A 112,694-nucleotide genomic window follows, 5' to 3' on the forward strand; every position below is an offset into this window, starting at 1 on the left:
GGTTCGACGCGCTCTTCGCCTTCGCCACCGTCGGCGCGCCGGTGATCGAGACGCGCGGCTTCTATCTCCTCGGGCTCGCCTATCTGGGCGTGATTGGATCGGCGATCACCTTCAGCATCTATTTCCAGCTGATCCGCACGATCGGCCCCGCCAAGGCGGCCTATACCAGCGTGCTGATCCCGGTGATCGCGATGCTGCTGTCGACCGTGTTCGAGGGCTATCGCTGGTCATTGCTGGCCGGGGCCGGCGCGGTGCTGGTGATGGCGGGGCTGGTGCTCGCGCTCAAGGCACGCAGGCCCAACCGGTAATCCGGATAAAGCAGACGCCAGCCGAGCAGGCGCTTCGCCTTGCCGTTCGCGACGCGGCGGTTCTCGGCATAGAAGGCGCGGGCCTGTGGGGTGAGATTGGCTGATTCCAGCGCGACTTCCGGGACTGGCGCGACGCCGAGCAGGCCGGCCGCATAAGCGAGGACATCGCTCTGTGGGGCGGGGAAATCGTCGGCGAGGTTGTAGGCGCCCGGTGGGCCGTCGAAGCCCGCGATCACGCCCGCGACGATATCGTCGACATGGACGCGGCTGAACACCTGCCCGGGAACCGCGACGCGGATCGCATTGCCGGCGGCGACCCGGTCGAGCGCCGAGCGACCGGGGCCGTAAATGCCCGGCAGGCGGAAGATGCGGGCGTTGGGGAGTTTGCTCCAGGCGGCATCGGCGATGAGGCGCGGGCCGCGGCGGCCGGCGAGCGGGGCGCTCTCATCGGCCCAGGCGCCGCCGGTGTCGCCATAGACGCCGGTGGAGGAAAGATAGCCGAGCCAAGCGGAGGAAGCGGCGATCTCCGCGCCACAGGCGGCGAGGACGGGGTCCGCCGCATCATCGGGCGGGACGCTGGAGAGGATGTGTGTGGCGCGCGCGATCTCGAACACGATGCGCGTCCGATCGGTGAAGGTTTCGCGCGTGACGGTGGCGATCCGCCAGCCGCGGGTCTGGAGGCGGGCGACGAGGCGCGAGGCGGTGTAGCCGGGACCGAAGATCAGGAGGCGCATGGCTACGTCTTCTTCAGTGCCGCCGCCTCGATCTCGGTCCTCAATTCCTCCGGCATATTCGACCAGATCGTCGAGGGCGAAAGCTCCAACGCGACACGATATTCGCCGGCGACGGCTGCAATGATCTGACGGAACCACTCGAGGTGAGTCCATTGCCGAGGCTTGGGAATGAACAGCCGCTTGCCCGCCTGATCCCAGCTCACCTCCATGCCTGCACGATAGATATAGTCGAAAGAGGTCAGCGTGGGCCGCAGGTAGAGGCGTTCCGCTTCATCGATGCCGACTTCCTCGATCACCTCCTCTTGCACAGCCTCATCCCCGGTCCGAATCCTACTCCGCCCCAAATCCTCCGAACAGCACGCCGAAGAAATCGCCCTTGTTCCAGCTGGGGCGCTGGTCCGCATTTGCCAGCGAAAGCGCGGTGGCGAGGCCGACATGCTTGAACTTGGCGGCCGAATTCCAGTCGAACGGCAGGTCGATCTGGTCCGAGGGCTTGTGGTAGTTGTTGTCGAGGAACAGCTTCTGCGCCGCCGCACCCGTGCCACCGGGGCCGGTGTCGATCGATACCGCCGGGATGCCCGACTGGACGAAGCTGTAATGGTCCGAGCGGACGAAGAACATTTCCTCGGGCGCGGGATCGGGGACCACCTTGAGACCTTCGTCGGCTGCAGCCGCGGCGACCGCCGGGCCGATGCTCGAACGCTCGCCACCGAGCACCACCAGGTCCTGGAGCGGATAGGTAAGGATCGGCATGTCGAGATTGACGTCCGCGACCAGCGAGTCCTTCGGCACCGTCGGATTGTGGCCGAAATAGTCGGAGCCGATCAGGCCCTTCTCCTCGGCGGTGAGCGCGATGATCAGGATCGAGCGGCGCGGCTTTTGCGGCATCGCCTGGATCGACCGCGCGATCTCGAGGATCATCGCGGTGCCGATCGCATTGTCCATCGCGCCGTTATAGATGCGGTCGCCATTGACCGGATCGCCGACGCCGACGTGATCGAGATGTGCGGAGAGCACGATGTACTGGTTCTTGAGGACCGGATCCGAGCCCTCGATCTTGCCGACGACGTTGCGCGTTTCGACGGCGCGGACACGGGTCTTGCTGGCGGTGGCGAGCGTGCCGATCAGCGCGCCGGTGGGCATCTTGCCGCCCTTCTTCTCGGCGGCGAGGACATCGGCCCATTTGACCTTCGCGCCCTCAAACAATTTGGCCGCGCCGACCTGGCTGACATAGCCGACCACCGGCGCGCCGGGCGCGGGGACATGCGCGATCCCGTCCGGGCCCGCCCAGGTATTGCGCGCGTAATCGTAGAACGGGACGATCGCCTCGAATGCATATTGGGCACGGCGCTCGGCGGATTCGAGAATGATCACCGCCTTGGCGCCGCGGGCCTGGGCGAGGCGGGCCTTCTGGTCGTCGTCACCAAAATGCGCGGTGACCTCATTGGGCAGGCCGGCGGGCGTGCCGGGCAGCAGCGCGACGATCTTCCCCTTTACGTCGAGTCCCTTGTAATCGTCGCGCTTGCCCTCGGGATAGACGATCCCATAGCCCGCGAAGACAACACCTCCCTCGGCCGTGAAATCGGGGCTGCTCGGGACGGGTCCGTTGACGAAGTCGACGCCGAACTGGAACGGCACCGGCGTCTTGCCGCGGGTCAGCGTCCATTTCGCCTTGTCCGAAGGGCGAAAGGTGACGAGCTGGACGGGCTGGAACCAGCTGCCCTTGCCGCCCGCGGGCACGAGTCCCATCCCCGCCATCTGCGATGCGACATATTCGGCGGCGACGTCGAAATCGTGCGTGCCCGCCTCGCGTCCCCTGAGGGCATCGGAGGCGAGGAGCTGGACATGCGCCTTGAGCGCCGCCTGCTCGGGCGGAAGCGTCTGCGCCCCGGCGGGCAGGGCGACGAGCAGCAGAGGCAGGAGCAGCGAGCGCAGCATCGGGGGGACTTTCGAGAAGAGACGTTACTTGGCGCCGGGACCGTCGAACAAGGTGCCGAAATAATCGCCCTTGTTCCAGAGCGGACGCTGATCGGCGTTCGCGATGGCCTGGGCGATCTTGTAGTTGATCCGCACGAAGCGGACGCCCGAGGACCAGTCGATCGCCGGGCTCTGATCGATCTGGTCGGACGGCTGGTGATAATGCTTGGCGAGGAAGGTGCCGATCGCCTGGCCGCCGGGGCCCTTGGGGCCGGGCTCGAGCGAGACCGCGGGGATGCCCGCCTTGACGAAGCTGTAATGGTCCGAGCGGACGAAGCTTGCCTGTTCGGGTGCCGGGTCCGGAGTCAGGACGATACCCTCTTCCTTGCCTACCGCGGCGACGGTGGGGCCGATGCTGGTGCGATCGGCGCCGTACACCACCAGATCCTCGAACTTGTAGGTGATGATCGGCATGTCGAGATTGACGTTGGCAACGATGCTCTTGACCGGCACGGTCGGGTGCAGGGCGAAATATTCGGAGCCGATCAGCCCCTTTTCCTCGGCCGTCACCGCGACGAACAGGATCGAGCGGCGGGGCGGTTTGCCCGATGCCTGGAAGGCCCGGGCGACCTCGAGCATCGAGGCGGTGCCGACGGCATTGTCCATCGCGCCGTTGTAGATCGTGTCGCCGGTCTCGTCGGGGTTGCCGATGCCGACATGATCGAGATGCGCGGAGAGCACGACGACCTGTTCCTTCAGGCTCGGGTCGGAACCTTCAAGGCGGCCGACGACATTCTCGCTCTCGACCTTCCACACCTCGGAAAGCTGGTGGCGCGAGATGCTGGCGCCGATCGGCCCCCTGGGGACCGGCTTGCCGGCGGCATCGGCGGCGGCGATCGCATCCCAGCTCAGCTTGCTACCGGCGAAGAGCTTCGCGGCGCCGGCCTGGCTGAGCAGCCCGACGCCCCGCAGGCGATTGCCCGGGAGATGCGGACCGCCATCCTGGTCGCGCGCTGCCATGCGCGGCTGCTTCCAGCTCTGGGCGACCTTCTCGAACGGATAGACCTGCTTGAGCATCGCCGATTCGATCATCATGATGCCCGCCGCGCCATGCGCATGGGCGGTCTCGGCCTTGGTATCCGAATCGCCAAGATGGGCAGCGACTTCGCTCGGCAGCCCCTTCGGCCCGCCGAACAGCGCGACGACGATCTTCCCCTTGACGTCGAGACCCTTGTAATCGTCGATCTTGCTCGCGGCGTCGGTGACGCCATAGCCGACGAACACCAGATCGCCCGCGACGGTGGAATCGGGGAGATAGCCGCCGCTCGACACGAAATCCTTGCCGAAGGTGAGCGGGGTGGTGACGCCGCCCTGCGTCATGGTCATCGTGGCCTCGCCTTTGGCCTTCCAGGCGAGCAAAGGCACGCCCTGGAACCACTTGCCGTTGTCGCCCGCGGGCTTGAGGCCGGCGCCGAGCATCTGCGCCGCGACATATTCGGCGGCGAGGTTGAACTCAGGCGTGCCGGGCTCGCGGCCCTTCATCGCATCGGACGCGAGGAAGGCGACATGCGCCTTGAGCGCCGCCTCGGCGGGCGCGAGATCCTGCGCGGCGGCGGGAAATGCCGCGAGCAGCGGCAGTGCGATCAGGACGTGCTTCATGTGTTTCCCCCTCACTTGGCGCCCGGGCCGTCATAGAGCAGCCCGAAGAAATCGCCCTTGTTCCACAGCGGTCGCTGGTCGCCATCGGCGATCTCGCGGGCGATGCGATAGTTGACGTCGACGAAGCGCACGCCCGATTCCCAATCGATGCCGGGCGACTGACCGACCTCGTCGGACGGCTTGTGGTAGTGATCCTTCATGAAGGCATCGATCGCGGCGCGGCCGGGGCCGCCCGCACCGGGCCACAGGAAGACCGAGGGCACGCCCTGCTGGACGAAGCGGTAATGGTCCGAACGGACGAAGATGCCTTCGTCGGGCAGCGGATCGTCCGACAGGGTCACGCCGATCGCCTTGCCGGCGCGCTCGACGATCGGACCCAGCGTCGAATGCTGCGCGCCGTACACGACCACATCCTGGAATTTGTAGGTGATGATCGGCATGTCGAGATTGACGTCGGCGACGATGCGGCCTTTCCCCACGGTCGGGTTATGCGCGTAATAATCGGAGCCGATCAGCCCCTTTTCCTCGGCGGTGACCGCAAGGAACAGGATCGAGCGGCGCGGCTTGGTGTTCGCCGTCTTGAAGCGCTTGGCCTCCTCAATCAGCGAGGCAACGCCGACCGCATCGTCGAGCGCGCCATTGTTGATCGTGTCGCCCGTCGCGTCCGGACGGCCCACGCCGATATGATCGAGATGTGCGGAGAGGACGACGACCTCCTTGGCCAGAGCCGGATCGCTGCCCGGGATCAGACCGGCGACGTTCGCGCTCATCAATATGGTCGACACGGTCTTGGCCGAGAAGGTGAGCGTGCCGGGGAGCTGGACCGGCTTGAACCTGGCGCCGTCCACTTCGGCGGCCTTCCAGATCGTCGCCCAGGGGGTCTTGGCGCCTTCGAACAATTTGGCCGCGCCGGCCGCGCTCAGCGTGCCGAGCCCTGGAGTCGCCGGTGTGGCGACATGGCCGGTACCGTCGGCTTCAGCCCAGGTGAAGCGCGGACGGGTGCCACTCACGGCCATCGCGGCGAAGGGCCGCGTCTTGGCGGTGATCGGCGATTCGAGCGTGAGCGTGCCCACCGCGCCGCGCTTCGTCGCGATCTCGGCCTTGGTGGCGGGGCTGGAGAAATGCGCGCGCTCCTCGCCCGGGAACGCTTCGGGCGCGCCGCCGAAATAGGCGACGATCTTCCCCTTCACGTCCACGCCCTTATAGTCGTCGCGGCCCAGCCCGACGATGCCATAGCCGACGAACACCACCGGGGCAGTGAGCGTGTAGCTGGCCTGGGCCGGATTGGCGTTGGCGGTGAAATCCTCGCCCGCCACCAGGCTGGCCGGTGCGGCGCCCTTGCGCGTCACCACCATCGCGCCGGTGCCGTCGAGCTTGTAGCTGACCAGCGGCACCTTCTGCAGATAGGAGCCGTCATCGCCCGCGGGCTTGAGCCCGGCGGCGTAGAATTGCGCGGCGACATATTGCGCGGCGATATCGAATTCGTGGCTGCCCGCCTCGCGCCCCGCCATCGCATCCGAGGCGAGGAACATGACATGGCTCTTCAGCGCGGCCTGATCGGCGGGAAGCTCTGCATTGACGACCGCGTTCTTCTCGGCGGTGGTTTGCGCCAGGGCCGGACCGGCCAACACGACGGCGAGCGCGAACGGCGCGGTCAATCGAAGCATGAAACCCCTCACGAAATGGAACCGCGGCATCGGTAGCATTCCGCATTAGGCGCGCAAGCGAACAGATTTGTTGCCGGGGTTTGTTGTGGGCGGCGGCGGCCTCCTATATCGGCGTGATGATGGCAGACGTTCGAACCGCAACCCAGGCGCCCCATGTCACGCGGCGCGAGGACTATCGCGAGCCTGACTGGCGCGTTCCCGAGATTTCGATCGATTTCGATCTCGATCCGGCGAGCACCCGCGTCGCCGCCACGCTGTGGGTCGAGCGGAACGGCACGCATGACCGGCCGCTGCGGCTGAACGGCGACGGGCTGACTCCGGTGTCGGTGCGCGTCGACGGCGTGGCGGCGAGCGGCTGGGAGATGGACGGAGCCGATCTGGTGATCCCGCTCAGCGGCGCGGCGCACACGATCCAGACCGAAGTAGTGATCGCGCCCGAGCGCAACACCCAGCTGCAGGGGCTCTATGCCTCGGGCGGGATGCTGTGCACCCAGTGCGAGGCCGAGGGCTTCCGCCGCATCACCTTCTTCCCCGACCGGCCCGACGTGCTGACCCGCTACAAGGTCAGGATGACCGCCGACAAGGCGCGCTTCCCGGTGCTGCTGGCGAACGGCGATCCGATCGCCCAGGGCGATGCCGAGGGCGGCAGGCATTGGGCGGAATGGCACGATCCCTTCCCCAAGCCGAGCTATCTGTTCGCGCTGGTGGCGGGCGACCTGGTCGCCAATCGCGGCACCTTCACGACGATGTCCGGCCGCGACGTGCAACTCGGCATCTGGGTGCGCGAGCCCGATCTCGCCAAGACCGATCATGCGCTCCACGCGCTCAAGCTCGCCATGGCCTGGGACGAGAAGGTCTATGGCCGCGAATATGACCTCGACGTGTTCAACATCGTTGCGGTCGACGACTTCAACTTCGGCGCGATGGAGAATAAGGGGCTCAACGTCTTCAATTCGCGCTACATCCTTGCTGATCCGGATACCGCGACCGATTACGACTATGACGCGATCGCCGCGGTGGTCGCGCACGAATATTTCCACAACTGGTCGGGCAATCGCGTCACCTGCCGCGACTGGTTCCAGCTCAGCCTCAAGGAAGGCTTCACCGTCTTCCGCGACCAGAGCTTCTCGGCCGACCAGGGCAGCGCCGCGGTCAAGCGGATCGAGGATGTGCGCGGCTTGCGCGCCAGCCAGTTCCCCGAGGATGCCGGCCCGCTCGCGCATCCGGTGCGCCCCGACGAATATATCGAGATCTCGAACTTCTATACCGCGACGATCTACAACAAGGGCGCCGAAGTCATCCGGATGATGGCGACGATCCTGGGCAAGGACAATTTCCGCGCCGCGACCGATCTCTATTTCGAGCGGTTCGACGGGACGGCGGCGACCTGCGAGGATTTCGTCCAGTCGATGGAGGATGGCGGCGGCGTCGACCTGAGCCAGTTCCGCCGCTGGTACAGCCAGGCGGGCACGCCGCGCGTATCGGCGACGCTGGCGCGCGAGGGCGGCCGCGCGCGGCTGACCTTGCGCCAGACCGTGCCCGCCACCCCCGGCCAGAGCGAGAAGCAGCCGATGGTGCTGCCGCTCAAGATCAAGCTGTTCGGCGAATATACCGGCCGGGCGCTATGCGACGAGCAGCTCGTGCTGCTGAAGGAGCCGGCGCAGGAAGTGGTGTTCGAGAATCTCACCGAAATGCCGGTGCTCTCGATCAACCGCGCTTTCTCGGCCCCGGTGATCGTCGATACCAACCGGACGGCGAAGGACCTTGCCTTCCTCTCGGCGCATGATGACGATCCCTTCGCGCGCTATGAGGCGATGCAGCAGCTGATGCTCGATACGCTGGTCGCCGCGGTGACCAACGGCAAGGGCGAGCATGATGCGGTGATCGACGCGGTGCGCAACACGCTGACCGACCCGCACCTCGACCGCGCCTTCATCGCCGAGGCGGTGCTGCTGCCGTCCGACAGTTTCATCGGCGACCAGATGGCGGTGGTCGAGCCCGAGGCGATCTTCCGCGCCCGCGAGGCGCTGCGTGCCGACCTTGGCAAGGCGCTCGAGGACGAATGGCGCGGGGCATACGAAGCCGTGCGCGCCAACCGCTTCGAATATTCGCCGGCGGGCAAGGGCGCGCGGCGGCTCAAGACCGTCGCGCTCGGCTATATCGCCGCGACCGGCGCGGCGGATGCCGCCGAGCTGGCGTTCGGCCAGTATGAGGGCGCCGACAACATGACCGACCGCCAGGGCGCGCTGACCACGCTCGCCAACGGCACCTCCCCCTTGCGCGAAAGGGCGCTGGAGGCCTTCTACCAGCGTTATGCCGGCAACGGACTGGTGCTCGACAAATGGTTCCAGACCCAGGCGCTGTCGAGCCGCGACGATACCGCGGAGATCGTCGAGAAGCTCGTTCACCACCGCGACTTCACACTGGCCAATCCCAATCGCGCGCGCTCGCTGATCGGCGCGTTCAGCGTCAACCAGCGCGCGTTCCACGACGCCGGCGGGCGCGGCTACCGCTTCGTCGCGGACCAGCTGATCGCGCTCGACAAGCTCAATCCGCAGACCGCCGCCAAGCTGGTGCCGCCATTGGGGCGCTGGAAACGCTTCGACGCAGCGCGCGCGGCGAAGATGCGCGCCGAACTGGAGCGGATCGTCGCGGCGCCGGGGCTCAGCAAGGACATGTTCGAGCAGGCGAGCAAGTCGCTGGATTGAGTCCCTTCATTCCTCCCCGAGCTGTGCTCGGGGAGGGAGACCATGCGCAGCATGGCGGAGGGGCCGACGACGTCAGGCGGCGGACTCCGTCCGCCGCCCCTCCACCACGCCCTACGGGCGCGGTCCCCCTCCCCCAGCAAGCTGGGGGAGGATTTAGACATCACCCCATCACATTTTTACCGCGCGTCACTGTCGCGCTATGCCCCACGCTCGCCTTGAGCGAGCGCTGGGTGATCGTTTCCATGAACACCCAGTCGTTCTTCGCCTGATCAGGCGTGAGCGTCAGCGCCATATAGCCGCGGCGGCTGGTGTCGCACCATTTGAGCTCGGGATTGGTCGCGACCAGAGCGGCGGCGATCACCTTGGGATCGGTGCTGCTGCCGTTCTCATAGCCGGGCGAAGTGACGCTGTGGCCGGCGAACTCGACGCCGGCGGGCTTGCCGTCCTGGCCCAGGTCGAACGCCCAGGCATTGTGGCTGTCGCCGCAGATGACGAGCAGATCCGAACCTGCCGCCTGCGCCGATTTGAGGAAGCGCGCGCGGGCCGCGGGGAAGCCGCCCCAATTGTCGAGGTCCGAAGGCAGGCCGAGCTTCGACGCCATCACGCCCGCCTGGACATAGGCCTTGGTGCCCGCCGGCGCGTCCGGCTTGATCCAGTCCATCGCGTTCTCGGGCATGCGCTGGTTGCCCATGATCGTGCCGAAGCCGACGACCTGCCATTTCTGGCCGGTGCGCACCGACTTCTTCAGCGCGTGGCCGAGCCAGATCTCCTGCTCGGTACCAAGCATGGTGCGCGCGGCATCCTGGAGCGGACCGTCGCGGAACGCGGCGAGCGCCTTTGCGGGATCGGCGGCACGGAACAGCGGCGCGACCTCGGGTTCGTCGCTGCGCGCGATCAGGCGGCTTTCGGTGCGGTACAGAGTGGCGAGCGTGCCGATATCATAGCTGCCCCAGGGCGTTTCCGAGACCGGCATCCACTCCCGGAACGCCTGGAGCGCCATCGCCTTGCGGATGTTCCAGTCGCCTTCGTCGGCCTGGTGGTTCTGCGCGCTCATCTCGCGGCTGTTGTTCGCCGATTCGTGATCGTCCATCTGGACGATCATCGGCTTGACCCGGTGCAGCTCCTGCAGGTCCGGATCGCTGCGGTAGCTGGCGTAGCGCAGGCGATAATCGGCGAGCTGGATCATCTCGGTCGCAGGCTCCGGCCAGCGATTGGCGACCGCACCGCCGGAGGGACCGTAACCGCCCTGCTTATACTCGTAGAGATAGTCGCCGAGATGCACCCAGAGATCGACATCGGCGCGCGCCGCGGCATGGCCATAAGCGTTGAAGAAGCCGAACGGCATGTTCGAGCAGGAGAAGATCGCGACGCCGAAGCGACCGACATTGCCGGCGGGCAGCGTCTTGGTGCGCCCTACGGCTGAGAAGCTGCCATCGGGCGCGACGAAGCGGTAGAAATAATGGGTGCCGGGCTCGAGGCCCTCGACCGTGATCTTGGCGGTGTGATCGCGCCAGGGGCCGGTGATCTGCTCGCCGCCCGAGACTATCTTCGCGAAATCCTCGGTCTTCGAAATCTCGGCCTTGAGCTTCACCGCGCCCCGATCGGCGGGGACGTAGCGCGTCCAGAGCAGCATCGTATCGGGGCCCGGCTCGCCCGAGGCGACCGAATGGGTGAAGCCCTGTGCGGCCGCCTGCGCCAGCGCGAAACCGGGGATGGCGAGCGCGCCGATGCCCAAGGTGCCGGTGATGAGAAGCGAACGGCGATCGATGCGAAGCGTCATTGGAACCCTCCCTAAGTCGCCGGCTGCTTGCGCCCGCTAGATGGCGGGTTCGTGACAGCGCCGGCTTGTCGGGCTAAGGCATTCGCAAGTCGCCCGCAACGCAGCCGGAAAAACAATGCGAAACCCCCTCCCGCCCCGCCTTCTGGCGCGCGCCGCCCGAACCGCAGCGCCCCCTTTCCGGATCGACCGTGCCAAAATGAGGGCGAGGCAATATGATCCGCGGCACGAGCGGCTCGTACTACGGAAACGCTCCGGCTATTACGTCTTCAGCACATTCGCCCGCCGGACAATGCCGGACGCCATTGCGGAGCGCGTTATTTCGATCATGACTGCCCTTTCCACCGGCTTCCGCCCAATCTGCTTCGACCGAATCTGATGGCTACCAAGATCGCCGCGCTAGAAGTTTCGCCCGCGCGCCTGCCTTCGATTCTCGCCGCACTCGCCGAAATGCCGCGCTGGTCGATATTGCTGTTCGCTGCCATTTGCGTGCGCGCGCTGACCTTCGGCAACCCGGTCGTCCATGTCGACGAGGAATTCTATTTCGTCACCGCGCAGCGGATGCTGGAAGGCGCGATCCCCTATGTCGACGTGTGGGACCGCAAGCCGATCGGGCTGTTCCTGATCTATATCCCGCCGGCGCTGTTCGGCGTGCCGCTGGGCATCTGGGTCTATCAGATGATGGCGCTGGCGAGCGTGGTGGGCACCGCGCTGCTGATCGGCAGGCTGGCCGAACGCGCCGGCTGGGGCCGCGGCGCGCTGTTCTCCGCATTGCTCTATATCTTCATGCTCGGCTTCGGCGACGGCCAGGGCGGGCAGGCGCCGGTCTTCTACAACCTGCTGATGGCATGGGCGATCCTGCTGGTGGTGCCGCGCCCCGACGATGCGAGTGGCGACCGCAGGCGGATCCACCGCGCGATCCTGGCGATGGGGCTGGTCGGCATCTCGATGCAGATCAAATATTCGGTGGTGTTCGAGGGCATGTTCCTCGGCCTGTGGCTGATGTGGCGCGAATGGAAGCTGGGGACGACGCTCCCGCACATCCTGCGCCGCGGTGCTGTGCTCGCCGCCGCCGCCTGGGTGCCGACGCTGTTCGCGGGGATCACCTATTTCGCGATCGGCCATGGCGACGCCTGGGTCTATGCCAATTTCGGATCGATCCTCGAACGCCAGAGCGATCCCAGCGACGTGTTGTTGCGCGCGTTCCTGAAGGTCGCACTGATCCTGGCGCTGCCGCTGATCGTCAGCGGCCTATCGCGCCACGTGGCGGTCAAGGATGAGAGCGAGCATCCGGTGCGCGCGCTGTTCTTTGGCTGGCTGATCGCGGCGGTGGTGGGGCTGCTCGTCTTCGGATCCTGGTTCAACCATTATGCGCTGCCGGTGATGGTGCCGGCATGCCTGTGCTGCGCAGGGTTTGTCGGCAGCACCGCGCTCGGCCGCAAGGTCTTCATGCCGGTGATGCTGCTCGCAGCGGCGGGCGGCGGCGAGTACACCGCGTGGAGCGCGATGTGGCATCGCGGCAATGCCGAGGAGCTCGACAATCTCGCGGGCGGCATCGGCCGGGGCCAGGGCTGCCTCTACGTCCATTCGGGGAACGCCATCCTCTACAGCTATACCGATCGCTGCGCGGTGACGCCGTGGATATTCCCAAGCCATTTGTCGCGCGAACGCGAGAACGGCGCACTGGGCATCGACCAGATCACCGAGGAGCGGCGGATCTTCGCGAAGAAGCCCGAAGTGGTGGTGATGCGCCCCGAATATGCCGGCGAGCGGCTGCAGGTGCGGCAGGTGGCGTGGAAGGAAATGCAGGCGCTCGGGTACCGGCTGACCGGCCGCTACCCGCTCGGCGATGTCCTGATCGACGTCTACAAGCTGCCGATCGCGCGCAGCGCGGGCGTGCCGCGCCTGGCGTCCAAGAGACCCTGATAATAAGCCATCAGCTCGACCGTGTGGTCGTAATCGCTGCGCACCTTGCCGGCGGCGACGCGCGCGGCGTTGCGCAGGATCGCCGGCTCGCGCGCGAACATGCGGCGGATTGCATCGGCGGCAGAATAAGCGTCGCGCGCGGCATAGGTCTCGGCGAACAGCGGATCGGCCAGTTCGGCGAAGCCGCCCTCGTCGGGACCGATCAGCGGCAGGCCCGAGGCCAGCGCTTCGGAGGCGACTAGGCCGAACGGCTCGGCGTCCGATCCGTGGATCAGCGCGTCGCAGCTCGCCATGATCCGCGACAGGCGGACGCGATCGTAGACCGGGCGGAAGATGCGGATATGCGGGCTTCCCGCGATCCGCGCCTCGAGATGACGCCGCTCGACGCCGTCGCCGATCAGGACGAGCCCGACCGGCAGGTCGTTCGCCGCCGCCTCGACCGCGTCGATCACCAGCGGCCAGCGCTTTTCTTTGTGGTGACGGCCGAGCCCGAGCAGCAGATGCCCCTCGGGCGGAAGGCCGCACTGGGCAAGCAAAGCCGCGCGCAGATTCTCGTCGCGCAGATCAGGCGAGAACCAGCTCCGCTCGATGCCGAGCGGCATCGAGGCATCGACATGCTGGCCGCGGCGGCGGAAGCGCTTGGCGAGCGCCGGGCCGTTAGTGACGTGCGCGTCGTACTTGGACAGGAAGCTGTCCATGTAGCGCGAGTACCAGTCGAACGCCTGCTCGACCTGGACCGGAGTCGCGACGCTGTCGAGCCAGCGTTGCGGATAGGCGCCAATCTGATCGCCATGCGCGAAGAACACCTTGAGCGCGTCGCCTTTCCAGCGGCCCACGGTCCAGGCCGGCCGCCAGGGCGAGCTGGTCTCGACGACGTCGGGCTTGAGCTGATCGAGCAGGTCCCAGATCGGCTGGTCCCAGACGAAGATGCCGTAATTCTTGTCGACGATCAGCGACGGCGCCTTCATCCAGATGATGCGACCGCCGCCCGGTCGCTCCTCGACCGAATCCTCGAGCGCGGGCGCGACGACGATCAGCTCGTGGCCGAGATCGGCCATGATCCCCATCTTGCGGTCGAGATAGGTGCGCACGCCACCGCCGGTGGGCGAATAATATTCGTTGACGTCGACGATGCGCATGGTCGCTATTCCCTCAGTCGTCGAGCGGGCCGAAGCCGCCCAGGCCGCGCAGATATTGGGCGCGCACCGTGACGCCACCACCGTTCGCGGGGATGTTTACGCGCGCCTGGCCGACCTTGGGCCGGCTGCGGCCCAGGCGCTGGCTGCTGGTGAAGCCGGCGCCGTCCTGCCAGAAATTGAACTTGTTCTTGCCGTCGCGGTCATGCGTGAAGAGCAAAGCCCATTGGCCCGCGCTGGGGGCACGGATGCACAGCACGACCGGGCCCGATTGCGGCGTCGTCGCCCAGATGCGGCGGAAGGGCTTGCCTTCCTTCTTCAGGTCGCGGTCGTCCCTGAGGAAATCGGTCTCGTTCGCGGGATAGAGCTCGAGCTTCAGGCGGCCGGTGCGGTCCTTCAGACCCTGCACGGTGACGTAGAGCTTCGGCCCAGAGCCGAACGCGCACGATCCGTCGACCGGATCCTGCTGGGCGAGTGCCGGCGTGGCGGGCAGCGCCAGCCCCGCAAGCGCCAATGCCGCAAGAACCTTGAGACTCGTCATGCTCTTTTCCTCGTCAGCAAAGCGTGGATGCTGAAGCCCGCGATCAGCGCGACGTGCACGCACAAAGTGAGCGCGGCGATCAGCGCCATGAGTTCGGAAAGCGCCTGGCCCTGGCCGATCACGAGGATCGCGAAATTGGCGAACAGCAGCTCCTTGTTCGGCACCAGCGGCAGGCGCCAGGCAAGCAGGCGCGCCGCGGAGAGCACCAGCCAGATGCCTACCGAAATCTGGGGCATCGCGAGATGCCAGGCGATCGCGATCATCACCGATCCGAAGACGATGCGGACACAATGGACGCCGAACACCCACCACAACTCGCCGCGGGGCAGCGAGAAGACGCGCTTGGAGAAGATGAGGAACGGCAGCGACATCGCGAAGATCACGCCGATCGAGCCCAGCAGGATGTTGAACTGATCGGGCTTCATCAGATTGATGCCGAGCGGCAGCGCGAGCGCGACGACCATCAGCGTCACCGCGTTGCCGGCGATCGCGGACAGGATCAGCACGTCCTTGACCGCGCCGAATGGTGCCGCGACCATCTGGGTGCGCTGACGCGCCCAGGCGTAGAAATAGGCCTCGCCCGAATAGCCGAACAGCACTTCGTTCGAGATGCGCTTCTTGTGGAGCGCCGCCATGCCTGCGATCGGAATCTGCCAGAGCCGGCGGAAGATGATATAATCGAAGGTCGGGGGGCCGAGATAATAGACCGCGAAGACCAAATAGAAGAGCGGATTGGTCGGTACTGCGCGCGACAGCCCCGCGAGCCCCGACCCGAACAGCTCGCGGCCGAGGCCGATGATCATCAACAGCGTCAACGCGCCGCCCAGAAACACTGGCCAGCGGCGCTTGATCTTCTCGACCGGTTCCAGACCCGCGAGATCGGGCGCAATCGGAATTGCGGCTTCGACAGCGCTGGTATTCACCGAAGCTTCCCGCCCCTTACTATTCACTGTCTTTGGTTCCGCTACCGACACGTTCAACAAATTTCTTTTTGTTTCCGTGTCTTGCCTATTCCACGCTTGCAGGCGCGAGTACGGATTAGGCCGATTGACACCGAAATGCGGTTTATTGCGGGGGCGATTTGGGCTTTAGAAAGGCAATACGCAAGTCCATGCTGCACCGCACACATACCACTGACGCAAGGCATATACTAACATATGCCCAGTCGCTCGACCGCGGCGGGGTAGAACGTGCCCTGCTTAGACTGACCGCGGGTTGGCTGCGCGAGGGATGTCGGGTGACGCTCGTGCTGGCCAGCGGGGAGCGCCTAAAATGCGACGAACTGCCCGAGGGAATCACGCTGGTCGACCTGGGCAGGGACAGCTACGCGACATTGTTCGGGATGGCGCGAGCGGTGCGCGCGGCACAGCCGGACCTGATCTTCTGCCCGGGCAATTATTACAGCGGCGCCGCTGCCATTGCCTGGCTCAGGCTCGGCCGCGCCTGCCCGCCGATCGTGGGCAAGATCTCCAACGCGCTGGTGCGTCCGGACATGAACGCGATGACGGCATGGGCGTATCGCCGCTGGCTGCGGCTGCATCCGCGCTTCCTCGCGCAGCTCGTCGCGATGACTCCGGCGATGGCGGCGGAGGCGATCGCCGAGATGCGGATGCCGGCGGAGCGGATCAGCGTCATCGCCAATCCGCCGACCCTGACAGCACCCGGAGCGGTGGCCACCGCGCTGCCCAGGGGCCGCTATATCGTCGGAGTCGGGCGGCTGGAGCCGCAGAAGCGCTGGGACCGGCTGATCGCGGCGCTTCCGCGGATCGCCGATAGGGAAATCGCGCTCCTGCTGATCGGCGAGGGCAGCGCGCGGGCAGCGCTCGAGGCGCAAGTCAGGGCGCTGGGGCTCGAGCATCGAGTCACCATGCCCGGGTATAGCGACGATCCCCTGCCGGCGATGGCCGGGGCGGCGGTCGCGGTGCTGACATCGGATTATGAAGGCGTACCGGGAGTGCTGCGCGAGGCGCTTTCACAGGGGACGCCGGTAGTCGCGACCGAATCGAGCGTGGCGGTGCGCGAGATCGTGACGGGGCCCGAACTGGGCACGGTGGTGCCGCGCGAGGATGCGGGCGCGCTGGTCGCCGCGCTCGACCATTGGCTTGCGCCCGGACGCGCACGGCCCGAGCCCGTTACCGCCGGCGGCGATCCGATCGCGGAATATCTCGCTTTGTTCGACCGGCTGGTCGCTCAACGCAACCGGTAGCGGAATCCCAGCCAGAGCGTGCGCGGCGTCGCGCGCTCGACCACGCCCGGGCCGCTGATCCCCGCCTCGACCTGTCTGTCGAACAGGTTCACGCCCCGCGCCTCGGCGATCAGGCCGCCGGCGACCGGGACCGCGATGGTGCCGTCGAGGGTGAAGGCGCCCGCCAGCGTCCGCGTGTTCTGATCGTCGTCGAATTGTGGGCCGGCATAGCGCGCGGTGAGCGAGGCCCCTCCGTCACCCCGGCGCCAGGCGACTGTCGCCGAACCCTGGTGTTTCGCTGTCTGCGCCGGGCGGAGGCCGTCGAGCGGGGCGGAGACGCCCGACGCGTCCACGCGCGCATCGATATAGGCATAGGAGGCGGTTACGCTGAGCGGGCCATGGCTCCAGCGGCCATCAAGCTCCACACCCTTGGCCTCGACCGCGTCGAGATTCTGGCGGACGCGGTAGACGCCCGCCGCCGAGACGAAGCCCACCCCCGGGAAGGTGCCGGGGCCATTGGCGATGGTGACATTGGCGATCGCGCCGTCGAGCCGGTTCCAATAGCCCGTGGCGCGCAGCACGACATTCGGCAGCGGACGCAGATCGACGCCGATTTCGCCACCCCACATCCGCTCGGGATCGAGCGCCGCATTGGCGGCGGTGGCGTCGGCACCGACGCGGAAGGGGCGGTAGAGCTCGTTGAGCGTCGGCAGGCGCCAGCCGCGATAGGCGGCGGCGCGCAGGGTGACGCTCCCCAGGTCATAGGCAGCGCCCAGACGGCCGGTGGCTTCAGTACCGCTGCGATCCGGGAAATGGCTGTCGGTGAGCGCGGCGCCGGCGGCGAGCGGCCGCTCGACCAGGCTGCCGTTCGAGATCGTCCAGCGATCGATCCGGCCGCCGGCGTTCAGGGTCAGATCGCCCGATTCGTAGCTGGCATCGGCGAAGCCGCCCAGCGTCAGGCTCTCGCCCCCCGCAACGCGCTGCCGCGTCGGCTGGCCGGCGACGAAGGTGTAGAGTTCCTGGGTGCGGCCCGAGACGCGGCGCACGTCGCTGCCGAGCCGCAGCGTGATGCCGCCGCCGACGGGCGGGGCGATCTCGATCCGGCCGCCGATCCCGGTGGCCGGAACGTTATACTGGTTGAGCGTGGGCGTGACCGTGTCGCGCGCGTCGCTGATGCTGGCGAACCCCGAGGCGAATTGCCGCGTCTGAAGATAGGCGAGCGCCGACCAGCCCCAGTCGCCGCGCTTGACGATCCGGACGCTGGCATCGGCGCCGTCGCTCTTCACCTGGGTGAAATCGACGCCGCGATCGCGGCGGTCGCTGAAGGCGGAGACATTGGTCTGGAGCTCCGCCCCGCCGCCCAGATCGACCACACCGCGCAGCGCGAGGCTCGCCTGCTTGTAGGGTGCCGGGCGATCGACGGGGCCGCGATCCTCCGCGACCGTCGGCGTGAAGCCGTCGCCCCGGCCATATTGCGCGGCGAGCGTGACGAAGCCGCTGCCCAGCGTGGCGGAACCGACCGCAGTCGCGTCCACGCTGTCGCGGCTGCCATAGGCCGCGGCGAGCTGGAGCGGACCGAGATCGGACGGGCTGCCGCTGGTGAGCTCGATCGTGCCGGCAAGCGCGCCGGGGCCAGCATAGCCGCTGCCGGCGCCGCGGATGATGCGCGCCGAAGCGAGGCGCTCGGGCAGATAGGCGGGAAACGGCACCCAGCCGCCGAACGGATCGGTCTGCGGCACGCCGTCGAGCAGCAGCAAGGCGCGGCTGGAGGCGTTGCCGCCAAGGCCCCTCAGCGAAATGCCCTGGCTGGTCGGGTGTGCCGAGCTCGAATCGGAGCGGCGGAACTGGGCGACGCCCGCGGCATCGCGCAGCACGTCTTCCAGCCGATTGCTGGCGGTATCGGCGAGCCGGGCGCGATCGATGGTAACGACGTCGTACGCCGCCTCGCCCGGCGGTGAATCGAGCCCGCGCCCGGTGACGACGATCTCGCCAGGCGCAGACGGCGCATCCTGCGCAAAGGCGGGCGCGGCGAGCAGCAGGCCTGCCGCGCATCCGAGCAATTTCACTTGGGCGCGACTCGATCGGGATGCGCGGCGGCGAAGGCGGGGATCTCGGCGGCGGCGCATTCGGCGCGGCGGAGCTTGGGATAGGGCATCAGCGGCACGTCGAATCGGCGGGCGTTGAAGAATTGCGGGACCAGGAACACGTCCGAGATGTCCGGCGCGTCGCCTCCGAGGAACGGCCCCTCGCCCGCCATCGTCTCGAGCGCCGCGAAGCCGTGCTCGATCCAGTGACGGGTCCAGGCGTTGCGGTGGAACTCGTCGACATGCAGTTCGTGCGCGAGATAGCGCATCACCCGGAGATTGTTGAGCGGATGGATGTCCGCGCCGATCAGCAGCGCGCGGGCGAGCACGGCCGCGCGGGCATCGGCGTCGGCGGGGATCAGCCGGGGCTCGGGATAGCGCGCATCGAGCCAGTCGATGATCGCCAGGCTCTGGGTGATGACCTTGCCGTCCACCTCCAGCGCGGGGACTAGGCCCTGGGGATGGCGCGCGAGATGCTCGGGGCTGCGCTGCTGGTTTTCGAGCAGCATCACGTCGCGCTGCTCATAGGCGATGCCCTTGAGGTTGAGCGCGATCCGCACCCGATAAGAGGCGGACGACCGGAAATAGTCATAGAGCAGCATGGCGCGTCTCCGTTAACTCAAGAAGTCAGATCGCCGCCCGTCGGTTCCGTGAATTCGGTGCGCGGCGCGTGCCTGCCGCCGTGACGGACGCGCCAGCGGAAGGGGCGGTGGTCGCTTGCGTCGTCGGCCTTGGCCGCGCGCTCGGCTTCGCTTTCCAGCGCCACCTTGATCATCGCGACGATCGGATCGGCGAGCGCGAGCCCCAGCACACCGAACAAAGTGCTCGCCAGGATCTGCGACGAGAGGGTGAGCGCGGGGGGCATGTCTACGGTGCGCCGCGCGACCATCGGGATGACGACATAGCCATCGAAATTCTGGACGCCGAAATAGATGATGATCGCCCAGATGCCGGTTTCCTGGCCGGCGCTGAAGCCGACGGTCACCATCATCACGCCCGATATGAATGCGCCGATATTGGGGATGAAGGCGAGCACGCCGGTGATGATGCCGAGCAGCAGCGCCATCGGCACGCCGGCAAGGCTGAGGAAGAACCAGATCAATATGCCCTCGATCAGCATGCCGAGCAGGCGGCCGGCGAGCAGGCGGCGCATCGTCGTCGCCATCCGGCTGATCGTCAGCGCGAAGCTGTCCCGCGCGTCGGAGGGCACCATCCATTGCAACCCCCGCTCATAAATCCGCGGCTCCAACGCCACGAACAGTCCGAGCACGACGATCATCAACAGGCTGGCGACCCCGCCGATCGCGGAACCCACCGCCGAGGTCAGCCGGCCGACCGAGCCCAGCGCCTGCTGGAGCAGGCCGGTCAGGTCCGAGCGGCCGGGCATCAGCCCGAGATCGGAAATCCAGTGCGCGAGCTTGTTGGCCTGGAATTCCAGCGTCTGGCGCAACAACTCGGCCTGCTGCGCGATCTGGACGCCGGTCATGTAGAAGATGCCGCCGAAGAACGCGATCACCAGCAGCACGACGATGACGATGCGCAAGGTGCGCGGCACCGGCAGGATTCGGCCAAGCAGGCGCGCCCCGCCATCTAGCATAGAGGCGAAGACGAGCCCGCCGAAGATGATCAGCAGCGGCTGAATCAGGAGCACGATCAGCGCGACGCCGATGGCGAGACCGAACCAGACCGATGCGCGCTTGAGTTCGGCGCGGACCAGCGGATCGCGCAATTCGTTGGGTCCCGGCTCCTGGACGACCTGGACGGCATCCGATGCGAGCGGGTCGGCGCTCATTTGGTGTCCCGGCTGGGGTGGAGCGAGGTGCCGGCGCGCCCCGGGCGGAACGAGGCGGGCCAGGTCAGCGGGTTCCAGGTCGCGCTGCCGTCCAAGGAGAAGGTGATGAACTCGGCGCGGCCGCCGATATTCTCCCAGGGCACGGGACCACCCAGCCCGTTCTGGCTGGTCGGGAAGCGGCTGTCGGCGCTGTTGTCGCGATTGTCGCCCATCAGGAAGACATGATCCTTCGGCACCCGGGTCTCGGCGAAATTGTCGCCGGGGCTCCAGCCCAGATCGATCGTATCATAGGAACGGCCATTGGGCAGCGTCTCGCGGAAGATCGGCAGGCGACAATGCGCGTTGCCCGCGGCGTCCTTGACCAGGCGGTCGCGGTAGCTGCCATCGTCGCAGCGGCTATTGGCGTCGACGGGCAAGTCGCGGTCGCCCATCGCGCGGCGCGGAATCGCGACGCCGTTCAGATAGACCACGCCGTTGCGGACCGCGACGCGATCGCCAGGCAGGCCGATCACGCGCTTGATATAGTCGGTTTCCGAACCCGGCGGCGTCACGATCACCACGTCGCCGCGCTCGGGCAGCCGGCCGAACAGCCGGCCATGGATGAACGGCAGCAGATGGAAGGTCGGCGTGACGAAGCTGTAGCCATAGGGATATTTGGTCACGACCAGCCGATCGCCCTTGAGCAGCCCCGGCATCATCGATTCGGAGGGGATGTAGAAGGGCTTGGCGACCAGGCTGTGGAAGCCGAGCACCGCCAGCACCAGCCAGAAGATGCCGCGCGCCTCCGCCCACCAGTCGGTGGCTGGGCGCGCCTCGCTTTTCTCTTCCAGTTCGATGGGCTCTTCCGTCAACGCAAACTCGTCCGCGGCCATGGGGTACTCAATCCTTGCCCGTCGCCACCGCCTCGATGATCACCATGGCAAATGCCCAGGGATGATCGTCGGTCAACGTCAGATGTACTTTCGCGACGTGGCCCTCGGGGGTGATGGCGTCAAGCCTGGCCTTGGCCCCGCCGGTGAGCGCCAAAGTGGGCGCGCCGGACGGCGAATTGACGACACCGATGTCCTTGAGGAACACGCCTTGCTTGAAACCGGTTCCGACCGCCTTGGAATAGGCCTCCTTGGCGGCGAAGCGTTTCGCCAGCGTCGCGGCGTAATTGTGCGGGCGGCGGGCGGCCTTTTTCAGTTCGATCTCTGTAAAGGCGCGGTTCTCGAAGCGGGCGCCGAACCGGTCGAGCGAATTCTGGATGCGCTCGATGTTGCAGAGGTCGGATCCGGTGCCGAGGATCATGGCCACAACCAGATGGCGAGTTGGGCCAGCCACGCGACCGGGGCTGCGGCGATAACAAGCGCCCACCCGATGCGCGGCCGCGAGGGTGCGATATACACCCCGCCGAGCACCACGGCGGCGCCGAGTGCAACGGACGGAAGGCTTTCGCTCCGAAACAATTCCCGCGCCCGCTGGGCAAGTTCAGGATCGACCTTGGACAGATAACGAAGGATCGGCAGCACCGCGCAGAGAGCAGCCAGCGACGCAGCCACGACCGCCGCCGCCACGAACCCTCGACCCATCACCGCGCCGAATCCATCAGCGCCCGCATCCGCAGCACCACGGGCACCAGCCCGTCGAAGATCGCCTCGCCGATCAGGAAATGGCCGATGTTGAGCTCCATCAACTGCGGGATCGCGGCGATGGGGACGACATTGTCGAAGGTAAGGCCATGGCCGGCATGCGGCTCGATGCCGTTCTTGACCGCGAGCGCGGCGGCATCGGCGAGGCGCTTCAGCTCCTCGGCCTGGGCGGCACCCTCGAGCTCGGCAAAGCGGCCCGTGTGGAGCTCGACGACCGGCGCGCCGAGACGAATCGCCGCCTCGATCTGGCGCGCGTCGGGCTCGATGAATAGCGAGACCCGGCTGCCATTGTCGCGCAGCCGGGCGACGATCGGTGCGAGATGATCGTGCTGGCCTGCGGCGTCGAGCCCGCCCTCGGTGGTGCGCTCCTCGCGTTTTTCGGGAACGATGCACACCGCGTGCGGGCGATGGCGCAGCGCGATCGCCAGCATCTCCTCGGTCGCCGCCATTTCAAGGTTGAGCGGGATGGTCAGTTCGGCGGAGAGGCGGGCGATGTCGTCATCCGTAATGTGGCGGCGGTCCTCGCGCAGATGCGCGGTGATGCCGTCGGCGCCGGCCTCGGCCGCGAGCAAGGCCGCGCGGACGGGATCGGGATATCCGCTTCCGCGCGCGTTCCGCACGGTCGCGACATGATCGATGTTGAGGCCGAGGCGGAGCTTGCCGGTCACGCTATTGCCCGGCTCCCCGGCTTGGTCGCGGGGATCGCCGCCAGTTCGGGCGGCAATTGATCGGCGGGATAGGCGGGAACGTCGAGTCGCGTCAGCGCGACCAACGGGGTTCCGATATCGGCCTTGCCGTTCGAGCGATCGACGATGCACGCCGCGCCGACCAGTTCGCCGGGATGCTTGCGGATCGCGGCGATGCATTCGCGCGATGAGAGCCCGGTGGTCACGATATCCTCGACCATCACGACGCGCGCGCCGGCAGGTATCTCGAATCCGCGGCGAAGCTGGAACTCGCCGTCCTCGCGCTCAACGAACACCGCCAGGCAGCCGAGTGCTCGCGCAGTCTCATATCCCGGGATGATTCCACCGATCGCAGGCGAGACGACCATGTCGATATGCCCGAACGATTCGCGGATCAGCGCGCCCAGCGCGCCGCACACGCGCGCGGTGCGCACGGGATCCTCGAAGATTCGCATCTTCTGGAGAAATACGGGGGAGCGCAGCCCCGAGGAGAGGATGAAATGCCCCTCCAGCAGCGCGCCGGCGTCTCGAAACTCGTCCAGAATTGCGTCGCCGGTCAAAGCCTGACTCCATATGTGCGGGGACGGGCGCACTCTTAGGGACCGGCACTCGCGACCGCAACCGCGCGCAAAAAGCTTGAGATCGGGCTTGAGCCGCGTATAGGCCGCTGCCATTGGGGTATTTCCACAAAGCCCCGCCTACGGCGCTCTCGCGAACAGGGTGAATATAGACGATGCGCATGCTTGGGTTGACTTCGATTGTCCTGGCCGCGGGGCTTGCCCTCGCCGTGCCCGGGCACGCCCAGAACACCACCGCGCCGGCAGCGCCGGCCCCGACGGCCGCCGCGCCCGCGGGCACACCGGCCGCAGCGCCGGTCGCCGCTGCCGCCAAGCCGGCGGATCCGACGCTGGACGCGGCGGGCAAGCCGCTGACCCATGCCGTTCCCGGCGTCGGCCAGCCGGTCAACGAGGCGATCACGCTGCAACCGCAGGTGACGCCGACCGGCGAGGAGGCGCATCGGTTCCACAACCTGGTGCTGGTGCCGCTCATCACGGTGATCTCGATCTTCGTGCTGGTGCTGCTGCTCTATGTGATCGTCCGCTATCGCCGCGCCGCCAACCCGACGCCGTCGCGCACCAGCCACAATGTCGCGATCGAGATCGCTTGGACGCTGATCCCGGTGCTGATCCTGATCGCGATCGCGGTGCCTTCGATCCGGCTGCTCGCGGCACAGTTCAAGCCCGCCCCCAAGGATGCGATCACGCTGAAGGCGATCGGCAACCAGTGGTTCTGGTCGTACGAATATCCCGATAACGGCGGCATCCAGATCACCGCGAACATGCTCAAGGAAGCCGACCAGGTCGGCAAGGGCGAGCGCTACCGCACCGATGCCGACGGCCCCCGCCTGCTGGCGACCGACGCGCGCGTCGTGCTGCCTTATGGCGTGCCGATCCGCCTGGTCACCACCGCGACCGACGTGATCCACAGCTGGGCGATGCCCGCCTTCTGGATCAAGCTCGACGCGGTTCCGGGCAAGCTCAACGAGACGAGCTTCATCATCGACAAGAAGCCGGGCGTCTATTTCGGCCAGTGCTCCGAGCTTTGCGGCGCGCGCCATGCATACATGCCGATCGCGGTCGAAGTGGTTTCGCCCGAAGTGTTCGCGCAGTGGGTCGCATCGAAGGGCGGTACGATGCCGTCCGCGAAGCCGGCCGTCGCTGCACCGGCAGCGGGCAACGAGGCGGCTCCCGCCGCGACAACCAACGCCGCCGAGCCGGCAGCCACCAACGAGGCCGCGGCGGACAACGCCGCCGCCGGCAACACGACGGGCAATTGAGATGACCGATACCGCCATCCCGTACGCCGCGCATGCCGATCATGCGCACGACCATCATGACGCGGACCACAAGCCGGGCTTCTTCGCCCGGTGGTTCATGTCGACGAACCACAAGGACATCGGCACGCTGTACCTGATCTTCGCGATCTTCGCGGGGATCATCGGCGGCGGCATCTCCGGCCTGATGCGGGCCGAGCTGATGGAGCCGGGCATCCAGTATCTGCCATACTGGGTGGCCAAGCTGCACGGCCCGTCGAGCTTCGACGAGGCGATGCACTTCTGGAACGTTCTCGTTACCGCGCACGGCCTGATCATGGTGTTCTTCATGGTCATGCCGGCGATGATCGGCGGCTTCGGCAACTGGTTCGTCCCGATCATGATCGGCGCGCCGGACATGGCGTTCCCGCGGATGAACAACATCTCGTTCTGGCTGCTGATCCCGGCCTTCCTGCTGCTTCTCGCCTCGCCCTTTGTCGGCGTCGGCGCGGGCACGGGCTGGACGGTCTATGCTCCGCTCTCGACCTATGGCGAGCCCGGGCCCTCGGTGGACATGGCGATCCTGTCGCTCCACCTCGCGGGCGCCAGCTCGATCCTGGGCGCGATCAACTTCATCACCACCATCTTCAACATGCGCGCACCGGGCATGACCCTGCACAAGATGCCGCTGTTCGTGTGGTCGGTGCTGATCACCGCCTTCCTGCTGCTGCTGGCGCTGCCGGTGCTGGCCGCTGCGATCACCATGCTGCTGACCGACCGCAACTTCGGCACGGCCTTCTATGATCCGCAGTACGGCGGCGATCCTATCCTGTACCAGCACCTGTTCTGGTTCTTCGGCCATCCCGAGGTGTACATCATGATCCTGCCGGGCTTCGGCATGGTCAGCCACATCGTCGCGACCTTCAGCCGCAAGCCGGTGTTCGGCTATCTCGGCATGGCATACGCCATGGTCGCGATCGGCCTGGTCGGCTTCGTGGTGTGGGCGCACCACATGTTCACCACCGGCCTGAGCGTGAACGTGAAGATGTACTTCACCGCCGCGACCATGGTCATCGCGGTGCCGACCGGCGTGAAGATCTTCTCCTGGATCGCCACGATGTGGGGCGGCTCGATCACCTTCAAGACCCCGATGCTGTGGGCGATCGGCTTCATCTTCATGTTCACCGTCGGCGGCGTGACCGGCGTGGTGCTCGCGAACGGTGGCGTCGACGATTACATGCAGGACACGTACTACGTGGTGGCGCACTTCCACTACGTGCTGTCGCTCGGCGCGGTGTTCTCGCTGTTCGCCGGCTTCTATTACTGGTTCCCGAAAATGTCGGGCCGGATGTACAACGAGCTGCTCGGCCAGATCCATTTCTGGGTGTTCTTCATCGGCGTGAACGTGATGTTCTTCCCGATGCACTTCCTGGGCCTGCAGGGCATGCCGCGGCGCTATCCGGACTATCCCGACGCCTTTGCCTATTGGAACCACATCGCCACGATCGGCTATATGATCATGGCAGCCAGCATGGCGGTGTTCTTCATCAACCTCATCTGGTCGCTGGTCGCGGGCCGCAAGGCCGAGGGCAATCCCTGGGGCGAAGGCGCGACGACGCTCGAATGGACGCTGTCGAGCCCGCCGCCGTTCCACCAGTTCGAGACGCTGCCGGTGATCGACAGCGATTCGCACCACTGAGATCCGGCCCAGCTGGAAAACAAAACGCCTCGGGGAGACCCGGGGCGTTTTCTTTTGTGGAGCCCTTGCGCGCGATGCCCCCGACGGCGCACTTGGATCGTTGAGCGGGTTCAAGTTCGAATTCACCGATCAAGGGGCGACAATGTACAAATGGCCATATGAGGGCTGGACTAGCGCCAGCATGGATGCTTGGGCGCTGAGCATCGAGGCCTCCACCGTGATCGGGCTGCGCGTCGCCAAGATGGCCGCCGGCGGACCCGGCGCCAGCGGCGAAGCCTATCTGATGGTGTCGGAGAAGATGCAGTCTGTGTTCGAGCTGCAATCGGCAATGATGAGCGGACGGCTGGGCGCCAGCCCGCTGACGGGCACGCGCAAGGTGCTCAAGCATTATCGCCGCAAGGTGAAGGCGAACCGCAAGCGGCTGGGCTGACGGGCCGCTGCCCCTGAAATTCGGCGCATCTCCTTCTACGGATGATGCGATCGCATCGCACCCTTTTCCCGCCACGGACTCGGGCCTATAGCGCCCGCAATCATGTCGACCGCGTCTGCCCTTTCCCCCGCCCTTCCCGCCGACTGGCGCGACTTTCTTGCGCTGACCAAGCCGCGGGTGATGACGCTCGTCGTGTTCACCGGGCTGTGCGGGATGCTGGCGGCGCCGGTGCCGATCCATCCCGTGCTGGGCTTCACCGCGATCCTGTGCATCGCGCTCGGCGCAGGCGCGGCGGGGGCGCTCAACCAATGGTATGAGTCGGACCTCGACGCCAAGATGAAGCGGACGCAGCGGCGGCCGCTGCCCGCCGGGCGGATGGACCGCCAGTCGGCGCTGCATTTCGGCGTGGGTCTCGCGGTCTTCAGCCTCGTGCTGATGTATTTCGCGATCAACCTGACGGCGACGGTCATCCTCGCCGTCTCGATCCTGTTCTACGTCTTCATCTACACGATCTGGCTCAAGCGCCGCACGCCGCAGAATATCGTCATCGGTGGCACGGCCGGCGCCTTCCCGCCGCTGATCGGCTGGGCGGCGGCGACGGGCAACGTCGCGACGCTGCCGATCCTGCTGTTCCTGCTGATCTTCCTGTGGACGCCGCCGCATTTCTGGGCGCTCGCGCTGTTCGTGAAGACCGATTACGCCAATGCCGGCGTGCCAATGCTGCCGGTCGTCTCGGGCGAGCGCACGACGCGGCACCAGATCGGGCTCTATTCGATCCCTATGGCCGCCGCGGCGATCGCGCCCTGGCCGCTGGGGCTGACCGGCGCGGTCTATGGCGGGGTTGCGGGCGTCACGACGGCGATCTTCCTGGCGCTGGCGACCCGGGTCGCGCTGCGCACGACGCAGCCCGACGACAAGATGGCGCCCGAGAAGACGCTGTTCAAATATTCGATTCTCTATCTCTTCGTGATGTTCGGCGCGCTCGTCGTCGACAGGTGGGTATTATGACCGATCAGAATGATATTTCCGCGCCGTCCGTCGACGCGATCCGCGCCCGCCAGCGTTCGCGCGCACGGATCATGGCAGTGCTGCTCGGCGTGTTCGTCGTGCTCGTCTTCGCGATCTCGATCGTGAAGATCCAGATCGCCCATCACGGATGATCAACCGCAACCTGCGCGTGGCGATCCTCGCGGGGATCGGAGTCTGCTCGATGGGCGGACTCGGCTTCGCCGCGGTGCCGCTCTACCGCATGTTCTGCGAGGCGACAGGCCTGAACGGCACCACCCAGCGCGGGCTCCAGGCGCCTGGGGCGGTGGGCAACCGCAAGGTTGTCGTGGCGTTCGACACCAATGTCGGCAAGGGCATCCCCTGGAAATTCCAGCCCGAGCGTCGCAGCGACACGATCGACATCGGCGGGCGCGACATGGCCTTCTTCACGGCCACCAACACCTCGGACCATGAGACCAGCGGCACTGCGACCTTCAACGTGACTCCGGTGTTCATCGGCAAGTATTTCACCAAGATCCAGTGCTTCTGCTTCACCCAGCAGACGCTGAAGCCCGGCGAGACGGTGCGCATGCCGGTGATCTTCTATGTCGATCCCAAGATCCTCGACGATCCGGACGCGAAGGACGTGCAGGAAATCACCCTGTCCTACACCTTCTACCCCAGCGAATCGCCGCAGGTGAAGCAGGCGGCGGCAGCCGCGGCGCAGAAGGCGCACTGAACCCGCCTGCATGTGCACGAGGATTGTTGCGGGAAGCGGATTCGGGCCCTAAAGCAGCCCGCAAAACACCAAACAGGGACCGACCATGGCCGGAGCCAAAAACCACCAATACCACATCCTGCCGCCGAGCATCTGGCCGTTGTTCGGCGCGTTCGCGGCGCTCGTGCTCGCCTCGGGCGGCATCATGTGGATGCACAAGGCACCCAGCGCCAGCCTCGTGTTCTTCACCGGCGTGACGCTAGTGGCGATCACGATGTTCGGCTGGTGGTCGAAGGTGATCCAGGAGGCGCATGCCGGCGATCACACGCCGATCGTCCAGCTCCATTTGCGCTACGGCATGATCCTGTTCATCGCCTCCGAAGTGATGTTCTTCGTCGGCTGGTTCTGGGCCTGGTTCGATTTCTCGCTCTTCCCCTCGACGGTCGAGGCGGTCGGCGGCGTCTGGCCGCCCAAGGGCATGGAAGTGCTCAACGCCTGGCAGTTCCCGCTGCTCAACACGCTGATCCTGCTCTGCTCGGGCTGCACCGTGACCTGGGCGCACCACGCGCTGATCCACGGTGACCGCAAGGGCCTGATCCAGGGCCTGTGGATCACGATCATCCTGGGCATCTCGTTCAGCTGCTTCCAGGCCTATGAGTATATGGAGGCTCCCTTCCCCTTCAAGGCGGCGAGCGAGGGCGGCAGCAGCTATGGCGGCGCCTTCTTCATGGCAACGGGCTTCCACGGCTTCCACGTCATCGTCGGCACGATCTTCCTGATCGTGAACCTAGTCCGCGCCTATCGTGGCGACTTCACCCCAAGGCAGCATTTCGGCTTCGAAGCGGCTGCCTGGTACTGGCACTTCGTCGACGTCGTCTGGCTGTTCCTGTTCGCGTCGATCTATGTCTGGGGTGGCTGGGGCGCTCCCGTCCACGCTTGATGCGTCTGGACGAACAACCGAGCAATCAAATCGGGGGAGGTGGCACCACGCCGCCTCCCCCGATCGATTCCGGGCTGAAAGGCTGTTGTCCGCGCTGCGGCACCCGCACGCTGTTCGCGGGATATATCCGCTTCGCCGACAAGTGCGCGAACTGCGGACTCGATTTCACCCAGTTCAACGTCGGCGATGGCCCGGTCGTGTTCCTGACCCTGGGCATCGGTGCGCTGGTCACGATGATGGCGCTGTGGGTCGAGTTCACCTTCCAGCCTGGGCTGCTCATCCATATACTGCTCTGGGTCCCGATCACCCTCGGCCTTACCGTGGTGATGTTGCGTTTCTCCAAGGGCCTGCTGCTCGCGCTCGAATATCGCCACAAGGCAGCTGAAGGCCGGATCAAGGACGTCTGAATGCCGCGCTTTCCGCTGATTCCGACGATCGTCGTCGGCCTGGCCATCGCGGCGATGATCGCACTGGGCGTGTGGCAGCTCGACCGCCGCGCCGAGAAGCAGGCGGCGCTCGCCCAATATGCCGCGAACATGGGCAAGCCGGTGATGGCGTTTCCGCGGCTCGCAGTCGGCGACGCATATCTGTTCCGCCGCGCGACGGCCTTCTGCCTCGAGCCGGTCGGCTGGCAGAGCCAGGGCGGACGGAGCATCAAGGGCACCAACGGCTTCCGGCAGATCGCCCAGTGCCGCACCGGCGTGGAGGGACCCGCATTGCTCGTCGATGTGGGCGTGGCGCCCGATCCGAAGGTCAAGCCGGTCTGGAAGGGCGGGCCGGTGACCGGCACGATCACGCATGCGCCCGATCATCGGCCGATCTTCCTGTCGATGTTCGGCGAGCACCCCAAGTCGCTGATGCTGATCGCCGACCAGGCCGCGCCCGGGCTGGAGCCCACCGCACGGCCCGAGCTTTCGAGCGTGCCCAACAACCATCTCGCTTATGCGGTGCAATGGTTCCTGTTCGCGACCGTCGCGGCGATCATCTATGTGCTGGCGCTCAGGCTGCGACAGCGCAAGACGGCCTAAAGATCGGCTTTCTTGCCCCCCACCCCTTCGCCCGCTAACGCCGCGGGGATGCGCTACCAGAGTACAAGAGGCGCCGCGCCCCTGCTCGGCTTCCGTGACGTGACGCTTGCCGGGCTGGCGAGCGATGGCGGGCTATATGTGCCCGCGGCCTGGCCGAGCTTCACGCGCGAGCAGATCGCCGAGCTGGCCGGTCTCTCTTATGTCGAGACGGCGGTGCGGGTGATGCTGCCGTTCGTCGACGGCGATCTGAGCGAGGACGAGCTCCGCGCATTGTGCACCCAGGCCTATGGCCGTTTCGCGCACGCCGCGGTGACGCCTTTGGTGCAGCTCGACGAGCGCAACTGGCTGCTCGAGCTGTTCCACGGGCCGACATTGGCGTTCAAGGATGTGGCGCTGCAGTTGCTCGGATTGCTATTCGAGAAGTTTCTGGCCGGGAGCGATGCGCATCTGACGATCGTCGGCGCGACATCGGGCGATACCGGCAGCGCGGCGATCGACGCCGTCGCCGGACGGCACGGCGTCGACATCTTCATGCTCCACCCCAAGGGCCGCGTTTCCGACGTCCAGCGCCGCCAGATGACCACGGTGCTCGCCCCCAACGTCCACAACATCGCGATCGAAGGCAGCTTCGACGACGCCCAGGCGCTGGTGAAGGCGATGTTCAACGACGCCGGGTTCGCCGGACGCTTCCAGCTGAGTGCGGTCAATTCGATCAATTGGGCGCGGCTGATGGCCCAGGTGGTCTATTATTTCTACGCCGCCGTCCGGCTGGGCGCCCCCGAGCGCAAGGTCGCGTTCGCGGTGCCGACCGGCAATTTCGGCGATGTCTTCGCGGGCTATGTCGCGAGCCGGATGGGGCTGCCGATCGAGCGGCTGATCGTCGCGACCAACGTCAACGACATCCTCCACCGCGCGCTTTCGGCGGGCGACTATTCGGCGGGGACGGTGACACCCACCGCCGCGCCGTCGATGGACATCCAGGTCAGTTCCAACTTCGAGCGCCTGCTTTTCGATCTCTCGGAGGCTCCGGTCGCCGACCAGATGCGCTGGTTCGAGGCGAGCCGCGCGATGCAGCTGACCAATGCCCAGCGCGAGGGCGCGGCGAAGCTGTTCGTCAGCGACCGGATCGAACCCGAAGAGATGAACGAGGCGATGCGCTGGGCGGCCGGCGAGGCGAACCAGGTCATCGACCCGCATACCGCGATCGGCCTTGCGGCGGCGCGGCGCGCGGAGCTGCCGGTCGGAACCCCGGTGGTGACGCTGGCGACTGCGCATCCCGCCAAGTTCCGCGACGCGGTCGAGCGCGCGACAGGCTCGCGCCCGCACATGCCCGCGCGGATCGGTGACCTGTTCGAGCGGCAGGAGCGCTATGACGTGCTGCCCGCCGAGTTCGGCGCGATCACGGCCTATATCGCCGAGCGCGCCCGCGCCCGGACATGAAGCTCTCGATCCTCACCGGTGAGCCCTGGGCCGATTACGGGCTGGTCGACAGCGGGCATGGCCGCAAGCTCGAGCGCTACGGGCCCTATCGCTTCATCCGTCCCGAACCCCAGGCGATGTGGGCGCCGGCATCCGAAGACTGGGACGCGCATGGCGAGTTCGTCCCCGCCCCCGACGACGAGGGGGGCGGGCGCTGGGTGTTCCACAAGCCGGTGCCACGCGAGGGCTGGCCGCTCGCCTGGCGCGAGGCCAAGTTCACCGCGCAGACCACGCCCTTCCGCCATCTCGGCTTCTTCCCGGACATGGCGCCGGTATGGGACTGGATGCGCGAGCGGATCGACGGGCTCGACGCGCCCGAGTGCATGAACCTGTTCGGCTATACCGGCGTCGGCACGCTCGCGCTGGCCGCCAAGGGCGCGCGGATGACGCATGTCGATGCGTCGAAGAAATCGGTCGCCGAGGGCAAGGCCAATGCAGCGCTGTCGGGGATGGAAGACAAGCCGATCCGCTGGATGATCGACGACGCCGCCAAGTTCACCGCGCGCGAGGTGCGGCGCGGACGGCGCTATGACGGGATCATTCTCGATCCGCCCAAATGGGGGCGCGGGCCGACCGGCGAGGTGTGGAAGCTCGAGGAGAGCCTGCCCGGGCTGATCGCCGACGCCGCCAAGCTGCTCGACGCCAAGTCGCGCTTCCTGTTCCTCACCGTCTATGCGGTGCGGATGTCGTCGGTCGCGCTCGGTGAGTTGCTGAACCAGGAACTCAAAGGGTTGGGGGGCACAGTTGATTGCGGCGAACTGTGCGTACGCGAGGAAGCGCGGGGCCTATTGCTGCCCACGGCCATTTTCGGACGCTGGCGCGGCGACTAACCCTTATTCGCATTTATTCGCGATTGGCGATGGCTAACGAATCGTTTAATGTGTCTGAACATTTCCAGGTTGGTATCTGAGGGGATTCGCCGTGAAGCTTTCGCATCTTGCTTGCTGTGCCGTCGCAGCGCTTACCATCACCGCCCCGGCCGCCGCGCAGACCTTCGTGGTCGATGCGATGGCGAACAGCTCGTCGGGTGGCGCCGGCCTCGCCTCGGTCGCGCTGATCGCGGGACAGACCTTCACCATTTCGTCGAGCACCGACGACCTGTGGAGCGCCGGCCCGCTGCCCCGCTATTCGGATGCCAACGGCCTGACCGGCGACCGCTGGGCCACCGCCACCGACGATTCGGGCCAGGCGGTCGGCACGCAGATCGGCGCCAATTTCGGCCTCTGGTCGCAGAACTCGCTCTCGGCGGCCTATGGCTCGCTCGTCGGTGAGCTGAACGGCGTCTACATGCTGCTCGGCGCCAATGGCAGCTTCGTTGCCAGCAGCAGCGGCACGCTCAATCTCTATTATTGGGATTCGAACAACGGCGACAATTTCGGCACGATCGCCTTCGACATCAGCGCGGTTCCTGAGCCGGCCGCATGGGGCATGATGATCGGCGGCTTCGGGCTGGCCGGCATGGCGGTCCGCCGTCGCCGGGTCACCGTCGCTTTCGCCTGAATACACGAAAAGGTGGGGAAAGGGCGGCAGGCGACTGTCGCCCTTGTTCGTCTCAGTCGCGGCCCATCCGAATCGCCGCGCCTGCCACCAGCGGCGCGCCCGCGAGATAGATCAGGCTCACGGCTGCGAGCAGCTTAAGCGCGCCGGGTTGGTCGCCCGTCGAGCCAGCACCAAAGATCAGCAGCGGCACCGCGAAAGGCAACATCACCAAGCCAGCGAGCGCGCCCGCCCCGCGTAGTCCCGCAACCAGCGCAGCGGTGACCAAGCCGAGCGCGGCGAGGCCAGGCGTGCCGATCGCGAGACACAACAGGATCTGGGCGAGTGCCGATCCGGGCACGTGAAGCAGGGCTGCGGCGATCACGGTAGCGGCCAACAGTGGTGGCGCGAAGCCGAGCCAGTGGCCGATCATCTTGGCCGCGGCGACCGTGCCATCTCCCAGCCCGCGCACCGCGAACTGATCGAGCACGCCGCTTTCGGCATCGGGCGCAACCAGTCGCTCGACCGGCAGCAGCGCCGCGAGCAGGGCGGCCGCCCAGATCACCCCGCCACCGATCCGCGCGAGCAGCTTGCTGTCCGGGCCGATCGCGAACGGGAAGAGGATCGCGACGAGCAGGAAGAAGGCGACCGGCATCAGCAGCCCGCCGGTGCTCCACCCACGCCGCAGCTCGCGCCAGACGATCGCGGCGAAGGCGCTCATAGCGGCAGCTCGATCGCGCCGGGCAGCGCCATCGGCAGATGCGTCGCGACCAGCGCGATGCCGCCATTCGCGCGGTGCGCCGCGATCAGGCCCTCGAGCCGGGCGACCGACGCCGTGTCGAGGCCGTTGGCGGGCTCGTCGAGCAGCCATACCGGCGCGCCGCTGGCGACGACGCGCGCGAAGGCGGCGCGGCGGCGCTGGCCGGTCGAGAGCAGACGCACCGGCACCCGGGCGATTTCGGTCAGACCCACTGCCTCAAGCGCTTCGGGCACGGTACCCCGGCGCCCGTCGATTCCCGCCCAAAAATCGAGTGCGGCGGTGAGGCTGAGCTCGGGATCGAGCGCCGTCGCCTCGCTCAGCAGCGCGCGGGCACCCTCGCCTTCGACATGGCCCGACGCGGGAGCGAGCAGCCCGGCGGCAAGGCGGATCAGGCTCGACTTGCCCGCGCCGTTGGGACCGGTGACGAGTGCCGCATCGCCCGGCGCCAACGCGAAGCGCAGCCCTTCGAACAGCAATCGCCCGCCGCGCAGGCACGCCACGTTGCGAAAGGCGAGGCTCGCGCTCAATCCGCGCCATCCTCCAGTGCATGCATGTCATCGTCGGACAGGCCGAAATGATGGCCGACCTCATGGACGACGATGTGATTGACCAGCGTCGCCAGCGGCACGCCGGTATGGATCCATTCGTCGAGGATCGGACGGCGATAGAGGTGGATGCGATCGGGGAGCGCGCCCGAATCGAACGAGGATTTATCGCCGACCGGGCGGCCATGATAGACACCGCTCAGATCGAACGGATCCTCGATCCCCAGGCTGTCCAGCGTCTCGTCATCGGCGAATTCCTCGACGATCAGCACGACGTCGGAAAGATAGTTCTGGAACGGCTCCGGGATGCGGGCGAGCGCGTCGCGCGCCATCCGCTCGATCACCGCCGCGTCCGGCGCGTGGAATGGTGCTTGCCCGCTCATGCCCAAGTCCATAGGCGGTGGGACGAAGCGGCGGCAAGGAGGGGATGATGGTAGCGCGGTTGAGCGAGGGCCTGAGGGCCGAGGCATTGGCGTCGTTGCCCGACTGGTCGTACGATGCGGAGCGCGACGCGATCACGCGGCGCTTCACTTTCAAGGATTTCAACCAGGCCTTCGGGTTCATGACCCGCGTCGCGTTGCTCGCCGACAAGGCCGATCACCATCCCGAATGGTCGAACGTGTGGAACCGCGTGGAAATATTGCTCACCACGCACGACGTGGACGGGCTCTCGACGCGCGACATCCAGATGGCGCAGGCGATCGACGGCCTACTGCTTTAATTGGCGGTCCAGCCTTTTGCCGGTGGTCTTGCGGATCTGCCCCGGCATCCAGCGCGCGGCGAACCACAATTTCTTCGCGGTCTTGCCGACCTGGGTGTGGATGCGATCGCCGTGGACGGCGGTCCACGCCGCTTCGGCGACTTCGGAGACCGGGGTGATCTCAAGCCCCGATGCGGTGACCGATTCGCGGACGTTGCGGTTCGATCCCTGCACCGACTGATCGAGCAGGGGCGTATCGATGAAGCTTGGCATCAGCGAGCGCACCTTGATGTCCGCCGGACGCCATTCGCCGTCCAGCGCCTCGACCAGTCCACGCACCGCGAACTTGGTCGCCGAATAGATCGCGACGCCCGAGGCGCCATAGATGCCGGCGGCAGAGCTGGTGACCAGCATCGTCGATCCCGGCGTCTTCGCGAGGAACGGGAAGCCGGCATGCGCACCCCAGACCACGCCCATCAGGTTGATATCGACGCAGCGCTGGAGATCGGAGAGCGGTGTCGCCGCGAACTCACCACCCACCGCGACTCCGGCATTGTTGAACAGCACGTCGAGCCGCCCAGCGCTCGCGGTGAATTCGGTCAGCGCCGCCACCCATTGGCCGTGATCGCGCACGTCCATCACATGGGTGGTCGCCATGCCCGCGGGCAGCATCGCTTTGGTCGACTCGAGCCCCGCGGCGTTGACGTCGGCCAGGCCGACCCGCCAGCCCTTGCCGGCGAAATAGCGCGCCACGGCCTGGCCGATGCCCGATGCACCACCGGTGATGAAGATCGCCTGTTCGCCTGCCATACGCCCCTCTTTTCGTCTTTTTGACCTTTGTCACTTCATCCCGCACAAGTTGCGCCGATGCCAGAGCAATCGCGCAGCGTTACCTTCAAAAATGTCAGCAAGCGCTATGCCGGCGTTCCCGCCGTGACGGATGTCACGCTCGAGATCGCCGGCGGCAGCTTCGTCGCGTTGGTGGGCGCATCGGGCTCAGGCAAGTCGACCCTGCTCAAGATGGTCAACCGGCTGATCGAGCCGAGCGAAGGCGAAGTGCGGATCGACGGCGAGCCGGTGCATGACGAGCCCGCTTATCTGCTGCGGCGGCGGATCGGCTATGTCTTCCAGAATATCGGGCTGTTCCCGCACATGACCGTGGGCGAGAATGTCGCGATCGGGCTCAAGCTGGCGGGCGAGCGCGATACGGCTGCGCGGGTGACGGAACTGCTGCAGCTGGTCGAGCTGCCCGAGGAGATGGCCGGCCGGATGCCCGATGCGCTTTCGGGCGGGCAACGCCAGCGCGTCGGCGTGGCGCGGGCGCTCGCCGTAGGCCCCAAGCTGATGCTGATGGACGAGGCGTTCGGCGCGCTCGATCCGGTGACACGCGACGGGCTGGGCAAGGCGATCCGCGCGCTGCACGACAAGATGGGCCTGACCACGATCCTGGTCACGCACGACATGGCCGAGGCGTTGTTACTCGCTGATCGGGTGCTGGTGATGGAGGACGGAAGGATCGTCGGCGATGCGACGCCGCGCGAGTTGCTCGCCGGCAAGGGCGGCGCGGCGGCCGACGCGCTGGTCGCGGTACCGCGCGAGCAGGCGCACCGGCTCGCGGAGCTGGAGAAGTGAGGGGCAGTCTTCAAATCCTCCCCGAGCTTGCCTCGGGGAGGGGGGCCGCCGCCGAAGGCGGGGGTGGAGGGGCCGGCGCGGAACGCGCCGGTTTCACCGCCGCGCCCCTCCACCACGCCCTGCGGGCGCGGTCCCCCTCCCCCAGCTTGCTGGGGGAGGAATTGTGACCGCTGCCTTTTCCCGCGTGCCCGAATTGCTCGCGCAGCATCTGCTGCTGGCGTTCGCGGCACTGCTGCTCGGGCTCGTCGTGAGCCTGCCGCTTGCGGTGTTCTCGGCGCGCAACAAGACGGTGGGACGGATCGCCTTGGGCTTTGCCAGCCTGGTGCAGACGATCCCGTCGCTGGCGCTGCTCGCGCTTTTCTACCCGATCCTGTTGTCGCTCTCGGCGCTGGTTGGCGGCGGGATACCGGCTTTGGGCTTTCTGCCCTCACTGCTCGCGCTGTCGCTCTACGCGCTGCTGCCGATCCTCCGGAACGGCGTGACGGGCCTGACCAATCTCGATCCCGCGGTGATCGAGGCGGCCGACGGCATGGGGATGACCAGGACGCAGAAATTGTGGCTGGTCGAAGCGCCTTTGGTGGCGCCGGTGCTGATGGCGGGCATACGCACCGCTGCGGTGTGGACGATCGGCGCCGCGACGCTTTCCACCACCGTCGGCCAGCCGAGTCTGGGCGACCTGATCTTCGCGGGGCTGCAGACGCAGAACTGGACCCTCGTGCTCGCGGGCTGCGTCGCGGCGGCGGGGCTGGCGCTGGCAGTCGATGCGCTGCTGGGGCTCGCCGAGTATGGCATCGCAAAGCGGCGGCGCGGGCTGGTCTGGGGAAGCCTGGGCGTGCTGCTGGTCGGCGTGCTGGTCGCGCTGGCGCCGGCCTGGCCTGCCGCGCGCGGCACGGTGACGATCGGCGCCAAGGGCTTTTCCGAGCAGTATATTCTCGCCCGCGTGATCGGGCACCGGCTGGAGGGGGCGGGCTACAAGGTGCGATACCGCGAAGGCCTGGGATCGGCGGTGGCGTTCAGCGCGCTCGCGAGCGGCGATGTCGACGTCTATGTCGATTATTCGGGGACGATCTGGACCAACCAGATGAAGCGCAGCGACGTGCCGCCGCGCCAGACGATTGTCGACGGCGTCGCCGAATGGGCAAAGCAGGCGCATGGCGTGACCTTGCTCGGGTCGCTCGGGTTCGAGAATGCCTATGCCTTTGCGATGCGCGGTGACGATGCGAAGCGGCGGGACATCAAGAGCATCGCCGATCTGGCGCCGATCGCGCCGACGCTCAACCTCGCCACCGATGTCGAATTCCTCGAGCGCTCCGAATGGGCCGCGGTGAAGCGCGCTTATGGGCTCAGCTTCAAGTCGGCGCATCCCTATCAGCCGACTTTCATGTACCGTGCTTTGGCAAGCGGTGGGGCGGATGTGATCCCCGCTTTCTCCTCCGACGGGCGAATCGCGGCGGATCACTTGGCGGTGCTGAGCGATCCCAAGGGCGCGATCCCGGGCTATGACGCGATCCTGCTGCTGGCTCCCAGTCGTGCCGGCGATACGCGGTTCCAGGCGGCGCTGCGCCCGCTGATCGGCGCGATCCCGGTCGAGAAGATGCGCGAGGCCAATTATCTGGTCGATCGCGACAAGGACAAGGCGAGCCCCGACGAGGCCGCGCGCTGGCTTGAGCGTGGACTTGCCCGCTGAGTTGAGGGTATCGCTAACATAGACCAGAATATTGGAGAGAGACGATGCGCGCTGGCCTGGGGCTGTTGCTGACAACCACGATCTTCGCCGCCGTGCCGGCATTGGCGCAGCAGGCGCCGACAGCGCTGTCTGACGCGAGCACCGCGCATCCCGACAAATGGCCGGCCGCCGCGAGCCAGGGCCTGGTCGATCCCGCGACCGAGAAGTTCGTCACCGATCTGATGGCGAAGATGACCTTGGAAGAGAAGGTCGGCCAGATGATCCAGGCCGACATCACCAACATGAAGCCCGAGGATCTGCGCAAATATCCGGTCGGGTCGATCTTGGCGGGGGGCAACTCCCCGCCGCTCTCGGGCAACGACCGGTCGCCCCAGGCCGATTGGGTGGCGACCGCGCGCGCCTTCCGCGCCGTCGCGATGGAGCCGCGCGCCAATCACGCGCCCATCCCGCTGATCTTCGGCATCGACGCGGTGCATGGCAACAACAACGTCATCGGCGCGACGATCTTCCCGCACAATATCGCGCTCGGCGCCGCCAACGACCCCGACCTGATCCGCCGCATCGGCGAAGTCACCGCGATCGAGACCGCCGCGACCGGGCCGGACTGGGCTTTCGGTCCAACGCTCGCGGTGCCGCAGGACGATCGCTGGGGCCGCAGCTATGAAGGCTATTCGGAAGATCCCGCGATCGTGCGCAGCTATGCCGGCGAGATGGTGCGCGGGCTGCAGGGCCCGCCCGGCACGACCGATCGCATCCAGAAGGGGCATGTCGCCGCATCGATCAAGCATTTCCTCGGCGATGGCGGGACATGGCAGGGCACCGACCAGGGCGACACGCGCGTATCCGAGGACGAGCTGATCGCGATCCACGGCGCCGGCTATGTGCCCGCGATCGACGCCGGCGCGATGACGGTGATGGCCAGCTATTCGAGCTGGAACGGCCAGAAGATGCACGGCAACAAGTCGCTGCTCACCGATGTGCTCAAGGGCCGGATGGGCTTCCAGGGCTTCGTCGTGGGTGACTGGAACGGCCATGGCCAGGTGCCCGGCTGCACCACCAATGATTGCCCCCAGACCTTCAACGCCGGGCTCGACATGGTGATGGCGCCCGACAGCTGGAAGGGCATGTTCGATTCGACGATCGCCCATGTCCGCGACGGCAGCATCCCGATGAGCCGGATCGACGATGCGGTGCGTCGCATCCTGCGCGTCAAGGCGAAGCTCGGCCTGTTCGATCCGGCGCGACCGATCGAAGGCAAGGCCGGCGTGCTCGGCGCGCCCGCGCATCGTGCGGTGGCGCGCGAGGCGGTCGAGAAATCGCTGGTGCTGCTCAAGAACAATGGCGTGCTGCCGGTGAAGGCGAGCGCGAAGGTCCTCGTCGCGGGCCCCGGCGCCGATTCGCTGGGGATGCAGACCGGTGGCTGGACCCTCAGCTGGCAGGGCGACGGCAACGGCAACGAGCTGTTCCCCAATGGCGAGACGATCTTATCCGGCATCAAGAAAGCGGTCGAGGCCGGCGGCGGCACCGCGGCGCTGTCGCCGGACGGCAGTTTCGCCGCCAAGCCCGACGTGGCGATCCTGGTGTTCGGCGAGCAGCCCTATGCCGAGATGCGCGGCGACATCCGCACGCTCGAGTTCCAGCCCGGCGACAAGCAGGCGCTGGCGCTGCTGAAGAAGCTCAAGGCCGCCGGCGTGCCGGTGGTGTCGGTGTTCCTCTCCGGCCGGCCGCTCTGGGTGAATCCCGAGCTCAACGCGTCGGATGCGTTTGTCGCGGCCTGGCTGCCGGGCACCGAGGGCGGCGGCGTGGCCGATGTGTTGATCGGCGACAAGGCGGGCAAGCCGCGCACGGACTTCAAGGGGCGCCTGTCGTTCAGCTGGCCCAAGACCGCGGGGCAGTTCACCCTCAACAAGGGCAAGCCCGGCTATGACCCGCTGTTCGCGCTGGGCTATGGCCTGTCCTACGCCAAGGGCGGCACCGTGCCCAAGCTGAGCGAGGAGCCCGGCGTCGATGCGTCGCTGGCCAACACCAGCGTCTTCTTCGCCAAGGGGACGGTGCAGGCGCCGTTTTCGTTCGCGACCGACAGCCATATCGCGCGCAAGACGGTGGAAGGTCCGGCGACGCAGGAAGGCGCACAGCAATTCACCTGGCCCGCGGGCCCCGCAACGTTGCGTATCGGCGGGGCGCCTGCGGACCTGATGCGCGAGGCCAATGCCGATCTGTCGCTCCAGATCAGCTACCGCGTCGATGCCGCGCCGACGAGCCCGGTCAAGCTGCTCATGGAAGGCGGCGCCAATAAAGGCGCGATCGACGCGAGCAGCCTGTTCACCGGGGCGACCGGCACCTGGCGTACCGCCAAGGTGCTACTCAAATGCTATCAGCAATATGGCATCGACCTGAGCAGGGTGACCGCGCCGTTCGCCCTCCAGGCGTCGGGGCCGTTCAGCGTCTCGATCGCCGATGTGCGGATCCTCTCGGATCCCAACAATTCGGTGTGCCCCGGCAAGTGAGCTGGCTGGTCGAAGGCGGCACGATCGAGACGATCGAGATCGCGCGCGAGCCGTACCGCGCGCAGTTGCTCAATCTCGGCGCGGCGCTGCGCATCCTCGAAGTGCCCGATCGCGACGGCGCGGCCGCCAACGTCGTGCTCGGCTATCGCGACCTGGAGGAATATCGCGGCCATCCGCGCTTCTACGGTGCCGTCGCGGGCCGCTATGCCAATCGCATCGGCGGGGCGCGGTTCAGCCTCGACGGTGTCGAGCATCGCGTCGCCGCGAACAATGGCGCGAACAGCCTGCACTCGGGCCCGCTCGGCTTCGACCAGCAATATTGGACGATCGAGCGCCACGACGCCGCATCGGTGACCTTCGGGCTGCTGAGCCCGGACGGCTTCAACGGCTTTCCCGGCAACCTGCATACCCAGCTGCGCTACGCGCTGGAGGAGGACGGCCTCGCCATCGCCTTTACCGCGACCACCGATCGTCCGACCATCGTCAACCTCACCCACCATGCCTATTTCAACCTGGCCGGCGAGGCGAGCGGGCGATCGATCCTCGATCATATGCTGCAGATCCCGGCGAGCCGGATGACCCCGGTCGACGCCACGCTGATCCCGACCGGCGGCTATCGCGAGGTCGTCGGCACGCCGTTCGACTTCCGCACGCCCCATGCCATCGGCCGCGACATCGGCGCCGAGGACGAACAGCTCCGGCTGGGCCATGGCTACGATCATAATTTTGTAATCGACGGCGATTTCGGGAAGCGGCGCCGGGTCGCCACTTTGTTCGACCCGGGAACGGGCCGGGTGCTGGACATGGAATCGACCGAGCCCGGCGTCCAGCTCTACACCGGCAACCATCTGGCAAACGGCGCGCCCGGCACCGGCGGTGGCATCTATGCCGCGCGCGGCGGACTATGCCTCGAGCCGCAAAAATTCCCCGACAGCCCGAACAAGCCCGGCTTCCCTTCGGCGCGGCTCGATCCGGGCGCGACCTATCGGCACGACATGGCATTCCGCTTCCGCGTGGCGGCTACCGTGAAGGAGGCGTTCGCCTGAAGCTGGCACGTACCCCTGCGAAAGCAGGGGCCCAGGGTCACAAGCGCCGCGCCATGTTGCCCTGGGCTCCTGCTTCCGCAGGAGCACGGCTCACTTTCAATTGGAACGAATCAGAGCGTCGGCTTGCCGTCGATGCGGCGCGGGATGCCCGCGTCGCCATCGCGCAGTTCCACCGGCAGCAGCGCGGCGGGCAGATCCTGATAGCTCACCGGCCGCAGGAAGCGGTCGATCGCCAGCGTGCCGACCGAGGTGCTGCGCCCGTCCGCCGTCGACGGATAGGGTCCGCCGTGCACCATCGCATCGGTCACTTCGACACCCGTCGGCCAGCCATTGGCGAGGATGCGCCCCACCAACCGCTCGAGGATCGGGACAAGCTTCTGCGCGACTTCGGTATCACCGTCATCGAGATGCAAGGTCGCGGTGAGCTGGCCTTCGAGCAAGGCGACGACCTTGAGCATCTCGTCGAGATCGGCGCAGCGCACCAGCAGCGACGTCGCGCCGAACACTTCCTCGGCATGGCTCGGATCGGCGATGAAGTCCGCGCCGGTCATCGTGAACAGCGCGCCCTGGCCGCTGGTCGGGCCAGTGGGCTCCTGTCCCTCGGCGAGCAGCTTGATCGCCGGGGCCGAGGCCCAACGGGCGACGCCGCTCTGATAAGCCTTGTGGATGCCGGGGGTGAGCATCGTCTGGGGCACGGCGCAGGTCATCGCATCGGACGCGGCGGTGACGAAGCGATCGAGCGCGGGGCTCTGCAGCGCCAGCACCAGGCCGGGATTGGTGCAGAACTGGCCCGCGCCCATTGTGACCGACGCGACATAGGCCGTGCCCAGCGCCTCCGCGCGTGCCTCGAGCGCCGCGGGAAGCAGGAACACCGGATTGATGCTGCTCATCTCGGCATAGACGGGGATCGGCACCGGCCGGTTCGCGGCCAGCTTCATCAGCGCCGTGCCGCCGCCGCGCGAGCCGGTAAAGCCCACTGCCTTGATGCGGGGATCGGTGACCAGCGCCGAACCGACCGAATTGCCGGCGCCGTTGATCAGCGAGAACACGCCCTTGGGCATGCCGGTCTTCTCCGCGGCGCGGGTGATCGCACCGGCGACGAGCTCGGAGGTGCCGGGATGCGCCGAATGGCCCTTCACGATCACCGGGCAGCCCGCCGCGAGCGCCGAGGCGGTGTCGCCGCCGGCGACCGAGAAGGCGAGCGGGAAATTGCTGGCACCGAACACCGTGACAGGGCCGAGGGGGATCATGCGCAGGCGCAGATCAGGCTTGGGCGCCGGCTGGCGATCGGGGATCGCATGATCGACACGGGCACGCAGATACTCGCCGAGGCGGATTTCCCTGGCGAACAGGCGGAGCTGGTTGGCGGTGCGGCCGCGCTCACCGGCCAGGCGTGCCTGGGGCAGGCCGCTTTCCTGCATCGCGCGCTCGATCAGCGTATCGCCCAGCGCCTCGATCTCCTCGGCGATCGCCTCGAGGAATTTGGCGCGATCTTCGCGGGGCAGGTTCGAATAGATCGGAAAGGCGGTCTCGGCAGCTGCACAGGCCGCTTCGATGTCCTCGGAGGTCGCGACGCTGAACGCCGGCTCGATTTCAGCCCCCGTCGCGGCCGCAATGGCCCTGAAGCCTTCGCCATCGCGCTTCACGCGCGTCGATGCGATGAACAATTCCCCGGTCAGCGCCACGCCTGCTCTCCTATTCAAATCAAAGTTAGCGGTAACATGAAGGCGGATTTAGGGGCGCAGGGCCTCCGGTTCAATCCTCAGCAGCACACGCTGATCGGTCCGCGCTGACCGCCGGGGTCGCGCGCCTCCATCGTGTCGGTCAGCCCGCGGTCGACCAGCTTGGCCATCGCGTCGTGCGCGCCCTGCGCGTCCTGCGCGGCGATCGCCTCGAACACGGCGAGGTGGACCGGCAGCGCGTCGTGCGGCGCAGGCAGGCGATGCTGCTTGAAGGCGGTGGTGATCGCGATCGCCGCGGCGACGCCGCTGGTCAGCGAGACGATGAAATCATTGCCCGACGCCTCGAGCAGCGCCGAATGGAAGGATTCGTCGCAGCGCCGGCCCACCTCAGTGGCGAAGCCGTGCTGGGCGACGCCGTCCAGCCCCGCCTTCATCCGTGCGAGCTGTTCATCGGTGCGCCGCATCGCCGCCAGCCGCGCCGCATCGGGTTCGACGATGCGGCGGAGCTCGAACAGGCTTTCGATCAGCGCCTCTTCGGGTTCGTTGGTGAAGATCCAGCCGAGCACATCGGGATCGAGCAAATGCCATTCCCTGCGCGCCGACACCTGCGTGCCGATCTTGGGGCGCGAATGGACCAGCCCCTTGGCGGCCAGGATACGGATCGCCTCGCGATAGGCGGTGCGCGACACGTTGAACTGGAGGCTGGCGGCAATCTCGCCTTCCAGGATCTCGCCCGGCTTGAGCACGCCCGAGACGATACGGATGCCGAGATCGCGCGCCACGGTGCCGTGCAGGCGAAGCGAACGCGGGCGCGGGGTGCGATGGCGCGGCTTCCTGGCGGCGGTGGCTTGAGGCTGAGCGGCGGTCATCCGGCTCCTCGTTAGCCCGGCGGCGGTGGCGGAGACGGAGGGATTCGAACCCTCGGTACGAGTAATCCCCGTACGGCGGTTTAGCAAACCGCTGGTTTCAGCCACTCACCCACGTCTCCGGAAAAGGGCCCGAAGCGCTGCCCTATAGCGACGGTCCTTGGAGGGATCAACGGAAGAACCGCTTGAGCGCGAAATCGACTCGGGTCGTCGTCCGTTCATTGCGGGGACAGGACCTGGGGCCTAGCATCAGAGGGGTATTATTGGGTGCGGGGAAGACTGTCTGATGCGTGTCGGGGTTTGGATGCTGTGGGCCGCGGCCGCGGCGCTCGGGTTGGGCGCGCTGCCCGCTGCCGCGCAGATGACGACGATCGATCCCAACAGCGCGATCGATTCGGATCTTCAAACGCCGCCCCCGATCGAGAACCCCAGCGTCCCCGCCGACCAGGGCACCTATCGCGACGCGCCGCCGGTAGACGCCACCCCACCCGTCGCTGCCGCGCAGAGCGCGCCCGCTCCGGCTCCCGCGGTGGACACCCGTACCCAGGCGACCAATACCTTCCAGCATGACGATGTGGTCGCCGCGGCCGAAGGCGTGTTCGGCAAGGGTGCCTCGGGTCTCGCCGGCATCCTCGAGGATATCCTGAAGGATCAGGGCCAGCCCAACGCCTATATCGCCGGCAGCGAAGGCTCGGGCGCAGTCGGCGTAGGCCTTCGCTACGGCAAGGGCGAGATGTTCCATAAGGTGGAAGGCGAGCGGACGGTTTATTGGACCGGCCCCTCGATCGGCTTCGATCTGGGCGGCGACGCCAACAAGGTCTTCGTGCTGGTCTACAATCTCTACGACAGCCAGGACCTCTACAAGCGCTTCCCGCAGGGCGAGGGCCATGTCTATTTCGTCGGCGGCTTCTCGGCGAGCTATCTGCGCCGCGGCGACGTGGTGCTGATCCCGGTCCGGCTCGGTGTCGGCTGGCGGCTTGGCGTCAATGCCGGCTATATGAAGTTCAGCGAGAAGCGGCGCATCGTCCCGTTCTGATACGGTTTCCGCGCCTTCTCTACGACTTGCCCGGAACTTGATCGCGGGCTGACCGTTCTCTCCGGTTGAAGCCGGGAACCGCGATGCGGTTATGGGGAATGGATGACGTCTGAAATCAGCAAAGGCGAGGTGGCGCGGCCGCGCATCGATCTCCTCGTTCAGAGCGTCACCGACTACGCCATCTACATGCTCGATCCCACGGGGATCGTGATCAGCTGGAACGCAGGCGCCCGTCGTTTCAAGGGCTATACCGAGGCCGAGATCATCGGCCAGCATTTCTCCCGCTTCTATACCGACGAGGAGCGGGAAGCCGGCATTCCGGCCATCGCGCTCGATACCGCCGCGCGCGTCGGGCGTTTCGAGGCCGAAGGCTGGCGCGTGCGCAAGGACGGCACCCATTTCTGGGCGAACGTTGTCATCGATCCCGTTCGCGAGGCCGACGGCACGCTGGTCGGCTTTGCCAAGGTCACACGCGATCTGACCGAGCGGCGCGCCGCCGAGGAAGCGCTCCGCCGCAGCGAGGAACGTTTCCGGCTGCTCGTCCAGAGCGTCACTGATTATGCGATCTATATGCTCGATCCCGAAGGTTATATAGCGAGCTGGAACGCCGGGGCGGAACGCTTCAAGGGCTATCGCACCGACGAGATCCTCGGGGCGCACTTCTCGCGTTTCTATACCGACGAGGATCGCGAAACCGGTCTGCCCGCCAGGGCGCTGGAGACCTCGCGGACACAGGGGCGCTATGAAGCCGAAGGGTTGCGCGTCCGCAAGGACGGCACCCATTTCTGGGCAAGCGTCGTTATCGATCCAGTGCACGATGCCAGCGGCGACCTGATCGGCTTCGCCAAGATCACTCGCGATCTGACCGAGCGCCGCCAGTCACAGCTCGCCCTCGAGCAAGCGCAGGAAGCCTTTTTCCAATCCCAGAAGATGGAATCGATCGGCAAGCTCACTGGCGGCGTCGCGCATGATTTCAACAATCTGCTCGCGGTGATCATCGGCAGCCTCGATCTCGCGCGCCGGCGGATGGCGAGCGGCGGCGCGGACATTGGGCGCTTCCTCGACAATGCCATGGAGGCCGCCGAACGCGGCGCCACCCTCACCCAGCGCATGCTGGCCTTCGCGCGCAAGCAGGAGCTGCAGCTCGAGACCGTCGATGCCATGGCATTGGTCCGCGGCATGGCCGAACTCCTTCAGCGGACGATCGGCGCCGGTGTGACGATCGACACGCGCTTTCCGCTGGTGCTCAAATCGGTCCACGCCGATCCCGCGCAGCTCGAACTCGTGCTGCTCAATCTCGCGGTCAACGCGCGCGACGCGATGCCCGGCGGTGGCGGAATCATCATCGCCGCGCGCGAGGAGCAGATCGGACGACACGGCGAGCTCGCGCCCGGAAGCTATGTCTGCCTGTCGGTCACCGACAGCGGCGGGGGCATGGATGAGGCAACGCTGGCGCGCGCGATGGAGCCCTTCTTTACCACCAAGGGCGTGGGAAGCGGCACGGGCCTGGGCCTGTCGATGGCGCACGGGTTTGCCGAACAATGCGGCGGCAGGCTCATTCTGAAGAGCCAGATCGGCGAAGGCACCACGGCTGAACTTTGGCTACCCGTCTCGCACGACGGCGTCGCCCCCGCGCCCGATCCAGGCGAACGTGACGTGATTGGCGTGCTGGAAAGGCTGGTGATCCTCGCCGTCGACGATGACCGGCTGGTGCTCAACAACACCGCGGCCATGCTCGAAGACGGCGGTCACCGGGTCCTGCAGGCGGTATCGGGCAGGCAGGCGTTGCGGATGCTGGCCGAAGAGAAGGTGGACCTTCTCATCACTGACTATGCCATGCCCGAGATGACCGGAGCGCAGCTCGCCGACGCCGTGCGGGAAGGGTGGCCGGAGCTCCCGGTATTGATGGTCTCGGGCTATGCCGAACTGCCCGATGGCGCCGCCGCCGGTGTCCCGCGCCTCGCCAAGCCGTTCCGCGAGGGGCAATTGGGGCGCGCAGTGCGGGAAGCGATCGGAGCCGAACGGCCGAGCGGCCGGATCCTCGCCTTTCGCGCGCGCTAGGCCTCGAAGCGCGCCGCGAGTTGCTCCAGGCTCAGCCGCGCACCCTCTTCATTGTCGGCGGGTCGCACGCCCGACGGCAGATTCTCGAATAATAAAGTGACTTCGGTGCCTTCGCCGCGCGGCTCGAACGTCGCGGTCATCGTCATCTCACCATGGAATTGGGGGTCGTCGCTCGCGAAGCGGATCGTCTCGACGATGCGCGCGGGCGGCGTCAGTTCGACGAAGCGCACCTCAACCGTATCTTCTCGCTCGGCGCTCTTGCCGCGGAATTCCCGCTCGTCCTCGGGATAGAGGAGCGACATCCGGTATCCGCCGCCCACCCGGCCATCAAAGGTCTGGATGCTCCCGGTCATCCGTCCGGGCGGCAGCCACTCGACCAGCGCCGCAGGATCGACGAACGCGCCGTACAGCGCTTCCGGATTCGCCCGGATCACCCGCGAATTGCAAGTCCTGCTCACCCGAATTCGACGGCCTCGAAGCGCACCGGCTGCCCGCTTGCCGCATTGGCGAGGCCGCCGTCCCACATCACGCGGCTGCCGCGCACGATCGTGCCCACCGGCTGGCCGGTCAGCGCCATGCCGGTGAAGGGCGACCAGCCGCACCGCGACGCCAGCCAGCTCTCCTCGACGATCCAGCGCGCCTTCAGGTCGACCACGCTGAAATCAGCGTCATAGCCGATCGCGATCCGCCCCTTTCCGACGATCCCGAATATCCGCTGTGGGCCCGCACTGGTCATGTCGATCAGCCGTTGGAGGGTCAGCCGCCCCTCGGCGACATGGTTGAGCATCAGCGGGAGCAATGTCTGGACGCCGGGCATGCCGCTCGGGCTCGCGGGATATTGCTGCGCCTTCTCTTCGCGCGTGTGCGGCGCGTGATCCGAGCCGATGACGTCGGGCACGCCCTGGCGAAGCCAGTTCCACAGCCCGTCTCGGTGCGCACCGGAACGGATCGGCGGGTTCATCTGCGCGAAGGTGCCGAGGCGAGGATAGGCGTCCTCGCCCGCGAGCGTTAGGTGCTGCGGTGTCACCTCGCAGGTCGCGATGTCCTTGTTCTGGCCGAGCAGCTCGAGCTCGGCGGGCGTGGTGACATGGAGCACATGGATCCGCCGCCGGGCCTCGCGCGCCAGCCGCAGGATGCGCCGCGTCGCCAGCATCGCGCTCTCGTCGTCGCGCCATACCGGATGCGAGGCGGGATCGCCCGCCACCCGCTCGCCGAGCCGTTCCTGCATGCGGAACTCGTCCTCGGCGTGGATCGCGACGCGCCGCTTGCCCGACGCGAGCACGCGCGCGAGATTGTCGTCGTCCGAGACGAGCAGGTCGCCGGTCGATGCCCCCATGAAGATCTTGACGCCCGCAGTGCCGGGCAAGCGCTCGAGCTCGGCCAGGCTCGCAGCATTATGATTGGTCGCACCGACATAGAAAGCGTGGTCGCACCACATCCGGTTCCGGGCGCGTGCGAGCTTGTCGTTCACCGCGTGGGCGCTGTCGGTATTGGGCTTGGTGTTCGGCATCTCGAACACGGCGGTCACTCCGCCCAGCACGGCCGCGCGGCTGCCGCTTTCCAGGTCTTCCTTGGCCTCGAGCCCCGGCTCGCGGAAATGGACCTGAGTGTCGATCACGCCGGGAAGGATATCGAGCCCGGTACAGTCGATCGTCTCGCCGGCATCGCCGACATCGCCGATCGCCACGATCCGCCCGCCCGAAACTCCGATCGCCACCTCCGCCGGTCCGCCCGGCAAATGCACCCGACCACCCGTCAGCTTGAGATCGACGCTCGCCATATCCGCCTCTTCCGTCCAGTGCCTCCGCCTCCTACCTGTTCGCTATGACCGATACCACCCCCGGCACCTGGCTTGCCGATCGCGCGCTGCTCCGCCTCTCGGGCGAGGATGTCCGCGGCTTTCTCCAGGGCCTCGTGACACAGGACCTCGATCTCGTGGCGCCGGACGCGCCGTTATGGGCGGGGTTGCTCTCGCCGCAAGGCAAGGCGCTGTTCGATTTCATCCTGTGGGCAGCCGACGATGCGATCCTGATCGATTGCGAAGCCGACCAGCGCGAGGCGCTGGCCCGCCGTCTCGCAATCTATCGCTTGCGCCGGCAGATCGCGATCGAGCCGATCGACGGCGGAGTCCATTGGTCGCGCGACAGTGCCACCGGTGCACCCGATCCGCGCCTCGCCGCGCTCGGACATCGATGGCTGGGGGAGTCAGCGGGAGAGATCGCCACCGATTGGCTCGCCCACCGCCTCGGCCTCGGCGTCACCGAGGGCGTCGCCGAGCTTGGCCAGGACAAGACCCTGTGGCTCGAATGCAACGCAGCCGAGCTCGGCGGGGTCAGCTTTGGCAAGGGATGCTATGTCGGGCAGGAGAATACCGCGCGCATGCACTATCGGGCCAAGGTCAATCGCCGGCTGATCGTTGCGCCGCTCGGCGAGCCGGGCGAGCGCACGCGCGCCGTCTATCCCGATCTTGGCCGTATGATCGAATTACGTCGGGTCGAGGCGCTCGGCGACGCGCTCGTTCCCGATTGGCTCGCCGCCGCGCTGAGAGCGGACGCCGCAGCGGGCTAGCTGAGGTACCGGGCGGTCGTTCGGCTCGGTTCCCAAAGGCAAAGAAAAAGGGAGGCCGGTTGCCCGGCCTCCCCGATTTCTCAGTCGCGACGGACTGGCAGGGCTTAGTTGCCCGAGCCAGGTCCGTACATGACTTCCACGCGGCGGTTCTGCAGCTCGCGCACACCGTCGGCGGTGTCGACGCGCGGGCGGCTTTCGCCGAACGCTTCTGTCGAGATCACCGAGTCCGGAATGCTGCGGGCAGTGAAGTATGCCTTCACCGAGTCCGCACGGCGCTGCGAGAGACCAACGTTGTAGCTCGCCGAACCCGAGCGGTCGGCGTGGCCCGCCAGCATCACCTTTGCGTTGCCGCAATTCTGGTAGTTGCTGATGGCGTTGTCGAGGATGCTCGCGGCCTCCGGCGTGATGTCCGACTTATCCCAGTCGAAGAACACGATGTACGGTCCGGGGGTGCACTGCACGACTTCCGGCGCAGGCGCGGGGGCCGGCTCCGGCGTGTAGACCGGGGCAGGCTCGGGCGCAGGCGCGGGGGCCGGCGTTTCGACCGGCGCGGGTTCGCCGAAGTTGAACGTCAGACCGCCCATGATGCTGTGCGAGCGGAAACGCTCATGAACGCTGCGGCCCAGCGTATCGCGCAACTCGACGCCCGGGGCGTTGAAGAAGCGATACTTGAGCGAAACGTCGATCCTGTCGTTGATCGGGGCACGGATGCCCGCAATCGCCTGCCAAGCAACAACCGTGTCCGAATCATCGAGGAAGTTGCCGTTGGTGTTCAGGCCAATCTTTTCCTTGACGCGCGCAACACCAAGGCCCGGGCCGACAAAGCCCTGGACGCCGTCGTCATCGCCGAAGTCCCAGAGACCATTGACCATGAAGCTCAGTGCCGACGAGCTGCCGCCGGCGTAGCCGAAGGATCCCGGACCAGCCACGGCGGTGGTGCCGCCGCCCGTCACAAAGGGCGTGCCCGTGGTCGAAGTGTACTTCGACACGCTCGCCTTGCGATAGCCGACTTCTGCCTCGAGACGGAAAATGCCGAGATCATAGCCGACGACGCCGTCAACGTCCCAGCCAGCCTTGTGATCGACGCTACCTGCGTCGGTCAGCGGCCCGATATCGAACTTGATGTCTTCGACGAGCATCGCGCCACCTTCGACGCCAACGTACCACGCGTCGTCGCGGGCGAAGGCAGGCGTGCTCAGCGCGGTCGTTGCGAGTGCCAGAGTTACGGCAAGCTTCCGCATCATAATCCCCTTTCTTGGTTGTCCATACGGACAGCGCAAACTCAGTACCGAAACGAAAGTTTCCACGCAAGCGCACAAATCGGGGAACTGTTGCATGAACGTCACAGTTTCAGGCCGTATCGATCAGCCCATGCGAACGTAATGCTTCCAGCACCGTGGTGATTGCGGCTCGTGCTTGGGCATCAACCACCGGGCCACCCGCAGGTTCCGCTATGGCGGCGACGCGAGGCCCCACCAGCTGCAACCCATCGACGAAGAGCCGTCCATAGCTCCGGCCAGACACCCATTCTCCGCCCGAGAACAAGGCGAAGCCCAAATCCGCGACGACCCAGAGCCGCATCCCTTCACAAGGTTCGACGAAACGCCATCCCGCCTGGGTCCAGCTCGCAACCTGACTCGCGTGCCCCGACCATGACCCTTCCGGCGCTTCGCCCACGATCCAGCAATCGCCCGGGGCGGGATCGGCGGGGGGCATGTTCGCGCCCGCAGCGACCGCGCTACCTTGCACTGCAATATCGAGCCGGACGAGCGCCTCGTTGTGGAACATCTCCTTCTGCGCCTGCCCCGGCTGAAGCAGCGGCAGCGAAAGGCGTGCGGTAGGCAGATCGGTCATGCGCTATCTCCCAAAGGCGGCAACCAGAGCTCGGTGGCGGGTGAAACAGCGTGGGTTCCTATCTGGCGCACCTGGATGGAGTTGCCCACGCCACGCTCTTCCGGAGAAAGAATGAACCCGGACGTTCCCACCTCGACAATTCGTTCGGCGCCGCTGGTGGGAGCGATGGTAACGCGGTAGCGTTCGCTCTCCTCGCCCAGCGGAGCGTCGAGCCCATCGACCCAGCGCCAGCCGATACGGCTGCGGCGAACCCACCGGATTTCAGTCGTGCCGTCGGCCGCTTCGACGGCAGCCAGATGCACCGGTGCAGGCGGTGCGAGGGAAATCCCCGTCGCCACCGCCGATGTCGCCGCCGCTTCGACGTCCCCAACGCCCTGGCCCAGCACGCGAATGCGGGATCCCGCCGAAATGCCCGGCAGATCGTGCATCGCCAGCGCGTCTCGGGTCAGAAGCGTGAATGGGTCGCCCACCTCCTGCGTCCCGATCGCCGGCTCGGTGCCACGCCGTCCCCGCCACAATCCCGAAAGCCGCCAAAGCGCTCCGCCTAACGGCTCGGCGCGTGCGAACTGGATCAGCTCCCCGCCGATCATCGCCAGATTGGCGCCCGCATCCAGCGCCGTATCATCCGCGTCGGCGAGCAGCATGTCCGCGTGCGCGAGCGCGATATCGATCCGGCTGATATGATCGGCCAGCCCCGCGGGCGCAGCACCGGGCGGCGAGACCACGTGCCCGAGCACCGCCGGCAGCCCCGTCGCCCCCGCCGGCGACCATGTCGCGCCGTCGTCGATGCTGAGCAGCAACGCGGCGCTCCGCCAGCCCGGCTCGGTACCCGCCGCCGCAATCGCGAACCGGGGCACATTCGCCAGCATGTCGTCGATCGGCGGCAACTCGAAGGCATGGACGATCGTGGTTCCGATCGCGAGATCGGGCGCGGGCAGCGCCCGGCCTCCGCTCGCCTCGGCGGCGAGCATTGCCGGCGCGATCCGCAGGCACTCCAGCGTCACGACCATCGACTCGAGCGACCAGCGATCCACCCGCCAGATACCCGGCTCGCCGGCGATCGCCACGCGCTCGCCTGGGCGCACGCCCAGCGCGCTCCAGCCGAGCGCTAGCGCGCGTCGCTCGCGCTCGAGGTCGAACCGGGCAAGTCCCGCCTCGACCAGCGTCTTGGCCGCCCCCGCAGGCATCGCGGCGGCGAGTTCTAGGCGCGCCTCGCGTGTCCCCGCTCCCGGGCGGACCGCGCGCTGTACGCCGGTCTGATAGTCGCGCTCGGGCTCGTAATAGCTGAGCGACATCGAACGCGGTGCGCTGTCGGGCGCCGCGATCGTCCGCACCGCGCGCAGGTTCGGGCGCGACACGGATCCGATCCCGGAATCCTCCAGCGCGGTCGCCGCCCCGCCACCGGCGAGCAGCACGAGACGTTCAGACTCCGCGCGGAACCAGGCGCCGGAGGCGCCGACCAGCGTCTCGACCGCCGCCCGCACACTCGCACCATAGGCGGAAAAGCCCGTCAGCATGGGCGTCGCGTCCCCGGCTTCGATCGCGCGACCGCCCAGCTCGCGAACGATCGCCCCCGCCGCCATCGCGCCGGAATCCGCTATGACTTCGAATGTAAGGGCCGGGATCCGGTTGCCGAACTCCGCGAGCTCGAGATCCTCGAAAACCGCATAGGCCAGGCCGCGATGCGCCGGCGCTGCGCCGGCTCCTTCGGCCGCAGCGATCAGCGGATCGACACCCTGATCTTCTCCGCCCGGATGCAGCCGGAACCCGGTCCGCACCTTGAAGTCGCCCGCGCCGCCGCGCAGCAGCTTGCCGTCGGCCCAGATCCGCCCGATGCTCAAAATCGGCCGTGCCGACAGCGCCACCGCGAACGATGCCGTGTAGCTATAGTTGGTAACCGAGGGTCGGCCCTTGCCCGCGCTCTGCGTGCTGCGATGCTCGATCAGGTCGGTCGCCCAGATTACCGAGCCCGCGACGCGCATCGTTCCGAACAATTTGGGGATCTGCGTGCCATAGGAGGAGGTCTGGATACGCAGCTCGGTCAGCCGGGGCCCCTCGCGCCCCTTGGGCTTGAACAGAACCTCGCGGTCGAACGCATTGCCCAAAGCCGCGCCCACCGCCGCGCCCACCGGCCCGCCCACCAGCCCGCCGACCACCGTCAGCACCACGGTCGCCATGTCAGTCCCCCTTGGTCACGCGCCACCGCCCGATGACCGGCCAGGGCATCGGCCCCGGCCGCTCCACCACGCGTCTCAATTGGGCATCGGCATGGATGACCCCATCTTCGGCGGCGATCGCCAGATGCAATTGTCCGGGGCCGGTCTTGACCAGCAGCAGATCCCCGGGCCGTTCGCCGTTTGCGAGGATCAGTCCCGAAATCTCGATAGCCCGCCGCGCGGCTTCGGGATCCCCTGTGCGCAGCGCGTATCCCAAGGGCACTCTGCCCTCGAAGCCCTCCGCTCGCATCGACAGGGCCGCGAGCCCGACACAGTCGAGCCCGCTTGCGTCGCGTCCATGCAACCGAAACCGCACGCCCAGCGCGGCCCGCGCCGCCGCTAGGCCTCGCTCGCCCGGCCTCATCCGCCGGGATAGCGCGTCAGCAGGTCGATTCCCGGCAGATAGGGTTCGCCACGGAAATTGATCGCATTGCCGAACCGCGCCGAACAGGTCGCGATCCGCTTGTCACAGCCTTCGATCAGCTCGACGAGCGCGCCCACGCCATCAAATCTGGGAGGCCGCCGCAGCGTCACGGCGCTGCCCTCGGATCGCGCGACGGCATCCTCCAGTCCCGAATTCGGGCCGCCAATCCAGCGCAGCCGCCCGCCGCCATAGGCATTGGCTACCGGCTCCAGCACATCGAGGGCTATCACCGCATCCTCCACGCCCATCACCCGCGCAAACCGTCGCCGCCCCGCCATTGCGATGCGGCACCTCTTGTCGCCCAGCTCCGCCCGGCACTCGGGCGATGTCTCCTCGACCACCGGCCGCTCGAGCGCTGCCGCGATCCCGCGCAATTCGGCGGTCAGTTCACCACCCCGCGTCTCGACCCCGCCGATCGTCCCTTCGCCCAGCGCCACTTGCTCACCCGGCGCCATCCAGTCGGTCGCGAAGATCGCCACCCGTGCCCCGTCCCAGCGCCCCGCCAGCAGATCGGTTTCGCTGATCGCCGCACTGGTCAGCGCTCCGGTCACATCCATGCTGTCGGCGTCCAGCTGCGCGCTCCGCACGATCGCGCTCGGCGTCATGCCCGGTGCCGCGCGATAGACCAGCCCATCGATCTCCAGGTCGCGGTCATGCGCGGTCAGTCCGATCGTCACGCCGTCGCGACGCTCGATCCGCCAGCACAAGGCGATCGTGGTGAGTTCCCCCTCCAGCCAGGTCATTCGCGGATCTCGATCAGCGGCACCGACATCGCGGCCCCCGCCAGGAAGGTCGCCCGGCTGACATTCAGCTGGTCTTCGGCGACCCGCTCCGGTCGCAGCGCATAAAGCTCGGTCACCCGCCCGGCATCGTCGGTGAGCAGCTGCACGTAGGAATTCCCGTGCATGAGAATCTGGGCAGCGACCGTCTCGGTCAGCGCCTGCCCGCCCGAGCGCGCCGTCACCAGCGCCACCAGAGCCGGATCGCTTCCGTCCAGTGAAGCACCGCCCACGCCCTCGGCGACAAGCTTCACCGCGCGCTGCGCCACCGGGTTCTGGCAATAGCCTTCGCGCACCTGCGCCTCATAGCTGCGCGGCCATTCGCCGAACCCGGCGAAGGTCCCCGCGCGCGACAAAGGCAGCCGCGCGGCATCCCGCGCGGACTTCCGTCCGAACCATTTGATGTGAGTCTCCTTTAGTCGCGGACTTGGCCGGGGCAGCGGCCATTAGTGCTTCCCTTCTCCCTTGATGGGAGAAGGAGGGGCCCGCCGCCGAAGGCGGTGGGAGGATGAGGGTGAGTTCTCCTGCAGTGCCGTCGCCAGGAGGAGAGGTCACCCCCACCCAACCCTCCCCCATCAAGGGGGTGGGCTAGGAGCAATTCAATACACCCTTATCGCCGCGTCGCGAACCAGATCACGTGGCGCGGCCCCTTGCCGTTCTGCCGCGCGCGCACCGCCACTTCCTCCACCGCGAAATCGGCCTCGCGCAGCCGCCGCGCGAAACGCTCATCCGGCGCCGCCGACCATACCGCCAATATCCCGCCCGGCTTCAGCGCCGTCCGCGCCGCCGCCAGCCCGCGCATCGAATAGAGCCCGTCATTGCCCGGCCGGGTCAGCCCGTCCGGGCCGTTGTCGACATCGAGCAGAATCGCGTCATACTGCCCCGGCGCGTAATGGATCACCCGGCCGACATCGTCCTCGATCACGCTCACCCGCACATCGTCGAGGCATCCCGCCGCCAGCTCGGCCATAGGTCCCCTCGCCCATTCCAGGATCTTGGGCACCAGCTCGGCCACCGTCACCCGCGCGTCCTTCGCCAACATCCCGAGCGCCGCGCGCAAAGTGAAGCCCATGCCATATCCGCCGATCAGCAGGTGCAGCGCCCCGCGCCCCGCCAGCCGCTCGAGCGTCATCACCGCCAGCGCCTCTTCCGAACCGCTCATCCGGCTGTTCATCAGCTCGTTGCGCTCGAGCACGATCATGAAATCGCCGCCGCGACGGAACAGCCGCAGCGGCTCGCCGCCCGGCACCTCGGCCGTATCGATCAGTTCGCGGGGCGTCATGTCATGCTCCTTGCTCCCACCCCCGTTGCGGTTCGGCGCGGACAATGCAACTGGGCCGCCACGCAAAGCACCTGATCGGAAAGACCCGCTTATGGAATATATCGACCAGAAGTTCGAAGACGTCGTCCTCTCGCTCGACGGTAACGCCTATCGCAAATGCATCTTCAACAACGTCGTCTTCCAATATGCCGGCGGCCCGCTCGAGATGTCCGATTGCGCGATGGATCGCATCCGGTTCCAGTTCGGCGGCGATCTCGCCCAGGGGCTGCATACGCTCTACCAGCTCTTCGGCACCGAAGGCATGCTCAGCATCCTGCGCGGCTTCACCGATCCCCAGCCCGGCGACACGCCCATCCAGCTGCGCTGAGGCAAGCGGGGTCAGAACCCCCGCACCCCGGCCTTGCCGCGCCGCCCGAGCAGGATCGCGCTCATCGCCCAGACGAGCGCATCGGCCCTGTCGGGCGAGCGCCCCGGCCCTTCATAGCCGCCGCCCGCCTGCAGCCCGCACAATTGGTCCTCCAGCTCGGGCCAGGCGCCGACATGCCAGGCCTTGCCCGCCTCGTAGAGCAGGGCGACCGGCTCGGCCCGCGCGCTCTTGCCCCTGCTGGCATGGACCAGCTTGAGCGGCAGCCCGGCATCGGCCGCGCGCAGCACGCTCGCGACCATGTCGCCGCCCTGGTTCTTCTCCGCCACCACCCGTTCCGCGCGGTGCCGCGCCGCGCAGGCCGCCACCGCCCGGGCCCAGCCCTCGGGCGATGCGCCATGCACGCTGGCATCCTCGAGCACATAGCCGTGCCCATCGTCGCCCATACCGACCGCGACGATCCCGCAGGCATCGCCGTCGGCGCTGGCCGGCGGATCGACGCCCACCACCACGCGCACCAGCTCGGGCACCGCGCGCACCCGCCTCTGCTCGATCAAGGTCCGCGTCCACAGCGCGCCGGCGACATCGTCGATCAGCTCGCCGTCCAGCTCCTGCCGGCCCAGCCGGGTCCCCGCATAGTCGGCCAGCATCGCCTCGACGAAGCTGCGCGGCAGATGCGGATTGTCGCGCGTCCGCCCCACCGTCTCATGGCAATCGCGCATCGCCATCACGCGGCGCATCAGCTTCACCGGCCGCGGTGTCGTCGTTACCACCACGCGCGGATCGTCGCTGCCGCGCATGCCCATCAGCAGATTGTCCCACGCCGCATCGCCCTTCACCGCGCGCCACTTGCCCAGCTCGTCGCACCAGGCCGCGTCATGCTCCGGCCCGCGCAGCTTCTCCGGCGCCTCGGCCGAGAAGACATATCCACGCGCGCCCGAGGGGAAATGCACTTCGCCGCTATCCACGAACCAGCGAATCGCCTCGTGGTCGCGCGCCACCGCCAACAGGCCGCTCGCCCCCTCGACCATCACGCGCCGCACATCCTCGATCGTCGCGCCCACCAGCGCGATCCGCGCGCCCGGGCGCGACCGCGCGACCGCGCTCACCCATTCCGCGCCCGCCCGCGTCTTGCCGAAGCCGCGCCCCGCCCGGATCAGCCATATGCGCCAGTCGCCGCCGGGCGCATTCTGCCCCGGATGCGCCCAGCGCCACCAGCGTCCCTCCAGCTCGCGCCGATGCGCGCCGTTCAGCGACTGCAGCGTGCGCAGTTGGTAGAGCGCAGGCAGCCGCGCCAGCCGTTCGATCGGATCGCGCGGCGTTTCCTTCCCGGTCATGTCCGTTCCCTGACCTGCCTTTCGAACACCGCCAGCTTCTTGAGCAATGCCGCATTGGTCTCTTCCTCGGCCGCGATGCGGCGCTGCGCGTCGCGCCGGCTCGGCCGCATGCCGCCCTCCACCGTGGCGCGGCGATGCGCCAGCACCTGCAGGATCGTCCGGGCATCCATCTTCTCGACCGCCGCGTCGGCGGCGGCAGCCGCTTCCTCGCCCCCGTCGCCCGGCAGGATCGGATCGACCGACTGGAGCGCGCGCCCAACCAATTCGGTTTCGAGGCGCTCATACCCGGCGAGCAGCGCATCGCGCCACAGCCCCGCAAAATCGGGATCGAGACGCCGCAGCCGATAGGCGGAGCTCGGCACGACGCCGGCTTCCTGTGCCGCGAGCTTCACATTGCAGCTGAGCGCGAGCACGTCGAGGAAGCGCGCGCGCTTCGTCTTGGTCCAGTGCGTCTTGCTGAGCCGCTGCAGCTGCAGCGGGCGCCGTTTGCTTCCAGTGATACGCAACTCGTCCATGTGCACCTCCAACGCAAGCGGGCCGGCGCACCCTGGTGCCCGGCCCGTCCAAAGACCCGAAGGCCCCGACTCGCAATTCCTCATCGTTCCCGATATGTGGCGTATATGTAGTTTACAAACCCGTCAGGTAGCGAAGGGCGGAAATTGCAGTCTCGCCTGCAATTATGACGGCCATCGTTCGGACGATTACGACCGTCCTGTACGATGGCACAGCCCAGCCGCGCGTGTTGTGATATCGCTTTACCGTCTCGAACGGCATGAGCGCGAACGCCAGCATGATCGGCAGTCCGACCAGCCCGAAGAATATCAGGTCGGTCGTGTCGTGAATCACTCCCGCTTCTCCAACCCCTCGACGCAATTCGCCAGCTTGCTTGAAGCTCTACATCAAGCGTTACGATAAGTCAAGCGTTTTTAACCGATCTGGTTATCTCAAAGGCGAAGAAATTTCCTGACGCTTAGGCCCAGGAGCCACAACCCGCCAAACAAAGCTGCAATCATGCCAGCTATAAACAGCGTCTCTATGCCATAAGGCAGACCTCCCGGCGCGAGCACGACATACGCGCCTGATAGCCCCGCTAGCGCGAGGCCGCCCATCAGCACCGCAAGAGGCCAAGCAACAGCCCTAATGCTCACTCCGGCTTCTCCACCGGCTTATGCTTCACCAGCCGTTCAACCCATCCACCCGATGCAACGATACCGGCGAGCCCACCAGCGAGTAGGCCCGCTCTGATGAGCGCGGATTGAGGCCCGCCTGCGAACAAAGCCATCACGTCCGGCCCGAGCGCGACGATGGCGACGAGAGCGAACAAAGCTATCCGGACCAGAAAAGCGGTCACTTGGTCTTTTCTTCCCGGGGGCGTGCCCGCGCGATCTTCCCCACACGCTGCTTGAAGCGCTCCGGATCGTCGTCCGTCTCTAGCTCGCGCGCGGCTTCCTTGAACTTGTCGAGCTGGGTTTTGGGTTCGTCGGTCATGAGAGTAATCTCTTTTCCAAGCTCTTTAAAACGGCGATGTGATCGTCTGTCTTAAGGCCCGAGGTCGCCCACCAGTACCCCTCATTAAAACTAATCCCCACCCGCCTTACGAGCATGAAATTCGGAAGTTTCTTGGCGGCGCCGAATGGGTCACTCTCGATATGAAAACCGCCAATGCGGTATTCGCCTTGCTGACCCACGTAATCCAGCGAATGCTTCGCTAAATCGTCAAATAAGCCCTTGAACACGTTAAGTTTTTCTTCAAAGTTTGTATGAAGTTCTACGACGATTTGGCTTTCGTACAGTCTGACTGGGGCCGGCTGTTTTGCCAGCAAAATTCCAAATTCGCGCTCAATATACTCATGAAGATCATTAATGAACTGATCTAATATAAACGTGTTACATTTTGCGGTTACGATAAAACCGTCTGAATACACACCAAGTTCATCAATCTGTACATTGTCCCACTTCCCGACGCGCAGATGAATAGAGGCTCCATTCGCACTAGAAGGGTCCGGTATTCGATCGGGCGGTATTTGAAAGTTATATCGCGCCGTCACCTCGCCTACTAGATCTATGAAAAACGGATTGCCCCTCGTGAAGCGGTAGCCGCCCAAAGCTATTACCTTTGACTGCTCTATATTGATCAGTTCCATTCCAGTTCCTAGATTGAATGGCGCCTAAAGAATTTGTGGTTTGCACTTGCTCCCAACTGGACGCACCGGACTTAATCGTATCTAGCGCAGACGCGGCAGCGCGATCGCCAAGTTTCCAGTCGTATTCATCTACAACATCTTCGGCCGCCTCCACGACGAGGCGAAGGCGAGCATCCAGCGCCTCGGCCAACCGCAATAGGAAGTCAAATTCCCACACGGCCTCTGAGGATTTCTCAAACCTTGAGACGGCGGGCTGCTTGGTTCCCATCGCCATCGCCAACTGCGATTGAGTTAACTGCCGGCGTTCTCGCAGCGATCTAAAGAGGGCGGGCACCTCTTCTTCGAGCTCCGCCCGAAACCACTCTCGCCTAAAGTCGCGATCTTGGAGCCTGTCGCCAATAGACAGGTCAATGCGGCTTAATCTCTCCAGGGAATATTGTTCCTGCATCAATCTGGTCCCGCCTAGATTTTGCCGCATCTAAATGCCGTTTCGGAGTTTTTGGGGTCTTCTTTTGGAAAGATTCCAAAACAATGATCACGGACCCTCTAAAAATGAAAATATTACGGTAGATGTTGGTTGCCACTTCCGTCCGCAACTCAAAAAGACCATCTCCCAAACTGTCAGTTTTTGGGTACCGGAGTGCATTTCCCTTACTCGCCAAGGTTCGCAAATCCCGCCTCAGGCGGGCTTCCGCAGCGACACCCACTTCAAGAAGAAAGGCGTCAACCCGGTTGTCACACTGAAGCAGCAACCAGGCCAATATCACCTCTGCGTTATGCGGACAAGGGCATCGGGTTGCGACATTATAACACACGCGTTATACGGCGAGTCGCGCGTGGCACTGCACGTAGTGGGGCCGGAGGTCAGGTGACCAGGAACGATTTGCAGCGTCTCCCCTGGGGTTCAATTCCCCCCGGCTCCACTCCCTTTACTTACCGCATTTGTCACGATGGTCTAGCCTCGACCTTCTACGCGGCCTCCTTCGCCAGCCCGGTCCGCGCCGCCTTCCCTTCGGGGCCTCGCTCTTAGACCCCGAGATCAGACCTTGCATAGGTCAGCCGCTTGCCGACGATGCCCGCAATGGCGTTGTACGAGCGCTGGCGGTCATCAACGCCGTTGGCGATCCGATTGTTATAGCGGAACTCAAATTCGGCCAGATAGCGGTGCAGATGCTGCTCGCCGCAATGCTGGTACACGCCCTTCATGCCACGCTTGAAGATCGAGAAGGCGCCTTCCACGGTGTTCGTGTGGATCGTGCGGTCGTTGCGGTCCACGTACTGCTTGGCGCCGTGAAGGGTCGTGCCGTGCTCGGCGAACTCCTTGCCGATCTTCTTATACATCTTGGCTTCGTCGGTCATGAGGCGGGCTTCGCGGCTGATGTTGGCGCGCACGATCGGGTGCACGGCATCGGCGCGGAACTTGTCGAAAGTGAAGGTGCGCATGGTGCCGGTGGTGCGATCCACCAGCGCCAGCACGCCGAACTTGTGGGCATGGCCGCCAAGGGCAACGCCGGTATCCTTCTTGCGGCCGAAATAGGTCTCGTCCACCTCAACGGCGCCGCCGCCCGAACCGAAAGGCACGTCCAGATCGCCGGTACGCATCGCCTCGCGGATACGGTGGGCGAGGAACCACGCGCTCTTGTACTGGACTTCGAGAACGCGGCTGAGCTGGTGCGAGGAAATGCCCTTCTTGCTGGACACCATCAGGTGCACGGCCTGGAGCATCTTGTGGAGCGGCATGCGGGCATGCTCGAACACGGTGCCCACCTTCACAGTGAACTGCTTGCGGCACTCGCCACACTTCTTGAGGCCGTGACGAACAACGCCTTCCGGGTTCTTCACGCTCGCCTTGGAGCGGACACCAGCCAGATCGTACACACGGCCACCGACCACGCCGCAATGCGGGCACGTCATCCCATCGGCCCACACGATGCTTTCGAGGAAAGCGAAAGCCTTGGCTTCATCGTGGAAGTGCGAGGAAGAAAGAACCGACATGGTGATGCTCCGTTGATGCCATCCTTATGCACCATCGGAGTGGGTTTGTAAACTACATAATCGCGCGATATGTGCCATATCAGCGCGACGATGTCAAGGATTTTGTGCCCATTTGGTTTGTTTTCGCTGGCCTCGCATCTCAGTGGGCCCGATACGGCAATTTGCTGAAGCTCGGGCAGGATGTCCGCCAACGGCCCCATAACTGACATTGAATACGCAACTCGCATATGGCTGGCTTTGGCCAGAAGCTGCCTGTCTTCATTCGGCATGACCAAAGGCTAAGCTGCAGTTCGGCGTCGGGTCGGTCGGCCAACCGTTCAGTCTGCAACGCAAAGAAATCGACATTGCTCGGACTGTCGTTGCCGAAGTTCGCCTGCAATAGTATGATCCTTTTCGCATACGATCCAAAGGCACGCGGGAGTGAGCTTTGATCGAGACGCTCCAAGTCGATCTGGCGCATGAGCCCGAATTTACCCTTGGACGGCTGTGCGTCTCGCCGACTCGCCGCGAGTTGATGCGCGACGACGGCATGCGGGAGGTCACCGAGCATCGCGTCATGCAGGTTTTGATCGTGCTGGCGCAGGCGCGGGGCGATGTCATTACCCGCGATGAGCTGGTGCAGGCTTGCTGGAATGGCCGCGCCGTCACCGATGATGCGATAAATCGCGTGATATCCCGTCTACGCAAATTGGCCGGCGGGATCGGGCGCGGTTCGTTCGAAATCAGCACGGTAATGAAAATCGGCTATCGGCTGATCGGAAGTGAGGCGCCTGGCGGGTTCGGCGACCTGACGTCCGCCCATGTCGAAAGGCGCATTCCTTCCGGTGACGTCGGGCGCACGCTCTCCGGAGGCACGGAAATCGAGGCGACGAATGCCGGCGGCCCCGTCAATCGGCGTGGCGTCGTCCTGGGCGGGGCCGCCAGTTTCCTGGCCCTCGCCAGCGGGGGACCGCTGCTTTATCGCAATCTGCACCATCCGGCAGTGCCGCCCGAGGTCCAGTCGCTGATGGCTCAGGCGCGAACGATGATGTTCCAGGCCAATTTCGACGGGCTCAACCAGGCGGCGGGCCTGTACCGGCAGGTCGTTGCACTCGCGCCGAACTATGCCGATGGGTGGGGCGCGCTTGCCTTCACCTATTCCTATTCGGCTCATTTCCGAGGGCGTGAGGAGGGTGAAGCGCTGCGAAGCCGGGCCCGCGCGGCCGCCGCACGGGCGATGCAATTCGATGCGCGCAACGGACTGGCCCAGGCGGCGCTTGCGATCATCGATCCGTGGCACGGCAACTGGCGCGTGAGCGAAAGCATGTTGCGCAAGGCGCTGCTCCATAATCCGGACAATGAAGTCATCGCCAACGTCCAGGCGCGCATCCTGCGGATGATCGGCCGGTACCGGGAGGCCTTTGATGTCCTCCAGGAGAAACAGCCAAGGACGCTGCAGCCCGTCACCTATGCCTCCCTGATCACCACGCTCTGGGGGTTAGGTGAACTCGAGGAGATGGAACGGTATATCGAGCGGGCGGCATCGCTCTATCCAAGCTCTTTCGAACTTTGGTTTCAGCGTTTCGATATTTACCTGTTCATCGGCCGCGTCGACGCCGCCATCGCAATGCTGAAGAACCCGGAAGGCCGCCCAAGCGTCAGCGGCGCGGTGCTCGATTACAATGTCGATGTCGCACGTGCGTTCGAGAGCCGGGCTCCGCAGGACATCGATCGCGCCATGAAAGTGTGGTCGGCGCAGGCGGCCGACGGCAGCGGGGGAGCCCAGCTCGCCATCCAGTTCGCCGCCGCACTCGGCCGTATTGGCGAAGCCTTCGTTCTCGCCGACGCATTCTATTTCTCGCGCGGATTCGTCGTGCCGGACGCGAGATTTTCCGGTTCGAGCAACTATCACCTCCCGGACGAACGAGAAACGGAGTTCCTGTTTCAGCCGCAAACCCGGGCGATGCGCACCGACGCGCGCTTCAATCGCCTGACGGGGATGCTGGGCCTGGAGCGCTATTGGCGCGAATCGGGCATCCAGCCCGACTTCCGGACCGATCAAGCGCACGCATAATCGACAACATGCTTTCAGGAGACGGCGCTGTGTCGGCTTCGATCGGGACTCCGTCCACCGCGCCGCTATTCCTATCGACTCAGGCGAATGCTTGCCTCCTCCTTTGCCGCCGCAGTCCCGCACCTGCGGCACCGAAACCCGCGATCATCATGATCCAGCCGGATGGCTCGGGCACGGCCGCCTGGAAGGTGCTGCCCGCGAGCACGTAATTGCCGACGTTCTGCCCAAGCAGGAGCCCCGCTTCATTGTCGAAGCGGAAGTGAATGCCTCCCCAGAGCCGGCTGTTGGCTCCGTCGAGCGCCGCCTGCTCGAGCCCGGTGAAGCTTCGCGTGTCGCCGCCTATCGTCAAGGTGAACCCTTCGTCGTCTCCGAACAGGGCACTGAGCACCGTAGAGCCCGCGCCCGATAAGAAGGAATGCGCCGAAGGGTAGCTCGGATGGTTGGGCGTCGTGAACACTGGGCTCCAATTGGGATCCGGATTTGTCGGGTCTTCCCGGATGGCGGTGATCGGACGCCAGAACGCATAGTCATATTTGGCGTCGAACCCGGCGATCGCCGCATCGGCGAGGCTCGTACTGAGCAGCGCGAAGTCCCGAGCAAACTCGATCGTGGAAAGACCTTCGTCGTCGGCGACAAGGAGCCCGATCTTGACCCATGTCGATCCGTTTGCCGTGTCCCAGAACAGCGCGCTTGCCGTTTGGTCGGCAGTGCGGGTGAGGCTCGTCGCCGAGCCGACATCCCTTACCTCGGCGAGCGCAGCCGCATATTCTGGAGTACCCAGACCCGGCGGCGGCGCGGGCTTGAACTGATCCGACGACGTCAGCAGGAAGGGCGTGACCCCACCCCATTGCGGAAATGCGGGCGGAGCGGGCGACGTAGGCTTCCAGTTGCCAGGCAGGCCTGTCGGCACATAGGGAACCACGGCCGTTGCGCCATCGCCCGTGCGCAGGGCGATGATCGATTGGGCGAAGGCGGAACCGGTGGCGATGCCTTGGTTCATGGCTGCCGGATTGGATACGAGCGAAAGGCTCAGGTTCAACGCTGCCTGGTAGTCCGCCGCATGAGTCGGGTCGGCTGCGACGAGCACCTGATAGGCGGCTTGGGACACGGCAGCGCGGACATCGCCCCCCGAACCTGAAACGCCGCTCAGATACGCCTTGTCCGGCTCGCCAAGAACCGAATTGGCCGCATCGTGCATCGCGATGTTCATCATCGCGAGGGTGCGCGTCTGGGCCGGCGGACCGCTGGCGAGCAATGTGGTCGCCCGCTCGTTCCAGTACAGGATAGGATCGCTCTCGAATGTGATGGTTTGCGCCAACGCCTGTGCGGGCAGGAGCAGGGCGATTGCCATGGCGGCTGCGCCAAGCTTCTTCCCCTTCGCACTTTTTCGCGTCGGCGCAGATTTCGCCGTGAGGTGCAGTCGCATCATGAACTTTCTCCCCATTGCCGTGGAATTGCGTCCGAACGGGGTGATGATGCTCCCCGGGCAATCGAAGCGCGCCGACGGCAAACCGATATTTGTCTGAGGAAGTGCCGAGTTTTGCCTGATCGATGGCTCCGCATGGCGAAATCTGTCCGGCGCCCAAGGCTCTGATTTCTTCCGGTAGGCCATACGATCGAATCGCGGCTTTCAGGAATCGTCAAATCCGCAATGAACGACGGGAAGTGGGCGCCGAGCCGACGGGGACTCGACCAGTCGACGTCCGCAAACCACCGGTTGCGGACATGGCCGGCGACGGGCAAGCTGCGCACGCGATGGATACTGCAAACGTCCCGAACCCAGATCCTCCTGACGGCGGTCGCCGACCGCGCCGATCTCAGCCGGTCGGTAAAGTCGAAACGCTGGCAACGGAGCTGTCATGAGACTCTTCATTCTTCCCATATTGGCGCTGCTCGGCGCCGCCCCCGCGCCCGAGGCCAAGTGGCAGCGCATTTTCGACGGCAAGACGCTCGCGGGCTGGACGCCCAAGATCACCGGTCGCGCGGTCGGCGAGGATCCGCTGCACATGTTCATCGTGAAGAACGGCGCGATCCGCGTCTCGCACTCCAATTACAAGACGTTCACCGGCGAGTTCGGCCATCTCTTCTGGAAGACGCCGCTCAAATCCTATCGCGTCCGCTTCGACTACCGGTTCTTCGGTGAGTCGTTGCCGGGCATCAAGGTCTGGCAGGCCAGCAATTCCGGGCTGATGCTCCATTCGCAGGCGCCGGAGACGATGCGCCGCGATCAGGATTGGCCGGTGAGCCTCGAGATGCAGCTGCTCGCCGTTCCGCGCCCGTCGCGGGAGCCGACCGGCAATGTCTGCACGCCCGGCACCACGGTGGAGATCGACGGCAAGCGCGATCCGCGCCACTGCATCCTGTCCTCCTCGCCTTTGCTGCCGATCGGCCGCTGGGTGCATGCCGAAGCGGAGGTGCTGCCCAATGGCGAGATCACCCATTTCATCGACGGCAAGGCGGTGCTGCACTACGCCGCGCCCGAGCTCGATCCTGCGGACAAGGACGCGCAACCGCTGATCGCCGCGGCGGGGGGCAAGCTGGAGCTGCGCCAAGGCTATATCGCGCTCCAGAGCGAAGGCCATCAGATCGAGTTCCGGAACATCGAGCTGCAGCGGCTCGACTGAGGGTTGGCCGACATCAAGCCTGGCTCACCCAATACACAAGAAAAAGCAAAGACTTGTACTGTCAGCACGCAACAACTTCGCGTTACTTGTGCCGATATGGTTATGTTGCAGCGCAGCGTATTGCTTCTTGACGCTGTTACCGTTAACTACAATATAGCCACGGGGCATCCCAGCCATAACATCTTGTATTTGAACGGTCGGCGTTGCGGGCGCATCGCCGCACGATCGATTCGCAGGATCGGGATCTCCTCGTTTTGACCGCCGAACGGCTGCCGGGGGGCGCCGTTCACCCGTCTTCCGCCAAGCGCAAGCGACCGCGGCACGCCGGAGATATCGAAGTGAATGCGCGTAAAGCGTTACGTAATCGAGAGCTGTTGCCGGATTTTTTGAAGGCCGGGGGGAATGAAACGGGAGGGACGGGACGGCGCGGGCCGGGCCGTGACAGCGCGCGTTTCGACTTGCTGACCGCATGGGCGCGGCGAAGTGCGCGCGACGCCGAGCGCGCCGCGTCGTCCGGCGAGCCACCATCGGGCTTCCAATATCCGACGTACAATCCGGTGCTGCGCCCGATCCGTCCGGTGATCGTGCTGATCTGCACCGGCAGCGTGCTGCTCGCGATGCTGCTCTGGGCCGCGACGCTGCATACGATCGCCACCGAGCAGAATCGCGCGATCGCCTCGGCGATCCGCGAGAACCGCAACCGCTCGATCGCCTATGAGCAATATGTCGCGCGCACGCTCGATGCCGCGAACGTCGCCGCGGTCGCGCTGGCCCAGCGCTTCCAGGATCTCGTGCCCGTAGCGCCCGGTGGCACTCCCGGCACGATCCGCGACGCGGTGGCGACCAACCCGCTCTTCGCGTCCGTGGTGGTCGTCGATGCCAATGGCAATGTCCGCTGGTCGACGCTCGACAGCCTGCCGCCGATGAATCTCGCCGCCGAGCCCGCGTTCAAGGCTTTCCGCGCCGGCAAGGCGCCGCGCGACGTGTGGCTCAGCACGCCGGAGATGTCGCGCTTCCTCCACCGTCCGCTGATGTCGATCTCGCGCGCGATCCGCCGCGCCGACGGCAGGTTCGGCGGCGGCATCATCGTCCGCATCCCGGTCGAACGCCTGACCGATTTCAACGAAGGCGCGGCGATCCGTCCGCTCGATCTGATCTCGGTCATCCGCCTCGACGGGATGACGCTCGCGCGGCGCGAGGGGCTGCGGGTCAGCTATGGCCAAGATCTGCGCGGCAAGCTGGTGATGCAGCACCAGCGGGCACAGCCCAACGGCACCTATCTCGGGCCCAGTTCGATCGACGGGGTCTGGCGCTATTTCAGCCATCGCCGGCTCGATCGCTACGGCATCTTCGCCACGGTCGGTGTGGGCCAGGCCGATGTTCTCGCCGATGTCGAGGCGCGCGCGCGCCAGTCGCGGCTGGCGATGGCGGCGCTGACGGTGGCAATCTTCGCCTTCGCCGCCTTCGCCATCTTCGGCATCCTCCGCCGCGAGCGTGCCGCGCGCGACCTTGCCGGCGCCAATGCGCGGCTGCGCGAGGCGCAGCGGATCGGCCGGATCGGCGATTGGGAATATGATCTGCGCAGCGATCGGGTGATCCTTTCCGATCAGCTGTGCGAGATGTACGGGCGTGCTCCTGGCGACGATCTGGTCGGCCCGGGCGAGGCGCTCGCGCATCTCGACGAGCCCAATCGCGAGATCCTGCAGGCTGCGTTCCGCGTCGCGATCGAGGGCAGGCGCCCCGAAAGCTGCGAGATCGTCACCCATATGCCCGTCGGCGCGATCTCGTATCGCCGCATCCGCATCGTCCCGCTGCTCGGCCCCGACGGCACCGTCCACACGCTGATGGGCACCGAACAGGACATAACCGCCGAAAAAGTCCACCAGCAGCTCCGCGACGAAGTCGCCCATATGTCCCGCGTCGAAGCCATGAACGTAATGGCGGCGACCATCGCGCATGAATTGGCGCAACCCCTTACGGCGGCTTCCAACTATGTTGCGGCGGTCCGGATCGCCGCGCGCCAGCGCCCCGATGCCGATCCCGCGATGATCGCCCTGCTGGTGAAGGCAGGCGAGCAGATCGGCCTGACCAGCAAGATCATGGAACGTGCGCGGGACATGGTGGCAAACGGGACCGCCGGCGAGCACAGCGCTGTGCTCGCCGAGATCGTCGACGACGCGATCGCGCTGGTGAAGATCGCCAATCGCGATTGCGCCGCCGCGCTGTCCGAGCAGCTTGATCCCGAAGTCCGCCTCGTCGCCGCGGACAAGGTGCAGATCCAGCAGGTATTGCTCAACTTGTTGCGCAATGCGTGCGAGGCGGCCGCGACACAGGAAGCGCCGCGCGTCGTGGTGTCCAGCCGCCGAGAAGCGAACGGGATGGTGCTGATCTGCGTCGAGGATAACGGCCCCGGCATTTCGCGCACCCTGGGCGACGTCTTCTCGCCTTTCTCCTCCACCAAGGAGGGCGGGCTTGGGCTCGGCCTGTCGATCTGCCGCGCCATTGTCGATTCCTATGGCGGGCGCATCTGGAGCGAACCGGGCCGCGCAGTCGGGGCGGCGGTCTGTTTTACGCTGCCTTCGCTGGACTAGGTCGTGAACCCATAAACGCGAATGACCGCTAACGACCCAATAGCGGCCGTTCGATCTGGCGAGGCGAATTCCGAAAGCCGCCGTTCGCCCAGCCAGGCATTGGACGACAGCAAGGGTCATCTTTACACGTTCAACGCTGACGACGTTTCGGAGATTTACCGCCTGGCCACAGGAGCCGGCGAACGTCGACCGATTAAGGTCAGACCCGTGCCATCCCGCCTGCCGGCCGGCTTGACTGAAGTCATCGATTTACCAACAGTTGCAAAACTGGCGGCAGTGCTGGTTCACGGGGGGGAGTCGTTGTGCGCTTTGAATTTATTGTGGCCCTTTGCGCGTCCCTGATGGCGCTGCAGCCGTCGCCCGTATCGGCGCAGCCTGCGGCGTCTGAGATTAGCCTGCACCCGGCATGGATCGTGGAAGAGGGCATTGGCGACGTTATCGTCTACCTTTCTGACGATTTCAGGAAGTCCGCTCCGCTCGACGCGGAGCCGCTGAACCTGGTGACGATCCATCGCAGCAATCCGGGGGACGCCCGCAATAGCCCCCAAAAGGACGTGAATTCGCTGCACAAGTATTTGAAAGCGAACTCCGGCTTCATGGCTAAGGATCTCGTTGCATTCGCGTCGAGCCGAGATCTCGTCCGTTTCTACTTCCGCGGCGACCATGAGGCGCTGGCCGCGCGCTTCCAATATCCGCAAGCTACGTTGAGCAAGGCCAACGCCCAGGACTTGGCCAGACTCCGATCGATCGGTATCGGCGACTTCTCTCGGTTCATCGCCAAGAGCGCCACCTCGGAGGCAGACCTTCAGCGGCAAATCCTCGGCGATCGCGCCCCTCCGGCGGAAGATCGGACCCTTGAGCTCAAACTAAGGATCGAGGCCGGTAGCGTCGACAAAAGCCAGGTGCTTGCGGCGTTGGAGCGCAAGCACTTCGATGACGTTACCTCGCAGGTGGCGGTCGGCGGTGGCGACGACAAGCTGGAGTTCGACGCGCGCATACGCTTTTCGGAATCGCTTGTGCAGAAAGTGATGAACGAGGTCTGTGCCGATGCGGCGAGAAGTGGTGGTCAGTGCGTTGGGTGGTCCGGGAGGTTCGAGCCAATTCATCTTACCCTGTAATCTCTGCGGGAATGCCTTGCTCTCCGAAGGTAGGAGAATGGCGACGCGAGGTGTCGGTAGTGCCCGGCGAGAATGGGCAGTTCGCGGTCGGTGACTGAGCAAAGCTGCCGGTCCGCTGACCACCAATTTCAGACGTTGGTGCAGGCCGCAGCAATCGATCGCCGGAAAATGTCAAGGAATGGTGGATTGCGGGCCGGCAGCTTTTAGGAGCCGAAGCCGTGATAGCTGTCGTTCCTGATCGGGCCTCCGCGAATGGCAGCAAACGCCCCAATTGCTGTCGTTCGGCGCGCTTTCGGTAGCGCCTAAAAGCCGTCGTTCGTTCTGCTACCCCTAAAATGACCGCTGCGCCCAATCGGTCGCTGCCGGTTTGATCGAGCCGGCTCCAACCGGTCGTTCGTCAGTATCCAGCTTTTTGAAGGAACTGGCCGAAAAGGAGAGAAAAACGCCCCGCCGAGGAAGACCCTCCATAATCCATCAATAGACGCATTGAGGCGGCATGCAGGGTGTACCGGATAACTTACCGAATTGGTCAGCGATCCGGCTGCGCATCGCGGCAAGAGCGTGCCTCAAGTCCGGCGACGAGGCATGGAGCTGAGCGAGATAGCGGGTACGATTGGCTGCGATACGGCCGGCTCGTTCGGCCTGCGTGGCTTGTGCCGTTGCGCCGGGAAGCGTGGTCGCGATACTGAATTCTGGTCGACCCTCAGTTTGTCGGGCGAACAGCGCGATCAGCGCATCGACGTCTTTGGGCAAGTCGGTCAGCCGGTTCTGGCGGGTTATATCTGGTTCGACCGCCGGTCCTTCCTCGTTGACAACCCTCACTTCCCACCCCTCCGTTTCGATCCGCCAGCGGACGAGACCATCATCGGTGGCGAAGCCAAGCCGGATGCTCCCGAGCGGCGTAGGCATCAACGACGGCGTCTCGGGAACGGCGTAGAGCGTCGTGTCGAGTGACCAACCACCAAAGCGCTGAGTGGGTGCGTCCTCCCGACCTGGAAATACGCGAAAGGCGGCAAAATCGCTGCCTTGATAAAAAAAGCGTTCGCCGTGAGTCAATGTCGCCACCACATTGCCGTTGCGATCGATTAGTTCTGAGCGATCGTTCTCAACGACTTGAGCGTGGCCCCGAGTATCAAAATCAGATGCGGAGCTGAAACGCGGTGGGAACGCCCACTGGCCGTCAACGCGGATGAAGCCCGCTTGATCGCCTTCTTTCGCCGCGGCGAGGCCGTGTTGGTCGAAGCCGCCTACCTGGGAGAAGCGTGCAGGGATGACGATCGCGCCCGTTTTCGCGTCCGCAAATCCGTAGCGGGCGGTGCCCTGATCCTGGAAGCGGACCAGCCCGTTAGCACTGACACCCCAGGCGTTCACGCCGGGCGCGAAGCGCGTCACCACCCGGCCTGTTGCATCAATATAGGCGATCTCGCCAGACCCAAGACCGACTCGGGCGAGCCCGGCAGGCGCATCAAGGCCGCCGTCAGCCCGGTCTCCGGTGAAGTTGCCAGCATAGCTAAATCGCTCGGGAATTACGAAGCGGCCGGTCCGGTCGACATAGCCCCAGCGCCCGCTGCTATTGTAATTGTAGCCCCCGGAAATCGTCGCGGGAGCAAGGCCATTGACGGCGAATGCGCCGATCCCACCAAAGCGAAGCGGGATGACCTCTTTTCCCGTGCGATCGATCGCGCCGAAGCGACCTGCACGACTGACGCCGGTCAGCGAGGCCCCCCTGAAAGGCCGAATAATGTCGTAGCGAGGCTCCACCACGATCCGTCCGTTACGGTCGATCATCCCCGACGAAAGGCCAAAGCCCGAAGGATTGCGGATCTGCACAATCGCGAGGCCGTCGGCGTCATAGCTTCCTGCTCCGGCGAAGCCGGGCGCAATCACGATTCGCCCCGTCTCGTCGGCATAGCCCCATTTATCGCCGACCAGGACAGGCTCGGGTCCGTGCGAGAAAAGCGCACGGTCGTAGCTCGCGTCGGCGACGCCGTCGAACCTCAATCCGGTGGTCGCACGGGTCCGCAGGTTCAGATAACCGGCCTTCCCTCCGCGCCAAATCGCAACCCAATCGCCTTGAAAGAGAGGCGATCCTGCCTCCCACGTGGCGGGCTCCACCACGTTACCGCTGCGATCGACATACCCGGTCAGTGGAACACGTCGGGGGCTTTGGGCTTCTGCTGCGGTGGCAAACAGGAGGGAGGACAAAAGGAGGAGCCGTTTCATCCGCCCATCATGCACAGCAATGGGATAGTGAAAAGACGGCCTCGCAATACATGGCCATGCAATCATCCGGACGCGACCTATTCCAGGCCCGGATTGGTTTGCGGTCTTTGATAATCTGTATCTCAAAATTGTCGGCTAAGCGGCACGCAATCCCAAAAGCTGCCGGCCCGCTTTCCACCACTTCCGGCCATTCGCGATTTTATGAGTCTACGGCCTAATCTGGCGACGCCGGCGCGGTCTGCACCGTTTCTGCACGCGATCGACGCGAAAGCGCCGCGCCGCCAGCGTTCGCGGTGGATGCACCACCGCCAATAGCAGCCTCTCATCAAGGGAGGTGCCCCAATGCCCCAGGTTCGCCGTGTCGCCGCATCGATCGCGTCACGCCATAGCTTCGCGATCAAGCTCCTCGCGGCGGTTGCGCTGGTCGCAGCCGCCGACATTCTGTTCTACTTCCAGGGCGTAGGCGCGACCCTGGGTGGGTTCGCGCTTCTGTGGACCGCAGCTCTGGTGATCGCGGTGGTTGGCGTCCGCCGGCACCCCCAGGCCGGGTTCGCCGCCGCACTTGCGATCCTCTATGCGCTGATCCTGATCGAAGCGCCGTCGCTGCTTGGCTGGACGTTGTTCTGGGCAGCGATATCCAGCGCCGCATTGCTCGCCCGGCGCCGCTTCGACAATGCCGGCGACTGGGCGCTCCGACTAGCGGCCTATGTCCTTCTCGGCGTCGCCCGGCCGATCGCGGACCTGACCCGCATCGGCCGGCTGCCTGGCTCGAAAGGCGTCACCCGGCTCGGCAGCTTCGCAGCTGCGGCGGCGCTGCCCTGCATCGGCGGCGCGTTGTTCATTGCGCTGTTCGCCGGAGCCAATCCAATCATCGGCAACGCCTTCGCCTCGATCCGTCCGCCCTATCTTTCGGACGTTCTGCTGCATCTCCTGTTCTGGACAATCGTCGCGCACGCGGTGTGGCCAAGCCTGCGCCCCTCCACGATCGTAACCGGGACCGCCACGCCGGCGTTCGACATGCCCAGGATCCACGGAGTTCCCCCGGGCTCGATCGCGCTCTCCCTTTTCCTCTTCAACGCCATCTTCCTCGTCCAGAACCTGCTCGACATCGCGTTCCTCTGGAGCGGCGCGCCGTTGCCCGGATCGATCACCCTGGCCGACTATGCGCATCGCGGCGCCTATCTGCTCATCGTCACCGCCCTGCTCGCGGGCCTGTTCGTGCTGCTGTTCCTGCACCCGGGCAGCGAGGCCGCGCGCAGGCCGATGATCCGGCGGCTGGTGGTGCTCTGGATCGCGCAGAACCTCCTGCTGGTGCTGTCCAGCATCCTGCGCACCTGGGACTATGTCGAAGCCTATTCGCTCACCATCCTGCGTATTTCCGCGCTCGCCTGGATGGCGCTGGTCGGCGTCGGCCTCTTCCTGATCTGCTGGCGGCTGATCGCCGACCGTTCCGCGCGCTGGCTGCTCAACGCAAATGCCATCGCCGCCGCGCTCGTGCTCAGCGCTGCGAGCATCGCCGACCTGGGAGCGGTCGCCGCCTGGTGGAATGTGCGGCACAGCGACAAGGTCGGGCAGAGCGGCAACGCGATCGATCTCTGTTATCTACGTTGGCTCGGCAGTTCGGCACTGCTGCCGGTCATCGATCTGGAGAAGCGTGCGCAAGGGCCGGTCCTGCGCGACAGCATCGCCGCAATCCGTGCCGACCTGTATCGCGATCTCGCCTACAAACAGGCCGACTGGCATCGCTGGAGCTGGCGCGGCGCTCGCCAGCTCGCCTCCGCGCGTGCCGCGCTGGGCTTCCACCCGATCATCCCGAAACCGGCTCCCAACGGCCGCAATTGCGATGGCAGCCTCCCCCCGCCGGCTCCCGAAATTCTGCCGGCCGAAGACCTGTCCCAACGCTCCCCGTTGACCAACGAGGCAGAACAATGATCCTGTGCCCCATGCCGCGCACCATCCTGGTCGTCGACGACGATCCCCATATCCGCCAGCTCCTGCTGTTCGCGCTCGACAAAGCGGGCCTCGACACGATCGAGGCGGAGGATGGCGAGGCGGCGCTCGCTTTGGCGGAGCGGCACCATCCGGACCTCGTCATCCTCGACATCAACATGCCGCGCATGGACGGGTTGGAGGTCTGCCGGCGCCTGCGCGCGGCAGGAGAGACGCCGATCCTGTTCCTGTCGTCGCGCGACGACGAGATCGATCGCGTGCTGGGGATCGAGCTCGGCGCGGACGACTATGTCGTGAAGCCCTTCTCGCCGCGCGAGGTCGTGGCGCGCTCGATGGCGATCCTGCGCCGCACCGCTTCCCGCCCGCCCGCGGTGGACGAGAATCGGCCGGCGATCCGTCAGGGCCGTCTCACCCTCGATCTCGACGGCTGGCACGCGAGCTGGGACGACGAGATCGTCCAGCTCACCGTCAGCGAGTTCACCATCCTGCGCACGCTGGCATCCACGCCGGGCAAGGTCTTCAGCCGCGACGCCATCATCGATCGCCTGCACGGCCCCGGCTTTGCGATCACCGATCGAACGATCGACAGCCACATCCGCAATCTGCGCGGCAAGTTCACTGCGCTGGGTGGGCTGGACGTGATCGAGACCCGGTCCGGAATCGGCTATCGGCTGGGGAACTGCGCCGGCCAGGCCGGATGATCGGCGCGCTCAAACAGGCGGTGAAGGCGCGCTGGCCCCGCATGCGCCTGCGCACGATCCTGTTTGCGACCCTGTTCTTCGTCGCCGCGCTTCCGGGGTTCGGTGCGATCTTCCTTCGCGTCTATGAGAACACGCTGGTTCGCCAGACCGAGGCCGAGCTGGTCGCGCAAGGCGCGGCGCTCGCAGCAACCGCGCAGGCAGTATGGCCGGGCGCCACCACGCCGCCACTCGGCCCTTCCCGTTTCCTGCCGGAGGCGCCGCGCATCGATCTGAATTCCACGCCGATCCTGCCCGAACGGCCGACGCCCGCTCCCGTCGTCCGCGCGCCCGATCCCGCAACGCTTGCCACGGCGCAGCGCCTGCTTCCGATCTTCGCGGCCACGCGCCAGACTACGCTGGCGTCGATCATCCTGCTCGACGGCGCCGGCAATATCCTGATCGGCCCGGGCACCGGCGGAAACTATGCCGCGCTTCCCGAGGTCCAGTCGGCGCTCGCCGGCGAGCCCGCCACGGCGCTGCGCCGCAATGGCGCCTATCGCCAGGTCTATCGCTTCGAATGGCTGTCCCGCGCCGCCGCGATCCGCGTGCATCATGCCCGGCCCATCGTCGTGAACGGTCGTGTCGTCGGCGTGCTGCTGCTGTCGCGATCGGCACGCGCGCTGTTCAGAGGGCTCTATGAGGACCGCGGCAAGATCGCGCTCGGCATCCTCGTCATATTCGGCATCCTGGTAGTGCTGAGCGGCGTGCTCTCGCGCGGCATTGCCCGTCCGATCGAGGCACTCAGCGTCGCGACGCGCGCCGTATCCGCGGGCGGCGGTGCCATGCCCGCGGTCCCGCCCACCGCAGCAATCGAGATCCAGAGCCTCTATGTCGACTTCGCGTTCATGGCGCAGGCGATCGATCGCCGCTCGCGCTATCTGCGCGACTTCGCCCATGCCGTCAGCCACGAATTCAAGACGCCGCTGGCCGGCATCCGCGGCGCGCTGGAGCTACTCCGCGATCATGCCGGCACCATGTCGGACGAGGAACGTGATCGTTTCCTCGCCAATGCCGATGCCGATGCCGAACGGCTGACCCTGCTCGTCTCGCGGCTGCTCGAACTGGCCCGAGCCGATATGTCGCAATCTGCGATTCTTGCCGAGATCGCGCTCACTCCGGTCATTTCGAAGGTCGCGGACGCGGAGCGCTTCCCCGGGTTCGACGTCGTAGTGCACGACCCGGCCACACTGACCGCGGCCGCGCCCGGAGACACGATAGAGACCGTGCTCGCTGCATTGATCGCCAATAGCCGTCAGGCGGGCGCTACCGTCGTGACGATCGGCTTGGAGACCGCTGGCGACGATATCGCGATCACCGTCTCCGACAACGGCCCGGGAATAGCCGAGCCCGACCGCCTCCGCGTCTTCGAACCCTTTTTCACGACACGCCGATCCGGAGGTGGAACGGGACTTGGTCTCCCGATCGTCAGATCTCTGCTTCAGGCCCATGGCGGATCGGTCGACTTGATCGACAACGCGGGCGGGACGGCCTTCCGCATCCTTCTGCCTCGTAGCGCGGATCCGTTTGACCAGTGATATGGCGTCTCAGGCCGATCCTGCGGCCACGGATTTCGCCTTCACCTTGCGCACTTCGGCCAGCTGCCCTTTCAATATCGCGATCGTGTCCGCCTCGGCGGGGCTCACGCCTTCCAGCTTCACATGATCGATCAGGACCTCCAGCGCGTCGCCGATGCGGCCAAGCTGGCGGCCATAGCTGCCCACTTCGTCGAGGATTCGCTGCTCGGTTTCCGGATGGGCAGTCTGCCCCATGTCGATGTTGATCAGCCCGAATTGCGCGCCCTGGCTGTTGAACGTCCAGGGGTTGATGGCCTGCCACAATTGCTCGGGCGCCAACGCGAACGAGAAGGATTTCCGCATTGCGTGCCTCCATCGAAGGGAAGCACATCCTAGCTCATTGTGCGTCGCAGCAATAGTCGCGGCAGCTCGCTTTTTTAGGCGAGTTCCGCCAGCGCCGACTCCCAGGCACGCGCCTCGTCGTCGCGCCGCGCATGGATCAGCAGCGATTGCGCCACGCCGGTCGCGGGATCCACCTCTATGCTGGCGTCGTACAGAAAGGTCGCATTGCCGCTGATCGTCACGTTGCGCGCGACGTCGGCCCGCCCGCGCACCAGCCCGCCCTTGTTGAACACGCGCACGTCCCGGCCGAACGGCACCCGCCCCGTCAGCCCTGCCGCCAGCACCGACGCCGCCATCGCGCTGCCGCAGCTGTTGGTCAGCCCCACGCCGCGCTCGAAGGTACGGACATAGAGGTCCGTCGGCCCGCGTTGCTCGACGAACGAGACGTTCGCCCGCGCCGGGATTAGCGCCGGTCCGGCCTCGCACCAGTTCCCCAGCGCCACCAGCTCGTCCTCGTCGACATGCTCGACAAAGGTCACCAGATGCGGGTTGGGCATCGCCACAGCGGTGAAAGCGCGCTCGGTCGGCAGCCCGGCAATAGGCGCGTCGATCACGGAATCGATACCGTTCGTCAGTCCGACGTCCGCTGCGGAGACCGAGGCCGGCCCCACCGTGGTGCGCACCGTCGCCACGCCGGGCGCCAGCGCCGCCTCGCGCGCGACGTCCGCCGCGCTTGTCTTGAGCCCGACCAGCGCGCCATCGATCCCGAGCAACTCGAATCCTAGCCGAGCGGTGCAGCGCAGGCCGTTGAGGCAGGTCTCCGCCTCCGACCCGTCCGAATTGAACATCCGCATGCCGAACGCAGCCGGGTCGTCGCCGTCCGTCAGCAGCAACAGCCCGTCGCCGCCCACCGGCCCGTCGCGGTCCGCGAGCCCGCGGGCAATGCCCGCCCATTCGGCGTCGCTCAGCGCGAGTCCGCGCGCGTCGATCAGCGGAAAATCGTTCCCCGAACCATGGCATTTGATGAAGGCGAGTTGCATGGCCTCCATCTAAGAGGCGAAGCGGCTTTTGGCTACGCTGCCGCCGCTGTCGCCGACACGGGTCCGCCGAGCGCCGTCACCGCTGCCTTGTCCTTGGCGATGGCCGCCGCGAAGCTTGGTCGCGCCAGGATCGCCGCGACATAGTCGGCGGTGCGCGGATAGCGCGCCGCGTCGACCGTCACGTCGATGCACCCCAGGGTCGCGAAGGGACTTGCAATGGCGATATCGGCCAGCGTTATCCGGTCCTCGACCAGGAAACCGCTGTCGGGAATCACGCTTTCCAGATAGTCGAGCAATGGCGGCAGCTGCTCGTGCTCGGCGGCATCGGCGGCCTGGTGGTCACACGGCTGCTTCAACACGCGCGGCAGCACGAAACGGTTTCCGAAGATCGCGCTACCCGCGGCGATCATCATCGTGTCGGCCACTTCGTCGAACCAGATCGTCCGCGCGCGCGCGCAAGGCTCGGTGGGGATCAGCCCGGGTTCGGGAAACTTGGCCTCGAGATAGGCGACGATCGCGCTCGAATCGCTGATCGCGAAGTCGCCATCCTGGAACCCCGGTATCTTGCGGAACGGGCTCGCCGCCTCGAATTCCGGCCCGCCACGGCCCAGCCCGGCGGGCCGCACCTCGAGCTCCAGTCCTTTTTCATGGCCGAAGACCACGCATTTGCGCACAAATGGCGACAGGGTCGAACCAAAGACGATCATGTACATTCCTCCCCGCGATGGGCGCTGGCTTAGTATTTCGGTCACACGGGCAACCGAGTTTACCGCGACAGTCCGGTGGTGCTGTGCAAGGATTGGTCGAATGACCGCCTTCACATTCCTCCTCGCGCTCGCGGGCGCCGCGGCCTTTTATGTCATCTTTCGCCGCATTGCCTTTTTGGAGGATGAGGTACGCCGCGTCGAGTCACAGCTTGCCCGCTTTGAACAAGGCGGCGCGGTTTCGTCTCAGGTCGCCCCAAATGAAGCCGCTGCGCCGCTGGACGCCGCAGCGCCTCCGCGGCTCGAAGAACCGGCACTCCCACCGGCAATCCCAACCGAGGTTGCGCCCAAGCCGACCCGTCCCGAACCGAGGGTGGAACCGCACATCAGCCTCGAATCGCTGATCGGTGGGCGGCTGCCGATCTGGATCGGCGGCACGGCGCTGGTGCTCGCGGGCTTCTTCCTTGTCCGCTATTCGATCGAAAGCGGGTTGCTGGGCCCCGCCATGCGCACCGTATTGGCGGCGCTTTTCGGCATTGCGTTGATCGCCGCGAGCGAAGTCGCGCGCCGCTTGCCCGCCACCGCCGACGATCCGCGCGTCGCCCAGGCGCTTGCCGGTGCCGGCGTCGCCAGCCTCTACGGCACGCTCTACATGGCCGCCACGCTCTATCATCTGATCGCGCCGCTCCCCGCCTTTTTCGCGGTCCTGCTGGTCACCGCGGTGGCGATGGCGCTGTCGTTGCGCCACGGGCCGCCGACTGCGGCGATGGCACTGATCGGCGGGTTTGCCGCGCCGCTGGTTGCCGGATTCGACGCCGCCGGGGTCGGACCGTTGCTGGTCTATCTCGCCCTGTTCACCGCCGCGCTGTTCGGGCTCGCGATCCATCGCGGCTGGGGCTGGCTCGCCCTGGCGGCAAGCGTCGTCGGTTTCGGTTGGATCAATTTCCTGATCGTCATGCTCGCGGGAAAGCCCGCCGATCTTTCGGGCGTCGGCGCCTTCACTATGCTGCTGGCAGCGGGCGCCAGTGCCGCGCTTCCTGCTACTGGCATGCACAATCGCTGGCTGCGCGTCGCCCCGCTGGCCGCCGGTTTCCTCCAGCTGCTGGCGCTGGCGCCGGCGCTCGATTTCGACGGCCTCGCCTGGAGCTTCTACTTGATCCTCGCCGCCGCGGCTTTGTTCCTGTCCTGGCGCCAGTCGGTATATCTCCCGGGTGCACTCGCGGCGCTGGGTTTCATGCTGGTGCTCGAGGGCCTTGCGTTGCTCCAGCCCGAACGCAGCGCGACGCCGGTCGCCGCCGCGATCGCCGCTTTGCTCTTCGCCTTGCCAGGCCATTTTCTCGCGGCACGTCGAAGCGCATGGACGGCGCTCGCGCTCGGCGGCACCGCCGGCCCGCTGCTGGTCGCCCATGCCTGTGCGTCCTCGCTTCTCTCGGCACCCGCCTGGGGCCTGTTGGAGCTGGCTGCCACGGCAGCCTGTGCCAGCCTGGCCTGGCGCCTGCGCGTTGAGGAGCACGATTTCGCCCTCACCGGTGCAAGCGCGTTGGCCGGCCTGCTCGCAGCCCTTGGCCTCGCCCAGTTCTTCCCCGATGCTTGGCTGGCGATCCCCCTCACGCTCGTTCTCGTCGCGCTGGCGGCCTGGGCGCGCATCGCGCGCGTGCCGATGCTTTTCGAACTTCCCGTCCTGCCCTTCGTCGCCGCGCTGCTGGCCGCCGCGCTTCCGATCAGCGCATTGGCCGATCTCGTCTTCGGCTCGATCGCCGGAGATCGTCTCCCCTATCTCCGCCTACCCGAGCTCGGCACCCTCTTCCGCACGCTCGCTCTGCCGGCCGCGGCGGTGCTGCTGATCCTGTTCGACCCGCGCCAGTTTGGCCGTGCGCGGCGCTTTGCCGGCACCGCTGCGATCCTCTTCGGCATCCTGCTGCTTTACGGGCTGGCCAAGCATCTGCTCGCCATCGCCACGCTCCCGCGCTTCGTCGATCTGGGCTTCATCGAGCGCGCCATCCTTACCCAGGCATGCCTCGCTACGGGCTGGTTCCTCCTGCGTTCGGGGAAATTGCGAAGCCTGGGCGGCGTGCTGCTCACGCTCGGGCTCTGCCGTTTCGTCTGGTTCGATTGCGTCGTGCTCAACCCCGTCTGGGTCGATCAGCGGGTCGGCCCGCTCCCGCTCCTCAACGCCGCCGTGATCCACGCCGGCCTCACCGCCTTCTGGCTATGGACACTCGTGTCCAAATCCCCGGTGCGTGTCGCAGCCGCCGTGCTCACGCTGGTCGCGGCACTCGCTGTGGTACGCCAGGCGGCGCATGGCAGTCTCGTCACCGGCCCGGTCGGCACCGCGGAGAATGGCGGTTACTCGGCCATATTGCTCGGGATAGCCCTATTCTGGTTGTGGCGCGGTATCGCCACCACTGCGCACGACCTGCGCATCGCCGGCCTGGCGCTGCTCACCCTCGTCACCTTGAAGGTTTTCCTGATCGACGCCGCCGCGCTCGACGGCATATTGCGCATCTTGTCCTTCCTCGCGCTCGGCGTTGCGCTGATCGGCATAGGCTGGGCCTATGGTCGCTTCGTCGGCCAGGCCCAGAAGGTACCTGCCGCCGAGGTCTGACGCCGCTCATTTCAGCCCGTAGTGATCGGCTACCCGATCGAGCGCGAGCCCGAGAACCAGCTTGCCCGCACGGCTTGGCCAACCCAGCGCCTTTTCGGCCGCGACCAGCCCTTCGCCGGCACAGACCACGCGCCACAATATGTCGGAAAGCCCCGGCCCTGCCGCCGCCACCGCCCCCTCGAACCGACGCTTGGCCGAAATCTGCGCGAGGGTCGGGTCCATGCCCTCGGGAGGCCCCCGGCGGCCCCGCGCGGTCGGCGCCGCGTCCCAGCGCATCGTGACGCGCGGTCCAAGTGCTGCCATTTCGTAATCGGCGCGCACGCGCTCGCCGGCTTCATATTGCCGCGCGCTCACATGGCCGCGCGCACGCAACCATGTGAGCGGCGATTCGGCGAGATTGACCGTCACGCTACGCCGCCTGCGCGACGGTGCGCCGCATGCTGCGAGATGCCCGTCCTCGATCTCCCGCTCCACCAATTCGCGCATATGATCTCCTTTTGTTCCGATTCGCACCTCTTGCCATGAAGGCACATCTGTAGGAAAGCGAAAAACCAGACTGGTTAGGAAACACCCATGATCACCGCCATTCGCGAAGTCCGCCGCGCCAAGGGCCTCACGCTCGAGGAGGTGGCCGAGCGCTGTGCTCCCCCCACTACCGCGCAGACGATCGGCAGGCTGGAGACGGGGACGCGCACCGTCTCCGTCGGCTGGCTCAATCGCATCGCCGCGGCGCTCGAGGTCGATGCCGCCGATCTGGTCCGTCTGCCCGATCGGCCGGAGATCCCGGTCGCCGCGATGCTTGACAGCGGCGGCGCGCAGGCCCCGCGTCACGCGGCCTCGGTCGTCCCGCCGCGCGGCGAACCGGGCATGGTCGCGGTCACTGTCTCCGGCGGAATTGGCGACTATCGGTCAGGCGACGCGATCTGGTGCGCCTCGCTGGCGCCTGAGGCTTTCGCCACCGCGCTCAATCGCGATGTGCTGGTGCCGCGTCCCGCCGGGCGTTTCCTGTTCGGCCGCCTGATCGGCCGCGAGGAAGGCAAGCTGCATCTGCTGCCGCTCGGCGCCGGCGGCCGCCAACAGGTCGTCGCCGATCCGCCCTGGATCGCCTGCGCGGTGCGGCTCGTCCGCGCACTATAAGCAGCAACTCTGCGCACTTGCCGAACGCTTCGGAGAGGCGCAATTTGCTCTCCATAACAGGAGGGGAAATGCGATGCGTACCACGCTGATCACGGCGGCCGCGGCGCTGATGATTGCCACGCCGGCGTTTGCGGATGACTGGGATTTCATTCTGATCAACAGCTCGGGCAAGTCGATCAAGGCGATCGAGGTCTCGCCGGCCGGTGGCGCCACCTGGCAGCCGAACAAGGTCGATCCCGACATGAAGCGCGATGCGACCGTCAAGGCTGGCGGGCGCATGACCGTGCATTTCGACAAGGCCGGCAGCCAGTGCCGCTACGACATCAAGGCCACGTTCACGGACGACACCTCCGCGACGTGGAGCAGCATCAACGTCTGCGACAATTCCTATATCACGGTGAAGTACAACGCGGCCGGCGCACCGACGTTCACGGCCAACTGACGAGGGTCGCAGCCCGATAAGGATGCCTCAGGAACATGGCGTCCCCGGTACGCGGCGAACAGCGTCGGCCAGCCGGGCTTACGCCGCGGTCTGGTCGATCCCCAACTCGCCGAGCTTGCGGTAGAGCGTCGAGCGGCCGATGCCCAGGCGACGGGCGACTTCGGTCATGCGGCCGCGATAATGGCCGATGGCGAGTCGGATGACGTCGGCCTCGATCTCGTCGAGCGGGCGCATATTGCCGTCGGGACCGAACAAGGTGACCCCGGCATTGCCCGAGGCATGGCCCATCGGGCTTGCCGGCGCCGCGGGGCGGCCGAGCGCGAGATGTGCGATCTGCGGGAAATCAGTGCGGGTCAGGCCGTCACCGTCGCAGAGCACGGCGGCGCGGAACAGCGCATTCTGGAGCTGGCGGACATTGCCCGGCCAGTCATAGGAACCGAGCAGCGCCAGCGCTTCGTCGGTGATGCCGAGCGGGCGCAGACCGGGCTGCTCCGCGATGCGCGCGAGCAGATGACGGGCGAGCGCGGGGATGTCGCCGGCGCGCTCGCGCAGCGGCGGGATCGTCACCTGGACGACGTTGAGGCGGTAATAGAGATCCTCGCGGAAGCGTCCGCCCTCGACCTCGGCGAGCAGTGACTTGTTGGTCGCGGCGATGACACGGACATCGACCTCGCGCGGATGGCGCGCGCCGATCGGCTGGATCTCGCCCGATTGCAGGACGCGGAGCAGCTTGATCTGCGCATCGAGCGGCATTTCGCCGACTTCGTCGAGGAACAGGGTGCCGCCATCGGCATCGAGGAAGCGACCGATCTTGCGCTCGAACGCGCCGGTGAACGCGCCCTTCTCGTGCCCGAACAGCTCGGATTCGACGAGGTTGGCGGGAATCGCGCCGCAATTTACCGTGATCATCTCCTTGCGGCTGCGTGGGGATGCGGCGTGGATCGCCTCGGCGATCACTTCCTTGCCGACGCCGCTCTCGCCCTCGATCAGCACGGGCACGCGCGCGCGCGCTGCCTTGGCGGCGATCGCGAGCGCGGCGCGGAACTGCGGCGCCGAGCCGACGATCTCGTTAAAGGCGAGCGTGGCGGTTAGCTTTTCGGTGAGCGGGCGGAGCTCGCCCGCGGTCATCCCGCCCATCGCGGCTTCGAGCGCGGCGAGCAGGCGCTCGGACGCGATCGGCTTGACCAGGAAATCGGTGGCGCCTGCGCGCATCGAACCGACCGCGGCGGAGACCGAGCCATTGGCGGTGAGCACCAGGATCGGGAGCTGGGGACGGCGCGCGCGCAGTTCGAGAATCAGGCTGGCGGCATCGCTGTCCGATGCGGGGTGATCGAGGATGATCGCGTCGAGTGCCATGCCGTCGGGGGTGCCGAGCGTGGCGATGGCGGTTTCGGGGTCGCCCGCGAAGATCGTGCGCCAGCCGCGGCGCGACGCGATCGCGGCGACCAGGCGGCGCTGTGCCGGCTCGTCGTCGATCAGCAGGAGCAGTCTCTGCCCGTTGCGAGTCATCGCATTCTGTCCCCAATGTCCCGTTTCAGGGCGCAATGCTTAGAGCGCAGGAGTAAAGTTCGGCTTAAGCGTGTCTGAGCCATTTCCATCGACAAGCTGTGTCGCCCGGGCTTGAGAGGATGCGATGCGCCGGTTAAGACGACGCGAAGAAACGCGTACAGGGGAAGATACGGATGGCCGAAATAGGCGATAGCAATGTCGAGCTCCAGGCGCACCAGCAGACCTGGCACGGCTTCACTGCGATGATGAAATGGGGAACTCTGGGGGTGGCGATCATCGCCGCGTTCGTCGTCTTCCTGATCGCATCGAAGTAGCGTGAAGATCGCGGTGCTCAAGGAGACCGCCGCCGGCGAGCGGCGCGTTTCCGCGACTCCCGAGACGGTCAAGAAATTCATCGGGCTCGGAGCCGAAATGGCGGTGGAGGCCGGCGCGGGCGAAGCGGCGTCGATCGCCGACCAGGGCTTTGCCGATGCCGGCGCGACAATCGGGTCGCGCGCCGATGCGCTTGCCGGCGCCGATATCGTGCTGGGCGTGCAAGGGCCGGATCCCGACAGCCTGGCAGGCCTGAAGCAGGGCGCATGGATCGTGGCGGGGCTCAATCCGTTCGGGGAGCGGGCGCGGATCGACCGCTATGCCGCGCTCGGTGCCGAGGTGCTGGCGATGGAATTCATGCCGCGGATCACGCGGGCGCAATCGATGGATATTCTCTCCTCGCAGTCGAACCTGTCCGGCTACAAGGCGGTGCTCGACGCAGCCGCCGAATATGACCGCGCCTTTCCGATGATGATGACCGCGGCGGGCACGGTGAGTGCCGCCAAGGTGTTCGTGATGGGCGTCGGCGTCGCCGGGCTCCAGGCGATCGCGACGGCGCGCCGGCTGGGCGCGCAGGTCTCCGCGACCGACGTGCGCGCGGCGACCAAGGAGCAGATCCAGTCGCTCGGCGCCAAGCCGATCTTCGTTGAGAATGTGAAGGGCATCGAGGGCGAGGGCACCGGCGGCTATGCCACCGAGATGTCCGACGAATACAAGGCGGCACAGGCCGAATTGGTCTCGTCGCACATCGCCAAGCAGGACATCGTTATCACCACCGCTTTGATCCCGGGGCGCCCGGCGCCGCGGCTCATCAGCGATGCGCAGGTGGCGAGCATGAAGCCCGGCAGCGTGATCGTCGATCTCGCGGTGGAGCAGGGCGGCAATGTCGAGGGCGCGGTGGCGGGCGAAGTGGTGACGGTGCACGGCGTGAAGATCGTCGGGCATCGCAACGTGCCGTCGCGACTGGCAGCGGACACCTCCGCGTTGTTCGCGCGCAACCTGTTCAATTTCCTGTCGGCATTCTGGGACAAGGAAGCGGGCAAGCCGGTGCTCGACGAGGAGATCGGCAACGCCGTGCGGGTGACGCAGGGCGGCAAGGTTGTGAACGAGCGATTGCTGGGCTGAGCGCACAAAGGGGGCGCGTACCATGGACTTCATCTCGATCCTGTCGATCTTCGTGCTGGCCTGCTTCGTCGGCTATTATGTCGTCTGGTCGGTCACGCCGGCGCTGCACACGCCGCTGATGGCGGTAACCAATGCGATCTCCTCCGTGATCATCGTCGGGGCGCTGATCGCGAGTGCGGCGATCGGAGTCGGCGGAAGCGGTGCGACGTCGAAATGGCTGGGGCTGCTCGCGGTCGTGTTGGCCAGCATCAACATCTTCGGCGGCTTCGCCGTCACTGCGCGGATGCTCGCCATGTACAAGAAAAAGGATCGGCCGGCGGCGAAATGACCGTGGGCGCGACAGGGGACGAATTCTGATGGAGCATATCGCGGTCAATCCATGGGCGTCGCTCGCCTATCTCGTGGCAGGCGTCTGCTTCATCCTGGCGCTGCGCGGGCTTTCTAGCCCGGTGTCGAGCCAGCGCGGCAATCGCTTCGGCATGACCGGCATGACGATCGCGGTGGTGACGACTCTGATCACGCATGTGCCGACCCGCGAGCCCGACCTCGCCGCGGGCTTAGTTGGCGTCACAGCATCGTTTGGAGAATATATCGACAAAATCACGGTATTCGAAATCCTCGCCGCGATCGCAATCGGCGCGACGATCGGCATCGTCACCGCGCGACGGATCGCGATGACCGCTATGCCGCAGCTGGTGGCGGCCTTCCACTCGCTGGTCGGCCTCGCCGCGGTGCTGGTGGCGGGCGCGGCGTTCCTCAACCCCGACGCGTTCGGCATCGCCGACAACGGCGTGATCTTCCTGCAGAGCCGGATCGAGATGGGATTGGGCGTCGCGATCGGCGCGATCACCTTCTCGGGGAGCGTGATCGCCTTCCTGAAGCTCAACGGGAACATGGGCGGCAAGCCGATCATGCTGCCCGGGCGCCATGTCATCAACCTGGCGCTGATCGCCGGAATCCTGGGCCTGATCGCCTATTTCACCCAGGACCAGTCGCCCTGGATCTTCTGGACGGTGACCGCGCTCAGCTTCGCCATCGGCTTCCTGCTGATCATCCCGATCGGTGGCGCGGACATGCCGGTGGTCGTCTCGATGCTCAATTCCTATTCGGGATGGGCGGCGGCGGCGATGGGCTTCACGCTGCACAACACCGCAATGATCGTCACCGGCGCGCTGGTCGGCTCGTCGGGCGCGATCCTGAGCTACATCATGTGCCGCGCGATGAACCGCAGTTTCATCAGCGTGATCGCGGGTGGCTTTGGCGGCGACAGCGGCGGCGCGGCGGCGGGCCAGGCGATCGATCGGCCGTGGAAGCGTGGGAGTGCCGAGGACGCCGCCTTCCTGATGAGCCAGGCCGAACAAGTCATCATCGTCCCCGGATACGGCATGGCAGTCGCCCAGGCGCAGCATGCGCTGCGCGAAATGGCCGACAAATTGAAGGCGCACGGCGTGCGCGTGAAATATGCGATCCATCCCGTTGCGGGACGCATGCCCGGCCATATGAACGTGCTGCTGGCCGAAGCGAACGTGCCGTATGACGAGGTCTTCGAGCTCGAGGACATCAATTCCGAATTCGCGCAGACCGACGTCGCCTTCGTAATCGGCGCGAATGACGTGACGAATCCGGCCGCGAAGACCGACAAGTCGTCGCCGATCTACGGCATGCCGGTGCTCGATGTGGAGAAGGCCAAGACCGTCCTTTTCATCAAGCGATCGATGGGCGGCGTGGGCTATGCGGGCGTGGACAACGAACTTTTCTATCGCGATAACACGATGATGCTGTTGGCCGACGCGAAGAAGATGGTCGAGGAGATCGTCAAGTCGCTCGACTGATGCTCGATTGGGCTTTGGGGGGCGCGCGTGATAGGATCGATTCTCGGCGGGGCATTCCGCCTGGTGGTGCGGCGGCCGGGTTCGGTCGCGATCTGGGCGATCCTGTATCTGGTGGGAATCTTCGCGATCGGGTTGCTGCGCGTCCTCATGACGCCGGCGGGCGCGACCGGCGCCGACTGGAGTTTCAGCGGCTTCTTCGCGGCGACCGTCACCCAGCTGCTGATGCTCGGCCTGATCGCGATATTGCTGACGGCGGTGTGCCGGGCGACTCTGCACCCCTACAAGACCGGCAAATTCTATCTCCGGCTCGGCGGCAACGAGCTGCGCGTATTCGCGCTGCTGCTGATGCTGGCCATCGCCAGCGCGGTCGCGATGTTCCTGCTCGGCCTGGCCAGTCAGATGATCCTGTGGGGAATCAGCGCCGCCGTCGGCGGACCCGAGGCGATGGGACGCTGGCCGCAGGTGATCCTGGGCCTGTTGGTGGCGGGCGCGGTGATCCTGGTGCAGGTGCGGCTCTCGATCGCCTTGCCACTGACCTATCTCTACGAGCAGATCACCGTCGACGAGGCCTGGACGCTGTCGCACGGCCATTTCTGGTCTCTGTTCGGTGCCTTTGTCGCGATTTCGCTGCTGCTGCTTGCAGGCTGGATCATCGTGATGCTGATCTTCTTCTGGCCGGTCGTGCAGGCGGTGCTGCAATCCGATTTCAGTCCCGACATGCTGCTGGGCGGGGTGATGATGATGCTGGTGGTGCAAGCGATGAACCTGTCGACGCTGTCGCAGATCATCGTGATGGCATTGGTGTTTGTCCTGATAGCCTTGGGCTTCGTGCTCGTCACCGCGACGCTGGCGAGCGTGGCGCGCGAGCTGCTGGGGCTCAAGGAGGGTCAGCTTCCCGATCTCAGCCGGCGCGGCTGAGATCGACTGATCCGCATTGGAGATTTCGACGATCCGGCCTGGCGCCGGACGCACGGATTCCTCCGAAATGGAGGAAATCCGACTCCGCCATTTCGGAGGAATGCGGCATCAAGGAACAGAAGACGAACTCTGGGGTGCCGATGACGAACTTCGCGATTCCGCCGCAGGGCGCCGTGCCGCCCTACGCGCTGGCGATACCGCATGCGCTGTTGATCGCCGATGGCGAGGTGGAGGGCGACGCAGCGCAGGAAGCATTGGAGCTTGCCGGTTTTCGCACGCGCGTGCGGTTGAGCTTTGCGCAGGCCGCGCGCGAACTTTCGAGCTATGACGGAATCGACCTGATCATGATCGAGGCTGCAAGCGCCCCCAAAGCCTTGCTCGATATCGTATTCGCCCGCGCCGACACGGTGGCGCGAGAGCGAGCGCTTGCGGTTATCGCCACGATATTGCCCGAACAGATCGATACCGCGGCAGGTCAGCTGAGCGGCCCCAGGGCGCAGCTTCTATGCGGCCCGCGCGCATCGGAGCGCGTGAGTGCGGCCGCGCTCTCGCGATGGTATGCGCGTGGCGCGCTCAACGACGCAGCGCGTGACACCGAGTCGGTGCGGCTCCAGCGGCTGAACGAGGAAGTCGCGCGGATCGCCGATACGCTGGCGCGATTGACACGCGGCGAAGATGGCCAGCGGCGGGCGGGCGTGCGCGACACGGGCAACGGCTATCGCGGCCCGGACGAAGACAAGGCTGGCGAGGCAACCGCCCGGGAAATCCGCGCCGTGATCCGCTCGCGGCGGATGCGGGCGCAATTTTTCACGGACGAGCTCTTCGCCGATCCGGCCTGGGATATGCTGCTCGACTTGTTCGCAGCCGAACTGGAGCGGCGGCGCGTTTCGGTCTCCAGCCTGTGCATCGCCGCTGCGGTGCCCCCAACGACCGCGCTGCGCTGGATCGGGTCACTGCACGATGCGGGGCTGTTCGAACGGCACGCCGACCCAAGCGATCGCCGCCGCGCCTATATCGCGCTCAGCCAGAAGGCGATGGACGGCATGCGCAGCTATGTGAGCGCAGTGAAACGCGCGGGGCTGAGCCTGGTTTGACGACGAGGCCCTTGCCCTTGGGCGCTGGCTTTGGCATCGCGGCCTGCGCATCGCCGCGCTTTGGTAGCGGCAATGCCGCGGGCGGTTAGCTCAGTTGGTAGAGCATCTCGTTTACACCGAGAGGGTCGGCGGTTCGAGCCCGTCACCGCCCACCACTCCCCGGTTCGTTGTCGAGCGCAGATAAAGTGACTTATCCGGACACTAAGGCCGCCTCATCGGACGTTCACGACAGCATGCCTTAAGCCGCGATAGTGCTTGCTTGCGTGATGAAGGGGGCGACAGCAGCGACGGCCCGCTCGACATAAAACGCCTTCTCTCCGACCGGTGCGGCATAGTGAATCGCCTCCTCGGCATTGCGCATGGAAGCGCCGCGCGCGATCACCCAGGTCGCCAGATATTGTGAGGCGAGGCAGCCTCCAGCGGTTGCAACATTGCCGTGGGCGACAAAGGGAGCATCGATCACCTTCACGCCCGCCTCGATCACCCAGGGTTTGGTAGTCAGGTCGGTGCAGGCAGGCAGGTCGCCGATCAGCCCCAGCTTCGCGAGCAGCAAGGTACCCGAACATTGCGCGCCGACGAGTTGGCGCGAAGGGTCGAGCCTGATCCGGGACAGCAGGTCCAGGTCGGCCGCGATGTCGCGGGTTTTGTTTCCGCTGCCGATCAGGACCACATCGGCTTCGGCTGCAAATTCCAAAGGCTTCTGACGCCGAACCGTAACACCGTTCAGGGAGGTAACGTGCTCGGTCGGCGATGTGATGTGCGCTGCCCAACCGTGCGCCTTCATGCGGTTGAGAATTGCTGCCGCGATGAAAGAGTCCATTTCATTGAACCCGTCGAACGTCAGAACCGCAATCTGCACTACCGCCTCCTCTGGCGACTTTTTGAATGGCTGACCTAGTGCTGGGCAGGCCGAAATGCACCACCCCCGACAATCATTCGGCCGGATTCTCGCCGGCGATCGTCGCCGGTGCGAGGTCGTCGAGATCCCGCAAGGTCTTGCGCAGTCGCGGCGTCATCCAATCGATGAACGCGCGCACCTTCAACGGCAACAGGCCCTGACGGACATATACGAGATGCACGGGAAACGTCTGACCCTCATATGCATCGAGTATCGTGACCAGAGCACCGGACCGCAGCTCGTTCAGGGCCTGATAGCTCGGCGCGCGCGCGATACCCAAGCCGCGCACCGCCGCGGCGACCGCGGCGGTGCTTGTATTCGCGAAAAGGCGGATGTTCGGCGTTCCCTGGATCTTGCGACCATCGCGCTCATAAAGCCACGCCGTCTCCCCCAACCCGATGAAAGCGGCGGCATCATGGTCGGCAAGCTCTTCCGGGCTGGAAGGGCAGCCCTTGCGCGCAAGATAGTCCGGGCTCGCGCAGGTCAGCAGGCGGAAGTCACCGACCTTCACCGCGTAAAGCGAACTGTCGGTGAGATTTCCCAGCCGGACGCCGACGTCGACATGTTCGTCGACGAGGTGCACGACGCGATCGAGGGATAGTACGTTTAACGTGATCTCCGGATGTTCGCCCAGAAATTCGTAGGCGAGCGGCAGCACGCGCTGCCGGCCGAACGCCAGCGGCACCGTGATCGACAGCGTGCCTCTTGGGACCTCATATTCACCCGATGCGCGGAGCTCGGCATCCTTGATCTGCGCGACGATCTGGCGGGCGGCCTCGACATAGTCACGGCCCGCATCGGTCAGCTGGACGTTCCGGCTGGTCCGGATGAGGATCCGCGTGCCGAGATGGCGTTCGAGCTCCGCGACTTTTCTGCTGACGCTTGGCAGTGGCGCGCTCAGCTTGCGGCTTCCTGCCGACAAACTGCCGGTATCGACGACCGCCAGCAACACCTGCATCGCATCAAGACGGTCCATGAGGCCCTCATTCGTCCGTGCCGGCTGACAATAGTCCCATCGGCGCCAGACGCATAGAAGGGGCGCGAGAGCGCGCTTCCCTGGTTTCGATTGCGCGGCTGTCTAACCTTTCGGGCGATTTTCTGCCGGCGTGACGTCGGCGAGGTCTTTCAGAGCCTTCCGCAACCGCGGCGTCATCCAATCGATGAAGGCGCGCACCTTCAGTGGCAACAGGCCCTGACGGATGTAGACGAGATGGATGGGAAACGACTGGCTCGCATATTCGTCGAGTATGGTGACCAAGGCCCCGGAACGCAGGTGGCCCGCGACCTGATAGCTGGGCGCGCGGGTGATGCCGATGCCGCGCACTGCGGCGTTGACCGCATCGGCGGTCGTGCTCGCGCAAAAGCGCACATTCGGCTTCGCTTCGATTCTCCGGCCGTTGGCGCGATATACCCAGCCCGGCCAGGCGATGTTGACGAATTGGTCGAACGTGGCGACGTCATGGTCGACGAGATCCTCGGGGCTCGACGGACGGCCCTTGCGCGCCAGATAGTCGGGACTGGCGCATGTCAGGATGCTGACATCGCCGACTTTGACCGCATAGAGCGAGTTGTCGGAAAGCCTTCCCCACCCGACGCCGACATCGACACGCTCTTCGACGAAATGCACGACGCGATCGACCGAGAGAACGTTCAGCGTGATCTCGGGATGTTCGTGCAGGAACTCATGGGCCAGCGGCAGGACATGGTTCCGGCCAAATGAGGTGGGCACGGCGATCGTCAGCGAGCCTCTTGGGGTCTCATATTCACCCGATGCCCGAAGCTCCGCGTCCTCGATTTGCGCGACGATCTGGCGGGCCGCATCGACATAGTCGCGGCCCGCGTCGGTGAGCTGGACGTTGCGGCTGGTCCGGATGAGAAGACGCGTGCCGAGATGGCGCTCGAGATCCGCGACTTTGCGGCTGACACTTGGCAGTGGCGCGCTCAGCTTGCGGCTTCCTGCCGACAAGCTGCCGGCGTCGACCACCGCCAGTAAGACCTGCATCGCGTCGAGACGGTCCATAAGGCCCTCTATCGTCCATGCCGGCTGATAATAGCTCCTTCGGGGCAGGCCGGATAGAAGGTATTAAGGCATTCAAATTTCTAGGAGAATCTTACATTATCGATGTCGATCGATACCATCAGCAGATCGTCGACGGGCCGATCCTCCGGTCCCCGGACATAGGCGCGCCGCCGCGTCGGGACGCGAATGCCCTGGACGTCGATATAGTTGCCAATCAGCTGGGCGGCAGGAAAGCCGCCGGCAATATCGACGCGATAGTCGTGCCGCCTCAGATCGAGCGCCTCGTCGAAATAGAATTCCTGCATCCGGCTGTGCGTGACCATGCCGCCGGGGAAGAAGGCGCGCAGCACGCGCCATTCTTCCTCGCCTTCGCGCCAGGGATCGAGCTCGCGGACCTCGACGCCATCCATCGCCAGGAGGAAAGGCGAGTTGAGATAGAGCCACATCGCATAGCCGTTGAAATAGGCGCGATGGAGCGGCCCCCAGGGCGTGTTCAATCCATGCCCAGCGAACAGCGAAGGGAGATCACGACTTTCAGCGACGACCGGCCCGTCGGTCTTTTCGACGGCGATCCGGTCGGCGGTGAAGCTGGTTCGCTGGTCGGGCCCACCGAATGGCGACACCGACGCCTGCTGCTTGTGCAGCCAGGCGGTCATATGCCGCCGCGTCGTGTCGGCCGGCAGGCCCTTGAGCGGGAAGAGCCCGCCGGTGGTGACGATTGTGGCTTCGACCCGCTCGAACGCCTTGCGCCGCGCGAGTCCGCCATGTGCCTCGATCACATCGTCCAACAGCGCCATCGTGAAGCTCCTCATCGTGCTCGGTCTGGGATCAGGCTGCCTTAGCGTCTGGCGACGCGACGGTCTGCGGATGCCCCGCGCGCAGTTCGAGGAGGCCGATCAGCAGCGCGTCGCGCTCCGCCTCGAGTTCCGCGATGGTGCGCGACCCGACCTCTTCATGGACGCTGTCGATGAGCCGGCGCTGGACCTCCGGGGTCAGTTCCGGCGAACCGAGGCTCTTCCACGAGGTCGTCATCGGTCCGGCGAACTGCTCGAAGAAATGCTCGATGCCGCCCGGCCCGCCACCGAGGTGATTGAGCATCATATTGCCCATCAGGCCCCAGCGCAGGCCAGGTCCCCAGGACAAGGCGGTATCGACATCCGCGGCGCTCAGCACGCCTTCGGTGACGAGGTAATAGACCTCGCGCGCAAGGGCGCCCTGGAGGCGATTGGCGACATGGCCCGGCATTTCCTTGTTGAGGCGCACCGTGCGCCGTCCGATCGCGGTGTAGAATTCGTCCGCACGGCGGATCGCGTCCGGCGACGTCTTGGTCCCGCCGACCAGCTCGACCAGCGGAATGAGATGCGGCGGATTGAACGGGTGGCCGATGATGCAACGCTCGGGGTGGAACGCGGCGCCGACCTGGATCTGGCTCATGGGGAGTCCCGAGGAGCTCGATGCGATGATGACGTCGCGCGGCAGCAGTGCGTCGAGTTGCCCGTATAGCTTCCGCTTGAAATCGAGCCGCTCGGGCCCGTTTTCCTGCACGAAGTCGGCTTCGGCCAGCGCCTCATCGAGGTCGGCAGTGAAGGAGAGGTTCGCCTGCGACGCGCCGGGCGTGAGCCCCAGCTGCTCGAGCGCCGGCCACGCGTCCTGTACGAATTTGCGCAGCGCTGCTTCCGCGTTCGGCGCGGGGTCGGTCGCAACCACCTTGAACCCCTTGGCGAGGTACAGGGCGGCCCAGCTCGCGCCGATGACACCCGTGCCGACCACGGTGATGCTGTGAATAGGCTTGTTGTAGGTCATGTCAGGTCTCCGATGTTTGATTAGATTTCGGCGTAGGCGATGCCCGCCAGATTGCCCTGCGCGCCAAGGAGCGTGCGCTTGTTCGATCCATCGAGATCGGCGGCGTAGACGGAGCCGCCCAGGTCGGTGACGAACATCCGGTTGCCGGGAACGTCGAGGGCGATGCCGATGCCCTCCATCAGGTGCGTGACGAGCACCTGAGGTGCCGCATCGGCCTCGTCGATCGCCGCGCAGTTTACGGTGTTGCCGTTCGGCGGGTCGCCGCGGTCGGTCCAGTAGAGAATGCGATTGTCGACATCGAGTTCGAGATCGATTGGCTCCGGCAGGCCGTCGAACAGGGTTTCGACGTCCGAACGGCTGGCCGGGCTCTCGCCGCAAGGCACCTCGATATTGGCGCGCAGGATGCGACCGACATTGGCGTTGTCGCCGCCCTTCTGCGTCCAGTAGAATTTGCCGCCGACGGGATCGACGGTGATCCCAACGCACCAGCGCGTCTGGTCCGCGCGATCGGCGTCGCCATGGCCGGTCTCGATTAGCGTCTCGACATGCGAGCCGTCGAGGTTCGCGCGCATCACGCGCATGCCTTCGCGATCCGACCAGTAGAGCTTGCCGCCGGTCTTATCGAGATGGACCTGCTTCGGCGTGTGCGCCACCCCCGGCGGAATGATCACCATGCGGTTCCCACCGTCGAGATTGGCGCGCTCGATCGAGCCGTCGTTTCGGCTCGGAACGCCCATATTGGTCCAGTAGATATGGCCGGCCTCGACATCGACCGCGATGCCGTCGGGAAGACGGCAATCGCTGACGATCATCCGGCGGTCGGAGCCGTCGGGGTTCATCGTGTGGATCCGGCCGCCGCTCAATTCGAGCAGGAACAGGCGACCTGATCGGACGCGGTCGGGTGCGGACCTGATTGGCTGGTAAGCGGTCATGAGATGCTCCTTTATGGCAACGGCGACGCGGGCCTACTCGGCCGCGACGCGCGCCGGGGTCTGGTTGAAGTTGGGCGGGCGCTTCTCGAGGAAGGCCGAGAATGCTTCCTGGGCCTCGGCCCCGCGGACGCGCTGAGCGAATTCCTGCCCCTCGATCCCCGCAGCTTCCCGAACCGGGCCGAGCGACGCGTGCTTGATCAGCCGCTTGGATGCGCGGAGCGCGCCCCGCGGCTTTGCCGCAAGCTTCCGAGCGGTTGCGGTGGCGGTCGTCAGCAAATCCGCATCCGGCACGACGCGCGTCACGAGTCCCAGCTCGACTGCATGCTGCGCCGTGAAAGGCTCGCCGAGCAGGAACAGCTCCGCCGCGCGAAGGTGGCCGACGCGCGCCGGGATCGAGAAGCTGGAGCCGAACTCCGGAACCAGGGCCAGGTTGATGAACGGAATCTGGAAGCGCGTGTTCTCGGCGGCATAAACGAAGTCGCAGTGCGTCAGCATCGTCGTGCCGCCGCCGACGGCAACGCCATTCACCGCCGCAACGATCGGTTTGCTGAACGCGATGAAGGCGTCCGTCAGGAGTCCCTGCGGCGAGCCGCCAGCCGCGGGCGGATTGCTCAGGAAATCCTGGATGTCGTTGCCGGCGGTGAAGGAGCCGCCAGCGCCGTGCCAGAGCACGATACGGACCGCATCGTCCCGGTCCGCCTCGGCGAGGATCTCGGCGAGGCGGGTGTACATGGCGCTGGTCATGGCGTTCTTCTTGTCGGGGCGATTCAGCTCGACCCGCAGGATGCCTTCGGAAAATTCGGTATTGATGTCGCTCATTGTCTGCTTCCTTGTGTGAGGCTCTTGCCGGCTCAGGCGGCGCGCTTGCTTGTTTCGGGGATCGCGCCGCCTTCGCGCAGGCTCTCGATGCTCTTGTCGTCGAAGCCGAGCTCGCGGAGGATTTCCTCGGTGTGCTCGCCGAGGCCCGGACCACGGTGCGCCGGCGCCTTGTCGACGCCGTGAACCTGGAAGGGACTGCTGATCGTCGACGTCAGTTTGCCCGCGCCCTCCAGCGAAACGACGATGTCATTCGCGGTTAGCTGCGGATCCTTGATCACGTCCTCCGGCCCGTGCACGGTGCCGAAGGTGATGTTGATCTTGCCAAGCAGATCGGCCCAGTAGGCCATCGGCTTCGCGGAGAAGACTTCCTCGAAAATCGCGGTGAGCACGGCCCTGTTTGCAGCGAGTTTTGCAGGATCGGTGAAGCGCGGGTCCGTCAACAGGTCGGGGCGGTCCATCGCCTTGACCAGGTCCGCCACCTTGTTGGTCTGGGCGACGAGGACGAACCAGACGCCATCGGAAGAACGATAGACGTTCGCCCCGGCATTTGCCGGATGGGCGCGGTCGTGCATCGCCGGCATCCTGGCGCCGGCCAGCGCGCCGCCGACCATGACGCTCGCCGACCACACGCCCGAGGCGAGCAGAGACGTCGTGACGTACGAGCCCTGGCCGGTGCGCTCGCGGCGGTAGAGCGCCGTCGCGATCGCGGCATAGAGGCTGACCGCCGTGGCATTGTCTCCGCTGCCGCTGACCGGCCATGTCGGCGGCGCACCCTCGTCGCGCATCATCGAGAGCAGGCCGCTGCGCGCCCAAAAGGCGGTGAGGTCGAATCCCGGCAGATTGGCGTCCGGCCCGTTTTCGCCGAAACCGGTGAGATCCGCGTAGATCAGGCGTGGGTTCAACGCGGCGATATCGTCATATTCGAGGCCCAGATGCTTGCGCGCATGATGGGGCGTGTTGACGATGAACACGTCAGCCCACTCGACGAGCTCGATCACGACCTGTCGCGAACTCGGCGATTTGAGATCGAGCGTGAGGCCGCGCTTGTTGCGGTTGGACAGGTGCCACTGATAGGCCTCGTCGGCAATCGGCTCGATCGCCAACTTGTTGCCGAGTCTCCAAAAGTCTCCTGCGGGTGGTTCGACCTTGATGACGTCTGCGCCGAAATCGGCCAGGATCACGGCGGCGCCGGGGCCGGCGATGAAGCTCGACAGATCGACGACCTTCAGTCCTGAAAAGATGTTCTCGTTCGTCATGGAATGTCTCCTGAATGTTCGGGTGGGCGCGTGCTTCAGCGCCCGCGAAACTGCGGTGCGCGCTTCTCGAGGAAGGCCGACGTGCCCTCCTTCTTGTCCTCGGTGCCGGCAGAGAGGCCGAAATAGGCGGCCTCGAGGGCGAGGCCTTCGGCCTGGTCGGCGTCCAGGCCCTTGTTCACGGCCTCGATCGCATATCGGACGGCGATCGGGGCATTGGCGCCGGTCTCGGCGAGGATTGCCTCGGCACGCGCAATCAGGTCCGCGGCGGGCACGACCTCGTTGACCAGGCCGATGCGATGGGCCTCCTCGGCGCCGATCATGCCACCGGTGAGGATGAGCTGCAGCGCGCGGCCCTTGCCCACCAGCCTGGGCAGCCGCTGGGTGCCGCCGCCGCCGGGGAGCAGGCCCAGCTTCACTTCGGGCTGGCCGAACCGCGCATGCTCGGCGGCGATGCGGATCGTGCAGGCCATCGCCGTTTCGCAGCCGCCGCCCAGCGCAAAGCCGTTGATCGCCGCAACGACCGGCTTGCCGAGATTCTCGATAAGATCGAGCACCCCCTGTCCAACGCGGCTCGATGCCTCCGCCTCGACCGCGGTGGCGCGCGACAACTCGTTGATGTCGGCGCCGGCAACGAACGCCTTGTCACCCGCCCCGGTGAGAATGACGCCGCGGATCGCGGCGTCATCCCGTGCGTCTTCAAAGGCCGCGCGAAGATCGGACCAGGTGGCCCCGTTGAGCGCGTTGAGCACTTTCGGACGATTGACCGTCACATAGGCGATCGCGCCCTTCTTCTCGTAGATCAGATTCTCGAGGGCGAGAGGACGAGCGTCCCCGGCCCGCGGTGGAACCGCAAGCGTAGCCATGTCTTGTCTCCTGTGTCAGTTCGAGCTGGGCGGGCCCTCAGACGAAGGCGCTAAACCCGGTGACGGCCTTGCCGATGATCAGATTCTGCATCTGGAAGGTGCCCTCATAGGAGTAGAGCGCCTCCGCATCGGAGAAGAGCCGGCCGATGCTGTTGTCGACGATGATGCCGTTCGCGCCGTGCAGCTCGCGCGCCCAGGCGACAGTCTCGCGCATCCGCTGGGTGGTGAACGCCTTGGCCAGCGAGGCGAGCTGGTCCGTGAGCTTGCCGGATTCCTCGAGCTCGGCGAGCCGGTACATCATCGACTGGCAGGCCGTGAGATTCCCGAGCATCTTCGCGAGCAGGTCCTGCATCATCTGGAACGCGCCGATCGGCTTGCCGAACTGCAGGCGCTGCTGCGCATATTTGACCGCCAGTTCATAGGCGCCCATCTGTACGCCGGTGGCCATCCAGGCGACGCCGGAGCGGGTCTCGCGCAGCACGAACGCGGTGTCGCGGAACGAATTTGCCTTCTGGAGGCGGTTGGCCTCCGGAACCCGGCAATCGGTCATGGTGATGTGGCCGTTCTGGACGACCTTCAGCGCCATCTTGTTCTCGATCTTCTCGACCACGAAGCCGGGTGTCGTCTTGTTCTCGACGATGAAGCCCTTGACCTGATTGTCGTCGAGGTCGCGCGCCCAGACGATCGAGATGTCGCACCAGGTGGCGTTGCCGATCCACTTCTTCTCGCCGTTCAGGATCCAGCTGTCGCCGTCGCGCTTCGCGGTGGTGGTGAGGCCGCCACCGGTGCCGGAGCCCACCAGCGGCTCGGTGAGGGCGAAGCAGCCGATCTTCTCGAACCGCTCCATCGCCGGTAGCCATTTCTGCTTCTGCTCCTCGGAGCCGAGCAAAGCGATCGAGCCCATGGAAAGGCCGGTATGGACGCCGTAGAAGGTCGCGAAGGAGGGGTCGATCCGAGTCATCTCCATGATCATCAGGCCGGTGAGCATCGGGCTCCCGCCGCGGCCGATGCCAAGGTGGCCGGTGCCGAGCGCTTTCAGGGGCTCGATCAGCTCGAAGGGGAAGGCATCCCTGACCCAATAGTCGTTGATGATCGGCGCGACCTTTTCGTCCATGAAGGCGCGCACCTTCTGGAGGATCGCCAGTTCCTCGGCGTTCAGGGTCTGCTCGATGCCGTAGAAATCACCGTTGGGCGCCGGCAAGGGCTTTGGTGCTGAAGGTTTGATTGCGGTGGCCATGTCAGTGTCCTTTCGTTGTGCCGCGACGGGGGCGGTCTTCAAAATTTGAGGTGGAAAATGCGTGCCGGTAGACCGCGGCGCCGGGAGGAAGCCTCCCGGGCGATGAAAGGTCAGGCCGCCACCGCGGCATCGGCGAGCGAGACAGTCACGTCGGCGCCCCGATCGAGGAGCAGGTGTACAGGGCAGCGCTGCGCGATCCTGAGCAGTCCTTCGCGCTGCTCTTCGGTCACGTCGCCGAGCTCGATGACGCGATCGAAGCGGTCGCGCGCTCCCGCCGAACCCTTGCTGTGCGTCACGTGGACGCGGAGGCGATCGAGGGTCCAGCCCTTGCGCTGGGCATAGAGCTTCATCGTCATCAGCGTGCAGGCGCCGAGGGCAGCACGGAGCAGGTCGAAGGGATTGGGGCCGGTGGCGAGCCCGCCATAGTCGATGGGTTCGTCCATCAGGAAGCTGTGGCCGCCGGTGCGGACACGGACCTGATAGAGGCCTTCCCCCGTCGCCTCGGCGACCGCGGTTTCGCCGGCCGTCTGCGCAGATGCCGGCGCTGGCTCCTCGTGCAAGGTTCTGATCATGTCGGTCTCCTCTTCGGACGGAAGCGACATCCGCTGTGCCGAAGGCATCAGCAGCGCAGCGCGACGCTGGCTTCGATCCCGCCACGGGTCATCTTGGAATAAGGGCAGGTCTCGTGGGCGCGCGCGATCAGGCGATTGGCGACCTCGCCGGCGACGCCCGGAATGGTGACCTCAAGCCGCGCCGTAAGGAAATAGCCCTCAGCCTCGCCGTAGCGCAGCTCGACGCTGGCATCGACGGCAGTCTCGGCCGGCAGCACGATGCCGATCTCCCTCGCGGCGAGCCCGAGGGCGCCTTCGAAGCAAGCAGACCAGCCGGCGGCGAACAGCTGTTCCGGGTTCGTCCCGGGGCGGCCGGCGCCGGGGGTGGATAGCTTGATATCGAGCTGATCGTCCGAGCTTCGTGCCGCGCCTTCGCGGCCGCCAATGGTGTGGACGTTCGCAGTATACAGTGTCGTGGTGCTCATCTTCGTGACTCCTCATCGATCCGCGAGGCATCACGCTCCGGCGGCATCTGGCGATGCGGAGGCATTTGGGCGCGCGGATTCTGCACAGCAGCCCTGCAAAATGATAACCAGCCTCTCGGAAAAGCTGATGGGCCGCTGCGCGGCGGACGGGCGCAACTTGGTCAAGAAGGACGTGGGCTGAGCGCTAAACGCGTCGGCCTATAGCGCCGTCAGCGCGACGTCCTTCATGCCGCGCCATACGCGCAGCGCCTGGGCGGTCTCGAACACATCGTGCACTCGGATCAGCTGCGCGCCCAGCTCCGCGCCCTTCAGCGCCAGCGCGATCGATCCGCCCAACCGTGCCTCCGCCGGCGCCTCGTTCGACAGCGCCCCGATCATCCGCTTGCGGCTCGCGCCAAGCACGACGGCGCAGCCGATGCCGTGGAACAGCGCCAGTCCGTTGAGCAGCGCCAGATTCTCTTGCAGTGACTTGCCGAAGCCGATGCCCGGATCGATCAGGATCTTCGAACGATCGACGCCCGCCGCCGCGACCTCCTCGACCCTTTTCTCCAGCCAGTCATAGACTTCGGTCAGCACGTCGCCATAGCCGTCGCCGCCATGCCCGCCTTTGTCGGGATCGGGCGAATGCATCAGCACCACCGGACAGCCTGCCTTGGCCACCACCTCCGTGGCGCGCGCATCCCACAGCAAGGCCGCGACGTCGTTCACGACATGCGCGCCAGCGGCCAGCGCCGCCTCCATCACCGCTGCCTTGCGCGTGTCGATCGAGACCGCCGCGCCGCTGCGCGCCAGTCGCTCGATCACCGGCACCACGCGCTCGATCTCGTCGCCTTCCCACACTTCCGCGGCGCCCGGTCGCGTCGATTCGCCGCCGACATCGACGATCGCCGCGCCGGCAATGCCCATGTCGACCCCCGCTTGAGCAGCACCCGCAGGATCGTCGGCATGCCGCCCCCCATCCGAGAAGCTGTCGGGAGTCAAATTGAGGATGCCCATCACCAGCGGCTGATCGAGCCGCAGCACGCGCTCCCCCAGCCTAAGCGGCGCGCGCGGCGCGGAGAGGCGCTCGATCAGCGGCGCCAGCGACGCGTCGGCAGCGGCTTCGGCCACCGAGAGCGTGCGGCGTGAGATGCGCTTGCCACCCTCGACCTCGATCAGCTCATAGCCCGAGAACCAGCCAAGCCCCCCCGCCAGCCGCGCGACCTCGCCGTCGCGGCCCACCGGCGTGTCGACGAACTGGACCGGACGGAGATAGGTTTTGACGGGCATGGCGCCCCTAATGGATCAGGGTCCGCACTCAATACCAGAGGCGATCGTGACGGAGCGGATTTTGTCGGCTGACGAGGAGTCAGGAGGAAGCGATGCTGAAGCATCGTGACCGACGAAGCGACGCTGTCAGGCGGCAACGAAGCGGTCGCCCGGAGAGCAGCACCGGACGATCACGACCGCCTCTGGTATTGAGTGCGGACCCTTAGGGCTGGGTCGCCAGCAAATAGGTCTGGCGGAGAACGTCGATTGGCTTCAGCTCGCCCTTGGCCTCATAGTGCCAATAGGTCCAGCCGTTGCACGACGGCGCATTCTGCAGCGTCGCGCCGAGCTTGTGGATCGAGCCGCTCGCATCGCCGCAGCGCAGCGATCCGTCCGCACCCACCACAGCCATGTGCCGCCTTTTGGCATCGGTCAGCACCGCGCCGGGCATGAGGAAGCCATTCTCGATCAGCGTGCCGAACGCCACGCGCGGCGCCGCCTTGGGCGCCTGCATCGTCTTCAGCGCCGATTCGTCGAGCGGCAGCGCCGCCTCGATCCGTTCGATCGCCGCCGCGCAGTAATTGGCCTCGCGCTCGATGCCGATCCAGCGCCGGCCCAGCCGCTTGGCCACCGCGCCGGTCGTCCCGGTTCCGAAGAAGGGATCGAGCACTACATCGCCCGGCTTGGTGCAGGCGAGCAGCACGCGATAGAGCAAAGCCTCCGGCTTCTGGGTCGGGTGGACCTTCACGCCATCGCGCTTCAGACGCTCGGGCCCGCCGCAGATCGGAAATTCCCAGTCCGAACGCATCTGGAGCTCGTCGTTGAGCGTCTTCATGCTGCGATAGTTGAAGGTGTAGCGCGCCTTCTCCCCGGTCGACGCCCAGATCAACGTCTCGTGCGCGTTGGTGAAGCGCGTGCCCTTGAAATTGGGCATCGGATTGGCCTTGCGCCAGATGATGTCGTTCAGGATCCAGAAGCCCAGGTCCTGGATCGCCGAGCCCACCTTGAAGATGTTGTGATAGCTGCCGATCACCCAGATCGTGCCGTCGTCCTTCAGGATGCGGCGCGCCTCGGTCAGCCATTCGCGGGTGAACTTGTCATAGATCGCCAGGCTGTCGAACTTGTCCCAGTCGTCGGTCACCGCGTCGACATGGCTGCCGTCGGGCCGCGCCAGGTCGCCGCCGAGCTGGAGGTTGTAGGGCGGATCGGCGAAGATCATGTCGACCGACTTGGCGGGCAGCGATTTCATCGCCGCCACGCAATCGCTCATCAGAATCGAATCGAGCGGCAGTTCGGCCTGCTCCACCAGAGCAAGCGCCTTGCGCCGACCAACTTTTTCCAGAACCCCCATTCGAACCGCTCCCTTGCCGGACGCGCGTCTTCAGGCAGGCCGGAGTCCGCCGTCAAGCAAACATTGGTTAACGAAAATGGATGCTAAATCGTTAACCAGCCGGAACATTTCGGCACCCGCCCAGATGTTGAGTCAAGAAGTTATCCACAGGCGCAATCGCTGGTGGGTGTGGCCCGAAAGACTCACCTCCGGGATTCGACTCATGCTTAGGATAAGAACATAATGGGAACATTATCCGAGTCGGAGGTTTCCATGCAACATTGTCATCGCCTGTTCTTCGCCCTCAAGCCCTCGCAGATCGAGGCGAATCTGACCGGCCTGATCCGCGACGCGGCCGCGCCCGAACTGGATCCCGTAGCCAATGCCCGATTGCACCTAACGCTCGGAATAACCGCCGATTATGCGGCCTATCCGCAGGATGTCGCACAGCGATTGACGACCATCGGCGAGCATCTTGCCGGCAATCCGTTCACCCTCTCGTTCGATCGGATGTCGGGAAGCGAGCGCTCGATCGCGCTACGCCCCAACAAGCGGCCGCCGGCGCTTTCGGCGATCCAGAAACAGATCGACGACCAGCTCCGCTATTGGAACCTCATGCGGACCGGCTGGAGCTTCAATCCGCACGCGACGCTCGGCTATCGCGCCGGGCTCTCGTTCCTGAGGCCGATCACGCCGCTCGCCTGGGATATTGGCGACGTCGTACTCATCCACAGCGTGGTCGGCGCGACGCGACACGTAGAGCTGGGCCGCTGGCCGCTCGTGCGCCGCCAGTTCGACCTCTTTTCGTTCTAGCCGATCGCGATCGCCTCGCCGCCCAGCGCCACGCATGCTGCAAGGCGCGCCCGCGCCTCGGTGCGGAAGCCGAGTTCGTACAAAGCCTGCGCCTCGCGTCCGAACAGTTCGAGGTCCTCGGGAAACCGGACATGGCCGGCGGCACATAGCGCCAGGCGTGCCTCGACCTGGGGCAGCGACGCCCGGATGGCATGGTCCAGCTCGGCGCGGTCATAGTCGGTGCCCAGCGCATCAGAGGGCAATTCCGATTCGAGTGCGCGCTCACGCCATGGCGCGATGTCGCCCAGATCGACGATGGGATTGGTCAGGATCGGATCGCGCAGCGTCTCGAGGAACGCCAGGTGCAGCGGATGCCGCAGATCGCTCAGATCGTCGTCACCCAGGTGAAACTGGATCAGGTCGGCGCCCCGTCTTTCGGCGAAGCGGACCATGGCCGCCATCTCATGGAAATTGTCCTGCCCGATGCCAGTACCGTTCAGCAGGCCCGCAAGTATCAGACCGTCGACATGCGGCAATTCCACAGCGCCGATAAAGCCCTGCCCCGCACCCAGATACGACATATCGAGACGCCCCCTGTCCTTTCCCGTATTTTAGAGGTCAGGCGGCAACGAAAGGTTAATCGACGGGAAATTCTTGCGGCACGACGTCAGGACGCCCGCCGCGTCACTCCACCCATTCGAGCCCGATCTCGCGGTAGAGCGAGCGGTCCTCTTCCCATTTCGGGTTCACCTTGACGTGGAGGTAGAGGTGCACCGGCACCCCCATGATCCGCGACAGCTCGGCGCGGGCGCGGGCTCCGATCTCCTTGATGCGGGCGCCTCCCTTGCCGAGGACGATCGCGCGCTGGGTCTCGCGCGCGACCAGGATCTGCTGGTGGATCTCGACCGAACCGTCGGGCCGCTCCGAATATTTCTCGGTGTCGATCGCGCTCGCATAGGGCAGCTCGGCATGGAGCTGGAGATAGAGCTGCTCGCGGGTCACTTCGGCGGCGATCATCCGGTCGGTCGCATCGGAGACCTGGTCCTCGGGGAAATGCCACGGCCCCTCGGGCATCCGCCGGGCGAGCACCGCCTTCAATTCGGGCACGCCATCGCCGGTCTGCGCGCTGACGAAGAAGGTTTCGTCGAACATCAGCGCCTCGTTGAGCTTGGCGGCATGGCCGAGCAGCTTGGGCTTGTCGGCGATGTCGACCTTGTTGAGGATCAGGATCTTGGGTTCGGGCCGTTTGGCCAGGCTCTCGAGGATGGCGTGCACCTTGGGGCCGATGCCACCCTTGCCATCGACCACCAGCGCGATCAGGTCGGCGCCTTCGGCGCCTTCCCAGGCGGCGGCGACCATCGCCCGGTCGAGCCGGCGCTCGGGCGTGAAGATGCCCGGCGTGTCGACGAGCAGGAGTTGCGTCCGCTCCTCGATCGCCAGCCCCATCAGCCGGGCGCGGGTCGTCTGCGCCTTGGGGCTGACGATCGCGACCTTCTGGCCGACCAGCGCATTCACCAGCGTCGACTTGCCTGCGTTGGGGGCGCCGACGACGGCGACAAGGCCGCAATGTTGGGTTTCGGTCACTTTTCCAGTTTCTCCAGCAGCGCCGCGGCGGCCGCGGTCTCCGCTTCCTGCTTGCTCGTGCCCTCGGCGCTCGCTTCGGCGAGCTTGCCCACGCTGACCTTCACGGTGAAACGCGGCGCGTGATTGGGGCCCGAGCGATCTACTATCTCATATTCGGGCGGCCGGCGATTATGGGCGGCAGCCCATTCCTGGAGCGCCGATTTCGGATGCTTGGGCGCGGTGGCGTGCGCATCGATCCGCTCATCCCACGCCTTGCGGATGAAGGCGCGCGCGGGCTCGATCCCCGCTTCGAGATAGAAGACGCCGATCAGCGCCTCCATCACGTCGCCCAGCACATTGTCGCTGTTCGCCGCGCCATCGTCGCGCGCCTGCTTGCCCAGCCGCAGATGCGGCACCACACCGATCTCGCGCGCCACTTCGGCGCATACCTGGCCGGTCACCAGCGCATTCAGACGGCGCGAAAGCGCTCCCTCGGGCTCGTTCGGAAACCGCTCGAACAGCGATTCGGCAACCACGAGACCCAGCACGCGGTCGCCCAGGAATTCCAGCCGCTCGTAATTGGCCGCGGCCTGGCTGCCATGCGTCAGCGCGCGCTCGAAGGCCTTCAGGTCCTGCGCGGGCCGGCCGAAAACCTCAGCGATCCATCCCCCCAGGTCGGGGGTGCTCAGAAGCCTTCTCCGATGCGGCTCCAGCGCGCCGCGGTGAACCAGGTCCAGGGCAGGAACCAGTTGGCGCTGCCGTCAGTCGACCAGAAGCTGACGACTGCCTTGCCCTCGATATTCTCGAGCGGCACGAAACCGATGCCCGGGCCTTCGGGTGGCTGCGAAAAGCGGCTGTCGGTCGAATTGTCGCGATTGTCACCCATCAGGAACACATGGCCGGCGGGCACGGTGAACACCACCGTGTTGTCCTGATCGAGCATATCCTGGTCCAGGACATTGTAAGTCTTGCCGTTGGGCAGCGTCTCACGGAACTGCGGCACCCGGCAGATCAGAATCCCCTTGGCGGCTGTTGTAACGAACCTGCTCTTGCAGCCGCGATAATCGTTCTCCGGCGTTGCCACCGGATAGTTAGGCGAGATTGGGACAGTGAAATCGGCGATATGTTGCTTCGGGATCTTTTGGCCGTTGAGCACGAGCTGGCCGCCCATCATCTGCACCGTGTCGCCAGGCAGGCCGATCACGCGCTTGATCCAGTCCTCGCCATTATGGTTGGGCGCCTTGAACACCACCACGTCGCCGCGCGCGGGCGTGCCGGGGAAGATGCGGCCCGGGATCAGCGGCAGGCTCCACGGCAGCGAATGCTTCGAATAGCCGTAGTTCCATTTGGTAATGAACAGATAGTCGCCGATCAGCAGCCGCGGCAGCATCGATTCCGAAGGAATCGAAAAGGGCGAGAAGATAAAGCTGCGCACCACGAAGACGATCAGCGCCAGCTTGATCAGGAACGACCCCAGATCGCGCCATTCCGACTTGGGCTTGGCCGGCTTCGCGGCTGGGGCGGACGTGGCTTCTGCCTTGTCCTGAGGCTCGGCGGGGTGCGCATTCTCCATGAGGTCTGCTCTGCTAGGGCCGGGGCATGGCGTCAAGCCGATGAATCCGGCTGGCAGCGGCCTCGGCGGGACGATAGGGGCTTATGGCCCAAGAGGAGATGAACATGGCCTTGCCCGACTGGTCGCCGATCCGCACACTCGAATCCGCGACGCTCGCCGAGCTCTTCGCCCGTGACGCCGGCCGCGTCGATGCATTTTCGGTCGATGTCGCCGGCGTGCATTTCGACTGGTCGAAGACGCATCTGACTGCCGATGCCGTCGCCGCATTCTCGTCGCTCGCCCAGTCGATGGGCCTGGCCGCCAGGCGCGACGCGCTGTTCGCCGGCGAGGCGGTCAATGTGACCGAGGGCCGCGCTGCCGAACACACCGCCGAGCGCGGCGAGGGTTCGCCCGAGAGCGTCATGCGGGCGCAGGCCTATCATCTGCGGATGCGCGCGCTGATCGACGCGATCGAAGCCGAGGCGTTCGGGCCGGTCCGCCACATCCTTCACATCGGCATCGGCGGTTCGGCGCTGGGTCCGGAGCTGCTGGTCGACGCGCTCGGCCGTGATTCCGATCGCTACGACGTGGCGGTGGTCTCCAATGTCGACGGGCTGGCGCTCGAAGAGGCGACGGACCGGTTCGATCCGCAGGCGACTTTGATCGCGGTCGCCTCCAAGACCTTCACCACCACCGAGACGCTGCTCAATGCCCAGAGCGCGCTCGAATGGATGCAGGCAGGCGGCGTCGAGGATCCGTACGGTCGCGTCGTCGCGCTGACCGCGGCGCCCGACAAGGCGATCGAATGGGGTGTCGACGAGACTCGCGTGCTGCCCTTCGCGGAAAGCGTCGGCGGGCGCTATTCGCTCTGGTCGTCGATCGGCTTCCCGGCCGCGCTGGCGCTGGGCTGGGATGCGTTCGAGGAGATGCTCGAAGGCGCCGCTGAGATGGACCGGCATTTCCGCCTGACCGAGCTGTCGAGCAACGCGCCCGTCCTCGCGGCATTCGCCGATCTCTATTACACCCAGGCGCGCGGCTGCGAGACGCGGGCGACCTTTGCCTATGACGAGCGCCTCCGATTGCTCCCCTCGTATCTTCAGCAGCTCGAGATGGAATCGAACGGCAAGCGCGTGACCATCGACGGCCAGTTGGTCAGCTGGCCGACCGCGCCAATCACCTGGGGCGGCGTCGGCACCGACGCCCAGCACGCGGTGTTCCAGCTGCTCCACCAGGGCACGCATCTCGTGCCGCTCGAGTTCGTCGGCGTGATTGAACCGGGCGACAGCCTGGCCGACGACCATCATCGCCAGCTGCTGATCAACATGTTCGCGCAAGGCGCCGCGCTGATGGCCGGGCGTGATGCCACGGACAAGGCGCGCGCCTATCCCGGCGACCGACCGAGCGCGACCTTGCTGCTCGACCGGCTCGATCCACGCACGCTCGGCGCACTGCTCTCTTTCTACGAGAACCGCACCTTCGTGAACGCGGCGCTGCTCGGCATCAATCCGTTCGACCAGTTCGGCGTCGAGCTCGGCAAGGAAATGGCCAAGGCGGCAGACAAAGGCGGGCAGGATTTCGATCCTTCCACCACCGATCTGATCCACCGGGCGTTCGGCTGAGGCGCCGCGAAAGCAATCGGCAACCCTTCGAGGCCTAAGCTGCGCGCCGCAAGCGGGCGGGAGCGGCGATGGATCGCGAGCGGATAATGCGGGAAAGCGAGCGGGCGGCGATCGAGCGCTGGTTCCCGCCGAGCCCGCTCGGGCCGCTGTTCGACCCCGGCGACGGCAATCTCCTGCCGATTCCCGCCGATTCGGCACCCGCCTGGAAGGCGGAGGCATTCGCGCGGATCGATGCCTGGATCGCGGAGACCCGCGCCGAAAAATACGAGCATATGGTGCTGCTCGTGCTGTGGACCCTCGGCCTGTTCGCCATCGCCAGCTTCGTCGGCGTGCCGATGGGAAGGACCCTGATGGTCGGCACCGCCCTCGGCGCGTTCACGCTGCATGCCTGGTCGATATGGCGCCTGCGGTGCTTCCGCCGTGACCTCGCCGATCTGCGCGCCCGCATCCGTACCGAACTCGCCGGGCGTACGCCGCTGCCCCGCGAACTCGCCCAGCGCTTCCGCCGCGGCAATCCCTGGCGCGTCGCGCTGCACCTATGGATCTGGAGCTTCGTCCTGCTCATGCTGGCCGCCCAGCATTTCGTTCCGCCCGAGAGCGTGTCGCCCGCCATGATCCTGGCCGCACTAGGCGCGGTCGGCATCGCCTGGATCCTCCATTTCCTCTCGCGCCGCATCGATCTCGCCCAGCGTTGACGCGCCGCATTGGCATCACGCCCCGGCAGTCCTATCTGGCGGCGACTATCCAATGCAGGAGCGACGCGACGTGGCGAGCTACGACTATGATCTGTTCGTCATCGGCGCGGGGTCGGGGGGCACGCGCGCCTCGCGCGTCTCGGCCGCGCACGGCGCGCGCGTTGCGGTAGCGGAGGAATATCGCGTCGGCGGCACCTGCGTGATCCGCGGCTGCGTGCCCAAGAAGCTGCTCGTCTATGGCGCCCATTTCGCCGAGGATCTGAAGGACGCCCGCCGCTTCGGCTGGGACGTGCCCGATTGCCGGTTCGACTGGACGGTGCTGCGCGACAATGTGATGGCCGATGTTGACCGGTTGAATGGGCTCTACACCCAGGGCCTCGAGAATAACGGCGTCGAGATCTTCCTCGAGCACGCGACGGTCACCGGCCCCCACGAAGTGACGCTGGCGTCGGGCAAGAAGGTCACGTCGAAATATATCCTGATCGCCAGCGGCGCGCATCCGCACGTGCCCGATTTCCCCGGCAGCGATCTCGGCATAACCTCGAACGAGGTGTTCCATCTCGACAAACTGCCCAAGCGTATCCTGATCGCCGGCGGCGGCTATATCGCCAATGAATTCGCCGGCATCTTCAACGAGTTCGGCAGCCATGTGACCCTGGTCAACCGCACCGACGTGCTCCTGCGCGGCTATGATCATTCGATCCGCGACCGGCTGCTCCAGATCTCGATCACCAAGGGCATCGATTTCCGTTTCCACTCGGAATTCAAGAAGATTGAGCAACTCGAAAACGGCGCCTTCCGCGTCGAGCTGACCAAGCACGAGCCCTTCGAAGTCGATTGCGTGCTGTTCGCCACCGGCCGCGTGCCCAATACGCAGGGATTGGGCCTGGGGGATGTCGGCGTAGAGCTCGACGCCAAGGGCGCGGTCAAGGTCGATGCCGACAACAAATCATCGGTCGACAGCATCTATGCCGTAGGCGACGTGACCGACCGCATCCAGCTTACCCCGGTCGCGATCCGCGAAGGCCAGGCCTTTGCCGACACGATCTTCGGTGGCAAGCCGCACCGGGTCGACTATGCCAACGTCCCCAGTGCGGTGTTCAGCCACCCGCCGATGGCCGGCGTCGGGATGACCGAGAGCGAGGCGAAGAACAAGCTGGGTTCGGTGGCGATTTACACCTCCGATTTCCGCGCGATGAAGAACGTCCTCGCCGACCGCCACGAGCGCGCGCTCTACAAGATGGTCTGCGACGGCGTGACGGGGAAGGTGGTCGGCCTCCACATGATCGGTCCCGATGCTCCGGAGATCCTCCAGGCCGCAGCGATCGCGGTCAAGGCCGGCCTCACCAAGGACGCGTTCGACCAGACGGTGGCGCTGCACCCGACCATGTCGGAAGAGCTGGTGCTGATGAAGTGACCGGGAAGTTCACGCCGTAAGCGTGGACCGAAGGCTGCGGGGCAGCCTTGCCGGTCACTCCCCCGAAAGTGGATGGCCCGCGGGCGCTCAGGTGTCGTGGGCGAGTATCGCGTCCGCCTCGTCCAGCGGCACCTTGCCCGCCTTGCGCGACAGCCAGGTCGTCGCGGCGATGTCCCAGGTGACATTGCCGACGGTCCGCATGATGTCGGGCAGCGTCTCGACCGCGACGAGGAGCCCAAGCGGGCTCACCGGTGCGCCGATCGTCGCGGCGACCGGGGCGATGGCGCTCACATAGCTGACCGTGCCCGGAAGGCTCACCGAGCCGAGCGAGGTCAGCGTCGCGACAACCACGCCCACCGCCAGCGTCGTCGGGCTCAGCGGCACACCGAACCACTCGGCGACATAGATCGCCACCGCGAAGTTCATCGCCGGCCCCGTCGCCCGGAAGATCGCCACCGCGAGGGGTAAAGTCACGCCCGATACCGCCACCGGCACGCCGAGCTTGGCCGAGCCCTCGATCATCACCGGCAGCGTCGCGAGCGAGGATTGCGTGCTGAGCGCCACCGCCTGGCTCGGCAGAGCGGCACGCACATAGCGGCCCAGGCCAACGCGTCCGCCGAGCACCGCCACCGGATAGGCAAAGATCGTCACGGCCAGGCCGACACTGGCGACGATCAGGATATAGTGGATCAGCGCGCCGAACGCGCCGGTGCCCGCCTTGGCGCCGACGACCAGCGCCAGTGCGAACACGCCCACCGGCCCCACCCACAGCACCCAGTCGATCACGATCAGCATCACATCGCGCAGCGCCATGAAGAAGCGAGTCAGCAGTGTTCGCGCCTCTTCGCCCACCCGCGTCATCGCGAAGGCGAAGATCAGCGAGAAGATGATCAGCGACAGGAAGGCGTTCTCCGCCGCCGCCTTGACGATGTTGG

Annotated in this window: 112 protein-coding genes and 2 tRNA genes (2 of these 114 cut by a window edge); 46 read left to right on the forward strand and 68 right to left on the reverse strand. The window is 65.9% G+C overall.

Annotated elements, in window-relative coordinates:
* Window positions 1–308 carry the 3' portion of a DMT family transporter gene (locus IAG41_RS17810; protein ID WP_187729993.1) on the forward strand. The gene continues 604 nt to the left of window position 1, outside the view, so 308 of the gene's 912 nt are visible here — the last part of the coding sequence; its start codon lies beyond the left edge, outside the window; its stop codon occupies window positions 306–308.
* On the opposite strand, the gene IAG41_RS17815 is transcribed toward IAG41_RS17810, so the two are convergent.
* Genes IAG41_RS17815 through IAG41_RS17835 form a run of 5 tightly spaced genes read right to left on the reverse strand, consistent with a single transcriptional unit; the run spans window position 218 to window position 6,285 of the window.
* A complete protein-coding gene (locus IAG41_RS17815) occupies window positions 218–1,042 on the reverse strand; it encodes an NAD(P)-dependent oxidoreductase (protein WP_187729994.1) in 825 nt (274 codons plus the stop codon). The genes IAG41_RS17810 and IAG41_RS17815 overlap by 91 nt on opposite strands.
* Before the next feature lie 2 nt (window positions 1,043–1,044).
* A complete protein-coding gene (locus IAG41_RS17820; protein ID WP_187729995.1) occupies window positions 1,045–1,338 on the reverse strand; it encodes a hypothetical protein in 294 nt (97 codons plus the stop codon).
* A 34-nt stretch (window positions 1,339–1,372) separates the two neighbouring features.
* Window positions 1,373–2,980 carry a M28 family metallopeptidase gene (locus IAG41_RS17825; RefSeq protein ID WP_187729996.1) on the reverse strand — a complete coding sequence of 536 codons (1,608 nt, stop codon included), beginning with the start codon at window positions 2,978–2,980 and terminating at the stop codon, window positions 1,373–1,375.
* A gap of 24 nt (window positions 2,981–3,004) precedes the next feature.
* A complete protein-coding gene (locus IAG41_RS17830; RefSeq protein WP_187729997.1) occupies window positions 3,005–4,618 on the reverse strand; it encodes a M28 family metallopeptidase in 1,614 nt (537 codons plus the stop codon).
* Window positions 4,619–4,629: 11 nt separating this feature from the next.
* A complete protein-coding gene (locus tag IAG41_RS17835) occupies window positions 4,630–6,285 on the reverse strand; it encodes a M28 family metallopeptidase (protein ID WP_187729998.1) in 1,656 nt (551 codons plus the stop codon).
* Window positions 6,286–6,404: 119 nt separating this feature from the next.
* On the opposite strand from IAG41_RS17835, the gene pepN reads away from it, so the two are divergent.
* Window positions 6,405–8,993 carry an aminopeptidase N gene (pepN, locus tag IAG41_RS17840; protein WP_187729999.1) on the forward strand — a complete coding sequence of 863 codons (2,589 nt, stop codon included), beginning with the start codon at window positions 6,405–6,407 and terminating at the stop codon, window positions 8,991–8,993.
* Window positions 8,994–9,153: 160 nt separating this feature from the next.
* Here pepN and IAG41_RS17845 read toward each other — a convergent pair whose 3' ends face one another.
* A complete protein-coding gene (locus IAG41_RS17845) occupies window positions 9,154–10,773 on the reverse strand; it encodes an alkaline phosphatase D family protein (protein ID WP_187730000.1) in 1,620 nt (539 codons plus the stop codon).
* A 375-nt stretch (window positions 10,774–11,148) separates the two neighbouring features.
* Between IAG41_RS17845 and IAG41_RS17850 the strand changes: the two genes are divergently transcribed.
* Window positions 11,149–12,696: an ArnT family glycosyltransferase gene (locus tag IAG41_RS17850; RefSeq protein WP_187730001.1), complete on the forward strand. Its 1,548-nt coding sequence runs from the start codon at window positions 11,149–11,151 to the stop codon at window positions 12,694–12,696.
* Here the strand turns inward: IAG41_RS17850 and IAG41_RS17855 are convergent.
* The 3 genes from IAG41_RS17855 to IAG41_RS17865 are packed head-to-tail and all read right to left on the reverse strand — an operon-like array spanning window position 12,636 to window position 15,296.
* Window positions 12,636–13,835, reverse strand: coding sequence for a glycosyltransferase (locus IAG41_RS17855; RefSeq protein WP_187730002.1), 1,200 nt, complete (start codon window positions 13,833–13,835; stop codon window positions 12,636–12,638). The genes IAG41_RS17850 and IAG41_RS17855 overlap by 61 nt on opposite strands.
* A gap of 13 nt (window positions 13,836–13,848) precedes the next feature.
* Window positions 13,849–14,373 (reverse strand): DUF2141 domain-containing protein, encoded by a 525-nt coding sequence (locus IAG41_RS17860; protein ID WP_187730003.1) that lies wholly within the window; start codon window positions 14,371–14,373, stop codon window positions 13,849–13,851.
* Window positions 14,370–15,296, reverse strand: coding sequence for a hypothetical protein (locus tag IAG41_RS17865; protein WP_187730004.1), 927 nt, complete (start codon window positions 15,294–15,296; stop codon window positions 14,370–14,372). The genes IAG41_RS17860 and IAG41_RS17865 overlap by 4 nt, the downstream gene beginning before the upstream one ends.
* Before the next feature lie 188 nt (window positions 15,297–15,484).
* Here IAG41_RS17865 and IAG41_RS17870 point away from each other — a divergent pair, with 188 nt between their 5' ends.
* Entirely contained in the window at window positions 15,485–16,579 is a 1,095-nt protein-coding gene (locus IAG41_RS17870) for a glycosyltransferase (protein WP_187730005.1), read from the forward strand.
* Here IAG41_RS17870 and IAG41_RS17875 read toward each other — a convergent pair.
* Genes IAG41_RS17875 through pyrE form a run of 8 tightly spaced genes read right to left on the reverse strand, consistent with a single transcriptional unit; the run spans window position 16,564 to window position 23,311 of the window.
* The gene (locus IAG41_RS17875) at window positions 16,564–18,624 is read right to left on the reverse strand and encodes a TonB-dependent receptor (RefSeq protein ID WP_410468094.1); all 2,061 of its coding nucleotides are present in this window, start codon (window positions 18,622–18,624) and stop codon (window positions 16,564–16,566) included. The genes IAG41_RS17870 and IAG41_RS17875 overlap by 16 nt on opposite strands.
* Window positions 18,621–19,244: a maleylacetoacetate isomerase gene (maiA, locus tag IAG41_RS17880; RefSeq protein ID WP_187730007.1), complete on the reverse strand. Its 624-nt coding sequence runs from the start codon at window positions 19,242–19,244 to the stop codon at window positions 18,621–18,623. The genes IAG41_RS17875 and maiA overlap by 4 nt, the downstream gene beginning before the upstream one ends.
* A gap of 17 nt (window positions 19,245–19,261) precedes the next feature.
* A complete protein-coding gene (locus tag IAG41_RS17885; protein ID WP_187730008.1) occupies window positions 19,262–20,434 on the reverse strand; it encodes an AI-2E family transporter in 1,173 nt (390 codons plus the stop codon).
* On the reverse strand, window positions 20,431–21,306 hold the full coding sequence (gene lepB / locus IAG41_RS17890) for a signal peptidase I (RefSeq protein ID WP_187730009.1): 876 nt from the start codon (window positions 21,304–21,306) through the stop codon (window positions 20,431–20,433). Before lepB (IAG41_RS17890) ends, IAG41_RS17885 begins: the two co-directional genes overlap by 4 nt.
* Before the next feature lie 7 nt (window positions 21,307–21,313).
* Window positions 21,314–21,724 (reverse strand): holo-ACP synthase, encoded by a 411-nt coding sequence (gene acpS / locus IAG41_RS17895; RefSeq protein WP_187730010.1) that lies wholly within the window; start codon window positions 21,722–21,724, stop codon window positions 21,314–21,316.
* On the reverse strand, window positions 21,721–21,990 hold the full coding sequence (locus IAG41_RS17900) for a hypothetical protein (protein ID WP_187730011.1): 270 nt from the start codon (window positions 21,988–21,990) through the stop codon (window positions 21,721–21,723). Before IAG41_RS17900 ends, acpS begins: the two co-directional genes overlap by 4 nt.
* A 14-nt stretch (window positions 21,991–22,004) precedes the next feature.
* Window positions 22,005–22,733 carry a pyridoxine 5'-phosphate synthase gene (locus IAG41_RS17905; RefSeq protein WP_187730012.1) on the reverse strand — a complete coding sequence of 243 codons (729 nt, stop codon included), beginning with the start codon at window positions 22,731–22,733 and terminating at the stop codon, window positions 22,005–22,007.
* Window positions 22,730–23,311 (reverse strand): orotate phosphoribosyltransferase, encoded by a 582-nt coding sequence (pyrE, locus tag IAG41_RS17910; protein ID WP_187730013.1) that lies wholly within the window; start codon window positions 23,309–23,311, stop codon window positions 22,730–22,732. Before pyrE ends, IAG41_RS17905 begins: the two co-directional genes overlap by 4 nt.
* A gap of 173 nt (window positions 23,312–23,484) precedes the next feature.
* Between pyrE and coxB the strand changes: the two genes are divergently transcribed.
* The 12 genes from coxB (at window position 23,485) to IAG41_RS23350 (ending at window position 33,345) form a co-directional block, all read left to right on the forward strand.
* Entirely contained in the window at window positions 23,485–24,588 is a 1,104-nt protein-coding gene (gene coxB, locus IAG41_RS17915) for a cytochrome c oxidase subunit II (RefSeq protein ID WP_187730014.1), read from the forward strand.
* 1 nt (window position 24,589) lies between these two features.
* On the forward strand, window positions 24,590–26,263 hold the full coding sequence (gene ctaD / locus IAG41_RS17920) for a cytochrome c oxidase subunit I (RefSeq protein ID WP_187730015.1): 1,674 nt from the start codon (window positions 24,590–24,592) through the stop codon (window positions 26,261–26,263).
* Between the two features lie 142 nt (window positions 26,264–26,405).
* Complete coding sequence (locus tag IAG41_RS17925; RefSeq protein WP_187730016.1) at window positions 26,406–26,693, forward strand: hypothetical protein; 288 nt, start codon at window positions 26,406–26,408, stop codon at window positions 26,691–26,693.
* 102 nt (window positions 26,694–26,795) lie between these two features.
* Window positions 26,796–27,701, forward strand: a complete 906-nt coding sequence (locus tag IAG41_RS17930; protein ID WP_187730017.1) for a heme o synthase — start codon at window positions 26,796–26,798, stop codon at window positions 27,699–27,701.
* Complete coding sequence (locus IAG41_RS17935) at window positions 27,698–27,853, forward strand: hypothetical protein (protein WP_187730018.1); 156 nt, start codon at window positions 27,698–27,700, stop codon at window positions 27,851–27,853. Before IAG41_RS17930 ends, IAG41_RS17935 begins: the two co-directional genes overlap by 4 nt.
* Window positions 27,850–28,419, forward strand: a complete 570-nt coding sequence (locus IAG41_RS17940; RefSeq protein WP_187730019.1) for a cytochrome c oxidase assembly protein — start codon at window positions 27,850–27,852, stop codon at window positions 28,417–28,419. The genes IAG41_RS17935 and IAG41_RS17940 overlap by 4 nt, the downstream gene beginning before the upstream one ends.
* Before the next feature lie 85 nt (window positions 28,420–28,504).
* Window positions 28,505–29,338: a cytochrome c oxidase subunit 3 gene (locus IAG41_RS17945; RefSeq protein WP_187730020.1), complete on the forward strand. Its 834-nt coding sequence runs from the start codon at window positions 28,505–28,507 to the stop codon at window positions 29,336–29,338.
* Window positions 29,338–29,745 carry a DUF983 domain-containing protein gene (locus IAG41_RS17950; RefSeq protein ID WP_187730145.1) on the forward strand — a complete coding sequence of 136 codons (408 nt, stop codon included), beginning with the start codon at window positions 29,338–29,340 and terminating at the stop codon, window positions 29,743–29,745. Before IAG41_RS17945 ends, IAG41_RS17950 begins: the two co-directional genes overlap by 1 nt.
* Window positions 29,746–30,366, forward strand: a complete 621-nt coding sequence (locus tag IAG41_RS17955) for an SURF1 family protein (RefSeq protein ID WP_187730021.1) — start codon at window positions 29,746–29,748, stop codon at window positions 30,364–30,366.
* Between the two features lie 48 nt (window positions 30,367–30,414).
* Complete coding sequence (gene thrC / locus IAG41_RS17960; protein ID WP_187730022.1) at window positions 30,415–31,806, forward strand: threonine synthase; 1,392 nt, start codon at window positions 30,415–30,417, stop codon at window positions 31,804–31,806.
* The gene (locus IAG41_RS17965; protein WP_187730023.1) at window positions 31,803–32,675 is read left to right on the forward strand and encodes a class I SAM-dependent methyltransferase; all 873 of its coding nucleotides are present in this window, start codon (window positions 31,803–31,805) and stop codon (window positions 32,673–32,675) included. Before thrC ends, IAG41_RS17965 begins: the two co-directional genes overlap by 4 nt.
* A gap of 91 nt (window positions 32,676–32,766) precedes the next feature.
* Complete coding sequence (locus tag IAG41_RS23350) at window positions 32,767–33,345, forward strand: PEPxxWA-CTERM sorting domain-containing protein (RefSeq protein ID WP_316251184.1); 579 nt, start codon at window positions 32,767–32,769, stop codon at window positions 33,343–33,345.
* A 52-nt stretch (window positions 33,346–33,397) separates the two neighbouring features.
* Here the strand turns inward: IAG41_RS23350 and IAG41_RS17975 are convergent, their stop codons facing one another.
* Genes IAG41_RS17975 through IAG41_RS17985 form a run of 3 tightly spaced genes read right to left on the reverse strand, consistent with a single transcriptional unit; the run spans window position 33,398 to window position 35,009 of the window.
* Window positions 33,398–34,042, reverse strand: a complete 645-nt coding sequence (locus IAG41_RS17975) for a heme exporter protein CcmB (RefSeq protein WP_187730024.1) — start codon at window positions 34,040–34,042, stop codon at window positions 33,398–33,400.
* A complete protein-coding gene (ccmA, locus tag IAG41_RS17980; protein WP_187730025.1) occupies window positions 34,039–34,608 on the reverse strand; it encodes a heme ABC exporter ATP-binding protein CcmA in 570 nt (189 codons plus the stop codon). Before ccmA ends, IAG41_RS17975 begins: the two co-directional genes overlap by 4 nt.
* On the reverse strand, window positions 34,605–35,009 hold the full coding sequence (locus IAG41_RS17985; protein WP_187730026.1) for a metallopeptidase family protein: 405 nt from the start codon (window positions 35,007–35,009) through the stop codon (window positions 34,605–34,607). Before IAG41_RS17985 ends, ccmA begins: the two co-directional genes overlap by 4 nt.
* 44 nt (window positions 35,010–35,053) lie before the next feature.
* On the opposite strand from IAG41_RS17985, the gene IAG41_RS17990 reads away from it, so the two are divergent.
* On the forward strand, window positions 35,054–35,347 hold the full coding sequence (locus IAG41_RS17990) for a 4a-hydroxytetrahydrobiopterin dehydratase (RefSeq protein ID WP_187730027.1): 294 nt from the start codon (window positions 35,054–35,056) through the stop codon (window positions 35,345–35,347).
* Here the strand turns inward: IAG41_RS17990 and IAG41_RS17995 are convergent.
* Window positions 35,336–36,136 carry an SDR family oxidoreductase gene (locus tag IAG41_RS17995; RefSeq protein WP_187730028.1) on the reverse strand — a complete coding sequence of 267 codons (801 nt, stop codon included), beginning with the start codon at window positions 36,134–36,136 and terminating at the stop codon, window positions 35,336–35,338. The genes IAG41_RS17990 and IAG41_RS17995 overlap by 12 nt on opposite strands.
* Before the next feature lie 57 nt (window positions 36,137–36,193).
* On the opposite strand from IAG41_RS17995, the gene IAG41_RS18000 reads away from it, so the two are divergent.
* The 4 genes from IAG41_RS18000 (at window position 36,194) to IAG41_RS18015 (ending at window position 42,198) form a co-directional block, all read left to right on the forward strand.
* Entirely contained in the window at window positions 36,194–36,958 is a 765-nt protein-coding gene (locus IAG41_RS18000; protein ID WP_187730029.1) for an ABC transporter ATP-binding protein, read from the forward strand.
* 163 nt (window positions 36,959–37,121) lie between these two features.
* Window positions 37,122–38,645: an ABC transporter permease/substrate-binding protein gene (locus IAG41_RS18005; RefSeq protein WP_187730030.1), complete on the forward strand. Its 1,524-nt coding sequence runs from the start codon at window positions 37,122–37,124 to the stop codon at window positions 38,643–38,645.
* A 44-nt stretch (window positions 38,646–38,689) separates the two neighbouring features.
* Window positions 38,690–41,152 carry a glycoside hydrolase family 3 protein gene (locus tag IAG41_RS18010; RefSeq protein WP_187730031.1) on the forward strand — a complete coding sequence of 821 codons (2,463 nt, stop codon included), beginning with the start codon at window positions 38,690–38,692 and terminating at the stop codon, window positions 41,150–41,152.
* On the forward strand, window positions 41,137–42,198 hold the full coding sequence (locus tag IAG41_RS18015; protein WP_316251185.1) for an aldose epimerase family protein: 1,062 nt from the start codon (window positions 41,137–41,139) through the stop codon (window positions 42,196–42,198). The genes IAG41_RS18010 and IAG41_RS18015 overlap by 16 nt, the downstream gene beginning before the upstream one ends.
* Window positions 42,199–42,308: 110 nt before the next feature.
* Here the strand turns inward: IAG41_RS18015 and IAG41_RS18020 are convergent, their stop codons facing one another.
* The 3 genes from IAG41_RS18020 to IAG41_RS18030 all read right to left on the reverse strand — a co-directional run bounded on the left by IAG41_RS18020 (window position 42,309) and on the right by IAG41_RS18030 (window position 44,868).
* A complete protein-coding gene (locus IAG41_RS18020) occupies window positions 42,309–43,883 on the reverse strand; it encodes an aldehyde dehydrogenase (NADP(+)) (RefSeq protein WP_187730032.1) in 1,575 nt (524 codons plus the stop codon).
* Between the two features lie 77 nt (window positions 43,884–43,960).
* Entirely contained in the window at window positions 43,961–44,749 is a 789-nt protein-coding gene (locus tag IAG41_RS18025) for a FadR/GntR family transcriptional regulator (RefSeq protein WP_187730033.1), read from the reverse strand.
* 26 nt (window positions 44,750–44,775) lie between these two features.
* A tRNA-Ser gene (locus IAG41_RS18030) sits at window positions 44,776–44,868 on the reverse strand.
* 164 nt (window positions 44,869–45,032) lie between these two features.
* Between IAG41_RS18030 and IAG41_RS18035 the strand changes: the two genes are divergently transcribed.
* Both IAG41_RS18035 and IAG41_RS18040 read left to right on the forward strand, forming a co-directional pair.
* On the forward strand, window positions 45,033–45,782 hold the full coding sequence (locus IAG41_RS18035) for a DUF1134 domain-containing protein (protein ID WP_187730034.1): 750 nt from the start codon (window positions 45,033–45,035) through the stop codon (window positions 45,780–45,782).
* Window positions 45,783–45,884: 102 nt separating this feature from the next.
* Complete coding sequence (locus IAG41_RS18040; RefSeq protein WP_187730035.1) at window positions 45,885–47,843, forward strand: PAS domain-containing sensor histidine kinase; 1,959 nt, start codon at window positions 45,885–45,887, stop codon at window positions 47,841–47,843.
* Here the strand turns inward: IAG41_RS18040 and IAG41_RS18045 are convergent.
* Both IAG41_RS18045 and IAG41_RS18050 read right to left on the reverse strand, forming a co-directional pair.
* On the reverse strand, window positions 47,840–48,277 hold the full coding sequence (locus IAG41_RS18045) for an SRPBCC domain-containing protein (protein ID WP_222950755.1): 438 nt from the start codon (window positions 48,275–48,277) through the stop codon (window positions 47,840–47,842). The two genes, IAG41_RS18040 and IAG41_RS18045, sit on opposite strands and share 4 nt — an antisense overlap.
* 20 nt (window positions 48,278–48,297) lie before the next feature.
* Window positions 48,298–49,623 (reverse strand): dihydroorotase, encoded by a 1,326-nt coding sequence (locus IAG41_RS18050; protein WP_187730036.1) that lies wholly within the window; start codon window positions 49,621–49,623, stop codon window positions 48,298–48,300.
* 44 nt (window positions 49,624–49,667) lie between these two features.
* Here IAG41_RS18050 and IAG41_RS18055 point away from each other — a divergent pair, with 44 nt between their 5' ends.
* Complete coding sequence (locus IAG41_RS18055) at window positions 49,668–50,411, forward strand: YgfZ/GcvT domain-containing protein (RefSeq protein WP_187730037.1); 744 nt, start codon at window positions 49,668–49,670, stop codon at window positions 50,409–50,411.
* A gap of 104 nt (window positions 50,412–50,515) precedes the next feature.
* Here the strand turns inward: IAG41_RS18055 and IAG41_RS18060 are convergent, their stop codons facing one another.
* The 7 genes from IAG41_RS18060 to IAG41_RS18090 all read right to left on the reverse strand — a co-directional run bounded on the left by IAG41_RS18060 (window position 50,516) and on the right by IAG41_RS18090 (window position 56,966).
* Window positions 50,516–51,652: an OmpA family protein gene (locus IAG41_RS18060; protein WP_187730038.1), complete on the reverse strand. Its 1,137-nt coding sequence runs from the start codon at window positions 51,650–51,652 to the stop codon at window positions 50,516–50,518.
* A gap of 109 nt (window positions 51,653–51,761) precedes the next feature.
* Window positions 51,762–52,265, reverse strand: coding sequence for a DUF2793 domain-containing protein (locus IAG41_RS18065; RefSeq protein WP_187730039.1), 504 nt, complete (start codon window positions 52,263–52,265; stop codon window positions 51,762–51,764).
* The gene (locus tag IAG41_RS18070; protein ID WP_187730040.1) at window positions 52,262–54,442 is read right to left on the reverse strand and encodes a phage tail protein; all 2,181 of its coding nucleotides are present in this window, start codon (window positions 54,440–54,442) and stop codon (window positions 52,262–52,264) included. The genes IAG41_RS18065 and IAG41_RS18070 overlap by 4 nt, the downstream gene beginning before the upstream one ends.
* Window position 54,443: 1 nt before the next feature.
* Window positions 54,444–54,704, reverse strand: a complete 261-nt coding sequence (locus IAG41_RS23510) for a hypothetical protein (protein WP_316251186.1) — start codon at window positions 54,702–54,704, stop codon at window positions 54,444–54,446.
* Between the two features lie 137 nt (window positions 54,705–54,841).
* The gene (locus IAG41_RS18080) at window positions 54,842–55,648 is read right to left on the reverse strand and encodes a DUF2163 domain-containing protein (RefSeq protein ID WP_187730042.1); all 807 of its coding nucleotides are present in this window, start codon (window positions 55,646–55,648) and stop codon (window positions 54,842–54,844) included.
* Entirely contained in the window at window positions 55,645–56,040 is a 396-nt protein-coding gene (locus IAG41_RS18085) for a hypothetical protein (protein ID WP_187730043.1), read from the reverse strand. Before IAG41_RS18085 ends, IAG41_RS18080 begins: the two co-directional genes overlap by 4 nt.
* A gap of 254 nt (window positions 56,041–56,294) precedes the next feature.
* Entirely contained in the window at window positions 56,295–56,966 is a 672-nt protein-coding gene (locus tag IAG41_RS18090) for a spermidine synthase (RefSeq protein ID WP_187730044.1), read from the reverse strand.
* Between the two features lie 91 nt (window positions 56,967–57,057).
* Between IAG41_RS18090 and IAG41_RS18095 the strand changes: the two genes are divergently transcribed.
* On the forward strand, window positions 57,058–57,333 hold the full coding sequence (locus IAG41_RS18095; protein WP_187730045.1) for a hypothetical protein: 276 nt from the start codon (window positions 57,058–57,060) through the stop codon (window positions 57,331–57,333).
* Window positions 57,334–57,344: 11 nt separating this feature from the next.
* Here the strand turns inward: IAG41_RS18095 and IAG41_RS18100 are convergent, their stop codons facing one another.
* The 9 genes from IAG41_RS18100 to IAG41_RS18140 all read right to left on the reverse strand — a co-directional run bounded on the left by IAG41_RS18100 (window position 57,345) and on the right by IAG41_RS18140 (window position 62,806).
* Window positions 57,345–58,667 (reverse strand): DNA-packaging protein, encoded by a 1,323-nt coding sequence (locus IAG41_RS18100; protein ID WP_187730046.1) that lies wholly within the window; start codon window positions 58,665–58,667, stop codon window positions 57,345–57,347.
* On the reverse strand, window positions 58,664–59,182 hold the full coding sequence (locus IAG41_RS18105; protein ID WP_187730047.1) for a hypothetical protein: 519 nt from the start codon (window positions 59,180–59,182) through the stop codon (window positions 58,664–58,666). Before IAG41_RS18105 ends, IAG41_RS18100 begins: the two co-directional genes overlap by 4 nt.
* 112 nt (window positions 59,183–59,294) lie before the next feature.
* Window positions 59,295–59,513 (reverse strand): hypothetical protein, encoded by a 219-nt coding sequence (locus IAG41_RS18110; RefSeq protein WP_187730048.1) that lies wholly within the window; start codon window positions 59,511–59,513, stop codon window positions 59,295–59,297.
* 298 nt (window positions 59,514–59,811) lie between these two features.
* On the reverse strand, window positions 59,812–60,018 hold the full coding sequence (locus IAG41_RS18115; RefSeq protein WP_187730049.1) for a hypothetical protein: 207 nt from the start codon (window positions 60,016–60,018) through the stop codon (window positions 59,812–59,814).
* On the reverse strand, window positions 60,015–60,155 hold the full coding sequence (locus IAG41_RS18120) for a hypothetical protein (RefSeq protein ID WP_187730050.1): 141 nt from the start codon (window positions 60,153–60,155) through the stop codon (window positions 60,015–60,017). The genes IAG41_RS18115 and IAG41_RS18120 overlap by 4 nt, the downstream gene beginning before the upstream one ends.
* Window positions 60,152–60,811, reverse strand: coding sequence for a hypothetical protein (locus IAG41_RS18125; protein WP_187730051.1), 660 nt, complete (start codon window positions 60,809–60,811; stop codon window positions 60,152–60,154). Before IAG41_RS18125 ends, IAG41_RS18120 begins: the two co-directional genes overlap by 4 nt.
* Window positions 60,699–61,289 (reverse strand): helix-turn-helix domain-containing protein, encoded by a 591-nt coding sequence (locus IAG41_RS23565; protein ID WP_410468095.1) that lies wholly within the window; start codon window positions 61,287–61,289, stop codon window positions 60,699–60,701. The genes IAG41_RS18125 and IAG41_RS23565 overlap by 113 nt, the downstream gene beginning before the upstream one ends.
* Complete coding sequence (locus IAG41_RS18135) at window positions 61,219–61,572, reverse strand: type II toxin-antitoxin system RelE/ParE family toxin (protein WP_187730053.1); 354 nt, start codon at window positions 61,570–61,572, stop codon at window positions 61,219–61,221. Before IAG41_RS18135 ends, IAG41_RS23565 begins: the two co-directional genes overlap by 71 nt.
* A gap of 265 nt (window positions 61,573–61,837) precedes the next feature.
* On the reverse strand, window positions 61,838–62,806 hold the full coding sequence (locus IAG41_RS18140; RefSeq protein ID WP_187730054.1) for an IS1595 family transposase: 969 nt from the start codon (window positions 62,804–62,806) through the stop codon (window positions 61,838–61,840).
* 427 nt (window positions 62,807–63,233) lie between these two features.
* Between IAG41_RS18140 and IAG41_RS18145 the strand changes: the two genes are divergently transcribed.
* Entirely contained in the window at window positions 63,234–64,859 is a 1,626-nt protein-coding gene (locus IAG41_RS18145; RefSeq protein ID WP_187730055.1) for a winged helix-turn-helix domain-containing protein, read from the forward strand.
* A 79-nt stretch (window positions 64,860–64,938) separates the two neighbouring features.
* On the opposite strand, the gene IAG41_RS18150 is transcribed toward IAG41_RS18145, so the two are convergent.
* The gene (locus IAG41_RS18150; protein WP_187730056.1) at window positions 64,939–66,471 is read right to left on the reverse strand and encodes a vanadium-dependent haloperoxidase; all 1,533 of its coding nucleotides are present in this window, start codon (window positions 66,469–66,471) and stop codon (window positions 64,939–64,941) included.
* A 247-nt stretch (window positions 66,472–66,718) separates the two neighbouring features.
* Between IAG41_RS18150 and IAG41_RS18155 the strand changes: the two genes are divergently transcribed.
* The 3 genes from IAG41_RS18155 (at window position 66,719) to IAG41_RS18165 (ending at window position 71,192) form a co-directional block, all read left to right on the forward strand.
* Window positions 66,719–67,483 carry a DUF1080 domain-containing protein gene (locus IAG41_RS18155; RefSeq protein WP_187730057.1) on the forward strand — a complete coding sequence of 255 codons (765 nt, stop codon included), beginning with the start codon at window positions 66,719–66,721 and terminating at the stop codon, window positions 67,481–67,483.
* A gap of 458 nt (window positions 67,484–67,941) precedes the next feature.
* A complete protein-coding gene (locus tag IAG41_RS18160; RefSeq protein WP_187730058.1) occupies window positions 67,942–70,074 on the forward strand; it encodes an ATP-binding protein in 2,133 nt (710 codons plus the stop codon).
* 302 nt (window positions 70,075–70,376) lie between these two features.
* Window positions 70,377–71,192 (forward strand): hypothetical protein, encoded by an 816-nt coding sequence (locus IAG41_RS18165; RefSeq protein WP_187730059.1) that lies wholly within the window; start codon window positions 70,377–70,379, stop codon window positions 71,190–71,192.
* 474 nt (window positions 71,193–71,666) lie between these two features.
* Here IAG41_RS18165 and IAG41_RS18170 read toward each other — a convergent pair whose 3' ends face one another.
* On the reverse strand, window positions 71,667–73,415 hold the full coding sequence (locus tag IAG41_RS18170) for a WG repeat-containing protein (protein ID WP_187730060.1): 1,749 nt from the start codon (window positions 73,413–73,415) through the stop codon (window positions 71,667–71,669).
* A 342-nt stretch (window positions 73,416–73,757) separates the two neighbouring features.
* Here IAG41_RS18170 and IAG41_RS18175 point away from each other — a divergent pair, with 342 nt between their 5' ends.
* From IAG41_RS18175 to IAG41_RS18185, 3 genes are read left to right on the forward strand one after another with little or no spacing between them, the layout of a single operon-like run.
* Entirely contained in the window at window positions 73,758–75,347 is a 1,590-nt protein-coding gene (locus tag IAG41_RS18175) for a DUF4153 domain-containing protein (RefSeq protein ID WP_187730061.1), read from the forward strand.
* A complete protein-coding gene (locus tag IAG41_RS18180; protein ID WP_187730062.1) occupies window positions 75,344–76,066 on the forward strand; it encodes a response regulator transcription factor in 723 nt (240 codons plus the stop codon). The genes IAG41_RS18175 and IAG41_RS18180 overlap by 4 nt, the downstream gene beginning before the upstream one ends.
* A complete protein-coding gene (locus IAG41_RS18185; protein WP_187730063.1) occupies window positions 76,063–77,640 on the forward strand; it encodes a sensor histidine kinase in 1,578 nt (525 codons plus the stop codon). Before IAG41_RS18180 ends, IAG41_RS18185 begins: the two co-directional genes overlap by 4 nt.
* 9 nt (window positions 77,641–77,649) lie before the next feature.
* Here the strand turns inward: IAG41_RS18185 and IAG41_RS18190 are convergent, their stop codons facing one another.
* The 3 genes from IAG41_RS18190 to IAG41_RS18200 all read right to left on the reverse strand — a co-directional run bounded on the left by IAG41_RS18190 (window position 77,650) and on the right by IAG41_RS18200 (window position 79,708).
* Window positions 77,650–77,982 carry a hypothetical protein gene (locus IAG41_RS18190; RefSeq protein WP_187730064.1) on the reverse strand — a complete coding sequence of 111 codons (333 nt, stop codon included), beginning with the start codon at window positions 77,980–77,982 and terminating at the stop codon, window positions 77,650–77,652.
* 74 nt (window positions 77,983–78,056) lie between these two features.
* Window positions 78,057–79,001, reverse strand: coding sequence for a diaminopimelate epimerase (gene dapF, locus IAG41_RS18195; protein ID WP_187730065.1), 945 nt, complete (start codon window positions 78,999–79,001; stop codon window positions 78,057–78,059).
* Window positions 79,002–79,033: 32 nt separating this feature from the next.
* Window positions 79,034–79,708 (reverse strand): glutathione S-transferase family protein, encoded by a 675-nt coding sequence (locus tag IAG41_RS18200; protein ID WP_187730066.1) that lies wholly within the window; start codon window positions 79,706–79,708, stop codon window positions 79,034–79,036.
* A gap of 100 nt (window positions 79,709–79,808) precedes the next feature.
* Between IAG41_RS18200 and IAG41_RS18205 the strand changes: the two genes are divergently transcribed.
* Window positions 79,809–82,310 (forward strand): DUF2339 domain-containing protein, encoded by a 2,502-nt coding sequence (locus IAG41_RS18205; RefSeq protein ID WP_187730067.1) that lies wholly within the window; start codon window positions 79,809–79,811, stop codon window positions 82,308–82,310.
* Window positions 82,311–82,316: 6 nt separating this feature from the next.
* Here the strand turns inward: IAG41_RS18205 and IAG41_RS18210 are convergent, their stop codons facing one another.
* Window positions 82,317–82,796: a DUF6456 domain-containing protein gene (locus IAG41_RS18210; RefSeq protein ID WP_187730068.1), complete on the reverse strand. Its 480-nt coding sequence runs from the start codon at window positions 82,794–82,796 to the stop codon at window positions 82,317–82,319.
* Between the two features lie 87 nt (window positions 82,797–82,883).
* Here IAG41_RS18210 and IAG41_RS18215 point away from each other — a divergent pair, with 87 nt between their 5' ends.
* Together IAG41_RS18215 and IAG41_RS18220 are read left to right on the forward strand one after the other, a co-directional pair.
* Window positions 82,884–83,447, forward strand: a complete 564-nt coding sequence (locus IAG41_RS18215; RefSeq protein ID WP_187730069.1) for a helix-turn-helix domain-containing protein — start codon at window positions 82,884–82,886, stop codon at window positions 83,445–83,447.
* Window positions 83,448–83,520: 73 nt separating this feature from the next.
* On the forward strand, window positions 83,521–83,889 hold the full coding sequence (locus tag IAG41_RS18220; protein WP_187730070.1) for a hypothetical protein: 369 nt from the start codon (window positions 83,521–83,523) through the stop codon (window positions 83,887–83,889).
* A 78-nt stretch (window positions 83,890–83,967) separates the two neighbouring features.
* Here IAG41_RS18220 and IAG41_RS18225 read toward each other — a convergent pair whose 3' ends face one another.
* A complete protein-coding gene (locus tag IAG41_RS18225; protein ID WP_187730071.1) occupies window positions 83,968–85,398 on the reverse strand; it encodes a sigma-54-dependent transcriptional regulator in 1,431 nt (476 codons plus the stop codon).
* Between the two features lie 173 nt (window positions 85,399–85,571).
* Here IAG41_RS18225 and IAG41_RS18230 point away from each other — a divergent pair, with 173 nt between their 5' ends.
* The 7 genes from IAG41_RS18230 (at window position 85,572) to IAG41_RS18260 (ending at window position 90,834) form a co-directional block, all read left to right on the forward strand.
* Window positions 85,572–85,712, forward strand: a complete 141-nt coding sequence (locus IAG41_RS18230; protein WP_187730072.1) for an aa3-type cytochrome c oxidase subunit IV — start codon at window positions 85,572–85,574, stop codon at window positions 85,710–85,712.
* Between the two features lies 1 nt (window position 85,713).
* Window positions 85,714–86,835 carry a Re/Si-specific NAD(P)(+) transhydrogenase subunit alpha gene (locus IAG41_RS18235; protein WP_187730073.1) on the forward strand — a complete coding sequence of 374 codons (1,122 nt, stop codon included), beginning with the start codon at window positions 85,714–85,716 and terminating at the stop codon, window positions 86,833–86,835.
* A gap of 22 nt (window positions 86,836–86,857) precedes the next feature.
* Window positions 86,858–87,163, forward strand: a complete 306-nt coding sequence (locus IAG41_RS18240) for a proton-translocating transhydrogenase family protein (protein WP_187730074.1) — start codon at window positions 86,858–86,860, stop codon at window positions 87,161–87,163.
* Between the two features lie 28 nt (window positions 87,164–87,191).
* A complete protein-coding gene (locus tag IAG41_RS18245) occupies window positions 87,192–88,667 on the forward strand; it encodes an NAD(P)(+) transhydrogenase (Re/Si-specific) subunit beta (RefSeq protein ID WP_187730075.1) in 1,476 nt (491 codons plus the stop codon).
* Between the two features lie 27 nt (window positions 88,668–88,694).
* Complete coding sequence (locus IAG41_RS18250) at window positions 88,695–89,585, forward strand: hypothetical protein (protein WP_187730076.1); 891 nt, start codon at window positions 88,695–88,697, stop codon at window positions 89,583–89,585.
* A gap of 140 nt (window positions 89,586–89,725) precedes the next feature.
* Complete coding sequence (locus IAG41_RS18255) at window positions 89,726–90,679, forward strand: hypothetical protein (protein ID WP_187730077.1); 954 nt, start codon at window positions 89,726–89,728, stop codon at window positions 90,677–90,679.
* A 79-nt stretch (window positions 90,680–90,758) separates the two neighbouring features.
* Window positions 90,759–90,834, forward strand: a tRNA-Val gene (locus IAG41_RS18260).
* Between the two features lie 83 nt (window positions 90,835–90,917).
* Here IAG41_RS18260 and IAG41_RS18265 read toward each other — a convergent pair.
* From IAG41_RS18265 to IAG41_RS18330, 14 genes are all read right to left on the reverse strand, one after another.
* A complete protein-coding gene (locus IAG41_RS18265) occupies window positions 90,918–91,538 on the reverse strand; it encodes a DJ-1/PfpI family protein (RefSeq protein ID WP_187730078.1) in 621 nt (206 codons plus the stop codon).
* Between the two features lie 73 nt (window positions 91,539–91,611).
* Complete coding sequence (locus IAG41_RS18270) at window positions 91,612–92,535, reverse strand: LysR family transcriptional regulator (RefSeq protein WP_262408745.1); 924 nt, start codon at window positions 92,533–92,535, stop codon at window positions 91,612–91,614.
* Window positions 92,536–92,655: 120 nt separating this feature from the next.
* Window positions 92,656–93,597: a LysR family transcriptional regulator gene (locus IAG41_RS18275; RefSeq protein ID WP_187730080.1), complete on the reverse strand. Its 942-nt coding sequence runs from the start codon at window positions 93,595–93,597 to the stop codon at window positions 92,656–92,658.
* Window positions 93,598–93,677: 80 nt separating this feature from the next.
* Window positions 93,678–94,394: a hypothetical protein gene (locus tag IAG41_RS18280; protein WP_187730081.1), complete on the reverse strand. Its 717-nt coding sequence runs from the start codon at window positions 94,392–94,394 to the stop codon at window positions 93,678–93,680.
* A gap of 31 nt (window positions 94,395–94,425) precedes the next feature.
* On the reverse strand, window positions 94,426–95,400 hold the full coding sequence (locus tag IAG41_RS18285) for a 3-hydroxyacyl-CoA dehydrogenase NAD-binding domain-containing protein (RefSeq protein WP_187730082.1): 975 nt from the start codon (window positions 95,398–95,400) through the stop codon (window positions 94,426–94,428).
* A gap of 20 nt (window positions 95,401–95,420) precedes the next feature.
* Window positions 95,421–96,332 carry a 3-hydroxyacyl-CoA dehydrogenase gene (locus tag IAG41_RS18290; RefSeq protein WP_187730083.1) on the reverse strand — a complete coding sequence of 304 codons (912 nt, stop codon included), beginning with the start codon at window positions 96,330–96,332 and terminating at the stop codon, window positions 95,421–95,423.
* A gap of 33 nt (window positions 96,333–96,365) precedes the next feature.
* Complete coding sequence (locus tag IAG41_RS18295; RefSeq protein ID WP_187730084.1) at window positions 96,366–97,151, reverse strand: enoyl-CoA hydratase; 786 nt, start codon at window positions 97,149–97,151, stop codon at window positions 96,366–96,368.
* Between the two features lie 32 nt (window positions 97,152–97,183).
* Window positions 97,184–98,407, reverse strand: coding sequence for a CaiB/BaiF CoA transferase family protein (locus IAG41_RS18300; protein WP_187730085.1), 1,224 nt, complete (start codon window positions 98,405–98,407; stop codon window positions 97,184–97,186).
* Between the two features lie 35 nt (window positions 98,408–98,442).
* Window positions 98,443–99,270, reverse strand: coding sequence for an enoyl-CoA hydratase-related protein (locus tag IAG41_RS18305; RefSeq protein WP_187730086.1), 828 nt, complete (start codon window positions 99,268–99,270; stop codon window positions 98,443–98,445).
* Between the two features lie 37 nt (window positions 99,271–99,307).
* Entirely contained in the window at window positions 99,308–100,507 is a 1,200-nt protein-coding gene (locus IAG41_RS18310; protein WP_187730087.1) for an acyl-CoA dehydrogenase family protein, read from the reverse strand.
* Between the two features lie 110 nt (window positions 100,508–100,617).
* Window positions 100,618–101,079 (reverse strand): OsmC family protein, encoded by a 462-nt coding sequence (locus IAG41_RS18315; protein ID WP_187730088.1) that lies wholly within the window; start codon window positions 101,077–101,079, stop codon window positions 100,618–100,620.
* A gap of 47 nt (window positions 101,080–101,126) precedes the next feature.
* Window positions 101,127–101,543 (reverse strand): organic hydroperoxide resistance protein, encoded by a 417-nt coding sequence (locus tag IAG41_RS18320; RefSeq protein WP_187730089.1) that lies wholly within the window; start codon window positions 101,541–101,543, stop codon window positions 101,127–101,129.
* Window positions 101,544–101,741: 198 nt separating this feature from the next.
* Window positions 101,742–102,812, reverse strand: a complete 1,071-nt coding sequence (folP, locus tag IAG41_RS18325; RefSeq protein ID WP_187730090.1) for a dihydropteroate synthase — start codon at window positions 102,810–102,812, stop codon at window positions 101,742–101,744.
* Window positions 102,813–103,014: 202 nt separating this feature from the next.
* Window positions 103,015–104,142, reverse strand: a complete 1,128-nt coding sequence (locus tag IAG41_RS18330) for a site-specific DNA-methyltransferase (RefSeq protein WP_187730091.1) — start codon at window positions 104,140–104,142, stop codon at window positions 103,015–103,017.
* Between the two features lie 252 nt (window positions 104,143–104,394).
* Here IAG41_RS18330 and IAG41_RS18335 point away from each other — a divergent pair, with 252 nt between their 5' ends.
* Window positions 104,395–104,934: a 2'-5' RNA ligase family protein gene (locus IAG41_RS18335; protein WP_187730092.1), complete on the forward strand. Its 540-nt coding sequence runs from the start codon at window positions 104,395–104,397 to the stop codon at window positions 104,932–104,934.
* Here IAG41_RS18335 and IAG41_RS18340 read toward each other — a convergent pair.
* From IAG41_RS18340 to lepB (IAG41_RS18355), 4 genes are all read right to left on the reverse strand, one after another.
* Entirely contained in the window at window positions 104,931–105,494 is a 564-nt protein-coding gene (locus tag IAG41_RS18340) for a hypothetical protein (protein WP_187730093.1), read from the reverse strand. The genes IAG41_RS18335 and IAG41_RS18340 overlap by 4 nt on opposite strands.
* Window positions 105,495–105,597: 103 nt before the next feature.
* Entirely contained in the window at window positions 105,598–106,497 is a 900-nt protein-coding gene (gene era, locus IAG41_RS18345) for a GTPase Era (protein WP_187730094.1), read from the reverse strand.
* On the reverse strand, window positions 106,494–107,165 hold the full coding sequence (gene rnc / locus IAG41_RS18350; RefSeq protein ID WP_410468098.1) for a ribonuclease III: 672 nt from the start codon (window positions 107,163–107,165) through the stop codon (window positions 106,494–106,496). Before rnc ends, era begins: the two co-directional genes overlap by 4 nt.
* Window positions 107,162–108,049 carry a signal peptidase I gene (lepB, locus tag IAG41_RS18355; RefSeq protein ID WP_187730095.1) on the reverse strand — a complete coding sequence of 296 codons (888 nt, stop codon included), beginning with the start codon at window positions 108,047–108,049 and terminating at the stop codon, window positions 107,162–107,164. The genes rnc and lepB (IAG41_RS18355) overlap by 4 nt, the downstream gene beginning before the upstream one ends.
* 104 nt (window positions 108,050–108,153) lie before the next feature.
* Here lepB (IAG41_RS18355) and pgi point away from each other — a divergent pair, with 104 nt between their 5' ends.
* The 3 genes from pgi (at window position 108,154) to gorA (ending at window position 111,759) form a co-directional block, all read left to right on the forward strand.
* On the forward strand, window positions 108,154–109,647 hold the full coding sequence (gene pgi / locus IAG41_RS18360; RefSeq protein ID WP_262408746.1) for a glucose-6-phosphate isomerase: 1,494 nt from the start codon (window positions 108,154–108,156) through the stop codon (window positions 109,645–109,647).
* 86 nt (window positions 109,648–109,733) lie between these two features.
* Window positions 109,734–110,342, forward strand: coding sequence for a hypothetical protein (locus tag IAG41_RS18365; protein ID WP_187730097.1), 609 nt, complete (start codon window positions 109,734–109,736; stop codon window positions 110,340–110,342).
* A 70-nt stretch (window positions 110,343–110,412) separates the two neighbouring features.
* On the forward strand, window positions 110,413–111,759 hold the full coding sequence (gene gorA / locus IAG41_RS18370; RefSeq protein ID WP_187730149.1) for a glutathione-disulfide reductase: 1,347 nt from the start codon (window positions 110,413–110,415) through the stop codon (window positions 111,757–111,759).
* A gap of 87 nt (window positions 111,760–111,846) precedes the next feature.
* Here gorA and IAG41_RS18375 read toward each other — a convergent pair whose 3' ends face one another.
* Window positions 111,847–112,694, reverse strand: partial view of a dicarboxylate/amino acid:cation symporter gene (locus IAG41_RS18375; protein ID WP_187730098.1) — the 3' portion only. It continues 421 nt past the right edge of the window; the window shows 848 of its 1,269 coding nt (coding positions 422–1,269); its start codon lies beyond the right edge, outside the window — the gene reads right to left on this strand; its stop codon occupies window positions 111,847–111,849.

Source organism: Sphingomonas sp. JC676, assembly GCF_014489075.1.
Lineage (GTDB): Bacteria > Pseudomonadota > Alphaproteobacteria > Sphingomonadales > Sphingomonadaceae > Sphingomonas.

Coding starts and splice junctions, on each gene's coding strand:
- IAG41_RS17815 (WP_187729994.1), bottom strand. CDS start 1,042: ATGCGCCTCCTGATCTTCGGTCCCGGCTACACCGCCTCGCGCCTCGTC.
- IAG41_RS17825 (WP_187729996.1), bottom strand. CDS start 2,980: ATGCTGCGCTCGCTGCTCCTGCCTCTGCTGCTCGTCGCCCTGCCCGCC.
- IAG41_RS17830 (WP_187729997.1), bottom strand. CDS start 4,618: ATGAAGCACGTCCTGATCGCACTGCCGCTGCTCGCGGCATTTCCCGCC.
- IAG41_RS17835 (WP_187729998.1), bottom strand. CDS start 6,285: ATGCTTCGATTGACCGCGCCGTTCGCGCTCGCCGTCGTGTTGGCCGGT.
- pepN (WP_187729999.1), top strand. CDS start 6,405: ATGGCAGACGTTCGAACCGCAACCCAGGCGCCCCATGTCACGCGGCGC.
- IAG41_RS17845 (WP_187730000.1), bottom strand. CDS start 10,773: ATGACGCTTCGCATCGATCGCCGTTCGCTTCTCATCACCGGCACCTTG.
- IAG41_RS17850 (WP_187730001.1), top strand. CDS start 11,149: ATGGCTACCAAGATCGCCGCGCTAGAAGTTTCGCCCGCGCGCCTGCCT.
- IAG41_RS17855 (WP_187730002.1), bottom strand. CDS start 13,835: ATGCGCATCGTCGACGTCAACGAATATTATTCGCCCACCGGCGGTGGC.
- IAG41_RS17860 (WP_187730003.1), bottom strand. CDS start 14,373: ATGACGAGTCTCAAGGTTCTTGCGGCATTGGCGCTTGCGGGGCTGGCG.
- IAG41_RS17870 (WP_187730005.1), top strand. CDS start 15,485: ATGCTGCACCGCACACATACCACTGACGCAAGGCATATACTAACATAT.
- maiA (WP_187730007.1), bottom strand. CDS start 19,244: ATGCTGCTCTATGACTATTTCCGGTCGTCCGCCTCTTATCGGGTGCGG.
- IAG41_RS17885 (WP_187730008.1), bottom strand. CDS start 20,434: ATGAGCGCCGACCCGCTCGCATCGGATGCCGTCCAGGTCGTCCAGGAG.
- lepB (WP_187730009.1), bottom strand. CDS start 21,306: ATGGCCGCGGACGAGTTTGCGTTGACGGAAGAGCCCATCGAACTGGAA.
- acpS (WP_187730010.1), bottom strand. CDS start 21,724: ATGATCCTCGGCACCGGATCCGACCTCTGCAACATCGAGCGCATCCAG.
- coxB (WP_187730014.1), top strand. CDS start 23,485: ATGCGCATGCTTGGGTTGACTTCGATTGTCCTGGCCGCGGGGCTTGCC.
- ctaD (WP_187730015.1), top strand. CDS start 24,590: ATGACCGATACCGCCATCCCGTACGCCGCGCATGCCGATCATGCGCAC.
- IAG41_RS17925 (WP_187730016.1), top strand. CDS start 26,406: ATGTACAAATGGCCATATGAGGGCTGGACTAGCGCCAGCATGGATGCT.
- IAG41_RS17930 (WP_187730017.1), top strand. CDS start 26,796: ATGTCGACCGCGTCTGCCCTTTCCCCCGCCCTTCCCGCCGACTGGCGC.
- IAG41_RS17935 (WP_187730018.1), top strand. CDS start 27,698: ATGACCGATCAGAATGATATTTCCGCGCCGTCCGTCGACGCGATCCGC.
- IAG41_RS17940 (WP_187730019.1), top strand. CDS start 27,850: ATGATCAACCGCAACCTGCGCGTGGCGATCCTCGCGGGGATCGGAGTC.
- IAG41_RS17945 (WP_187730020.1), top strand. CDS start 28,505: ATGGCCGGAGCCAAAAACCACCAATACCACATCCTGCCGCCGAGCATC.
- IAG41_RS17950 (WP_187730145.1), top strand. CDS start 29,338: ATGCGTCTGGACGAACAACCGAGCAATCAAATCGGGGGAGGTGGCACC.
- IAG41_RS17955 (WP_187730021.1), top strand. CDS start 29,746: ATGCCGCGCTTTCCGCTGATTCCGACGATCGTCGTCGGCCTGGCCATC.
- thrC (WP_187730022.1), top strand. CDS start 30,415: ATGCGCTACCAGAGTACAAGAGGCGCCGCGCCCCTGCTCGGCTTCCGT.
- IAG41_RS17965 (WP_187730023.1), top strand. CDS start 31,803: ATGAAGCTCTCGATCCTCACCGGTGAGCCCTGGGCCGATTACGGGCTG.
- IAG41_RS17975 (WP_187730024.1), bottom strand. CDS start 34,042: ATGAGCGCCTTCGCCGCGATCGTCTGGCGCGAGCTGCGGCGTGGGTGG.
- IAG41_RS17985 (WP_187730026.1), bottom strand. CDS start 35,009: ATGAGCGGGCAAGCACCATTCCACGCGCCGGACGCGGCGGTGATCGAG.
- IAG41_RS17990 (WP_187730027.1), top strand. CDS start 35,054: ATGATGGTAGCGCGGTTGAGCGAGGGCCTGAGGGCCGAGGCATTGGCG.
- IAG41_RS17995 (WP_187730028.1), bottom strand. CDS start 36,136: ATGGCAGGCGAACAGGCGATCTTCATCACCGGTGGTGCATCGGGCATC.
- IAG41_RS18000 (WP_187730029.1), top strand. CDS start 36,194: ATGCCAGAGCAATCGCGCAGCGTTACCTTCAAAAATGTCAGCAAGCGC.
- IAG41_RS18010 (WP_187730031.1), top strand. CDS start 38,690: ATGCGCGCTGGCCTGGGGCTGTTGCTGACAACCACGATCTTCGCCGCC.
- IAG41_RS18025 (WP_187730033.1), bottom strand. CDS start 44,749: ATGACCGCCGCTCAGCCTCAAGCCACCGCCGCCAGGAAGCCGCGCCAT.
- IAG41_RS18035 (WP_187730034.1), top strand. CDS start 45,033: ATGCGTGTCGGGGTTTGGATGCTGTGGGCCGCGGCCGCGGCGCTCGGG.
- IAG41_RS18040 (WP_187730035.1), top strand. CDS start 45,885: ATGACGTCTGAAATCAGCAAAGGCGAGGTGGCGCGGCCGCGCATCGAT.
- IAG41_RS18050 (WP_187730036.1), bottom strand. CDS start 49,623: ATGGCGAGCGTCGATCTCAAGCTGACGGGTGGTCGGGTGCATTTGCCG.
- IAG41_RS18055 (WP_187730037.1), top strand. CDS start 49,668: ATGACCGATACCACCCCCGGCACCTGGCTTGCCGATCGCGCGCTGCTC.
- IAG41_RS18060 (WP_187730038.1), bottom strand. CDS start 51,652: ATGCGGAAGCTTGCCGTAACTCTGGCACTCGCAACGACCGCGCTGAGC.
- IAG41_RS18065 (WP_187730039.1), bottom strand. CDS start 52,265: ATGACCGATCTGCCTACCGCACGCCTTTCGCTGCCGCTGCTTCAGCCG.
- IAG41_RS18070 (WP_187730040.1), bottom strand. CDS start 54,442: ATGGCGACCGTGGTGCTGACGGTGGTCGGCGGGCTGGTGGGCGGGCCG.
- IAG41_RS18080 (WP_187730042.1), bottom strand. CDS start 55,648: ATGACCTGGCTGGAGGGGGAACTCACCACGATCGCCTTGTGCTGGCGG.
- IAG41_RS18090 (WP_187730044.1), bottom strand. CDS start 56,966: ATGACGCCCCGCGAACTGATCGATACGGCCGAGGTGCCGGGCGGCGAG.
- IAG41_RS18095 (WP_187730045.1), top strand. CDS start 57,058: ATGGAATATATCGACCAGAAGTTCGAAGACGTCGTCCTCTCGCTCGAC.
- IAG41_RS18100 (WP_187730046.1), bottom strand. CDS start 58,667: ATGACCGGGAAGGAAACGCCGCGCGATCCGATCGAACGGCTGGCGCGG.
- IAG41_RS18105 (WP_187730047.1), bottom strand. CDS start 59,182: ATGGACGAGTTGCGTATCACTGGAAGCAAACGGCGCCCGCTGCAGCTG.
- IAG41_RS18120 (WP_187730050.1), bottom strand. CDS start 60,155: ATGACCGACGAACCCAAAACCCAGCTCGACAAGTTCAAGGAAGCCGCG.
- IAG41_RS18125 (WP_187730051.1), bottom strand. CDS start 60,811: ATGGAACTGATCAATATAGAGCAGTCAAAGGTAATAGCTTTGGGCGGC.
- IAG41_RS23565 (WP_410468095.1), bottom strand. CDS start 61,289: ATGCGGCAAAATCTAGGCGGGACCAGATTGATGCAGGAACAATATTCC.
- IAG41_RS18140 (WP_187730054.1), bottom strand. CDS start 62,806: ATGTCGGTTCTTTCTTCCTCGCACTTCCACGATGAAGCCAAGGCTTTC.
- IAG41_RS18150 (WP_187730056.1), bottom strand. CDS start 66,471: ATGGCCTACCGGAAGAAATCAGAGCCTTGGGCGCCGGACAGATTTCGC.
- IAG41_RS18155 (WP_187730057.1), top strand. CDS start 66,719: ATGAGACTCTTCATTCTTCCCATATTGGCGCTGCTCGGCGCCGCCCCC.
- IAG41_RS18170 (WP_187730060.1), bottom strand. CDS start 73,415: ATGAAACGGCTCCTCCTTTTGTCCTCCCTCCTGTTTGCCACCGCAGCA.
- IAG41_RS18175 (WP_187730061.1), top strand. CDS start 73,758: ATGCCCCAGGTTCGCCGTGTCGCCGCATCGATCGCGTCACGCCATAGC.
- IAG41_RS18180 (WP_187730062.1), top strand. CDS start 75,344: ATGATCCTGTGCCCCATGCCGCGCACCATCCTGGTCGTCGACGACGAT.
- IAG41_RS18185 (WP_187730063.1), top strand. CDS start 76,063: ATGATCGGCGCGCTCAAACAGGCGGTGAAGGCGCGCTGGCCCCGCATG.
- IAG41_RS18190 (WP_187730064.1), bottom strand. CDS start 77,982: ATGCGGAAATCCTTCTCGTTCGCGTTGGCGCCCGAGCAATTGTGGCAG.
- dapF (WP_187730065.1), bottom strand. CDS start 79,001: ATGCAACTCGCCTTCATCAAATGCCATGGTTCGGGGAACGATTTTCCG.
- IAG41_RS18200 (WP_187730066.1), bottom strand. CDS start 79,708: ATGATCGTCTTTGGTTCGACCCTGTCGCCATTTGTGCGCAAATGCGTG.
- IAG41_RS18205 (WP_187730067.1), top strand. CDS start 79,809: ATGACCGCCTTCACATTCCTCCTCGCGCTCGCGGGCGCCGCGGCCTTT.
- IAG41_RS18210 (WP_187730068.1), bottom strand. CDS start 82,796: ATGCGCGAATTGGTGGAGCGGGAGATCGAGGACGGGCATCTCGCAGCA.
- IAG41_RS18215 (WP_187730069.1), top strand. CDS start 82,884: ATGATCACCGCCATTCGCGAAGTCCGCCGCGCCAAGGGCCTCACGCTC.
- IAG41_RS18220 (WP_187730070.1), top strand. CDS start 83,521: ATGCGTACCACGCTGATCACGGCGGCCGCGGCGCTGATGATTGCCACG.
- IAG41_RS18225 (WP_187730071.1), bottom strand. CDS start 85,398: ATGACTCGCAACGGGCAGAGACTGCTCCTGCTGATCGACGACGAGCCG.
- IAG41_RS18230 (WP_187730072.1), top strand. CDS start 85,572: ATGGCCGAAATAGGCGATAGCAATGTCGAGCTCCAGGCGCACCAGCAG.
- IAG41_RS18240 (WP_187730074.1), top strand. CDS start 86,858: ATGGACTTCATCTCGATCCTGTCGATCTTCGTGCTGGCCTGCTTCGTC.
- IAG41_RS18245 (WP_187730075.1), top strand. CDS start 87,192: ATGGAGCATATCGCGGTCAATCCATGGGCGTCGCTCGCCTATCTCGTG.
- IAG41_RS18255 (WP_187730077.1), top strand. CDS start 89,726: ATGACGAACTTCGCGATTCCGCCGCAGGGCGCCGTGCCGCCCTACGCG.
- IAG41_RS18270 (WP_262408745.1), bottom strand. CDS start 92,535: ATGCAGGTGTTGCTGGCGGTCGTCGATACCGGCAGTTTGTCGGCAGGA.
- IAG41_RS18275 (WP_187730080.1), bottom strand. CDS start 93,597: ATGGACCGTCTCGACGCGATGCAGGTCTTACTGGCGGTGGTCGACGCC.
- IAG41_RS18280 (WP_187730081.1), bottom strand. CDS start 94,394: ATGGCGCTGTTGGACGATGTGATCGAGGCACATGGCGGACTCGCGCGG.
- IAG41_RS18285 (WP_187730082.1), bottom strand. CDS start 95,400: ATGACCTACAACAAGCCTATTCACAGCATCACCGTGGTCGGCACGGGT.
- IAG41_RS18290 (WP_187730083.1), bottom strand. CDS start 96,332: ATGACCGCTTACCAGCCAATCAGGTCCGCACCCGACCGCGTCCGATCA.
- IAG41_RS18295 (WP_187730084.1), bottom strand. CDS start 97,151: ATGAGCGACATCAATACCGAATTTTCCGAAGGCATCCTGCGGGTCGAG.
- IAG41_RS18300 (WP_187730085.1), bottom strand. CDS start 98,407: ATGACGAACGAGAACATCTTTTCAGGACTGAAGGTCGTCGATCTGTCG.
- IAG41_RS18305 (WP_187730086.1), bottom strand. CDS start 99,270: ATGGCTACGCTTGCGGTTCCACCGCGGGCCGGGGACGCTCGTCCTCTC.
- IAG41_RS18310 (WP_187730087.1), bottom strand. CDS start 100,507: ATGGCCACCGCAATCAAACCTTCAGCACCAAAGCCCTTGCCGGCGCCC.
- IAG41_RS18315 (WP_187730088.1), bottom strand. CDS start 101,079: ATGATCAGAACCTTGCACGAGGAGCCAGCGCCGGCATCTGCGCAGACG.
- IAG41_RS18320 (WP_187730089.1), bottom strand. CDS start 101,543: ATGAGCACCACGACACTGTATACTGCGAACGTCCACACCATTGGCGGC.
- folP (WP_187730090.1), bottom strand. CDS start 102,812: ATGCCCGTCAAAACCTATCTCCGTCCGGTCCAGTTCGTCGACACGCCG.
- IAG41_RS18330 (WP_187730091.1), bottom strand. CDS start 104,142: ATGGGGGTTCTGGAAAAAGTTGGTCGGCGCAAGGCGCTTGCTCTGGTG.
- IAG41_RS18335 (WP_187730092.1), top strand. CDS start 104,395: ATGCAACATTGTCATCGCCTGTTCTTCGCCCTCAAGCCCTCGCAGATC.
- IAG41_RS18340 (WP_187730093.1), bottom strand. CDS start 105,494: ATGTCGTATCTGGGTGCGGGGCAGGGCTTTATCGGCGCTGTGGAATTG.
- lepB (WP_187730095.1), bottom strand. CDS start 108,049: ATGGAGAATGCGCACCCCGCCGAGCCTCAGGACAAGGCAGAAGCCACG.
- pgi (WP_262408746.1), top strand. CDS start 108,154: ATGGCCTTGCCCGACTGGTCGCCGATCCGCACACTCGAATCCGCGACG.
- IAG41_RS18365 (WP_187730097.1), top strand. CDS start 109,734: ATGCGGGAAAGCGAGCGGGCGGCGATCGAGCGCTGGTTCCCGCCGAGC.